Origin of the sequence: Variovorax restrictus, assembly GCF_051216715.1 — a bacterium.
Classification (GTDB): domain Bacteria; phylum Pseudomonadota; class Gammaproteobacteria; order Burkholderiales; family Burkholderiaceae_C; genus Variovorax.
Genome location: NZ_JBPJZH010000003.1, coordinates 1 through 110682, shown reverse-complemented (window position 1 = coordinate 110682; position 110682 = coordinate 1). Strand labels below are relative to the sequence as shown.

The following is a 110682-nucleotide window of genomic DNA, read 5'->3' as shown; positions in this document are numbered from 1 at the left end:
AGAGCGAGCGCGCCCAGCGCAATGCCGACGACGAATCCGCGCGCGTTGTTGTTCTTCATGCGATCCGATGTCAAACGAGTTCGATGGCCACGGCCGTGCCTTCGCCGCCGCCGATGCACAGCGTGGCCACGCCACGCTTCTGGCCGCGCGACTGCAGCGCGTGCATGAGCGTGACCATGATGCGCGCGCCGCTCGCGCCGATCGGGTGGCCCAGCGCACAGGCGCCGCCGTGCACGTTGACGATGTCGTGCGCCACGCCCATCTCCTTCATCAGCGCCATCGGCACCACGGCGAAAGCCTCGTTCACTTCCCACAGGTCGACGTCCTTCACGCCCCAACCGGTCTTGGCGAAGAGCTTCTGCACGGCACCGACCGGCGCGGTCGAGAACCACTCGGGCTGCTGCGCGTGCGTGGCATGGCCGACGATGCGCGCGAGCGGCTTCGCGCCGATCTTCTTCGCATGCGATTCGGTCATCAGGACCAGCGCCGCCGCACCGTCGTTGATCGACGAGCTCGATGCGGCGGTGATGGTGCCGCCATCCTTCTTGAAGGCCGGCTTGAGCGTCGCGATCTTGTCGAGCTTGACCTTGCCGGGGCCTTCGTCAATGGCCACCACCGTCTCGCCGCTGCGGCTCTTGACGGTGACGGGCACGATCTCCGCCTTGAACAGGCCGTCGGCCGTGGCGTGCTTGGCGCGCTCGACGCTGGCGGTGGCGAAGGCGTCCTGCTGCTCGCGGGTGAAGCTGTACTTCGCCGCGCAGTCTTCGCCGAAGGTGCCCATCGAGCGGCCCGGCTGGTAGGCGTCTTCGAGGCCGTCGAGCATCATGTGGTCGAAGATGCGGTCGTGGCCCATGCGGTAGCCGCCGCGGCCCTTGAGCATGAGGTAAGGCGCGTTGGTCATGCTCTCCATGCCGCCCGCGACCATCACGTCATGCGTGCCGGCCATCAGCATGTCGTACGACAGCATCGCGGCCTTCATGGCCGAGCCGCACATCTTGCTGAGCGTGACGGCGCCTGCGCTGTCGGGCAGGCCGCCCTTGTACGCGGCCTGGCGCGCCGGCGCCTGGCCTTGGCCGGCCATCAGGCAGTTGCCGAACAGCACCTCGCCGACCACGGCCGGGTCGATGCCCGCGCGCTCGACGGCGGCCTTGATCGCGGCACCGCCGAGGTCATGTGCTGCAAGGGAAGAGAAGTCGCCCTGGAACGCGCCCATGGGGGTGCGGGCGGCGCCGACGATGACGATGGATTCGGACATGGAGGTCTCCTTGTGAACTGAGGGGATGGAACGCCAGGGAAATCAGGGGGTCGGCGCAGGCCGGACGTCAATGCCGTCGGACGGCAACGCATCGACCGAGGCCTCGGCGCGCGGGCGCGGCACGATGGTGGTCGACTCCCCCGGCTTGCTCCACTTGTAGCGGATGCGCTGCACCGCGGCCTTGTAGACGGCGTCGAGCGGCTTGCTGCCGTCGACCGACATCTGCAGGTCCTGCAACAGGCCGTCGTGCACGCCGAAGCTCCAGCCGTGGATGCGCACCTTCTGGCCGCGGCTCCAGGCGTCGACCATCACGGTGCTGACGGCCACGTTGACCACCTGCTCGGCGACGTTGAGTTCGACCAGCGCATCGGCGCGCACTTCCTCGGGCAGCGACTCGAGCATGACGTGGTGGCGGTCGCGTACGTCCTGGATGTGGCGGATCCAGTTGTCGGCCAGGCCGACGCGGATGCCGTCGAGCGCCGCCTTCACGCCGCCGCAGCCGTAGTGGCCCACGACCATGATGTGCTCGACCTTGAGCATGTCGACCGCGAACTGGATGGCCGACAGCGCGTTGAGGTCGGAGTGCACCACGATGTTGGCGACGTTGCGGTGCACGAACACCTCGCCCGGGTCCAGGCCGGTGATCTGGTTGGCCGGCACGCGGCTGTCGGAGCAGCCGATCCACATGTACTTGGGCGTCTGCTGCTTCACCAGGCTGGTGAAGAAGCCCGGACGGTCGCGCTCCATCTGGGCCGACCAGGCACGGTTGTGGGCAAACAGGTCTTCGATCGATTCGTCAGGCATGGTCGTTCTCGGCTTCGTTAAGTGCGCTCAGTGCGCACGGGTCTTCTTCGCGGCGCGGGGCGCCTTCGTGGTCTTCAGGGCGCGCGCCAGCGTGGCGCGTGCCTGCTTTTCCTGGGCCTGCACCTCGGCGAGGTTGGCCTGCAGTTCGGCCATCTGCGCTTCGAGCTGCCCGCGATGGACGCCCAGGACATCGAGGAACTTCTGCAACTGTGCCGCGGTGTCGCGCGGGCTGTCGTAGATGTCGAGGATATCCTTTGCCTCGTCCAGACTCAGCCCCAGCCGCTTGGCGCGCAGGGTGAGCGCGAGCCGCGTGCGGTCGCGCGCGCTGTACACCCGCTGCAGGCCGCCCGCACCCGATCGCTCGGGCGCCAGCAGGCCCTTGTCCTCGTAGAAGCGGATCGCGCGGGTCGTGAGCGCGAATTCCCGGGCGAGCTCGCTGATGGAATAGGTCGATGGCGTGGGCACGGAAAAACAATGCTCCTGGTGCAGTCTCTTGTGCAGGCTCGGGGCCGTTGCCGGCGCGACAGCAGGCTTTCGCAGCGCTGCCTACAATGAAAGCCCCTCCTGTGACGTTGACGTCAACGTCAACCGCTAATCGTACATGAACCTCCTCGAACGCGAACTCCATTACCCGCTGGGCGACCAGTTGCCGGCGCCCGGCGAGACGATCGAGGTGGCGCCAGGCGTGCGCTGGATCCGCATGTCGCTGCCCTTCGCGCTCGACCACATCAACCTCTGGCTGCTGCACGACCGCATCGACGGCGTCGAGGGCTGGACGGCGGTCGACTGCTGCATCGACCGCAGCGAGGCGCGCGAGCAGTGGGCGCGCGTCTTCGAGACGCAGCTGCAGGGCCTGCCCATCCTGCGCGTGATCGTCACGCACATGCACCCCGACCACATCGGCCTGGCCCACTGGCTGTGCGACCGCTGGAAGGTGCCGCTGTGGATGAGCGCCACCGACTACTACGTGGCGCGCAACATGACCGGCCCCGGCGGCACCGACAACGCCGCCGGCGGCGACGCGGCGGCGGCGTTCTTCGCGTCGCACGGGCTGGTCGACGCGGAGGCGGTGGCCAAGATCCGCGAGCGCTCCGGCTACTACCGCCACATGGTGCCCGCGCTGCCGAGCCGGTACGTGCGCCTGATGGAAGGCACCACGGTGCACATCGACGGGCGCGCCTGGCGCTGCATCAGCGGCTACGGCCATGCGCCCGAGCACATCGCGCTCTACTGCGAGGAACTCAACGTGCTGCTGGGCGGCGACATGATGCTGCCGCGCATCTCGACCAACGTGAGCGTGCACGCCGACGAGCCGGAGGCGGATTCCCTGCGGCTCTTTCTCGACAGCATCGCGCGCTTCCGTGAACTGCCGGCCGATGTGCTGGCGCTGCCTTCGCACGGGAAGCCCTTCACTGGCGTGCACCGCCGCATCGAGCAGCTCGAAGAACACCACCGCGACCGCCTGGCCGAGTTGCTGGCCGGCTGCCGCGAGCGGCCGCTGTCGGCGGCCGAGGGCGTGCCGATCATGTTCAAGCGCGCGCTCGACCTGCACCAGCTGACCTTCGCGATGGGCGAGACCATCGCGCACTTCCACCTGCTGTGGCATGCCGGCCAGTTGCGGCGCACGCGCGGGGACGACGGCATCTACCGCTTCGCCACGCGATGAGCATGCAGACGCTCGCACGCCTGCGCAGCGGCGCACTCGCGGGCACGCAGCGGCTCGACCTGCGCGATGCCGGGCTCACCGAATTTCCACGCGAGGTCTACGCGCTGGCGGGCACGCTCGAAGTGCTCGACCTGTCGCGCAATGCGCTGGACGCGTTGCCGAACGACCTCCCCCGGCTGCACCGTCTGCGGGTCATCTTCTGTTCCGACAACCGCTTCACCGACCTGCCGGCCGCGCTGGGCCGCTGCCCGCAGCTGGAGATGGTCGGCTTCAAGGCCAACCGCATCCGCACCGTGCCGGGCGACGCGCTGCCCGCGCGGCTGCGCTGGCTGATCCTCACCGACAACGCGATCGAGTCGTTGCCCTTCGAGCTCGGCCAGCGCCCGCGTCTGCAGAAGCTGATGCTGGCCGGCAACCGGCTGAGCGCGCTGCCCGACACGATGGCGACCGGTTGCGCCTCGCTCGAGCTCCTGCGCATCGCCGCCAACCGCTTCAGCGCCCTGCCCGACTGGCTCAGCACGCTGCCGCGCCTGGCCTGGCTGGCGCACGGCGGCAACCCGCTGACCGCCACGCAGGAAGCGCACGCGCTGGCCGGCCATGCGCTGCCGGAGATCGACTGGTCGCGCCTCGCCACCGGTGCCGTGCTGGGCGAAGGCGCGTCGGGCGTGATCCAGCAGGCCGAGTTGCTGCAGCCGGATGGCACGCCGCAGCACGTGGCGGTCAAGCTGTTCAAGGGTGCGATGACCAGCGACGGCTCACCCTCGAGCGAAATGGCGGCCGGCATCGCCGCGGGCCAGCACCGCGGGCTGATCGGGGCGATGGGCCGGGTCGCCGGCCATCCCGAGGGGGCTCAGGGGCTGGTGATGCCGCTGATCGATCCGGCCTTCGGCGTGCTAGCCGGGCCACCGAGCCTGGACTCCTGCACGCGCGACGTCTATGCGCCCGACGTCCGCTTCACGCCTGCCGCAGCACTCTCGCTCGCCGCAGGCATCGCGAGCGCTGCAGCGCACCTGCACGCGAACGGCCTGATGCACGGCGACCTGTATGCACACAACATCCTGCACGACGGTGCGGGCGGCGCGCTGCTGGGCGACTTCGGCGCGGCGTCTTTCCATCCGCCGTCGATGGGCACAGCGTTCGAACGCATCGAGGCGCGCGCCTTCGGCTGTCTGCTGGAGGAATTGCTGGCGCGCTGCGGTGTTGACGACCCGGCGCTGCAGGCATTGCAGGCGCGCTGTGTGCTGCCGACCACTGCGCTGCGCCCCGGCTTCGCCGAGATCAGCACGCAGCTCGACGCCCTGCGCTGAGCCGGCGCGTGGCGCCTTGGTGACGGCGGCGGCGTGCGACGGCCACTAAGCTGCCGCGGCACGCACACACCCGGAGACAACCCATGGACACCACCCATCTCTTCTCGCTCAAAGGTCGCACCGCGCTCATCACCGGCGGCTCCCGCGGCATCGGCCGCATGATCGCCGAAGGCTTCCTGGCGCAAGGCGCGAAGGTCTACATCTCCGCGCGCAAGGCGGCGGCTTGCGACCAGACCGCCAAGGAACTGTCGGCCTTCGGCCCCTGCGTCTCGCTGCCGGCCGACGTGTCGACGCTCGAAGGCGCTAACGCGCTGGTCGCGGCCTATGCGAAGCACGAGGACTCGCTCGACATCCTGGTCAACAACGCCGGCGCGGCCTGGGGCGCGCCCTACGACGAGTTCCCCGAGAGCGGCTGGGACAAGGTGGTCGACCTGAACATGAAGGCGCCCTTCTTCCTCACGCAGGCCCTCACGCCGATGCTGCGCAAGGCCGCCACCGACCACCTCGCCAAGGTGATCCACATCGCGTCGATCGACGGCCTGTCGGTGAACCCGTGGGAAACCTACTCGTACGCGGCAAGCAAGGCCGGCCTGATCCACCTCACGCGCCGCATGGCGCTGCGCCTGGCACCCGACCGCATCGCGGTGAGCGCCATCGCCCCGGGCGCTTTCGCGTCGGACATGAACAAGGAAGCGCGCGACAACGGCGACGAGGTCAAGAACCGCATCCCGGCCGGGCGCATCGGCACGCCGGAAGACATGGCGGGCGCGGCGATCTTCCTGGCCTCGCGCGCCGGCGACTACGTGATGGGCTCCACGCTGGTGGTCGACGGGGGCGCCGCCTACGGGCGCTGAGCCTTCGCGGGCAGCACGTTCGCGGTGATGGCGCGGCCCACGCGCTCGAACACCTTGCCGGCCTCCTTCTGCTCGTCGAGATCGGCCGCGCAGGCCACCACCACGATCGCGTCGCGACCGCCGTTCTCGGGGTTGATCACGCCCGAGTGGCAGGCGGTGCGGTACTGCGTGCCGGTCTTGTGGATGAAGCGCACGCTGCGCGGCAGGCCGGCCTGCAGGCGGTAGTTGGTGAAGACGTCGATCTTCATGTCCTTGAAAATGCGCTGCGTGCTCTGCGGGGACAGCAGCTCGCCGCGCACCAGCTTCTCGAGCATGCCGCCGTAGGCCACCAGCGTGGCCGAGTTCGCGCCTTGCTTGTAGTAGCGCGCGTAGGCCTCGTCGATGGTCTTCGCCTGCAGCGACGAGGCCGGCACGCCGAGCGCACGCCGCACCGCGTCGACCCGCTGCGGGCCGAGCGGCGCCGAGGCCACGCGCACCAGTTGGTCGTTCGTCAGCTTGCGCGCGTCGGGATGGATCTCGGCGTACACGTCGTAGCGCACTTGCGCGAGCGAGGTCAGCCGCTTCACCCCATCGGCACCTATCGCGGCGCGCGCACTCTCGTTCAACCGGTCCTCACCGACGATTCGCACCAGCATCGTGGCGGCGGTGTTGTCGCTGTCGACCAGCATCCGGTTGAGCAGGAAGTCGATCGTCATCGGCGTGCCGACCGGCCGCCACACCAGCTGGCCGGCCTCGATGCGGTCGGTCGCTTCGAGCTTGCGCGTGTCCGACAGCTTGAGCCGGCCGTCATCGACAGCCTGCAGCGTGGCGATGGCGATCGGCACCTTCGCGGTCGAGCCGAGGTACCAGAAGCGGTCGGCACCATGGGAAAAGGTCTCGCCGCCGTTCAGCCGCTTGACGTAGACACCGAGCGTGCCCGGCGATTCGCGGTCGATACGCTCGACCGCGCGCTTCAACCCGTCGGACCACTCGGCGGCGCGCGCCGCGTCAACGCTCAGCAGGAACGAGAGGCAGGCGATCAGCGCCCGGAAGCGCAGGGCAGGACGAAGCATCGGGAACCCCTTCATTGAGCAGGCCGGATCGGCAAATGGCGGCGCCGACGTGCGCCAGCGCGATTTCGGAACGTTCCAGCGACGGTTCGTCGCGCGTGCAGGCGACGACCAGGATGCGGCGCGAGGTCGACGCGGTGGCCTGCGTGCGGATCAGCCCGCCGTCGCAGATGCGGCCGCGCTGCGTGCCGGTCTTCTGTGCGAAGCGCACGTCCTTGGGCAGCCCCAGCTGAATGCGACGCTTGCCGGTAACGACGCGCTCCATCATCGCCAGCAGGTAGCCGGTGTAGGTCGGCCGCAGCGCCTTGCCGTCGACCAGCGCTTCGAGCAGCTCGCCGAAGGCCTCGAGCGGCGCGGCATTGAGCCCGCTCGCGTAGTAGGCGGCGTAGGCCGCATCGAGGCTGGGCAGGCGGAAATCCGCGACAGAGGTGCCCGTCAGGTGCGACAGCAGCCTGAGCCGCTCCGCATCGTTCGCCTGACGGCGCAGCATCACCCAGTCGCGCCCTTCGATACGCTCCGCGCGCGGCGTGAGCTGCCCGTAGATCGCGCGACGCACGTCAGACAAGCTGGTGATACGACCGAACTTCCCGGGCACCAGCGACTCGACCACGGCGTTGACCTCGGCGATGCCGACCAGGTCGATCAGCATGTCGCTCGCCGTGTTGTCGCTGTAGAGAATCATCTGCTCCAGCAGCGCACGGATGCGCACCGACGCACCCACCGGCTTGCGGTTGGTGCTGCCCGCCCCGTCGACATAGTCCGATGCGCGCAGCGTCACCGGCGTGTCGAGCGTGAAGTCGCCGCGCTCCACGCCGCGCAACACTGCGATGGCCACCGGCACCTTCACCATCGAGGCGAGGTACCAGCGCTGGGTGGACTTGTGCGAGACCGTCTCACCCGTGTCGAGGTCGCGCACATAGACGCCGATGCGGGCCGAATGGTCGGCGTCGATCTGCGAGAGCGACGCCGACAGGCGCGTCGCCCAAGGCGAAGGCATCGATGTCTGTGCCGTGCCGACGCCGTGGAGGCCCAGCGACAGCACGGCGGCGACGGTCAGCCGGCGGCGGGGAAAGAGGGTCTGCAGGATGGAAGTCACTGCGTGACCTTGCCGCAAGACGCAGCCGATCAGGCGTCGAATGCGCCTACATCGCTTGCAGGCGGATGCCGGGGATTGCTGCGGACTCGCGCGTGGCTCAGGGCGGCGACAGATTCAGTGGTTGTCCCGCGGCACCCCAAACGTCGCATGGATCTTCTGATACTTCACCGCCGGCTTCAGCACCATGCCTTCGGACAACTCGTCGACCACCGCCCGCTGAATCTCCTGCCACGGCGTCTGACTCGGCGGATACGGATAGCCGCCGGCCGCATCGAGCTTGGCGCGCCGCGCCGCCAGCTCTTCGTCGGACACCAGCATGTTCGCCGTGCGCTTCTTCAGGTCGATGCGCACGCGGTCGCCGGTCTGCAGCAGCGCCAGCGCGCCGCCGGTCGCCGCTTCGGGCGAGGCATTGAGGATCGACGGCGAGCCCGAGGTGCCCGACTGCCGGCCGTCGCCGATGCACGGCAGTGCGGTGATGCCCTTCTTCAGCAGGTAGCTCGGCGCCCGCATGTTCACCACCTCGGCTGCGCCGGGGTAGCCGACCGGGCCGACGCCGCGCATGAAGAGGATGCTGTGTGCATCGATCTTCATCTTCGGGTCGTCGATGCGGCGGTGGTAGTCCTCCGGCCCGTCGAACACCACGGCCGTGCCTTCGAAGGCCATCGGGTCCTTCGCATCGTTGAGGTAGCGCTCCTGAAACTCCGGCGTGATCACGCTCGTCTTCATGATCGCCGAGTCGAACAGGTTGCCCTTGAAGTTCAGGAAGCCGGCGTTCTTCTTCATCGGCTTGGCGTACGGGAAGATCACCTTCTGGTCCTCGGTGAAGCGCCCTTCGCAGTTCTCGACGAGGGTCTTGCCGTTGGCCGTGAGCGCGGGCTGGATCAGGCCCTTGGCGATCAGCTCGGCCACCACGGCCGGCACGCCACCGGCGCGGTAGTAGTCCTCGCCGAGATACTCGCCGGCCGGCTGCAGGTTCACCAGCAGCGGGATCTTGTAGCCGTGCTTCTCCCAGTCGGCGGTGTGCAGTTCCACGCCGATGTGGCGGGCGATGGCGTTGAGGTGGATCGGCGCGTTGGTCGAGCCGCCGATGGCGGAGTTCACGATGATCGCGTTCTCGAAGGCGGCGCGGGTCATGATGTCTGACGGCTTCAAGTTCTCTCGCACCATCTCGACGATGCGCTTGCCCGTCATGTACGCCATCTCCTGCCGATCGCGGTACGGCGCGGGAATCGCGGCGCTGCCGGGCAGCGTCATGCCGAGCGCTTCGGTCAACGAGTTCATCGTCGACGCGGTGCCCATCGTGTTGCAGTGGCCGGTGGACGGGGCCGATGACGCGACCAGCTTGAGGAAGCCCTTGTCGTCGATCTCGCCGGCGGCAAGCAGCTCGCGCGCCTTCCACACGATGGTGCCCGAGCCGGTGCGCTCGCCCTTGTACCAGCCGTTGAGCATGGGGCCCGAGTTGAGCGCGATGGCCGGGATGTCCACCGTGGCGGCCGCCATCAGCTGCGCCGGCGTGGTCTTGTCGCAGCCGGTCGTGAGCACCACGCCGTCGATCGGGTAGCCGTAGAGAATCTCGACCAGCGACAGGTACTGCAGGTTGCGGTCGAGTGCGGCCGTCGGGCGCTTGCAGGTTTCCTGGATCGGATGGATCGGGAACTCGAAGGCGATGCCGCCCGCGTCGCGAATGCCCTCCTTCACGCGCTCCGCCAGCACGATGTGGTGGCGGTTGCAGGGCGCGATGTCCGAGCCGGTCTGCGCGATGCCGATGATCGGGCGGCCCGACTGCAGTTCGTCGAAGCCGAGGCCGTAGTTCATCGTGCGCTCGAGATAGAGCGCCGTCATGTCGGTGTTGGCGGGGTTGTCGAACCACGCCTGCGAGCGCAGTTTCAGTGCGCCCTTGGGCGTCTTCGGTTGGCTGCGCGGCGTGGGGCTTTTCTTTTTCACAGCGACAGTCCCTTCAGGGTTTGATCGGCGTTCGGCTGCGCCTTGCAGTCGTCGATGTAGAGCCGGATGATGTCCGCGAAGCTGTCGTGCGGGTGCAGACCGAGCCGGCCGGCCCGCACGGCGGTCGCGCCGGCCGGCCAGTTGGCCACGATCCCGGCCACGCGCTCGTCGCGCTCGAAGCGCACCAGCGCGCGCACCTTGGGGCCGGCCACTTCTTCCAGCGCATCGAGCATGTCCGCCACGCGCACATTGAGGCCCGGCAGATTGAGCGCGGTGCGGCCGACGAAGGCCTCGCGCGTGGCTTCGTACACCGCGATGAGCCCTTCGACCGTGCGCGTAGGCGAGGCCATCGGGTGCGACACGTCGGGCGACACCGGGCAGATCGATTCCACGCCCGCCAGCGGTTCGCGGATGATGCCGCTGAAGAAGGACGATGCGGCGCCGTTGGGCTTGCCGGGGCGCACCGTCACCGTCATCAGGCGCGCGGCGCGGCCGTCGAGGTAGCCCTTGCGGGTGTAGTCGGCGATGAGGTGCTCGCAGATGAGCTTCTGCGTGCCGTACGAGGTCTGCGGCGTGGGCAGCGTGTCGTCGGCCACCAGCTTCGGGAAAGGCACGGCCGGGTCGGGGCCGAACACGGCGACCGAACTGGAGAAGACGAAGCGCGTGACCTTGCCGCCCGCGTTGACCTGCGCGCGCAGCGCGTCGAGCAGCGCGCGCGTGCTGTCGAGGTTGGAACGCAGCCCAAGGTCGAAGTCGGCCTCGCATTCGCCCGACACGGCCGATGCCAGGTGGAACACGCCGTCGAAGGCCTCGGTCTTGAGCGCCTCGGTTTGCGTCAAAAGCGGGCCGGTGCGCGCTTCGACGCGCGCGTCGGCCACAAGGTCGGCGGGCGGCGGCGCGATGTCGGTCAGCACCATGCGCTCGATGCGCTGGCCGTCGAGCGTGCCGCGGGCCAGCAGGGTGCGCGCGAGTCGCGCGCCGAGGAAGCCACCGCCTCCGGTGATCAAGAGTTTCATCAGTCAGTCTCCTTCAAGTTTGTTTCGTTTGCGGCGCCTGGAAATGATGCCGCCTTCCACCAGCCGCTGCTCGCCCCGCAGGATGTGGTGCGTGGCACAGCGGCGGGCCTCGTCGGGGTCGCGCGCGGCGATGGCCTCGACGATGGCGCGGTGCTCGTGCTGCACCGCCTCCATGAAGTCGAGGCGACGCGCTTCATTGCCGCGGGTGATGCGCATGCCTTCGCGCAGGTACTGCTCGAGAAAACCGAGCAGCAATCGGAACTGGGGGTTGCCGCTCGACTCGCCGATCACGCGGTGAAAGGCCAGGTCTTCGGCGACGCCGTCGTGTCCGGCCGCGACCGCGGCATCGATGGCCTTGAGCGCGCGCCGCAGCGAGGCGATCTGCGCACGCGTGGCGCGCTCCGCCGCCAGCGCGGCGATCTCGCCTTCGAGCACGCGGCGCACCTCGACCACATGCACCACGGCCTGCACCGAGTCGAGAACGGTCGGGTCGAAGGCCAGCGGCTGGTTGGTCGGCGTCTGCGCCACGAACACGCCCGAGCCCTGGCGCGACACCAGCAGCGCACGCGAGCGCAACTGGTGCACCGCCTCGCGCACCACCGTGCGCGACACCCCGTGTGCGAGGGCGAGTTGCTGTTCGGTGGGAAGGCGGTCGCCGGGCCGCAGCGCACCGGATGCGATCTGGTCGCCCAGGCGCTGCGCGAGACGATCGGACAGGCGATCCGCCATCAGGCGAAGCGGTTCGGAAGAGGGGCGGACAGGAGAGCGGTTTGCCTGCACGGCAGCGGTGTTGTGGCGCACGGTTATCGGGTGATCATACAAATCACCGGGGGTTTTCTCCTACCGGTTTGCCCTGATACCGGTTGCAGATGAGCGGCAGATACTGCGCGGGCTGCGACGCGGAAGTCTCCTCGTCGCCCCTCTCCCGCGAACCCACAGGATTGCATTGCATGGCCAGTGTCACGATTCAGGCGGTCAAGAAGAGCTTCGGCGACGTCCCCATCCTCCACGGCGTCGACATCGACATCCCCGACGGTTCGTTCACGGTGCTGGTCGGCCCGTCGGGCTGCGGCAAGTCGACGCTGCTGCGGATGATCGCGGGGCTGGAGGAAATCCACGGTGGCGAGATCCGCATCGGCGAGAAGCGGGTGAACGACCTGCCGCCGAAGGAACGCGACATCGCGATGGTGTTCCAGAACTACGCGCTCTACCCGCACATGACGGTGCGCGACAACATGGCCTTTTCGCTGACGCTGGCCAAGGCCGACAAGGCGACCATCGCGAGCAAGGTGCAGCGGGCGGCCGAGATCCTCGCGCTCACGCCGCTGCTCGACCGCTACCCGCGCCAGCTCTCCGGCGGCCAGCGCCAGCGCGTGGCCATGGGCCGCGCCATCGTGCGCGATCCGCAGGTCTTTCTCTTCGACGAGCCGCTGTCGAACCTCGACGCCAAGCTGCGCGTGGCGATGCGCAGCGAGATCAAGGAACTGCACCAGCGGCTGAAGACCACGTCGATCTACGTCACGCACGATCAGATCGAAGCGATGACCATGGGCGACAAGATCGTCGTGATGCGCGACGGCCGCATCGAGCAGACCGGCAGCCCGCTGGATCTGTACGACCACCCGGCCAACCAGTTCGTCGCGGGCTTCATCGGGTCGCCGGCGATGAACTTCCTGCCGGGCACGCTGCGCCGCAGCGGCGGCGCAGCGCGCGTCGAACTCAAGGATGGCACGCAGCTCGACGCGCCGCTGCACGCGGGCGGCACCGACGGCCAGCCGGTCGTCTACGGCACGCGGCCCGAGCACCTCGCGCTGGCGTCGAGCGGCGGCATCCCGGCGCGCGTGGCGGTGATGGAACCCACCGGCATGGACACCTTCGTCGCCTGCCGGCACGAAGGCACCGAGCTGTCGGCCGTGTTCCGCGAGCGCCACGACTTCGCGCCCGGCAGCACGATCCACCTGCAGCCCGACCTGCAGCGCGCGCACCTCTTCGACGCGGCCAGCGGGCAAAGACTCGCGGCCTAGATATGAAACACCCCCGATGCGCCTGCGGCGCCTCCCCCTCAAGGGGGCAACACCAGCGGCCCGGCAAAGCCGGTTCCGCGGTGTTTCACGAGTAAGTCCATCCGCCATTCATACAACAGGAGACGACAACCATGAGTGATTTCAATCGCCGCAAGTTTCTCGAAGGTTCGGCCGGCGTGGCCGCAGCCGCGTCGGTCGGCGCCGGCACCGCCCTCTTCGCGCCTTTCGCCCATGCGCAGAACATGACGTTCAAGCCCGAAAAGGGGGCCAAGCTGCGCGTGTTGCGCTGGAGCCGCTTCGTGCAGGGCGACATCGATGCCTACATGGCCAACGTCAAGAAGTTCACCGAGGCCACCGGCGTCGAGGTGCGCGTGGACAACGAAGGCTGGGAAGACGTGCGACCCAAGGCGGCCGTGGCGGCCAACACCGGCGCGGGCCCCGACATCATCCTGTCGACCAACGACGATGCCAACCTGTACCCCGACAAGCTGCTCGACGTGACCGACCTGGCCGAATACCTCGGCAAGAAGTACGGCGGCTGGTACCCGGCCGGCGAGACCTTCATGCGCCCCGACGGCAAGAAGTGGCTGGGCCTGCCCCTGGGGGCTTCGGGTTCGCTCATCGTCTACCGCGAGAGCATGGTGAAGGCCGCCGGCTTCGCGACCTTCCCCAAGACCACCGACGACTTCCTCAAGCTGTACAAGGCGCTCAAGGAAAAGGGCACGCCGGGCGGCATGGCGCTGGGCAACGCGACCGGCGACAGCACCTGGTGCAACTGGCTGATCTGGTCGCACGGCGGCAAGCTGGTCGACAAGTCCAACAAGGTCGTGATCGACAGCCCCGAGACGATCAAGGCGCTGGAATACGCCAAGGAGCTGTACGCCAACTTCATCCCCGGCACGCTGTCGTGGCTGGACCCGAACAACAACAAGGCCTTCCTCGACGGGCAGATCAGCGTCACCAACAACGGCATCTCGATCTACTACGCCGCGAAGAACTCGCCGGACCCGAAGGTCAAGGAGATGGCCGCGGACATCAACCATGCCGTGTTCCCGATCGGCCCGGTGGGCGTGCCGACCGAGTCGCATCTGTTCTTCAACCAGATGGTCATGAAGTACACGAAGTTTCCGCAGGCTTCCAAGGAGTTCCTGCGCTTCATGATGGAGAAGGAACAGTTCGACCCGTGGCTGCAGGGCGGCGGCGGCTATGTGGCGCAACCGCTGCGCTTCTATGAGAACAGCGCGATCTGGAGCTCGGACCCGAAGAACCTGCCGTACCGCGACTCGGTGAAGAACCTGCGCCCGGGCGGCTACGACGGCAAGCTGGGCTACGCCTCGGCCGGCGCGGCGGCGGACTTCATCGTCGCGAACATGGTGGCCGAGGCCGCGAGCGGGTCGAAGACGCCGAAGGAAGCCGCCGAGCGCGCACAAAAGCGCGCCGAGCGCTACTACAAACTCTGAGCGACCCCGCCCGCCCGGCGCTGCGGTGCCGGGCGGCTTGCCCTCGTCCTTCGACCACATCCCGCCCATGAACTTCCTGGCCCGATTCCAGAACAGTCGCAACGCGCTCGGCGCCATGTTCATGCTGCCGGCAGCGCTGCTGCTGCTGGTGTTCCTGACCTACCCGCTCGGGCTGGGCACCTGGCTCGGCTTCACCGACGCCAAGGTGGGCCGGCCGGGCGAGTGGATCGGCCTCGAGAACTACGCCTACCTGTGGGGCGACGCGGTCACGCGGCTGGCGTTGTTCAACACGCTGTTCTACACCTTCGTGGCGAGCGTGTTCAAGTTCATCCTCGGGCTGTATCTCGCGATCCTGCTGAACAAGAACCTGCGCTTCAAGACCTTCTTCCGGGCGGTGATCCTGCTGCCCTACATCGTGCCGACCGCGCTGTCGGCCATCGCCTTCTGGTGGATCTACGACTCGCAGTTCTCGATCATCAGCTGGGCCCTGGTGAAGATGGGGCTGATCGACAACTACATCGACTTCCTCGGCGACCCGTGGAACGCACGTATCTCGGTGATCATCGCCAACGTGTGGCGCGGCGTGCCCTTCGTCGCGATCACGCTGCTAGCCGGGCTGCAGACCATCTCGCCCTCCTACTACGAAGCGTCGGCCATCGACGGCGCGACGCCCTGGCAGCAGTTCCGTCACGTGACGATGCCGCTGCTCACGCCCATCATCGCGGTGGTCATGACCTTCTCGGTGCTGTTCACCTTCACCGACTTCCAGCTGATCTACGTGATCACCCGCGGCGGCCCGCTGAACGCGACGCACCTGATGGCCACCCTGTCGTTCCAGCGCGCCATCTCCGGCGGCGCCCTGGGTGAAGGCGCGGCGATCGCGATCGCGATGGTGCCCTTCCTGCTGGCCTGCGTGATGTTCAGTTTCTTCGGCCTTCAACGACGTGCCTGGCAACAGGGCGGGAGCGACAAATGAGCAACCCGAACCAGGTCGACAGCGTCGGCATGAGTTACCTGGACTCGATCCCGCGCAAGGCGGTGACGGTCTACATCCCGCTCGTGCTGTTCCTGATCGTGCTGCTGTTCCCGTTCTACTGGATGGCCGTCACCTCCGTGAAACCCGAGGCCGAACTGCTGGCGCGCGACGGCAACCCGTTCTGGGTCATCAAGCCGACGCTGCAGCACTTCTACAAGCTGCTGTTCGAAACGGCGTACCCGCAGTGGCTGTGGAACACGGTGCTGGTGTCGGTGGTGTCGACCTTCGTGTCGCTCGCGGCCTCGGTGTTCGCGGCCTATGCCATCGAGCGGCTGCGCTTCAAGGGTTCGAAGCAGGTGGGCCTGTCGATCTTCCTGGCGTACATGGTGCCGCCGTCGATCCTGTTCATCCCGCTGGCCAACGTGGTGTTCAACCTCGGCCTGTTCGACACGCGTTGGGCGCTCATCCTCACCTACCCGACCTTCCTCATCCCGTTCTGCACCTGGCTGCTGATGGGCTACTTCCGCTCCATCCCGGCCGAGTTGGAGGAGTGCGCGCTGATCGACGGTGCCAGCCGCTGGCAGATCCTGGTGAAGATCGTGCTGCCGCTGGCGGTGCCGGGCCTCATCTCGGCCGGCATCTTCGCCTTCACGCTGTCGTGGAACGAGTTCATCTACGCGCTGACGTTCATCTCGTCGTCGGAAGTGAAGACCGTGCCGGTCGGCGTGGTGACCGAGCTGGTGCAGGGCGACGTGTACCAGTGGGGGCCGCTGATGGCCGGCGCGCTGCTCGGCTCGCTGCCGGTGGCCTTCATCTACTCGTTCTTCGTCGAGTACTACGTCTCGGGCATGACCGGGTCGGTCAAGGAGTAAGTCGCGCCGCCGAGGATCACTCGGCGACGGGGCGCTGCGACGCCATCGGGCGTTCCCGGCCGCGCTCGGCACGGGCGCGTGCTTCTTCGAGGGCCGCGAGTTCGTGGGCCGGCATGGCACGGGCGGTGGCACCGGCGCGATCGGGGGTCCATCGCGCCGCTCGAGCGGCCGCGACATAGTTCCATGCAGCCAGCGCGATGACGGCAGCCACGAGGCCGGTCAGCACAGGTCGGCGGCGTCTCGGCAGTGCGGTCTTCGCGCTGACCAATCGCGGATGCCCATCCACATCGGCAGGCTGCCATTCGAAGACAAGCCCGTGTCGGTCATCGCGCTGAACGGCCGGCGCTGGATGCCCCGCCTCGGGTGTGTCCCGGCCGAAGGCGTGGCTGTACGCCGTCACGTCACGATTCAGTGCGTCCGCCATGTCGTCTGTCTCCGTCTTGCCCGCGATATCGCGGTACCGATGCTCTGAAGACAGATATCGGCAGGCAGGAGAGAAAGTTGAGCAGCAACCCGCCGCGCTACCAGCGCGGAACCGGCTCGTCCTTGAGCTGCTGGCGCAGCGCGCCGTAGTCGGGCACCACGCTTTCCACTGTCTCCCAGAAGCGCGGGCTGTGGTCCATCACGCGCAGGTGCGCGAGTTCGTGCACCACCACGTAGTCGATCACCGGCATGCGGTAATGCACCAGCCGCCAGTTCAGGCGAATGGCGCCGTCGGCGCTGGCGCTGCCCCAGCGGGTGGCGGCGTTCGACAGCGAGAGCTTGGTCCAGCGCACGCCCAGCTGCGGCGCGTACAGCGCCAGCCGTTCCTGGAAGATGCGTTTGGCCTGGCGCATGAGCCAAGCCTGTGCGGCATCGCGGATCTGCGCCGTGGTCGCATTGTTCGCCACCGACAGGCGCAACTCGCGCACCCCGCCCTCGCCCGGCTCGGCGTCGAGCATCGCGCCGATGCCGTCGAAGGCATGGCGCGGGTCGAGTCGCACCGTGACCTGCTCGCCGAGGAACGGGAGGCACGCGCCGTCACGCCATTCGATGCGGGCGGATTCGAGCCGCTCGTGCCGCTGCTGCGCCTCGTCGAGCTTGCGCACGATCCAGCCGGCCTTCTCCTGCAGGGCGGCGTCGACGTCGCGCAGCGCGACCCAGCGCGGCGCACGCACCGACAGGCCTTCGGCACCGACCACGAAGCCGATGGTGCGACGTTTGCCGCGCGCGAACTCGTAGGCGACATGCGCATGGCCCAGCACCGCCTCGCGCGTGGCGCGCGGGTGCACGAAGCGCTGGAGGCGCAGCGTGTCGGTCAACGGCACGGCAGGCAGCGACGGGCCCTGGGGCTCGAGCTTCGGCGCCACGGGTGCAAGCGGCGGGGGCTCGGCGCGCAGGTCGTCGAACAGGTCCAGCGTGAATTGCATCAGGCCGCGCATCGCACGCCTTGGCTCAACGGTAGGCCTCGGGGTCGAGCCGGCGCATCTCGGCTTCGATCCAGGCCTCGACCTCGCGCATCAGTTCGTCGGGCTTGCGGCCCACGCTGGAAATGGCGGGGCCGATCGACACATCGACCACGCCGGGCCGCTTGACGAAGGCCTTGCGCGGCCAGACCTTGGCCGAGGTGACGGCGATCGGGATCACCGGTGCGCCGGTCTCGATCGCCAGCCGCGCGCCGCCGCTCTTGTAGGTGCCCTGCTGGCCACGCGGGATGCGCGTGCCCTCGGGGAACATGATGATCCAGATGCCCTGCGCCAGCAGCGCGCGGCCCTGCTTCACCACCTTGTTGAAGGCCTGGGCGCGCTGGCTGCGATCGATGTGGATCATGTCCAGCCGCGCCATCGCCCAGCCGAAGAAGGGCACGTAGATCAGCTCCTTCTTGAACACGTAGGCCAGCGGGTGCGGCATCAACGTCGGCATGAGGAAGGTCTCGAAGGTCGACTGGTGCTTGACCAGCAGCACCGCGCCGGCGCGTTGTGCCTGCGGCAGATTCTCCATGCCGTTGACGCGCGTGCGGATGCCGAGGATGACCCGGGCGCCGCCGACGGCCCAGCCGAGCCAGCGCTCGGCCATCCAGTACAGCGGCTCGCCGCGGCGCCAGATCGACGCCACGCACATGATGATGCCCCACGGAATGACGGTGATCAGCATCCACCCCATGTGGAGCACCGAACGCACGAACGCCATCAGACCGCCACCTGCAAGGCCGCCTTCTGCGCTTCGCGCGCGAGCAGGAAATCCACGAAGGCCGACAGGTCGTCGTGGACCCGCGTGTGGGCCGGGTACTCGGACGGCAGCGGGTCGACGTTGCGGCAGGCCGCGCCCATGCCGGTCAGCAAGAGGTGCGGCTCGCAGCCGGCCGCGGCACCGGCCTGCAGGTCGCGCAGGCTGTCGCCGGCGGTCGGCACGTTGGCCAGGTCGACGCCATAGCGTTCGCCGATCTGCAAAAACAGGCCCGGCTTGGGCTTGCGGCAGCCGCAGTCCTCGTCGGGGCTGTGCGGGCAATAGAAGACCGCGTCGACGCGGCCACCGACGGCGGCCAGCATCTTGTGCATCTTCGCGTGCATCGCGTTGAGCGACGCCACGTCGAACAACCCGCGGCCCAGGCCCGACTGGTTCGACGCGATCACCACGTGCCAGCCGGCATGGTTGAGCTTGGCAATCGCCTCCAGCGCACGCGGCAGCGGCGTCCACTCCGTCTCGCTCTTGACGAAGTCGTCGCGGTGCAGGTTGATGCTGCCGTTGCGGTCGAGGATGACGAGTTTCATGGGGAAGAGGCTTTCGCTTCGAGCGCACGGCGATCGATCCACGCCGTGAGATGCGGGTACTTGGCGGCGTCGAGCATCGCGGCGCGTTCGCGCAGCGTGGCGACGGCGATGAGCGATCGCTGGATGAGTTCGCGCACGAACAGTGCGTCTTTCTCGCGGGCAGCCACACACTTGGACAGCGCAAGGTCATGCAGCTCAGGGCAGATGACCGTCAGCTCGCCGACGTAGTGAAGGCTGGCCCGCTGCATCCAGTCGGCCGGCATCACCGCTGTCTCGGGACCGACGCCGTCGGCGTGGTAGCCGAAGGTGGTGTCGAAGCTCGACAGCGCACCGATCGCGCTATCGATCAGGTCGGACTTTTCCGGATGAAGTGCGGGATAGAGATCCAGTTCGCGGGAGACCAGCAGGGCATCGGGCGCATGCGGCATCAGAAACAGCAAGGCCTGGCTGCCCACCACGACGAACGACTGCTCCTGCGCAATGGCCGCCGCCGCTCGGAGCACATGCTCCGCCTCGCTACGCTGCATCGTCGCCCCGTCGCGCGGCACGCAGCATCTCGCCGCGCTCGGCCTGCGTGATCAGCACGCCCACTGGCGAGACGCTTCGCAAGGCCGCCGCGTGATCGTCGGTGCCGCAAGTACCGAGTTCGATGGCATCAATGCCCGCAGCGAGCATCGCCTGCCATTCGTCCCAATAGGGGTCCGAACGCGTGGCGCCGGCGTTCGTCCGCCAACGCGAGAGCGTGCCAACGAGCTCGGCCAGGCGAGGCGGATCGGCGCGCAGACGCGCCACCGCCAGGCGGTGTGCCTGCAGCAGGAAGTCGTCGATCTGCTGTTGCCGGTTCATGCGCGGATTATCGAATGCGGTGCGTCAAGCCGCCAGCCGCTCCAGCAGCGCCACGCGGTTCATCGCGCCGTGCAGCAGCTTCAACAGCCCGAGGCGGTTCAGCCGCAGGTCCATCTGTTCGGCGTTGACCATCACGCCGTCGAAGAAGGCGTCGACCGGCGCACGCAAAGCGGCCAGGGTCTGCAGCGAGGCGGTGTAGTCGCCGGCGTCGAACTGGGCATCGGCCGCGGGCAGGATGCGCTGCATGACCTCGTGCAGCGACTTCTCGGCCGGTTCCTGTAGCAGCACCGGGCTGACGTGGGCGTCGGCCTCGGGGGACTTCTTGAGGATGTTGCCGATGCGCTTGTTCGCGGCGGCGAGGGCGGGGGCTTCGGGCAGTGCGGCGAAGGCGCGAACGGCCGCCAGCAGCTTGGGCACGTCGCCCAGGCGCTGCGGCTGCGGCGCCAGCACCGCATCGACTTCCTGCGGGCTGGCGCCCTGCTCGCGCAGGCTGCCGGCGAGGCGGTCGAGGATGAAGCCTTCCAGGTCGACCACGGCGCGTTCGCGGTCGAAACCGTCGATGCCCTGGAAGACGGCGGCAGCACCGGTCAGCAGGGATTTCAAGTCGAGCGGCAGGTCCTTCTCGATCAGCATGCGCACGACGCCCAGCGCATGCCGACGCAGTGCGAAGGGGTCGCGGTCGCCGGTAGGCAGGTTGCCGATGCCGAACATGCCGACCAGCGTCTCGAGCTTGTCGGCCAGCGCCACCACCACGCCGACTTCGCCGCGCGGCAGCGTGTCGCCGGCGAAGCGCGGCTTGTAGTGGTCTTCGATGGCGTCGGCGACGTCGACGGCCAGGCCGTCGTGCAGCGCGTAGTAGCGGCCCATCGTGCCCTGCAGCTCGGGGAACTCGCCGACCATGTCGGTCACCAGGTCGGCCTTGGCGAGTTGCGCGGCCTGGGTGGCCTGCGCGGCGAGCGTGCCGTCGCCGAGTTGTTCGGCGATGGCGCGCGCGATGTGCATCACGCGCGTCACGCGTTCGCCCTGCGTGCCCAGCTTGTTGTGATAGACCACCTTGCCCAGCGATTCGACGCGCGAGGCCAGCGACTTCTTGCGGTCCTGGTCGAAGAAGAACTTGGCGTCGGCCAGGCGCGGGCGCACCACGCGCTCGTTGCCGCCGACGACGGCGCTGGCGTCGTCGGGCGTGATGTTGCTGACGACCAGGAACTGGTTGGTGAGCTTGTCGTCCGCATCGAGCAGCGGGAAGTACTTCTGGTTGGCCTTCATCGTGAGGATGAGGCATTCCTGCGGCACGTCGAGAAACTCGCGCTCGAAGCTGCAGACCAGCACGTTCGGCCGCTCGACCAGCGCGGTGACTTCGTCGAGCAGCGCATCGTCGTCGATGGGCTTCGCGCCACCGCCGACCTTCGCCGCAGCCTGCGCCAGCTGGCGGGCAATCTCGGTGCGGCGGGCTTCGAAGCCGGCGATCACGGCGCCCTCTTCTTCCAGCTGCAGCGCATAGCTGCCAGCGTCGCGCAGCACCACTGGGTCGACCTTGGCCTCGAAGCGGTGGCCGTGCGTCTCGCGGCCGGCCGTGAGGCCCAGGGCTTCCACCGGCACCACGTCGCCGCCGTGCAGCGCGACCAGGCCGTGCGCCGGGCGCACGAAGCTGACACTGGTCCAGCCGGGCAGTTCGCCGTTCTCGAGCTGGTAGCTCATGACCTTCGGGATCGGCAGCTTGGCGATGGCTTCGGCCAGCGCCTTTTGCAGGCCCTCGGCGAGCGTCGCGCCCTGGGCGGTGCTTTCGTAGAACAACGCCTCGGCCTTGCCGTCCATGGCGCGCTTGAGCGCGGGCACAGCGGACGCGTCGGCGCCCAGCGCGCCCAGGCGCTTGAGCAGCGCTGGCGTGGCGTTGCCCGCCGCGTCGAGACCGACCGCCACCGGCATCAGCTTCTGCGAGACGGCCTTGTCGGCGGCCTGCGCCACCACATTCGTCAGGTGTGCGCCCAGGCGGCGCGGCGAGGCGTACGCGGTGAGTACCGTGTCCGCATCGGCCAGGCCGAGCGCGACGAGGTGGTCGCGCAGCACGCCGGCGAAGGCATCGCCGAGCTTCTTCAGCGCCTTGGGCGGAAGTTCTTCGACAAAGAGTTCGACAAGAAGGTTGGCAGACGACATGGCTCAGAGGGGTAGGACGACAACTGCGCCGAGGACGGCGCCGGTCACGGGCGCGCAGCGATGCGGCACCGTGGAAGGGAAGGAATGGAAGGGACTCATCGGGCCATCACGCCGTCATGGCGCCGGTCCGCGGCACGACGTGCCACGAGCGCCAGCACCGACACCGCCAGCAGGGGCGCCCAGACCGTGGCCATCTCGCTGAGCAGCACGGTGGCGCCGCGTGGCGAGAAGAAGCGCTTGAGCGCGATCGGTGACACCTCGATCGGCCGCCAGGGGCTGAAATAGCGCACGTCGACGAAGGGCCAGAAGAACGCGATGCCGATGCCGCCATTGGTCAGCATGTCGAGCAACGGATGAGACGCAGTGCACAACGCGATCCACGTCCAGCCCACCGCGCGGCGCATTCCCCAGCGCGGTGCGAACCACCAGCCGGCCAGCCCGAGCAGCAGCGCGAACACCAGGGTGTGCGTGAAGCCGCGGTGACCGCCCATGCCACCGTAGGCCACGCCGAGCTTGAAGGCCAGGCCGTCGAAGTCGGGCGCGATGGACGCGAGCATGCCGGCGAGCAGCGCCGACACCGGCACGCGCCGCGTGCCCAGCGCAATGGCTGCGCAGACGGGAACGGCGACGTGGGTGAAGATCGTTGGCATGGCGTCGGAGTGGCATCACGCAGGGTCAGGCGGCGACCTTTTTTGGCGGCATCTGCGCGACCCACTCGCGCGGGGCCATCGGGAAACCGAGCCGTTCGCGGCTCTCGTAATAGCTCTGCGCCACGCTGCGCGCGAGGTTGCGGATACGGCCGATGTAGGCGGCGCGTTCGGTCACGCTGATGGCGCCGCGCGCGTCCAGCAGGTTGAAGCTGTGCGCGGCCTTGAGCACCTGTTCGTAGGCAGGCAGCGCCAGCTGTTCGGTCATCAGGTGCTTGGCCTGCTTCTCGTGCGCGTTGAAGGCGGTGAAGAGGAAGTCGGCGTCGGAATGCTCGAAGTTGTAGGTCGACTGTTCGACCTCGTTCTGCTTGTAGACGTCGCCGTAGCTGAGGCCATCCGTCCACGTGAGGTTGTAGACGTTGTCCACGCCCTGCAGGTACATCGCCAGCCGCTCCAGGCCGTAGGTGATCTCGCCCGTGATCGGCTTGCAGTCGATGCCGCCGACCTGCTGGAAGTAGGTGAACTGCGTCACCTCCATGCCGTTGAGCCAGACCTCCCAGCCCAGGCCCCAGGCGCCGAGCGTGGGGTTCTCCCAGTCGTCTTCGACGAAGCGGATGTCGTTCTTCTTCAGGTCGAAGCCCAGCGCCTGGAGCGAGCCGAGGTACAGCTCGAGGATGTTCGACGGCGCGGGCTTGAGCACCACCTGGTACTGGTAGTAGTGCTGCAGGCGGTTGGGGTTCTCGCCGTAGCGGCCGTCCTTGGGGCGGCGGCTGGGCTGCACGTAGGCGGCCTTCCACGGCTCCGGGCCAAGGGCGCGCAGAAAGGTGGCGGTGTGCGAGGTGCCGGCACCGACTTCCATGTCGTAGGGTTGGAGCAGCGCGCAGCCCTGGTCGGCCCAGTACGACTGCAATTTGAGAATGATTTGCTGGAAGGTCAACATGGAAGCTGGCCGGCGCAGGCCGGACATTGGACAGTCGGCGGGCCGGGGCCCGCGAAGGCGCCGATTTTACGGGCCGGGCGGCGCGGCTTTGGCGTCTCTCCCACACGCGGCCGGGCGCTTGCCCGCCGGGCCGGCGGTCGCGAGGATGCGATAACGAGCAACACGCCTGCCACGGGCGTCCACCTGTACCCACCCGATGCCCACCACGCCACCCGACCTCGCACCCGACGCGCCTCTTTTCATCGTCCTGAACGCCGGGTCGGGCAAGCGCACCACCGAGCCGGTGCGCGCCGCCGTCGAGCAGGCCTGCGGCGCGGTGGGGCGGCGGCACCGCATCTTCCTGGTCGAGCAGGCGGGCCAGCTGCAGGCCTTCGCGCGCGAGGCGGTGGAGCGGGCGCGCGCCAACGGCGGCATCGTGGTGGCGGCCGGTGGCGACGGCACCATCAACGCGGTGGCGCAGGCCACGCTGGGCAGCGGCTGCGCCTTCGGCGTGCTGCCGCAGGGCACCTTCAACTATTTCAGCCGCACCCACGGCATCCCGGCCGAGAACGAGGCGGCGCTGCGGGTGTTGCTGAACGAGCCGCCGCGCGCGGTGCAGGTCGGCCTGGTGAACGACAAGGTGTTCCTGGTCAACGCCAGCCTCGGGCTCTATGCGCAACTGCTGGAGGAGCGCGAGGCCTTCAAGCGCGACTACGGTCGCAGCCGGCTGATCGCCCTGGGCGCGGCCGTGGTGACGATGCTGCGCGGCGGCCACCGCTCGTGGCGCCTGCGGATGGCGCTGCGCGGGCAGGAGCGCGACGTGCGCACCCGCTCGCTCTTCGTCGGCAACAACGCGCTGCAGCTGCACCAGGTCGGCATCGACGACGCCGACGCGCCGGAAGAAGGCCAGCTCGCCGCCATCGCGGTCAAGCCCGGCCGCTGGTGGTCGCTGCCCGGCCTGCTGGTGCGCGGTGCACTCGGCAAGCTGGGCGACGCCGAGAACATCGTGAGCTTCCCTTTCTCGTCGCTGACCGTGAAGCCGGGCGGCACGCATGCCCGTCGACGCATCAAGGTGGCGACCGACGGCGAGCTCAACTGGCTCGACATGCCGCTGCTGTTCCGCGTGGCACCCGAGCCGCTGTGGCTGATCAAGCCAGTGGTGGCGCCAGAGCTGGAGGCGGCGCGGGCATGAGCGTTCTGCTGCAGATTTCCGACACGCATTTCGGCACCGAGCAGGCGCCGGTCGTGGCTGCCCTGGAGGCGCTGGTGCACGACACGCAGCCGGCGCTGGTGGTGCTGTCGGGCGACATCACCCAGCGCGCGACGCGGGCGCAGTTCGGCGCCGCGCGCGCCTTCATGGACAGGCTCGGCGTGCCGTGGCTCGCCATCCCGGGCAACCACGACATTCCGCTGTTCCAGCTGGGCGCGCGTCTGTTCACGCCTTACGGCCGCTACGTCGACGCGTTCGGCGCCAACCTCGAACCCGAATTCGCGTCGCACGACTGGTTGGTGATCACGGTCAACACCACGCGCTGGTATCGGCAGGCCGACGGCGAGGTGTCCGAAGCGCAGATCGCACGCGTGGCGCAGCGGCTCGCCAGCGCCACGCCCACGCAGCGGCGCGTCGTCGTCACGCACCAGCCGGTGCTGGTGACACGACCCGAAGACGAGAGCAACCGACTGCACGGCGCCGACGCGGCCCTGCGCCGCTGGGCCGCGGCCGGGGCCGACCTGGTGCTGGGCGGCCACATCCACCTGCCCTTCGTGCGGGCGGCGCACGAGGCCGACGTCGGTGTGTCGCGCGCGCTCTGGGCGGTGCAGGCCGGCACCGCGGTGTCGTCGCGCGTGCGTGGCGGCCAGCCGAACTCGGTCAACCTGCTGCGCGCCGGCGCGGCGTCCGGACCGCGCACTTGCACGGTCGAACGTTGGGACCACGACGCCGCCGAAGGTCGCTTCGTGCCGGGCACAGTGCAGACGCTCGCGCTGGCTGATGTCTGACGCACCCGGCACCCCGCTGCTGATCGCGCTGGCGGGCGCGGTAGCGCCGCATGCCCTGCCGGTCTTTCTGCTGGTGCTGCTCGCGGCCGTGGTGGCCGGCGGCCTCGCCTGCGGGCGGCATCAGCGACGGCGGGCCGCCCTCGCGGCCGACGCCGAGCCTCGACCGCCGCGTCTGGTGCTCAGCCTGGCCCTGGGCTTCGCCGCCATCGTCGCCGCCGCGGCCCTGTTCACCTGGATCGCCGAACGCGCGACGCCGACCCACACACTCGGTCGCGCCGACCAGGCGCTGGCCGACGGCATTGCCGCGACGCTGCCCTGGGCCGCATTGCGCGCCTTCAGCCTGCTCACGCATTTCGGCGACCGCGCAGTGCTGATCGCGATCGGCGTCGGTGTGGCAGTGTGGCTGCTGTGGCGCCGCCACACCGGCCTGGCGCTGGGCTGGATGCTCGCGCTGGGCGGCAATGCACTGCTCAACCCGACCCTCAAGCGCCTGTTCGAACGTGCGCGGCCGGTGCACGAGCACGGCCTGGCGTTCGAGGAGAGCTACAGCTTTCCGAGCGGTCACAGCTCGGGCGCGATGGTGGTCTACGGGATGGCGCTGTACCTCGCGCTGCAGTTGCTGCCGCCGCGCTGGCATGCGCCGGCCGTGATGGCGGCCATCGCCCTGATCCTCACCACCGCCTGCAGCCGCATCTTCCTGCAGGTGCATTTCGCGAGCGACGTGGTGGCCGGCCTGCTGTCCGGCGGCACCTGGCTGGCGGTGTGCATCGCCAGCCTGAGGTGGGCCCGCCGGCGCAACGCCCACGCGACGCGGCGCTGAGCAAGCGGCACCGGCCCGCTCGAACCGGGGCGGTACCATTGCCACGCCGCGCATGGCGCTGCCGCTCACCTGCTCACGTGCACACTCCCGCCGACACCGCCCGCCTTTCTCAGGACATGCCTGCACCCGATGGCCCCCTGTCGCGGGCGCGCCCGGGGCGCGAACGCATCATGGCGGCGATCCGGGAAGCGGCCATTGCCGAATTCAGCCTGCACGGGCTCAAGGGCACGTCGACTCAGGCCATCGCGCTGCGCGCCGGCATCACCAAGCCGCAGCTGCATTACTACATCGCCGGCAAGGAAGAGCTCTACGAAGAGCTGCTGATGCAGGTGCTGCACGCGTGGAAGGTCGTGTTCTCCTTCGACCAGGCCGCCAGCGGGCCGGCCGCGGTGCTGAGCGACTACATCCGCAAGAAGCTCGACCACGCCTTCGACCACCCGGAGATGTCGCGCATCTTCACGCGCGAGGTGCTCGACGGCGGCAAGAACCTCGAGGGCTACTGGCCCAACTCGCAAGCCTGGACGCAGAAAAAGATCGACATCATCAACGGCTGGATCGCCCGTGGCCTGATGCGCCCGCTCGACCCGCGCCTGCTGCTGCAGCACATCTGGGCCATGACCCAGTACCACGCCGACTACGCCCTGCAGGCGCGCGTGATGATGGGTGCAGGCGCCGAGAGGCCGATCGACCGGGAGCAGGTGGCGCGCGAGTTGATCGCCTTCGTGCTCGGCGGCTGCGGCATCCAGACCACGCCAACCTGACAGGGCACGACACGGCCACTGGCGTGGCTTTCACCTTGAAACACTTGCAGGACACATTTGTGGGTAGACCCTGATGACCATCCAGGGCAAAGGGCGAAGGATGCAATCTCTGTACTACTTCCGTTCACGCGCGAAGGGTCGAAGATGTCCTCCCCACCCCTCGGTATCCTGTCGTACGGATGGATGCCCGGCCCGCACCCGACGGACGCACCATCTGACGAGGCGGCGCTGGTCCAGTCGCTGCGCGACCTCGGCCAGGGCGCCGCAGACGCGCCGGACACCGTGCTGCCGCAGGACGACGCCGACGAGTCGCTGACGACAGCCTTGCCGCTCGCGGTCGTGCCGACCTACCTCCTCGCCGCCGCGACGACGGCGCACCCCGCCCTGCCGCGCAGCGCGACCCTCGCCCGCGACCCGTCGTCCGACCGCTCCGCCGACGCCCAGGCCACGCGGCGCCTGATGGTCAGCATCGTGCTCGTCCTCGGACTGTTCGGGATGGGGCTCGCGCTCGACTACTTCTATCTCGGGCGGCAGGGCCAGGGTGCGGCGCAACGTGCGTTCGAGGCCCACGTGACGCAGATGCAGGAGGCCGTGGCGCGCGGCGATTTCGCCGCGGCGGAACGCGCCCTCGGCCTGGTCGGCAGCGCGCACGCCGACGACCCGCGGGTGCAGGCGGCGCGGCAGGCCATCGGCGCCCACGAACAGACCCAGGCGCAGCGGCGCGAGCGCCTGCAGGAGGCCGCACGCCGCGCATCGCTGGCGCTGGGCTTCCATGCGCCGGCGCGCGCCGACGACCCGGTGCAGATCGTGGGCGCCATGGCACCGCAGGCACCGCAACCCGCCGACGCGGCGCAGCCGGGCGCCTGCAATGCCGCCCTGGTGGCGCTCGCCCTCTGCCAGCCGACCATCACCGCGAGGAGTGCCCATGCCCCCTGATGCCCGCCCCCTCCTTCGGCGCGTCGCGCGCGCGGCGCTGCTGCCGGGCCTGGCGCTGCTCGGTGCCGTCGCGGCATCGGCGGCCGACTACAAGATCGTCACGGCGTCGAGCACCGGCACCTACATCCAGATCGGCCGCGACCTCGCCAAGTGGGTGGCACCGTCGGCCGGCATCGGGCTCGAGGTGCTGGAGTCGAAGGGCTCGGCCGAGAACGTGCTGCGCATGCGCTACGAACCCGGCGTGAAGCTCGCGCTGGTGCAGTCCGACGTGTACCAGGCCTACCTCGACGAGGCGAAGGCGGGCAACGCGGAAGCGGGCAACATCATCCGGCCGCTGCGGCTCGTGATGCCGCTGTACGAGGAAGAGATCTACTTCGTGGTGCGGGCCGACTCGCCGCTCAACGCCATCCACGAGATCCGCGACAAGAAGATCGGCGTCGGGCCGATCGGCAGCGGCACGGCACTCACGGCGCGCACCTTGTACCAGCGCATGTTCGACATGCCGCTGCCGGCGAGCAGCGCGCAGTACCTGGCCAACGAGGAGGCGCTGGCCCAATTGACGGTAGAGAAGAGCATCGACGTGGCGGTCATCGTGGCCGGGCAGCCCGCGAAGCTCTTCACCGAAATGAAGCCGGAGGCCCGGCGCTTCATCAAGCTGCTGCGGCGCGACGACAGTGCCGCCGAGAGCGGGCGTGCCCGCGGCACCTACCAGGCCGCGACCATCCGATCGGCCAGCTATGCCAACTGGCTGGGCGCCGACGTGCCGACGCTGAGCGTGCAGGCCTACCTCGTCACCTACGACTACGGCCTGCGCGCGACGGTGGGCGACCTCACGCGCTTCGCCGACGCGCTGTGCGCCAACTTCGACCAGCTGCAGGCGCAGGGCCATCCGAAGTGGAAGCAGGTGCGGATGGAGCTGCCGCCGCTCGGGCCCGGATGGCGCTATTTCGCGCCCATGGAAAAGCGCCTGCGCGCCTGTGCCTCGCAGCGCGCCGTGACGTCGGCCGGCCTGCCGGCTCTCGGCCCGGCGCCGGTGCGCACCAAGCCCTGCACCGAGCAGGAAGTCGTGCTCGGCATCTGCCGGCGTTGACCTTGTCGGGCTGACGAGGCCGCCCGGCTCGCGCGGCCTTCGCTCCGATTCGGTGCGTGCGCGCTGGCACGCCCTTTGCATGAATCTGACCACTTGCTCTGATTAAGCGGTCAAACACCATGCGCGTGCTCGTCGTCTACTGCCATCCGGTCGAAACCAGCTTCGCTTCCGCCCTGCACCAGGAGGTGCTGGCCAACCTGCGCGCCGCCGGGCACGAGGTGGACGACTGCGACCTGTATGCCGAAGGCTTCAACCCGGTGCTCTCCCGCGAGGAACGGCTGGGCTACCACGAGGTGCCGAGCAACCGCGTTCCGCTGCAGCCCTACATCGACCGGCTGAACCGGGCCGAGGCGATCGTCTTCTGCTTCCCGACCTGGTGCTTCGGCCTGCCCGCCATGCTCAAGGGCTTCTTCGACCGGCTCTTCATGCCCGGGGTGGCCTTCGACATCAGCGACCCGGCCAACGTGAAGCCGATGCTCACGCACATCAAGCGCATCTCGGCCGTCGTGACCTACGGCCGCCCGCGCTGGGTCGCCTGGTACATGGGCGACCCGCCGCGCAAGATCGTCACGCGCTACATGAAAAGGCTCACCGGCCAGGCCGCACGTGTCGACTACCACGCGCACTACCACATGAACATCGCGACCGAGCCGCAGCTCACGCGCTTCAAGGCGCGCGTCGGCCAGGCGATGGCGCGGTTCGCCTGAGCACCGCATGCACACCCCGACCGTGATCGACAACCTGCGGCTGCCGCGCTGGCTGCTGCCGACGGACTGGCCGCAGCACGACGGCGTGCCCGTGCTGGCGCGCGTCGCCATCGACGCGGGCCGGGTGCAGTCGGTGCAGCCGGCTGCGCAAGCGCTGGCGCCGTCCGCCGCGACCTGGGACGCTGCGGGCACGCTGGCCCTGCCCGGCTTCGTCGACGCCCACACGCACCTCGACAAGGCCTTCACGCTGCCGCGCATGAAACAGGTGCAGCCGGGGCTGCTCGGCGCCATCGACGCGATGCTGAACGACCGCGTGCACTGGAGCCCGGCCGACGTGCGCGAGCGCGCGGCGCGCGGCCTGCAGTGGGCCTGGGAAAGCGGCACCACGCACCTGCGCACGCACGTCGACTGGTGGGAGCCCGACGCGACGCCGATGGCCTGGCCGGTGATGGCCGAGCTGGCGCAGGAATGGGCCGGCCGCGTGCGGCTCGAGCAGGTGAGCCTGATCAAGCTGCCGCTGTTCGAGGACGCCGACCAGGCGATGCGCCTGGCGAAGCAGGTGAAGGCGACCGGGCCGCATGCGCTGCTCGGCGGCTTCGTGCATTCCACCAACTGGAGCGAGACCGCGCTGCGCCACCTGCTGGTGGCCGCGCAGGCCTGCGAACTCGACATCGACCTGCACGTCGATGAAGAACTCAACGCCGCATCGGTCGGCCTGCAGACCACCGCCCGCCTGCTGCGCGAGATCGGCTACGAAGGCCGTGTGGTCTGCGGCCATGTCTGCGCGCTGGCGACACAGCCCGAGGCGCAGGCCCTGGCCACGCTCGACGCCGTGGCGCGCGCGCCGATCACCATCGTCTCGCTGCCCGCCACCAACCTGCTGCTGCAGGACGCCGTCACGGGCCGCACACCGCGCCTGCGCGGCATCACGCTGGTCAAGGAAGCGCGCGAGCGCGGCATTCCGCTGCTGTTCGCGAGCGACAACGTGCAGGACCCCTTCTGCCGGCTCGGCAGCTTCGACCCGGTCGAGGCGCTGGGCACCGCGGCGTTGGTGGCGCAGCTCGACGAACCCTTCGACACCTGGTCGGCCGCGCTGTGCCGCAGCGACTGGCTGCAGCGCACGCCCACCACGCGCCCGACGCTGATCGGCGCGCCGGCCGACCTGGTGCTCTTCACCGATGCCGACCGCCACGGCTGGCCCTCGCGCAGCGCCAGGCGCGTGGTGCTGCGCGACGGCGTCGTGACCCAGGGCGACGCCATGCCCTTCCTCCCCCGATAACGAACGACCAGGACACCCATGCTCCACGGCTACATCCCCCCGCACCGCTTCCTGCCCTACCTGAGCTGGACCGAGATCGACGCGCTGCCCGACCGCGAGAACACCGTCATCGTGCTGCCCTGCGGCGCCATCGAGCAGCACGGCCCGCACCTGCCCTGCTCGGTCGACAGCGTGATCAGTTCCGGCGTGATGGGCAAGGCACTCGAGAAACTCCCCGCCGACGTGCGCGCCTTCGCGCTGCCGACCATCACCTACGGCAAGTCGGAGGAGCACCTGCACTTCCCCGGCACCATGACGCTCACCGGCACCACGCTGCTCGCGACCATCATCGAGATCGGCGAGTCGGTCTACCGCTCGGGCTTTCGCAAGCTGTTGTTCGCCAACGGCCACGGCGGCCAGCCGCAGGTGCTGGAGATGGCCGCGCGCGAACTGCGCCTGCGCCATGGCGACTTCGTGGTGGTGCCGCACGGCGTGTCGCGCCTGCCCAGCGCCGCCAGCCAGCAGGTGAGCGAGCAGGAGAAGAAGCTCGCCATGCACGCCGGCCATTCGGAGACGGCACTGATGCTGGCGCTGGCGCCCGAGACGGTGCACATGGAACGCGCCGCGGCCAACTTTCCGCCACCCTTCCCGATCAAGCTGCTGTCGCCCGACGGCCGCCCGGCCTGCGCCTGGACGGCGCGCGACTTCGGCCCGAGCGGCGTCATCGGCGACCCGACCAGCGCCACGCGCGCGCAGGGCCTGGAGATCCTCGACACGCTGTCCGACAGCTGGGTGCAGGCGCTGACCGAGCTGTACGCGCTGCGCTGGATCGTGCGCGACGAGCCCACCTGGGGCCGCGGCCACCAGACCGGCTTCATCCAGACCGGCGAGGGGCTGCGCCATCACGCCTGAGGCGCGCTCCTTGCATTGCCCCTTCGTCTTTCACTCGTCTTTCCCACGCATTTTCTTCACCCCGCACTTCGAGAGGTCCACTCCATGCGCCAACCTTCCGTCTCCCGTCTCGCCTCCCTCGCCGGCGCCGCCGCGCTGGCCTTCGCCGCCGCGGCGCCCGCCCAGGCGCAGGACAAGTTCACCTACATGACCAACTGGTACGCGCAGGCCGAGCACGGCGGCTTCTACCAGGCCGTGGCCGAAGGCATCTACCAGAAGCACGGGCTGGACGTGACCATCAAGATGGGCGGCCCGCAGGTCAACATCACGCAGATGATGGCGGCCGGCCAGGCCGACTGCATCATGGGCTCGAGCGACATCCAGATGATGCAGGTGCGCGAAGGCGGCGTGCCGGTCGTCACCGTGGCGGCCTTCTTCCAGAAAGACCCGCAGGTGTTGATCGCGCACGAGGACGTGACGAAGTTCGAGCAACTCAAGGGCAAGACGCTGCTGATCGGCGCCCAGGCACAGCGCGGCTACTGGCCGTGGTTGAAGGCCAAGTTCGGCCTCACCGACGAGCAGACCCGCCCCTACACCTTCAACATCCAGCCCTTCGTGGCCGACAAGAACGCCGCGCAGCAGGGCTACCTGACCTCGGAGCCCTATGCCATCCAGAAGGCCGGCGTGAAGGCCAACGTGCTGATGTTCAGCGACCACGGATTCCCAGCCTATGCGACCACCGTGTCGTGCATGGACAAGACCGTGAAGGACCGCAGCAAGCAGGTCGCGGCCTTCGTCAAGGCCTCGGCCGAAGGCTGGAAGAGCTACCTGGCGAACCCCGCGCCGGCCAACGCGCTGATCAAGAAAGACAACCCCAATATGACCGACGACCAGCTGGCCTACAGCGTCGCCAAGCTCAAGGAGATGGGGATGATCACCGGCGGCGACGCGGCCAAGCTGGGCATCGGCGTCATCACCGACACGCGCGCCAAGGCGAGCTACGACTTCCTCGTCGCCTCGAAGCTGCTGGACCCCGCCAAGATCGAACTGGCCAAGACCTACACCACCGAGTTCATCAAGGACGCCAAGGTCATTCCTTGAGCTCGCCCCCAGGCTTCGCGCACTTCGTGTCGCTTCGCCAACCCCCTACCGGGGGCAACACCAGCGGCCCGGCAAAGCCGGTTCCGCGGTGTTCCACGACAAAGCCGCACTCAGGAGAACCGACCGTCATGAACCGCGTCGAACCCGACACCCTCGCACCGCCGACGGACCTGGCCCACGCCACGCCAGCGGTGGAGATCCTGTCCGCCGAGAAGACCTACCCGAACGGCACGCAGGCCCTGCTGCCGGTGGACCTGAAGATCGCCGAGGGCGAGTTCATCACCTTGCTCGGCCCCTCGGGCTGCGGCAAGAGCACGCTGCTGAAGATGGTGGCCGGCATGCTGGAACCCACCGACGGCCGCCTGCTGGTGTGGCGCAAGCCGGTGCAGCAGATCGACGAGAGCGGCCGCAAGATGGCCTTCGTGTTCCAGTCGCCCACGCTGATGCCCTGGGCCAGCGTGCAGACCAACGTGCGCCTGCCGCTCGACCTGGGCGGCGTGCCCCGCCAGGAGGCCGACGCGCGCGTGGCCGAGGCGCTCGAACTGGTCGGGCTCGACAAGTTCGCCGGCGCCCTGCCGCGCGCGCTGTCGGGCGGCATGCAGATGCGCGTGTCGATCGCCCGCGGGCTGGTCACGCAGCCCGACCTGCTGCTGATGGATGAGCCCTTCGGCGCGCTCGACGAGATCACGCGCCACCGGCTCGACGCCGACCTGCTCGACCTGTGGCACAAGAAGAAGCTCACCGTGATCTTCGTGACCCACTCGATCCACGAGGCCGTGTTCCTGTCGAGCCGCGTGATCATGATGGCCGCGCGGCCCGGCCGGGTGGTGGAGCAGTTCAGCATCGACGAACCCTACCCGCGCACGCCCGACTTCATGGTGTCGCCGCAATTCAGCCGCTACGCCAAGCAGCTGCAGGACAGCCTGCTGCGTGCGAGCAACGCCCACGAGGAGTCGAGCCGATGAGCGCCGTCACATCCCATGCATCCGGTTCGCGCCCTGCCGTGCGCGTGCCCTTTCTCCAGCAGCCGCGCGTGCAGCGCGTGTTCTATCCGGTCATGGTCGGCGTCGTGCTGGTCGCGATCTGGCAGGGCCTGGTCACCGGCATGGAACTGCCACCGTACCTGGTGCCGTCGCCCTACCTGATGATGGAAACGCTCATCAAGGACTGGGTGCCGCTCGGCAATGCCCTGCTGGTCACGCTGAAGATCACGCTGCTGTCCTTCGTGCTGGCGACGGTCGCGGGCGTGCTGATCTCCTTCCTGTTCGTGCAGAGCAAGCGCATCGAAACGGCCCTGTTCCCGTACGCCGTGCTGCTGCAGGTGACACCCATCGTCGCGGTCGCGCCGCTGATCATCATCTGGGTGAAGAACCCGGTGGCCGCGATGACCGTGTGCGCCGCGCTGGTGGCGCTGTTCCCGATCATCGCCAACACCACGCTCGGCCTGCGCAGCATCGACCCCGACCTGCAGAGCTACTTCAAGCTCAACCGCGCGACACGCTGGCAGCAGCTGGTGCGGCTGCGCATCCCGAGCGCGCTGCCGTACTTCTTCGGCGGGCTGCGCATCTCCAGCGGCCTCGCGCTCATCGGCGCGGTGGTGGCGGAATTCGTCGCTGGCACCGGCGGCTCGGGCGCGGGCCTGGCCTACCAGATCCTGCAGGCCGGCTTCCAGCTCAACATCCCGCGCATGTTCGCGGCCCTGCTGCTCATCTCGCTCACCGGCGTGGGCCTGTTCGTGCTGATGGCGTGGCTCTCGAAGCTCGCCCTCGGCTCCTGGCACGCCAGCGAGTTATCCAACGACTGACACGACCCTTGCCATGAACGCTCCCGTCTCCGCCATCGAGCAACTGCAGCTCGAACTCCCCGACCTCGAATGGATCAACGACCCGGGCCGCGTGGCCCGGCTGTCGCAGGACTTCGCCTGGTTCAGCCCTGTGCTCAAGCGCCAGCTGGAAGACAAGCGCGCCGACACCGTGGTGCGCCCGCGCACCGAGGACGAGATCCGCCGCCTGGTCGGCGCCTGTGCGCGCCGCAAGCTGCCGATCACCATCCGCGGCAGCGGCACCGGCAACTACGGCCAGACGACACCGCTCGCCGGTGGCGTGGTGCTCGACATGACCGCCTACAACGCGATGTGCTGGGTGCGCGGCGGCACGGCCCGCGCACAGGCGGGCATCCGGCTGGGCGACATCGAGAAGGCGACGCGGCCCACGGGCCACGAGTTCCGCTGCATCCCCTCGACCTTCCGCAGCGCCACGCTGGGCGGGCTGTTCGGCGGTGGCTTCGGCGGTGTCGGCTCGATCAACTACGGGCCGCTCGGCGCGCCGGGCAATGTGCTGGGCATCCGCGCGATGAGCATCGAGCCCGAGCCGCAGATCGTCGAGCTGCGCGGTGCCGAGGCGCTGCGCATGCACCACCTGTGGGGCACCAACGGCCTGGTGCTGGAGGTCGAAGTGGCGCTGGCGCCGGCGCGGCCATGGCTGGAAACGCTGGTCACCTTCGAGCGCTTCAACACCGCGCTGGGCTTCGCCGATGCGCTGGCGCGCGCGCCGGGCATCGACAAGCGCGAGGTCGCCTTCTTCGGCAGCCCGGTGCCCGACCATCTGGGCCAGCTCGCCGAGTACCTGCCGAAGGGCTGCCATGCGGTGCTCTCGCTGGTCGACGAGCCGGCGGAAGACGCGTTGAAGGACCTGGTCGCCGCACACGGCGGCACCGTGACCTACCGGCGCGACGCCGCCGAGGTGGCCAAGAGCAACCGCACGCTGATGGAGTTCACCTGGAACCACACGACGCTGCATGCGCTGCGCATCGACAAGTCGCTGACCTACCTGCAAAGCAGCTTCACGCCCGGACAGCACGTCCAGCAGATCACCGAGATGGAAGCACTGCTGGCGGGCGAGGTGCTGATGCACGCCGAGTTTCTGCGCAACATGGACGGCCTGCTGACCTGCAGCGCCCTGCAGTTGGTGCGCTTCACGACCGAGGAACGGTTGAACGAGATCATCGCCATCCACCGCGACCGCGGCGTGCGCATCAACAACCCGCACACCTTCATCGTGGAAGACGGCAAGGCCGGCGGCGCACTGCCGCCGGAGATCCTCGCGGTGAAGCAGCGCTTCGACCCGCTGGGGCTGCTCAACCCGGGCAAGCTGCGCGACTGGCCGGTGGTGTCTTCATGAGTTCGGGCAACGTGCCTGTCATGGGCGCGCCCATGGCCAACTACGCCGCCGCCAAGCGCGTCGGCGACTTCGTCTTCATGAGCGGCGTGGTGGCGGTCGACCCGGCACGGCGCCAGGCGGTTTCTTCGTACGACGACCTGCCACCCATCGCCCGCGACGAACTGCGCACACTGGGCTACGTCACCGGCCAGATGTCGGTCGACGTGTACGAGGCGCCCATCGTCGCGCAGAGCTGGTTCGTGCTCGAACGCATCCGCCAACTGGCGGCGGAGCACGGCGGCAGCATGGCCGACGTGGTGAAGCTGGTGCAGTACTTCCGCGACATCCGGCAGTACCCCGCGTACAACCGCGTGCGCGGCTTGTTCTACCCGGGCGAGCCGCCCGTCAGCACGGTGGTCGAGGTGTCGCGCTTTCTGCCGGGCGACGCGCTGGTGATCGAGGTCGAGGCGACGGCTTACCTGCCGCGCTGAGCGCCTCGGCGTCGCTGCCAAACGGCGACGCCCACCACCAGCAGCGACAGGCCCCACAACGGCCACAGCCCGAAGCGCGACACCCACACCGCATAGGGCGTGAGGCCGGCGCGGCCCTCGACCTCGGCCGTGAGCACGCCGCGCGTGAGGCGCGGCAGCGCAGCCGTGACGCGGCCGCGGTGGTCGATGACGACGGTGGCGCCGGTGTTGGTCGAGCGCACCATCGGCCGCGCGAACTCGAGTGCGCGCATGCGCGAGATGGCCAGGTGCTGGTCGATGGCGACGGTGTCGCCGAACCACGCGATGTTGCTGACGTTGAGCAGGATCGTCGGTGCGCTGGCCGCATCGCGAAAGTTGGCGCCGATCTCGTCGCCGAACAAGTCCTCGTAGCAGATGTTCGGCGCGATGCGCTGGCCCTGCCACACGAACGGCGCCTGTGCCAAGCCGCCGCTGCGGAAGTCGCCCAGCGGGATGTTCATCAGGTCGGTGAACCAGCGGAACACGCGTGGCACGAATTCGCCGAAGGGCACCAGGTGGTGCTTGTCGTAGCGGTAGGGCTGCGCCTCGCCCGGCTTGAAGCCCAGCACCGAGTTCTGATAGACGGTGGCACCGCGGTTCGCGCCGTCCGTGCCGACCACCGGCAGCCCGACGATGGCCGCCTGCGTGCCGCTGGCATAGCGCGCCGCGATCGCATCGAGATAGCCCGGCGGCAGCTGCGATGACAGCAACGGCAGCGCTGTTTCCGGCGTGATCACCAGAGGCGCGGTGGCGTCGCGCAACTGCTCGCCGTACCAGCGCAGTGCGGTGGCGATGCCGCCGCTGGGGATGAACTTCTCGTCCTGCGGGATGTTGCCTTGCAGCAGCGCCACGCCGAGCTTGCCGCGGGCGTTGGACGGGGCATCCGGGTCATCACGCAGCAGGTCGAGCGCGTAGGGCGCCACGACCAGCACGGCGATCAGCGCTGCAGCCGCTGGCCACATGGGGCCGCGCCGCGCCAGAACGGCCAGCGCCGCGATCGCTGCGGCCACCGCGCCGATGCCGTACACGCCGAGCCACGCCGCATGCACCGCCAACGGGCCGTCGACATGCGCATAGCCGCCCGCGCCCCACGGGAAGCCGGTGAACCAGCTGCCGCGCAGCAATTCACCCAGCGTCCAGAGCGCGGCGAACAGGACGGCCGCGCCCACCGGGTGCCGCGGCGCGGCCGCAACGAACACGCCGCAGGCCACCGCGTAGTACAGCGCGAGCGCTGCCGCCAGTGCCAGCACGGCCGTGGCCGCGATGGGCGCCGCCATCCCGCCGTAGGTGTGCATCGACACGAAGAGCCACCAGAAGGTGCCGCAGAGCCAGACGGTGGTGAAGAGCCAGCCGTGCAGTGCGGCGCTGCGCCAGCGTTTCGGCCGCGGGTCGGCGCGCAGCCCATCGAGCTGCCACACCAGCACCGCCAGCGAGAGCAGCTGCAGCCACCAGAGCGGGCGACCGTTCCATGGCGCGGCGATGGATGCGGCCTGCGCAAGGCCCGCCCCGGCGAAGAGCGCGATGCGGGAAAGGAAGGCGACGCGCGAAGGCGCAGGGCCCGCCGCGGCCATCGACGCGCTCAATCGGATGCGTCGCTGCCGCGCGCCGGCGAGACCTTGAACCAGCGCACGGCGCCGCCCTTGGTGTGCAGCACGACGAAGTCGAAGCCGCCGAGCGCATGGTGCTCGCCCTTCTTCGGGACGTGGCCCATCTCGTGCGCGACCAGGCCGCCGATGGTGTCGAAGTCTTCGCTGAGCGCTTCTTCGTCGAAGGTGATGCCGAAGGCCTCGGCCACGCGCTCGATGGGCGTGTCGCCCGACACCCGGTAGGTGTGGTCGGCCAGACCGAAGATGTCGCCCTCGTCCTCGGCGATGTCGAACTCGTCCTCGATCTCGCCGACGATCTGCTCGAGCACGTCTTCGATGGTGATGAGGCCAGCCACGCGGCCGAACTCGTCGATGACGATCGCCAGGTGGTTCCGGTTGCCGCGGAACTCGCGCAGCAGGTCGTTCAGGCCCTTGCTCTCGGGCACGAAGGCCACCGGCCGCAGCAACGCGCGAATGTTCAGGCCCGGCGCACGCTGCAACTTGAGCAAGTCCTTCGCGAGCAGGATGCCGATGATGTTTTCCTTCTCGCCCTCGTACACCGGGAACCGCGAGTGCGCGGTGTCGATCACCCCGTGCAGCAGAGTGTCGTACGGCGAGTCGATGTTGATCAGGTCCATGCGCGGTGCGGCGACCATCACGTCGCCGGCCGTCATGTCGGCCATGCGCAGCACCCCTTCGAGCATGACGCGCGACTCGGCGCCGATCACGTCGTTGTCTTCGGCATCGGCCAGGGTTTCGATCAGCTCGTCTCGAGAATCCGGTCCGGGGTGGATGAATTCGGCGAGCTTTTGAAGGAAGCCGCGTTTGTCTTCCCGTTCGACGGGCGTGCGTTCAGGGTGAGGATCGGCCACTGCGGGAGGGCGGAGTTGGGGAGGCGCAAGGATACCGGATTGACGTGACGCGTTGCTTGCGGCACTCGCGGCGCCGGGTCAGGGCGACGACTTATCGCGCGCGGCGCGCATGCCGCTGCGCACTTCCTGCACCCCGGCCAGGAAGGACCAGAACTGCTTGGCGCGGGCCTTCCACTGGTAGTCGACTTCGGCGAAGTGTTCCAGGGCGATCTCGTTGAGGCGGCTGTCGAGCGTGGGCGAGGGCAGCTGCAGGTGCGCCTCCGACTCGGAACCGCTGCGCACCACCGTCGCGCCGGCCTTGCGCGCGATCTTCAGCATCGCGGCGTTCTCGCTCAGCGCATGAATGAACAGCATCCCGACGCCTTCGTTGCGGGCGACCACGACGGCGCGCTCGAACAGACGGGCGCCGTAGCCGCGGCCACGCGCATGGCTCGCCACGGAAACGCCGAACTCGGCGCATTCGCGCGGCTGGCCGCTCGGTGCGAAGGCCAAGTGCGCCATGGCGATCAGCTCGAGGCGGCGGTTGTAGATGCCGAAGAGCTCGTCGCGCTCGAAGTCGAGGCCGTCGGCGTAGCGCTGGACCTGCTCGTCCGATGCGGCGTAGCCGAAGCGCAGGTAGCGATCCTGCGGGCTCAGTGCCAGCAGGTGCGAGGCGATGCGGCCGCGCTCGCGCGGGCCGATGCTGCGGATGGGCACCATCACAGGTGCCGGCGTGGCGCGACCGCGCGCCTGGGCCTCGACGACAGGGGCCTTCAGGAAGGATCCGAGTCCGAGCGAGGCGCGGAGAAAGGCCTTGGCGGGGTTCATGCGTCGAATATAAGGGTTTATCCCTAGATCACAAGATACCGGTTTCACAGAGCGAGACGAAGCGCGCGGTTTGGCACGGTTGCGTCGCCAGATTCCAAAAAACGTTGCGTTCGCGCATCCTTCTGCACGGCCGCACGGTCCGCAACCACACGCGTGCGCGGCGGAGCTTGGGCGCAAAGCCGACGGGGGTCAAGACACGTTCGACGAAACCCTCGTCGCATGGGGCGCCGCCGGGATGTGGATTTCGAGCGTGTCCGGCATCGTGGGTGCGCGGCGAGACGCCGGTCGCGCCCTGCACTGACACCGCGCATGCGCGGAGCGTCGCTGCGATCCTCGACAATCGCCGGATGCCCTTCGCCCCTCTGCAAAACGACACCTTCCTGCGCGCCTGCTGGCGCCAGGCGACCGACCACACCCCCATCTGGCTGATGCGCCAGGCCGGGCGCTACCTGCCGGAGTACGTCGCGACACGTGCCAAGGCCGGGAGCTTCATGGGCCTGGCCACCAACGTGGACTACGCCACCGAGGTGACGCTGCAGCCGCTGGCGCGCTTTCCGCTCGATGCGGCCATCCTGTTCTCCGACATCCTGACCGTGCCCGACGCGATGGGCCTCGGCCTGTCCTTCGAGGCCGGTGAAGGCCCGCGCTTCGCCCGACCGGTGCGCGACGAAGCCGCCATCGCGGCGCTCACGGTGCCCGACCTCGACAAGCTGCGCTACGTGTTCGACGCGGTCGCCTCCATCCGCCGCGCGCTGGACGGCCGCGTGCCGCTGATCGGCTTTTCCGGCAGCCCCTGGACGCTGGCCTGCTACATGGTCGAAGGCGCCGGCTCGAGCGACTACCGGCTGGTGAAGTCGCTGATGTACAGCCGCCCCGACCTGATGCACCGCCTGCTGACGGTGAACGCCGACGCCGTGGCCGCCTACCTGAACGCGCAGATCGATGCCGGCGCCCAGGCCGTGATGCTGTTCGACAGCTGGGGCGGCGTGCTGGCCGACGGCGCCTTCCAGGAATTCAGCCTGGCCTACACGGCGCGGGTGCTGGCGCAGCTGAAGCGCGACGGCGCCGATGGCACGCCAGTGCCGCGCATCGTCTTCACCAAGGGCGGTGGCCTGTGGCTCGATGCCATGCGCGCGCTGGACTGCGAGGTACTGGGGCTCGACTGGACGGTCAACCTCAGCGCCGCGCGTGCGAAGGTCGGCGAAGGCGCGCAGGGCAAGGCGCTGCAGGGCAACATCGACCCCAACGTGCTGTTCGCGCCACCAGCGCGCATCGAGGCCGAGGTGGCCAAGGTGCTGCAGAGCTTCGGCACACCGCATGCAGACCGCACGCAGCCCGGCGCGACCCACATCTTCAACCTCGGACACGGCATCAGCCAGTTCACGCCGCCAGACCATGTGGCCGCGCTGGTCAGCGCTGTCCACACGCAGTCGAGGCTGCTGCGGGCATGAGCGCTCGCTTGCACTTTTTCACAGTTTGATGACAAGTAAGCCAAAAGTGTTGTTTCGGGATTTGTCAAGCGAATCGGCCCGGCGCGGTCGACTTATGCACAAAACATTTGTTGCGGCGCGCCAAATTGTCCGAGGGATCCACCCCCCTGCTCCCAAAGCGATAGCGCCGCTAAGTCGTTGATTCATAAGGAATCGGCGTGATGCTTTTTTTGCGGGCAGTCTAGTCGGAGCCTTGATTTTCAAGGGCTGGCGGCGCGTGGCGCCGAGATATCAACAAAGTTATCCACAGATTCTCTGGACGAAATGCAAACCATAAGCAAATCAACCACTTAAGGCATTTTGCTCAAAGTCGCTTTAACTGAGAAAGGTTTCCCAGCCCCCGCGGGTGCGTGGCGAATCGAGGTCGCGCTGCACACGCCAGCGCATGCCGCGCTGGACGACCGGCTCAGCTACACCGCCCCGACCGCCCTGCCCGCCGGCGCGCTGGTGCGCGTGCCGCTGGGCCGGCGCGAGGTGCTGGGCGTGGTGTGGCACGCCGTGCCGTCGGACACCGACGCCTCGGATGCGGGCGCCTTGGCACTCAAGCCCATCACCGCCGTGCTCGACGACCTGCCTCCGCTGGGCGACGCCTGGCGCGCACTCGTGGCCTTCGCCGCCCGCTACTACCAGCGTTCGCTGGGTGAGATCGCCCTGGCCGCGCTGCCGCCCCAGTTGCGCGACCTGAGCGGCGTTCAGCTGGCGCGGCGGCTGAAGCGGCGCCGGGCCGACCCCGCCGATGCGGCAGCCGACGCGGCGCCGGCGGCCGACGCCACACCGGAGCAGGCCGAGGCGCTGCGCCGCATCGAGGCCGAGGCCGGGCCCTTCCTGCTCTTCGGCAGCACCGGCAGCGGCAAGACCGAGGTCTACCTGCAGGCCGTCGCCCGCCTGCTGGCGCGCGCGCCCGACGCCCAGGCGCTGGTGATGGTGCCGGAGATCAACCTCACGCCGCAGCTGGAGGCGCGCTTCCGCGCGCGTTTCGGCAGCGAGGCGGTGGTGTCGCTGCACAGCGGCATGACCAACCCGCAGCGCCTGGCGAGCTGGCTGGCGGCCCACGCCGGGCAGGCGCGCATCGTGCTGGGCACCCGCATGGCGGTGTTCGCGTCGATGCCGACGCTGCAGCTCATCGTGGTCGACGAGGAGCACGACCCGAGCTACAAGCAGCAGGAAGGCGCCCGCTATTCGGCGCGCGACCTGGCGGTGTGGCGCGGCCGGAACGAAGGCGCCAAGGTGATCCTCGGCTCCGCCACGCCCTCGCTCGAGAGCTGGCACCAGAGCCGCCCGGCCGAAGGCGACGACCCGGGCGGGCGCTACGTGCGCCTGGCGATGCCCTCGCGCGTCGGCGCCGGCGCGCTGCCCGCGGTGCGGCTGGTCGACATGGCGCTGCAGCCGCCGAAGACGGTGCTGTCGGCCGGACTGCTCGACGCCATCGGCCAGCGCATCGCCCGCGGGGAGCAGAGCATGGTCTTCCTGAACCGCCGCGGCTATGCGCCGGTGCTGGCCTGCGGCGACTGTGGCTGGAAGAGCGAATGCCCGCACTGCAGCGCCTACCGCGTGTTCCACAAGATCGACCGCACGCTGCGCTGCCACCACTGCGGCTTCGCCGAACGCGTGCCGCGCGCCTGTCCGGCCTGCGGCAACCCGGACATCGCGCCGGTCGGCCGCGGCACGGAGCAGTTGGAAGAACACCTGGCCGCGCTGCTCGCACCGGTGCAGCGGCCCGACGGCAGCCCGGTGCGCGTGGCCCGGATCGACGCCGACAGCACGCGCAAGCAGGGTGCGCTGGAATCGCAACTGGCCGCCGTGCATGCCGGCGATGTCGACGTGCTGGTGGGGACGCAGATGATCGCCAAGGGGCACGACTTCCGGCGCATCACGCTGGTGGCGGCGGTCAACCCCGACGGGGCGCTGTTCTCGAGCGACTTCCGCGCACCGGAGCGCCTCTTCAGCCTGCTGATGCAGTCGGCCGGCCGGGCCGGGCGCGATGCGGCCTACCTGGCCGCCCAGGGCGCAACCGCCGAGATGTGGATCCAGACCAGCCACCGCGACCACCCGCTGTTCGCCGCGCTGCGGCGCCACGACTACCCGTCCTTCGCCCAGGGCGAACTGGCCGAGCGCCGGGCGGCGGCGATGCCGCCCTTCGCCTACCAGGCGCTGCTGCGTGCCGACGCCAAGACGCAGGAGGCGGCGCAGGCTTTCTTGAATGCCGCGAGCACCGCAGCCGACGTGCTGGAAGGCGCCGATCGCGTCACGCGCTACCCGGCCGTGCCGCTGGCCATTCAGCGCGTGGCCAATGTCGAGCGGGCGCAGATGCTGGTGGAAAGCGGCTCGCGCGCCGCGCTGCAGCGCCTGCTGGCGCAGTGGCAGCCGCTGCTGCACGGCCTGCGGCGCACGCCCGAGGGCAAGGGCGTGATCCGCTGGTTGATCGACGTCGACCCGCAGCAGATCTGAGGCGGGCCGATGCCGCGGCGGGCGGGCTCAGGCGCCGCAGCCGACGATCTTGAACTCCACGCGCCGGTCGAGCGCATCGACCGCGTCGTCGGTGCCGCTGCCGATGATGTTTTCGCGGAAGCCCTTGCCCGAGGCGCGGGTGCGGTTGCCCAGCGCGGCGGCTTCGGCCACCAGCTTCTGGCGGATCACGTTCGCACGCTGCATCGACAGCGCGTCGTTCACCGGCTCGGTGCCGGTTCGGCTGGTATGGCCGACCACGTCGAGGCAGACGGCGGCCTCGGTGCTGCGCCCGGCGATCTGGCGCAGCCACATCACGTAGGGACCGCTCACCTTCGGATCAGCCCAGAACTCCGTCGTGCCGGGGCGGAACAGGAACTTCACGCCCAGCTGCTTGTTTCGGATGCCGTAGTCGACGATCTTCGAGAAGGCCTGCTCGGCCTCGGCGGTCCGCTCCAGCTTGACTGCGCTGAGGTAGATGCCGCTGAGGACGCGCAACTGGTCGCCGGCAGGCAAGGCGCCGGCGGCGTTGTACTTGGCCGCGGCTTCCTGATAGCGGGCGGCGTTGTACAACTTGGTGGCCTCGTCGATCACGGGTGCCACGGCAATCCGTTCCAGGTACTGGGGATCGGCGCGTTGGCCGGGTGGCGTCGCCGTGGTGCGCACATAGCCGTCGATCACCCGATCCTTCGCCAGCACCGGGCTGTCCTGGTCGTAGACGAGCGGGGTGGAATCGACGCCGCGCTCCAGCGCCAGCGCAGACGCCTGGGCCACCACGTTGCCGCTGCGCACGTCGGTGAGCGCCAGCCGGACCGTCAACGGGCCCGCGACGCCGACCGCCTGACGGCTGAGCGTACCGGTCAGCAGGTAGGTGGCCTTCGCGAGGTTCTCCGGGAGAAACGGCAAGATCTGCACCGTGTCGTGACCGGCCGCGAGCCGATCCGCCACGCGGCGCTGCAGCGTCTGCGTGGCCACGGTTTGCTGGCCCGTGCCGGCGTCGATCATCGGGTCGAGCACCAAGCTGCGCTTCGACAGGAAGCCGACCATGCTGGTGGTCTGCGCCATGAGCGCGTCGGTGGCCTGCACGGCCGCCTGGTCCAGCGGCAGCGGCGTGGTCGAACGGCTGGCCTGCGGCGTCGCGCAGCCGGCCAGTGTGAGGCCGGCCAGCAGGGCGGCAGATGCCAGCGCACCGTGAAGCAAGCGCTTCGCGGCCGTGGTGGCGGTGGTGATAGTCATGGTCATGGTCGACACTCCCTGGTGAGAAAAGACAGTTCTGCGGGGCGCAGCGGTTCGAGCGAGGCGCGCTGAAGCAACTCGGCGCAGCGCCGCTTGGAGTCGGCGCTATCGGCGGCCTGGGGCTTGGCAGGTTCGCGCGCCGGTCGGACCGGCACCGGCTCGCGCGGTACCGCAACCGGTGCGGGTGCGGGTGCGGGTGCGGGTGCGGGCGCGGGCGCGGGCGCGGGTGCGGGCCTCGGTGCCGGTGCAGGTGCAGGCGTCGATGCCGGTGCCGGTGCCGCAGCGCTTGCTGGACGCGGCACAGGGGGCTTCGGAGCCGGCGCGGAGACAGCGGCCGCCGCGGACGGCTTGACGGGCGCCGGCTTCTGCGGGGGTGCTGCGGCAGGAGCGGCCAGCGTCGGTGCCTCGCGTGGCGGGGGCAAGGCGGCCGGCAGTGCCGGGGGTACCGACGGCGTGCGCCACGCATCGAAGGCCCAGACACCGGCAGCGATCAGCAGCACCGCGGCCAGCATCGGGGGCCACCACCGCCTGCGCGCGGGCTGCGTTTCGGCCGCGGCGACCGGCGCCGGGCCGTCCCGGTCCGATAGCGTGGGCATGGGCACCGGCACCGGCACTGGCACCGCATCGGGCGCCGGTTCGGCGACGGGCGGGGCCGCCTCCACGACGGCATCGGGCGGCGTCTCCAGCGCCATCGGCGCGGTATCCGGTCCGATCTCCACGGTCAGGTCGATGTCCGTGGCCGGGTCCGCGGCCTCGTCGGTTTCGGTGTCGGCATCGGGGGCGGCCGGCGTCACGAACGCACGCTGCGGCGCCACCTCCGACCACGACGCGTGCGTGGCGTGCGGCCCGTTCAGCCGCTTCCAGAAAGCCGCCGCGCTCGCGGGGCGATCTGCAGGGCGCAGCGCGAGCGCCGCGTCGATGGCCTCGAGGAAATGGGCGCTGTAGCCGGCATGGGTACCGCGAGAAAGCGGCTTGTGCCGATCGTCGATCCAGCGCTCGACCGCCGGCGTCGGTGGCGCGCCGGTGATGGCCGCGTACACCACGCCCGCCAGCGCGTACAGATCGGTCCAGGGACCCTGCTTGAGCGCCGACGCGTCGCCGTATTGCTCGATGGGCGCATAGCCGGGCTTGATGACCACCGTGGGCGACGCCACGGCCTGCCCCACGACGCGGCGCGCGGCGCCGAAATCGAGCAGCAGCGGCCCGGCGGGCGTGAGCAGGATGTTGTCCGGCGCAATGTCGCGGTGGTAGCAGTGCACCGAATGCAGCGTGCTCAGCGCGTGCAGCAGCGGACGCAGCCAGCCGAGCAGTTCTTCCTCCGTGGGCGGGCGGCCGAGTGTTTCGAGGGCGTGCGCGAGCGTCGGGCCTTCGTAGAAAGGCATGACCATGTAGGCCGTCCCGTTGCCTTCCCAGAAGCGCAGCACTTTCACCAGCGAGGGGTGGTCGAAGCGCGCCAGCAGGCGGGCCTCGTTGATGAAGCTGCGCAATCCGGTGCCGAAGGCGTCGGCGTGGCGCTGCGACTTCACCATCACGGCTTGCGAACTGGCCCGCGATGCCAGCGTCGCGGGCAGGTACTCCTTGATCGCCACGTGGCGTTCGAGCGTCGCGTCGTAGGCCAGGTAGACGATGCCGAAGCCGCCCTCGCCGATCAGGCCCACGATCTCGTAGTCGAGCAGACGTGCGCCTTCGGGCAAGGGGTGGAGGCTGGTGAGCCGGGGGCCGTCGGGCGGGGGCGTCAGGCCCAGCGCCGCCATGTCGCCCAGCACGGTGGGTGGATCGATGCGCGGCGGCGGTGGACTGTCGGCCACGGCACCGGAGGCGACCGGTACCGCGACGCGTTGCCGCCGCGTCATGGCGCGCCCCGCCGTTCCGGCGGCCACGCCTGCGCGAGCCCGATGGTGGCGGCCGGACCGCGCGTCGGCGGCCGGCAGGTGCACGCGCCGGGCGCGCGGCATCCTTCGATGCGAACTTGCGTCGCTGTCATGAGACTCCCTGTTTTGCGGGCGACTCTAGCAGCGACTGAGTACCAAAGCACTCAAACTAGTTCACGCTTGGCGCCATTCATCAGCGGAGGCGTCGAAGCGCCGCGCACATGGCACGGCATTGCGTGATGTCCGCCCGCTCACGCGGTCGGACGGATGATCAACGCGACGCGCAGTGGCTCAGGTCAGCCAGCGCACGGCCAGCGGGAAGGTCACGAAGGCGGCCACGGTCGTCCACAGGATGATCCGCGCGATGCGCCCGTTGTCGGCGCCGAAGCGCTCGGCCAGCATCGACACGTTGCTGGCGCTCGGCAAGGCCGCCACCAGCACGATCACGGTCAGCGCAGCGTCGCTCAGCGGCAACCCCACCGCGATCGCCGCCCGCCCCAGCGCGTACACCAGCAACGGGTGCAGCAGCAGCTTGGCCGCCACGACGGGCAGCACGTCGCCCACGGGAGCGCGCCGCCCCTTTGCCAGCAGCGCTGACCGCGCGAGCACCGCCCCGATCGTGAAAAGCGCGGCCGGTGAGGCGGCATCGGCCAGCAGGCCGACCGTGACATCGAGCGGCCCCGGCAGCGTGAACTGCATCGCGGACGCCAGTGCGCCCAGGAGGATCGACCACGGCAGCGGGTTGATCACCATGCCGCGAAAGGCCTGCGCGAGCGCGTGCCGCGCACCGGATTCCCCCGCCGAGTCGAGCCGCGACAGCGCGATGCACAGCGACGAGGTGACGACCATGTCGAAGATCATGCTGATGATCGCGGGCGCCGCGGCCTGGCTGCCCAGCAGCGTCGCGAGCAGCGGCACGCCCATGAAGCCGGTGTTGGGGAAGGCCGCGACCAATGCGCCGAAAGCGCCGTCGTTCCAGCCGATGCGACCGCGCCGCGTGAACCACAGCGTCAGCGCCACCACGAGCAGCGCGCCCACGCCCCAGACCAGCGCCACGCTGCCGTCGAGCAGCTTGTCGATCGGCGTGCGCGCGCCGAAGCTGTACAGCATGCAGGGCAGCGCGAAGTACAGGACGAAGACGTTGAGCCCCGGGATCGCGTCGATCGGCAGGATGCGCCGCCGCGCCGCCAGGTAGCCGGCCGCGATGAGTGCGAAGAAGGGGAAGGTGACGGCGAAGATCTGGAGCACGGTCGCGATTGTCGCCAAGACCGCAGGGCGCCGGCGGCGGAAGGCCGACTGCCGGTGGTCGGCCGGTATCATTGCGCGCTTCCGTCCCACCGGCGCGCCGTCCTTGCGCGCCGCGCCTCCGCCGCCCCCGTCACCGAATGTCTTCCGGTCTGAACATCGCCCAGCAGGACGCCGTGAACTACCTGCACGGCCCGTGCCTCGTGCTCGCCGGCGCGGGCTCGGGCAAGACGCGCGTGATCACGCACAAGATCGCGCGGCTGATCCAGGCGGGCATGGCGCCCAAGCGCATCGCCGCCATCACCTTCACGAACAAGGCCGCCGCCGAAATGCGCGAGCGCGCCAAGGGGCTGATCGGCCGCGACGCCAAGCACGTGGTGGTGTGCACCTTCCATGCGCTGGGCGTGCGCATGATGCGCGAGGACGGCGCGGTGCTCGGGCTGAAGCCGGCCTTCAGCATCCTCGACAGCGACGACGTGACGAAGATCCTGAAGGACGCGGGCGGCACCACCGACGCGGCCACGGCGCGCATCTGGCAGTGGACGATCAGCAAGTGGAAGAACATGGGGCTCAACGCGGCCCAGGCCGAAGCTGCCGCCGCCGACGACAACGAGCGCATCACGGCGCAGATCATGGCGCGCTACGAAGAGCGGCTCACGGCCTACCAGAGCGTCGACTTCGACGACCTGATCGGCATGCCGCTCAAGCTGCTGCGCGAGCACGACGACGTGCGTGAGAAATGGCAGGCGGCACTGGGCCATGTGCTGGTCGACGAGTACCAGGACACCAACGCCACGCAGTACGAGGTGCTCAAGGCGCTGGTCGGCACGCGCGGCCACTTCACCGCGGTGGGCGACGACGACCAATCGATCTACGGCTGGCGCGGCGCGACGCTCGACAACCTGAAGAAGCTGCCGATCGACTACCCGACGCTGCAGGTCATCAAGCTGGAGCAGAACTACCGCTCGACCAGCGCCATCCTGCGTGCGGCCAACAACGTGATCGGCCCCAACCCGAAGCTGTACCCCAAGACGCTGTTCAGCGAACTCGGCGAAGGTGAGCCGGTGCGCATCGTCGACGCCGACAACGAGGCGCACGAGGCCGAACGCGCGGTCGCGCGCATCCAGAGCCTGCGCCAGAGTTCGCAGCACAAGGAGTTTCGCGACTTCGCGATCCTCTACCGCGCCAACCACATGGCGCGCGTCTTCGAGCAGGCGCTGCGCAAGGCGCAGATCCCGTACAAGGTGTCGGGCGGCCAGAGCTTCTTCGACCGTGCCGAAATCAAGGACCTGTGCGGCTGGTTCCGCCTGTGGACCAACAACGATGACGACCCGGCCTTCCTGCGCGCCGTGACCACGCCCAAGCGCGGCATCGGCCACACCACGCTCGCCGCACTGGGCACCTTCGCGAGCCAGTACAAGCTGAGCCTGTTCGAGGCGCTCTTCAGTGCATCGCTGCCCGCCGTGATGCCCAAGCGCACACTCGAAGGCCTGCACGAGTTCGGCCGCTACATCAACGACCTGCAGTACCGCGCCAAGCAGACGGTCGGCGCCGAGGCCGCACGCGCCTTCCTGGCCGAGTGGCTCAAGGAGATCGACTACGAGCGCCACCTCTACGACGGCGAGGACAGCGAGCAGGCCGCGGCGAGCCGATGGACCAACGTGCTGGAGTTCTGCGACTGGATGGCCGCACGCTGCGGCGGCGAGATCGACGACGCCTCGGGCGCCAACGTCGAGAGCGAGCGCAAGAACCTGCTCGAGGTGGCGCAGACCATCTCGCTGCTGTCGACCATCAGCGAGCGCGAGCAGGACCAGAACGTCGTCACGCTCTCCACGCTGCATGCGTCGAAGGGCCTCGAGTGGCCGCATGTGATGCTGGTCGGCGTGAACGAAGGCCTGCTGCCCTTCAAGCTCGACGACGACGACGGTCGCCAGCAGAAGATCAGCGACGACACGCTCACGCGCCTGCAGGAAGAGCGCCGCCTCATGTACGTCGGCATCACCCGAGCGCAGCGCAGCCTGGCCGTGAGCTGGACCAAGCGCCGCAAAAAAGGCCGCGAGATGATCGCAGCCCAGCCCAGCCGCTTCATCGCCGAGATGGCGCTCGACAAGAAGACCACCAAGGAAGACCCGCGCGAAAAGCTCAAGGCGCTGCGCGCCGAGTTCGCGCGGAAGGTGCAGGACGGTGCCGCCGCGGCGGCTGCGGCGAGCGCGGGCGACCGATGAGCGCCCGGCTTTGCATGCTCGCATTGCTGCTGTTGTGCGGCGGCCTGCCTGCGGCAGTGCTCGCCGCCGAGCCGTCCGTCACGGCCTGCGCGACTGACACATCCGATGTGCCCGTCGAGGCACTCTATGGCCGCTGGGAGGCGCGCTTCGGCGATCTCCCGGCGCTGGCTGACGTGCAAATGGGCAAACATCCCGAGTACGCGGGCAGCGTGCGTGGCACCATCGTGCGCGACGGTCGAAGCGCCCAGCTCTCGGGCGACATCGCCGACGCGGGCTTCCTGATCCTCGACGAGTCGCAGGACGGCCTGAGCATCAGCGCCGTGTGGTCCGGAGAACTGCAGCCCGGCTCCTGCGGCCGGGAGTTCCGGGGCACCTGGCGAAACTCAGCCGACGACCGCACCCACCCCTTCGTTCTTCGAAAGATCGGACCATGACTTTTTATCGCACGACCCTTGCGGCCGTCTTCGCCACCGCCGGTGTCGCCGCGCACGCGCAACCGGCCGACAAGCCCGCGAGCCCACTCGCCACCGCCGACCTGACCTGGCAGCAATGCCAGAAGCTCGCCGGCAACAACGAGGCCCGCCTGGCCTGCTTCGACCGGTGGTCGCAACAACAGACGCTGCCGGCAGCCGTTATCCCTAGTGCACCGCCCGTGCTCGCCACCACGCCGGCACCGCCGATCGACGCCGCCCTGCCCGCCACCCGCGTGGTCGCCGTCGCCACCGAGCAAGGCTGCCGCGACCGTCAGTACTCGGCGCTGTCACGCTTCTGGGAACTCGAGAACGGCACCGACTGCGGCACCTTCGGCTTCCGCGGCTATCGGCCGCTCTACGTCGGTGTGTCCGCCGCCACCGACAAGCCCGACACCCCGACATCGCCCGCCCCCGATCACGATGGCACGCCGACGGACTACCAGGCCCACGAGATGCGCATCGGCCTGTCGGTGCGCACGAAGATCGCGCAGGGCCTGCTCACACAGAACGAGCCACAGAAGAAGGACTCGATCTGGTTCGGCTACACGCAGCAGTCGACGTGGCAGCTGTTCAATGGCGACCTCTCCCGCCCCTTCCGCACCACCGACCACGAGCCGGAGCTGATGTATGTCTACCCGACCGACTTCAAGCTGCCGGGCGGCTGGCGTTGGCGTTATGCGGGCATCGGCATCGTCCACCAGTCCAACGGGCAGGCTCTGCCGCTGTCACGCAGCTGGAACCGCACCTACCTGATGGCCGGCGCGGAGCTGGACGACCGCTTTCAGGTCACCGGTCGTATCTGGCAGCGCTGGAAAGAATCCGCCGAGGACGACGACAACCCCGACATCGCCAACTACATCGGCCGCGCCGAGGTGTCGGGCCGCTGGAACTACAACCGCGACAACACCCTGGGCGTGACCGTGCGCAACAACCTGCGCGACAGCGGCAAGGGCTCCATCCGCCTCGAGTGGCTGAAAGCCATCGGCGACCCGGTCACCAGCAACCTGCGCTTCCACACGCAACTGTTCTACGGCTACGGCGACACGCTGATCGACTACAACCGCAAGCGCACGGTGTTGAGCGTCGGGTTGAGTTTGGTGGACTTCTGATGCGGTAACTGACCTTGCCCCGTTCGCGGAGGGGCGATGTCAACGAAGGACTTAGTCGACGGCATGCCGTACGCTCACAAACTGGCCTTGAGATCAGCCAGGGTAACCATCAAGATCATCGGGTCTAGTGGTGAAGGCTCGAAGCCCATGCGTTCATAGAAGGTCTTCGCATCCATTGAGAAGGCATGCACGATCATGCCTCGGATGCCGATGGTGTCTGCCGCGTGGATCACACGGCGCCCCGCATCGCGTATCAAGGCTCGCCCCATGCCTTTGCCGTGCAGGGATTGGTCCACCGCGAGCCGGCCTAGAACGACAACGGGCACCGGATCGGGCATGTTGCGCCGGAAGCGACCAAGTGCCGCATCGGCTGTGATCGCGCTGGAGGCCAGGGCGTAATACGCCAGTACGCGCCGATCTTCACAAGCAACGAATGTGCGAGAGGCTCCGGTCGCCTGATTTTTCAGAGCTCGGCGCTGAAGCCAGTCGTCGAGACTTTCAACACCTGACAAAAACAGTTCCAGCCGGTGCGTTGCATTCAAGGGCTCCGGTGCGGTGAGCGTCACGCCTTGTCCCACGGTGCGGGCATTTGCATGGTCTTCCGCAGGCGCTCATTGGGCAGAGGAGGCATGTCCAGTCGAGCCAAGAAGGCCGCATAGACATCCGGCTGTGCAACGATGAGGGCTTGATCAAGCAGCGCCTCCTCGGCAGCAGCGCGAGCTGCATCCAGCACGAAATCCGTCCGGTTCTTACCGCGTACATGCGCAGCGCGATCAATGAGGCTGCGCTCCTCGGCCTTGATGCGGAGGTTCAGGGTTTCGCGTTTGAGGACAGCGACATTTGCTGCGGGCATGACTGGTACTCCTTTTGAGCAGCGATCTTACCAGGACGTAGTGTCTTTGTCATTACATCATATTTCCTCTGCTCCATCACCGATGGAGGTCGATAGCCCTCCTCGCAGAGCACCGAACTTTTCTCGATCGACGCCAACGATATGACCTTGGTGGCCAACTGCTCGATCGGCTGGGAGTTATGTACCGCGGCATCAATAGGCCATGGATCGGTTGAAGCGAAGCATCGCATTGCCGCCCCAAAGAATTCACGGGACGGAAAATGGATGCCAGACCACGCCGCCCGCACCTTCCATTCGGCTTCGGCCTTATTCGCTTCACGCTGCTCGGCGCGCAACGACTGCAAAAGGACGAAGTGAACGTCTGTCTCGTGATGTTCGGCCCAAGCGAAAAGGGGCCCTGAGGCCCTGGTGCCGGATCGACGCATCCAATGCTCTTAGATGCGCCTGGAAACGCGTCGCGTCTGCCCCACATAGCGGGCGACCTTGCCCGCGCAGCAGGCGAACAATGCGTAGATCCAAAAGTCGTAAATCGGGCCCCGGGCCGCCACGAGGCCAGCTCTCATTGCCTTCGGATGGTCCGGCAAGAAAAGCCTAAACCTGCGTCCATTCGCATCTTTGACGCCAACATACGATGCGCCTTGTCGCGTCAAGGTCAAACTCTTATCGGCCACAAAGCAAAGCAACTCAGCAATGCTCGTAACCGCGCCCGAGTTGATATGCCGCTGGTAGATCTTCTTTTGAGTCATACGCCTGCGCCTCCCAGTCACAGCAGAGCAATCCTAATGAGTCGCCGCCAAGAGCATGGGGGGAGCGATTCCGCGCTGCAGCCCATCGCTGAAAGCGGCGTGCCAGGCGTGGCCTGCAGAATGCGTCATTAATCGAGACTGATCGCGCAAGTTAACGGCGACGCGTCCAGGTGACTCGATCGAGCAGGCACGACACCGCCTTGCGGCGCTTTGCGATCGGCGAGCCCTATCTGGAGCTCGCAGCACAAGGCCAATATTGCGGGGACTCGTCGCAAGCAGAAAGGTCACCATGTGCTGTCGTCGACCTATGCGCTGGCCCTTGACATCCAGCCGTGATCCGACTGGGGTGATAGTGAAACCATCTGCACCGAAGGACTCCGAGCACAATGCTTTGGTCACGAGGACGAGGAAGGACTGCCCCTCAGAGGCCGTAAACAGGTAGAGAAACCTGCTCCCACACTTGTGCCGCCTTCGGCACGGCACCCCTCCAAGCGGACGATGCACGCTGCCATTGCGTCGACCCCGGAACTCTCCTTTTTGTAGAAGCCCACGCTCAAATGCAAAACGCCCCAGAACCCGAAAAGGGCGCTGGGGCGCATGAATACTGGTGGCCTGGGGCGGAATCGAACCACCGACACGCGGATTTTCAATCTGAGCATGTGGATGTACTTCCACATTGATTGGCGTTGATTTACATAGAAAACCACTTTCAAATCAAAGACTTACCGTTTCGGAGATCGATTCGCGTGACGATCGATGTTGATCCGAATTGCTCTAAACTGCCTACATAGCGCCTACACGGCGCCATGTAGGCATGTATGACGACAAAGCAAAATCTGACTGCTGTGCGAGTAGAGAACCTGCCCTGCGAGCCCGGCAAACAACAGACCATCCATTGGGACGCAAAGACCCCGGGCTTCGGCTTGCGGGTCACCGCGGCCGGCGCTAGGGCTTACATCTTCGAGTCCCGCCTGTTCGGCAAGACACTGCGCGTCACGATCGGTGACGCACGTGCCTGGGACTTGGGCCGAGCACGCACGGAAGCAAGCCGCCTCAAGATGCTCGTAGATGAGGGCAAAGACCCCCGGGAGGTAAAGGCCGAGCAGCGCCAAGCCTTGGAGGCGCGTCGAGAAGAGGCCGCTCGCCAGGACGTGCTCTTTAGTCAGGCATGGGACGTCTACATCCAAGAGCGCAGACCGTTTTGGAGTGAACGCCACTACCGCGATCACGTGCAGCATGCCTCGGAGGGGGGAGTGGCCAGAAGGCGGGGTGCGGGCCTTACTCAGGCCGGTCCACTGGCCACATTCCGCGCACTGCGACTTCCTGACCTCACAGGACCGCGCATCGCACAATGGCTCACGGCCGAGGCCGCCGCCCGCCCTACGATGACCGCGCTGTCGTTTCGACTGCTGCGAAGCTTTATCCGCTGGGCCAAAGACACCCCGGCCTACAACGGGCTCATTCCAGCTGACAGCTACCAGACCCGTGGGGTAAAGGGTGTGGTTCCGCGCGTAAGGGCCAAGGAGGGTGACTGTTTGCAGCGCGAACAGCTAGCTTCCTGGTTCACCGGCGTGCGCGGGATCTCCAACCCGGTGATGAGCGCTTACCTGCAAGGTTTGCTCATCACGGGCGCCCGGCGTGAAGAACTTGCAGCACTGCGGTGGGACGACGTAGATTTCCGCTGGTGCAGCCTTACGCTCAATGACAAAGTGGAAGGGACAGGAGGGCGGACCATCCCACTCACCCCCTACCTGTCTAGGCTGTTACTCGAACTCAAGCGGTTAAATGAGATCCCGCCGACCCGGCGGCAGCTGAGGCGCTTCGAAGCACAAGGCCGCACCTGGACCCCTTCGCCCTGGGTCTTTCCCAGCCCCACAGCTGCCGACGGCAAGATTGCCGAACCGCGCGGTGCCCACACCGGAGCGCTCCAGCAGGCCGAGTTGCCGCACATCACGCTGCACGGGTTGCGCAGATCGTTCGGCACCTTGTCCGAATGGTGCGAAACGCCAGCCGGCGCTATCGCCCAGATCCAGGGCCATAAACCCAGCGCAATCGCCGAGAAACACTACCGACGCCGACCACTGGATCTGCTGCGCAAATGGCACGAGCAGATCGAATCCTGGATGCTTGAACAAGCGGGTATCCCCGCCAATGCCCAATCTCATGCTTGAGAGACTGCCGGAAGAGCGTTTACTTAAGTCCGACGCCGTCTTCCGTAACCACGCCCGTCATGCAGCAGCCTCGGACGGCTCGCCATCAACGATCGCGCCAGTTTCAAACTTCACCGCATATTCGTTAATCTTGGCGCGGACACTATCGTAGTTCTTCTTCATCGCATCTTCGCCTCGCTCATAGATCTTAAGCGCCTCCTGCTTGGCATCCTCAAGCCGCAGGTGATTTTTCTTGTGCAAGTCCCAGCAGTACAGGCCAGCAAGTACCGCAGCAATTCCGTCTATGCGTGTCACCAGCTCTTCGCTTGATTCACCGGAAACGTTTCTCGCTAGAACCCTGTTGAACAACTTGCTAGAAACCACGTCCCCTTGAGGGCTCGTGCGCAACTCTCTCATTAAAGCAAGTTGATAGAGGAATTCATCCATTTGCCGTTCGATATCCAGCACGTCAAAGACAGAATCGACTTCCACGCACAGGCAGTGCCGGTGCCGACCAGACTCGGTGCAGTCTATGCTTATATCAATTCCTCGATGAAGCCGAATCGGCTCTCGAATCCGCCAAACGGGAGAAAATTCCCTCAATTCAATGTCATCAGTACTCTGGTAGCCTCCCGCAACGCCAAGACATTTTATTGAAGTCAGAAGCATTTCTCTTATATCATTTCCATTCAGGAGACCGCAAACCCTGAAGTATTTTGCAGCGGGAATGGCCAGATCATTTTCTCGGAGATTTATTTTTGAGTGAATCTCACGACGGCAGCGCGTCAAAATTTGACTGATTTCTGGAGTTAATATCCGACCATGCAGTCGGACTCGCGGAAATCCGATCTGCAACAAATCCCACGCATAATCAATCAGTTCTTCCGCGTCGATTTCCTCCTCGCGCGCGCCCCACTCGCGCAAGCATGCCCGGATCTCTTTGTCGACCACTTGCAATCGCTCCAGAGCCATTGGATAGCTTGACTGTGAAGCTCGGATCGCAAACTCAAGCGGCAGCGCATTGCTAAGCCTGCCGACTAGAAAGTAATAAAGAGAATTATCAATCTTCTTTTTGGTCATGATTGAGCATTTTGAATGGAAAGTGTGCAGGTATGCCGGACATGTTGAGCCTATCGCACGACCGCGCTGTGGACTGGCGTACGTGTTTCGATCTTCAGCTGTCAGGTTGCCAGTCGCCCGAATGCCAGCCTTGAAGGGAGACCACGCTTCCGCGGCACCCGGAAACCCAAAAGTACCTGGCGCAACCTATGCCGCATTTCCAGAATCCACGCCACTGCAGCGGGCACTTCGACTCAGCGATGTGCATGGTCATGCAGTGACGTACTTCTGGATACCCAATGCCAACACAGCCCCCTTCCACTCCCGTAAGGTTTCAACTCACCACCGATGCGTTCGCCGCGCAACACCTCGTCGATGCACAGACTGTTCGCAAGCGCCTGAGCAGTCACGGCTCATATTTCGATATCAAGCCACTGCGTCTGCCGAACCGCCGCCTGCTGTGGCCGGCCGATTCGATAACGATGCTGATCGAGGAGCGCCAGCGATGAACCCGATGTCTACCTGCATCGTCCCAGGCGTCGATGTGTTGATGAAGTCGCTCGACGCACTTCAGCCCGCGGCCGAGCGCACCATCATCGCCAAGTTCACCGCGTTGTATCCCAACATCGAGCAGGCGCTCACGCGCGGCGTCACGCAGCGTGCTGTCATGGAAGCGCTCGAGCATGACGGTGTCAAACTGCATCCAGCTAAGTTCAAGAAGCTGCTCGACGAAACGCGTGCGCTGCACGGCGAAAGCGGCGAAGGTATCCGCTGTGGTTCATGCGGTGGCGTCCGAATAACGCCATCCACGACGGAAAGCAAACTCGACGGAGAGAGCGTCAAGTTGATTCCAGCCCTTACCACGCCTCCCCCGTCATCCTCGAACACCGCGTCGCCCTGATCGAAGCCCGCGAACAAAGTTCCGCGCCGATCTCTTCCTTAGCAGCAGGCCATCATCACGGCGCCCCCGCCAAGGTGGCCAACGTCTAGCTCTGGGAGTTCTTCGCTCGGCGCAGAGGCAAAGCGGCCGCCCATTTCTGACCGGAATTTCGCGGAGGCGCCACTCCTTGGGACCTCCCAATAGCGAGTTTCACGGCGTTGTTTGGTCGGGCGGGTAGCTTTCCTTCTATATCTATTGCAAAACCCAATCACACCTTGTGTCTCCGTGCACAGGTGTGTGGACCTCTCTTTTCCAATCATGAAACTTCCACCCATTAACCAGCTTCCGAGCAAGGCCAACACCAAGTTGGCCACCGAACTCATCTTGGCGGAGCAGGCCCTGTTCCGCCAGCGCATCGAACGTAACCAGAAGATGATCTTCAAGAACAACGTTGATGACCAGATCCTCTCGCAGTTGCGCGGATTGATGCCTGTCCTCAAGAAGCGCGTAGCACCAGCGTTCGACATCAAACAAGTGCGCGACGGATTTGCACGAGTGCGCTGCGCAGACGACGACGTGAGCAAGTTGCTGTTGGTCCTTTCCAAGGATCACGTGCAACTGGCCGCAGGCTACCCGTGCTACATTTTCTTTCCGGTTTACCGGGAAATGCTCAAACTCCTGCGCCTGGCGCAGTTGGGACGCTTCTCCTTCGACTGGTACTTGAAGAACACGTTCTCGATCGAAGAAGCGATCGAGATCGCAGAGCATGCGAACCGCTTTGTCGAGGTCTTCATCAAGGTGATGAAGCGCCCCTTGGTGAAGAAGGCGCAAGAGAACTTTGAGCGCAGCGCCAACGACAACTTCCAGCGCTTGCTCAATAACATCGCGGCCGTTTCAGAACGCTATTCCGATGCCGTCGTCTTGCGCGTCGACACCTTCTTAAACTCGAAGGACAGCGAACCGGTCAAGTACGGCGACCACCCTGTATTCGGCCGCCTGCACGAGCTCCTGGCCTGCCGCAAGCGCTTTCACGCTTGGTTGCGCAAGCGTTTCAAACGCGACCTCCTCCTGTACGCCTGGACGCTCGAGCATGGGCGTGAAAGCGGCCTGCACCACCACTACTTGATTATCCTCAAGCCTCGCGGCAACGAAGACCACGTCAATATCGTCAATGAAATCGACGACAAGTGGTCGACGATCACCTTGGGCTTGGGCTGGGCCTTTAACGGCAACGAAGCTCGTCATAAACAGCGCTATAAGGCGCTGGGGCTCGTGTCTCTGCGCGATCCTAACGTCATCACCGGCTTGCAACTGATCGCCTCCTACGTCACCCTCGCCGGGGTCTACGTGAAGCTGAACGTGGGCGCGGACGTCGACACTTTCGGCAAGGGCGGCATCATGGGCGGTGACGACCCGCAGGTCTATCTGAAGGCGGGGCGTCCTCCCAAGCGCACGCCGCCTTTCCCGATCGCCATCAGCGCCGCCGAAGGCCGCGCGCGCTACGTTAACTTCATTTAGGAGCAACCGGTCATGACGGATTTCACTTCCCCCTGGCCGGCCGTAGTGCCAGGTCTTCCCCGGTACGAGCCGATACCCCTTCCCCCGCGTGTGAGTCCCGCCAAACAACCTCTGCGCATCGCTTTGAGCGAACGTTTGGCTCACAACCCTTTGCAAGCTTTCACGCTTGTTGGTGCGGGCTGGCAGCACGCGCACGCACTCCAGACGCAGGAACAAATGCTTGCTCCCCAAATCAAGCCAGAGCACCTGCGCCAAGGAGAGCTGCAAACCGATCAGCTTCTCGCACTGCTCGACTTCGTGCACCAATGTACGAAGTCAATCGACCGAACGCTTTTCTTTCGGCGCTCCTCGAGCGGCGCCTTCTCGATGAAGCCGCTGGGTCGCTCACTCAAACATGTGCTTCCTGCAGTCTCGGCTCTTAATCAATCTGATTGCAGCGACTTGGCATTCGCGCCGAGGATCGAGACAGCTTGCCGCGCCTTCGCTCACGTCGGCCTGCACCAATTGTGGATCGACTGGTCGCAAGATTGGCATTCCGATACGGCGCCGCTGGTGACCCTGCTCGAAAACTTTGGCGACCTTGTTCGAGACCGGGAGCGCAGTACCAGCGCCGGTCGCGCTCAGGCCCTGCACGATGAGGTCCACCAGACGCGCTTTCAGAATACGAAGCGCTACTTTGCCAAGCTCGCTCGAGCGCATCCGACGGGCCACCTCGTGCGCGTCGAACTTGAACTCGCGTCCTGCGGAGCTGCAGATTACCGAACCCGTTTCCTCCACATGCACCGCAGCAGCCGCGATCTCATCCGGCGCTTGAAGCTGGTTTATGGTGAGGCGATGGTGGGAGATGCGCGTCTCATCGACCGTGCGAGTGGCAACGGCTACCAAGCCCATGTGGCGCTCGTGTTTGAGGGTCCGAACGACAAGGAACTGCTGGATCTCGAGCAAGCCTTACCGGGCCTCTGGCGGGAGGTGGTTCCGAATGGTCAATTGCGAGACGCGAATGCCATGCCGAACTTCCAGTACCGCGGCACCGGCGCCGAGTTCCATGACTATGAATCCCTCTCGAGCCAGTTGGGGAAAGCGGCGGTCTACATGGCGCGGACCGGCGAGATGTTCCGGGTCCACTTAGATGGAGTATTCGCCGACCTCGTGCTGGCAGAAGTTTCGGACGTCGATCCGCAACGCAAAAAGTAGCTCGAGCAGTCTGAACGCGCGGCTGATGCTCCCGAGCTCAGCCGCATTTTTTATTGTTCAACCGTCCGTATGGGCAAGAAGCGCCTTCCCTCCCCAGGCAGTCAGCACATGCGGAGAGCCAAAAAAGCGGCTAAGGCCTCAGCTCGCAGTCGCTTTTTTGATCGTTGTACCCGTTCTATTGGAGATAATCAGGGCGGCTGAGGTCAACTGTCGAAATGACCTTTGGTCCCTCCGCTTGAGCTTCAAGGCGCGCTGACACGGAGAGGTCGATCAGAGCGAAGAACATCCCGATGGCGGGTGCGAGCGCGCCTTCTCCGCACCTCTGTAGGAATTGCGCGGCCGGGACAGCGCTGCGGGGTTCGACCAAATCCTAGGATCGCCTCGGTGCCGAGTTCCATGCGCCGTTTGCTTTGTCGATCTGTTGAGTTCCATGCAATCCTGACCCGGCGGGGGTGCGGACGAAAACTTGGACTACTAGGAGGTAGTTCATGTATTCATACGAAGACCGAATCCGAGCAGTTGAGCTCTACATCGAGTTGGGCAAACGCGTAAGGCCCACGATCAGGCAGCTGGGTTACCCAACCAAGAACGCGTTGAAGGGTTGGTACCGCGAGTATCAGCAGCGGCTCGACCTTGCGGCCGGCTACGCAGGTCGAGAACCCAAGTTCTCTCAGGCCCAGAAGGCGACGGCCATCGAGCACTACCTGACCCATGATCGATGCATCGCTGCCACCATGAGGGCTCTGGGCTATCCAGGGCGTGGAACGCTGACCGAATGGGTGCGTGAGGCCTTCCCTGAGGCCAGGAGGGCTGTCGTTGGCAGTGTGGGGCAACGAAGGTACCCCGGGAGCTTGAAGCAAGCGGGAGTGATAGAGCTCTGCACTCGGCGGGAAAGTGCGCAGGCGGTGGCCGAAAAGTTCGGCGTTTGCCGGCCGACGTTGTACAACTGGAAGAACCAGCTTCTGGGACGTGAGGCACCCGCATCCATGAAACACACGGATCAATCACCGCAGGAGCGGGAGCGCGAAGAACTCGAGCGCCAGATTGAGATACTGCGCCGCGAGGTCAGGCAACTGCGCCTTGAGCAGGACCTCTTGAACAAGGCCAATGAACTGTTAAAAAAAGGCCTGGGCGTCGATCTGCAGCTCCTGTCCAACCGGGAGAAGACAGTGCTGATTGACGCCCTCAGGGAGCACTATGGCCTGCCAGAGCTCCTTGCACAGTTGGGTCTTGCGCGCAGCTCGTACTTCTACCATCGGGCCCGCTCAGCGATCGGCGACAAGTACCTTGGGGTGCGCCAGTCCATCACCGAGATCTTCGATTCAAACCACCGCTGCTACGGTTACCGCAGGCTGCAAGCCTCACTGGCCAGAGAGCAAGGCCCGATCTCCGAGAAGGTAGTGCAGCGGCTGATGAAGCAAGAGAGCCTGGTCGTTGCAAAGCCCAAGCGGCGCAGGTTCGCGTCCTACCTCGGCGAGATCAGCCCCGCGCCCGAGAACGTCATCAACCGTAACTTCCAGGCTGCAGCGCCCAACGAGAAATGGCTGACGGACATCACGGAGTTCCAGATACCGGCGGGCAAAATCTACCTGTCGCCGATCATCGATTGCTTCGATGGAATGGTGGTCAGCTGGACCATTGGCACGAGCCCGGATGCTGAGCTGGTCAACACCATGCTCGATGCTGCTATCGAAACGGTGACAGAGACCAATGATCGACCAGTGGTCCACTCAGACCGCGGAGGGCACTACCGTTGGCCTGGTTGGCTATCGAGAATGAGTGACGCGAACCTTACCCGTTCGATGTCGCGCAAAGCCTGCTCGCCTGACAACGCGGCGTGCGAGGGCTTCTTCGGTCGGCTGAAGAATGAGCTGTTCTATCCTCGGGACTGGAAAGGCACGACCATCGAGCAGTTCATTGAGGTGGTCGACGGCTACATCCGCTGGTACAACGAGAAGCGGATCAAGATTTCCCTTGGCTCTCTCAGCCCTATCGAATACCGCGTGAGTCTTGGACTCGCAGCATAAACCAGTCCAACTTTTTATCCGCACCCCCTCGCCGGGCTTAGTGGGTCAGTTCTGGATGGAAATCAACACCTGTGCGATGCGCAGTCGTGAATCGCTGTTTACCGTCACGCCGAGCTTTGCTGCGGCCGAATCAACGATTTCCCACTGCTGCCCAAAGTTCAGTGGCGGGGTAGGCAGCTTTTCTTCATGTAGGTAACGGTCGGACGAACCGTGTCCTTCAAGCAGGTCTTGCAGGGATTCCCCGATGCCGCAGAACACGAGGGTGACGGGGACTTTGCGATCGGACAGTTGCTTTATGAGCTCTGCGAAAAGCTGCCTATCCTCCAAGGCCGGAAGGTTCTCGAACTCGTCGATCACCACGATCGAGCGGCTACCGCGAACGCTCGCAGCTTCGCTGAGCAACGCGGTCGCCGCGTTAAGGTCGACGACGTCGATCTGTCTCTCGGCGATCTTGACTGTTGTGCTGCCATTGACGCCCCCACTGATGCCCGCGAAAGGCCCGGCGGCGAGCTGCGCCCCCAATGTGCGACTTCCCTCGGCGACTGAAAATCGAGATCGCCCGATAAGTTGAGCCGCGATGTCGTAGACGATTGAAGAGAAGGTCGTCTTCTTGCCACAGGCAACGAGGACGGGCGTCGACGATGACGGATTGTGAGCGTGCGCAATCGTCTGCGCGAGAGACGTCTTCCCTGCACCTCTGTCGCCGTAGATGAATACGTGCTTGCCGGGCGAAACGATCGCCTCTTCGATTCTCTCAAGCTGCAGGCCCCGCCCAACCAGATGCTCGAAGCTGTCGATGGCGTCAGACGGGCGAACGTAAGCCGCCATCACGCCTTCGAATTCCAGCCGCGTCATTCCTTTGATCGCCATGATCGTCCTTTGTGACAGATCATTATCTGCTGGTGCGAAGACCACCTGTCTAGGGCGCGCTAGCCTCTCTAGGTGATTTATCACGCGGCCGCCGCCGCAGCCAGTCCCGCACCGCCCTCGCCCCGGCGGCACGTAAGGTAGGGACGAAGCGTCGCGCCCGCCTTGAGCTTCAATCCACGAGCTTGCTCGTGCGCAAGCGAAGCGAATTCGCGATCACGCTGACCGAGGACAGCGCCATCGCGGCGGCTGCGACGACCGGTGAAAGCAGGATGCCGAAGAACGGGTACAGCACGCCGGCCGCAATCGGAATCCCGAGCACGTTGTAGCCAAATGCGAACCAGAGGTTCAGGCGAATGTTGCTCATGGTGGCCTGCGAGAGCTGACGCGCCTTCACGATGCCCATCAGATCACCCTGCAGCAGCGTGATACCCGAGCTTTCCATGGCAACGTCTGTTCCCGTGCCCATGGCGATGCCGACATCGGCTGCTGCGAGCGCAGGCGCATCGTTGACGCCGTCCCCGGCCATGGCAACAACGCGCCCCTCGTTTTTCAGGCGTTGCACCACCGAAGCCTTGTCCTCCGGCAGCACCTCAGCGACAACCTCGTCGATGCCAAGCTCGCGGGCCACTGCTTGCGCCGTCGTCTTGCCGTCGCCAGTCAACATGACGACGCGTATGTTGCTCTTGCGAAGGCTGGCAATGGCCTGGGCTGTGCTTGCCTTGATGGGATCGGCAATGCCGACAAAGCCCGCAAGTCGGCCACCGATGCCCACGAAGATGACCGTGGCAGCCTTGGCCCGGATGGGTTCGGCATCCTGGTCGGCGGCTCCGACATCGATGGCGTGCTCGGCCAGGAACTTGGCACTGCCACAAATAACCTGAACACCGTCCACCGTGCCGATCACCCCTTTGCCCACCGGCGAATCAAAGTCGGTGGTGGGTGACAGAGTGAGCTTGAGCTCCAACGCGTCAGCCACGATTGCCGCGGCGAGGGGATGCTCGCTGGCACGCTCGACGCTCGCGAGTTTCTGGAGCACATCGTCGGCCTCGAAACCGTTCAAAGGCTGCACTTTCACGACTTTAGGGCGACCCTCGGTCAAGGTGCCGGTCTTGTCGACCACCAAGGTATCGACCTTTTCCATGCGTTCGAGCGCCTCTGCATCGCGGATCAGAACGCCGCTCTGCGCGCCGCGTCCCACCCCGACCATGATGGACATCGGAGTGGCGAGGCCCAAGGCGCAAGGGCACGCGATGATCAGGACAGCCACCGCGGCGATCAGTGCATACGAGAACGCTGGGCTCGGCCCCCAGACGAACCACGCCCCGAAGGTAAGCAGGGCAACGGCGATCACCACAGGAACGAACCACCCCGCCACCTGGTCGGCCATGCGCTGGATCGGGGCACGGCTGCGCTGGGCCGCCGCCACCATGTGAACGATCTGCGAGAGCAGTGTGTCCGCGCCCACCTTCTCCGCACGCATCACGAAACCGCCCGTCTGGTTCAGCGTGCCAGCAGTGACCTGGGAGTCGACGGTTTTGGCAACGGGCACCGGCTCACCCGTCACCATGGACTCGTCAACGTTGCCCTTGCCCTCGATGAGCTTTCCGTCGACAGGAACCTTCTCGCCAGGCCGCACGCGCAACAGATCTCCGACCTGAATGGCCTCAACCTCCACTGTCTCATCCGTTCCGCCAGCACCTACCTTCACAGCCGTCTTCGGAGCCAGCCCGAGGAGAGCCTTGATGGCGCCCGAGGTTTTTTCCCTGGCCCGCAGTTCGAGCACCTGGCCGAGGAGGACAAGCACCGTGATCACGGCGGCTGCTTCGAAGTAGACCGCCACCGCGCCTTCTGGTCCGCGAAACTCTGCTGGGAAGATGCCCGGCGCGAGGGTGCCGACGATGCTGTAAATCCAAGCGATGCCCGTCCCCAGGGCGATTAGCGAGAACATGTTGAGGCTGCGGTTTTTCACCGAGGCCGCAGCGCGTACAAAGAATGGCCAGCCGCTCCACAACACCACCGGTGTCGCCAGAACCAGCTGAACCCAGTTGGACAGTTGCGGCGCGATGAACGCATGCAGATTCACCAGGTGTGCACCCATCTCCAGGATGAACACAGGCACCGTCAGGGCCAGTCCCACCCAGAAACGCTTGGTCATGTCGCGCAGCTCGGGGCTTTCTCCGCTCTCGGCGCTTGCCACAAGCGGCTCAAGTGCCATCCCGCAGATCGGGCAGCTGCCCGGACCCATCTGGCGAATTTGGGGATGCATGGGGCAGGTGAATTCGACCTGTCCCTGCCCCGCTACAGAGGAATTTGCATCAGCCACACTGCGCGTCACGTGACCGTGGTGGCCTGGGTGATCGACAGCGTGCCCCGCCGCGACCTCATGTGCTGCATGGTCGTGAGGTGCCTCGTGAGAGGCGGCTGCCAAGGCACTTGCGGAAACGCCATCTGAGGCGCTGTGCGGTGCCGTAGCACCGTGCCCGCAATGTGCGTGGTCGTGGCTCTGTTTGTTGCTGGGCTGCATAAAATTCCTCTTTCTGAGGTAAGTCTTGACCTTCTCATCGTGAGAAGGTCAAGACGCACGCGAGCTTCGCGGCATGAGAGGGAGCGCCGAGAGCGCCGAGGAGAACCGCCGTGAGAGGCGGCCGGTTTACTTCTTCATGGCCTCGCCAGAGTGGCCGTGCTTCGCCAGGAACTTGTCGAGTTCGGCGATCTCTTTTTTCTGCGCCTTGATGATGTTCGTGGCCATCCTGCGCATCTGGGAGTCCTTGCCTGACTGCAGTTCAGCTTGAGCCATGTCGATGGCGCCCTGGTGGTGCATTCGCATCATCATCGCGAAGTCGACGTCCGGATTGCCGCTCATGGACATCGAGGCCATCTTGTCGTTCATGTCCTTCATCATGGACTTCATGTCCATGTTGCCCCGCATGCCGGCGGCTCCAGGCGCACCAGCCGTTAGGTGACCGTGCTGCGCCGCGGGCTGTGCAAAGGCCACTGGCTGAAGCAGTGCGCCACCAAGGGCGATCACCGAGAGGGAACGTGTCAAAAAAGTCATCTTCATGGAAACTCCTTCAGAAAGGAAAAATTGTTCGAACTGACGAGGCATCGCTGTGAGGAGCCGCGCCGGCAACTAGCGTCAGCGACTTGCGTCCATCTTGGTGACCGTAAATTTCCCGTCCAGCTTCTCGGCAACGAAGCGGACCTTGTCGCCCGCTTGGACCTTTTCGAGCATTGCCGCGTCCTGGACTTGAAACACCATCGTCATGCCGGGCATGTCGAGGTTCTTGAGCGGGCCGTGCTTGATCGTGAGCTTCTGGTTCTCTTTGTCAACTTTGCGCACTTCGCCCTCGGCCATCTCGGCGGAAGTGGCAGAAGCGGCAGGTGCGCTCGTGGTTTGCGCTCCGGCCACACCAGCCATGGAAATCACGAGGGCTGCTGTCGAAGCTGCGATCGCAAATTGGATCTTTTTCATAGCGTTTTCCTTTGATTGAGGGATGCAGGCCCGGCGCTCCGCGCTGAGCCAAAGAGGGTTACTTCGAGTTTTTTCCAGCCGACTTGGCGACGTTGACCGCGCCCTTCATACCGGCGTCGTAGTGGCCTGGCTGCAGGCACGCGAAGTCGATCTTCCCGGCCTTGGTGAACTGCCAGACAACCTCGCCGCTCTTGCCGGGCGCGAGCGTGACCATGTTCGGGTCGTCATGCTCCATCTCCGGGTTCTTCATCATGAGCTGGTAGTGCTCCTTGAGCTCCTTCTCGGTACCCAGGACGAGCTCGTGCTTGATGTTCCCCGAGTTAGTGATGAGAAAGCGCACGGTCTCGTTTTGCTTGACGTCAATGCTCGCGGGGGTGAAGCGCATCGCGTCGGTCATGTCCACCTTGACGGTGCGGGTTGCCTTGGCTGCCACACCGGGCTTGCCGATGGCGTCGTTGGCGTCGTGACCGCCGGCATGACTACCGGCAGCCAAAGCACCAACAGCGGCAATGGCGGTGATCGCAGCGACTGCTGCAGAGCGAATGGTCTGGATCTTCATGTGATTTCCTCTGTTGAAAAAACGCGGGGTCAATGGCCTGCATGGCCTTTGGTTGGCTTACGGACTTGCACTTCGATGTTTTTGGCCGGCATGTTCTGGGCCGGCATTGCGGCCGCGCCAGCGTCGCGTGCGCGGGGCGGCTCCGCGGAGGTACCGTTGAATTCGTAGGCAACGGTGCCTTGTGGATGCTTGAACCATCCAGGGTTCGAGTAGTCGCCGCGCTTCTGGTCCTTGCGGACCTTCAGCACGCTGAACATGCCGCCCATCTCGACCGAGCCGAAGGGTCCTTCGCCGGTCATCATTCGCGCCGTGTTGTCCGGAAGCGGCATCTCCATCTCGCCCATGTCCGCCATGCCGCGCTCGCCCATCACCATGTAGTCGGGAACAAGCTTGGTGACCTGTTTGACGACATCCTTGTGGTCGACACCGATCATGGTGGGCACGTCGTGGCCCATGGCGTTCATCGTGTGATGGCTCTTGTGGCAATGGAACGCCCAGTCGCCTTCCTCGTCCGCGAGGAATTCAATCTGTCGCATCTGCCCGACCGCCACGTCGGTGGTCACCTCGTACTGCCTGGAGGTCTTCGGCGTCGGACCTCCGTCGGTGCCGGTGACGAGGAACTCGTGCCCGTGCAGATGCATCGGGTGGTTCGTCATCGTGAGGTTGCCGATGCGAATCCTGACCTTGTCGTTCTGTCGAACGTTGAGCGAGTCGATGCCAGGAAAGATGCGGCTGTTCCAGGACCACAGGTTGAAGTCCAGCATCGTCATGATCTTGGGCGTCGCGCTGCCAGGCTCCACGTCGTAAGCATTCAGTAGGAACACGAAATCGCGATCGACCTTCTCGATCAGCGGATGCTCGGCCTTGGGATGCGTGACCCAGAAGCCCATCATCCCCATCGCCATTTGCACCATCTCGTCGGCGTGAGGGTGGTACATGAAGGTGCCGGGCCGGCGCGCGACGAACTCGTAGACGAACGTTTTGCCTGGCTGAATACCCGGCTGGTTCAAACCGGTGACGCCGTCCATGCCGTTGGGCAGGCGCTGGCCGTGCCAGTGGATGCTGGTGTGCTCGGGCAGCTTGTTGGTGACGAAGATGCGCACCCGGTCGCCCTCTACGACTTCGATGGTTGGGCCGGGCGACTGGCCGTTGTAGCCCCAGAGGTTGGCCTTGAAGCCGGGCGCCATCTCGCGCACCACTGGCTCGGCGACCAGGTGAAATTCCTTGACGCCGTTGTTCATGCGCCAGGGCAAGGTCCAGCCATTGAGCGTGACGACTGGGTTGTAGGGGCGGCCCGTTGAAGGCGCCAGCGGAGGCATGGTGTCCGGCTTTCCCTGAAAGACCGGCTCTGGCAAGGCGGCCATCGCTACCTTGCTCACCGTGGCGGCGGCGATGGCACCCGTGATGGCCCCCGCACCGCTTAGAAAGTTGCGTCTGTTGTTCATGTGTAGCTCTTGAAGATTTGCTCAATGGGCCGGTGCGGCGGCAGCTTGGGAGCTGGCGCCACCGGCAGCCGGGGAGGCCATGGCAGAGGGTTTGCCGATCACAGAGGCGGCGAGCGCCGCGTCCGCCAACCAAAACTGCTGCTGGGCGTTGATCGCGTTGGTCACACTTGAGATCTGGTCGCGTGCCTCGGCCAAGAGCTCGAAGACGCCGATCAGCATCCCGTTGTAGCGAAGGACGTTCTCGTCGGCCATCGCCTGGCGCAATGGGACGATTTCGTCGCGGTAGTGGCGTGCGATGTCGTAAGTCGTGCGATATGCCGAGTAGTCCTGGCGCAGCTGAGAGGTCGCACCGCGGACGGCTGCGTCGTAGCGGTTGGCAGCCACCAGAGATTGAGCGTTCAGTGCGTCGCGCTGAGCGGAGCCCCAGTCAAACAGGGGCAGCCGGATGTCCAGCTCAAACCCTCGCCCGGTGCTGCGCGTCCCCTCTTGGTTGTCAAAGACGGTGTCGCGCCGGATTCCAGCTTCCACATCGATGAACGTGGAGAGTTGGTTGATGCCTTGCGACCTCCCTGCCACCTCCAGCTGCGCGCGTGCCTGTTGCACGTCCAGGCGTTGTGCACCCGCAGTGCTGGCCACGGCCTGAGCTGGACGGGGCTCCTTGGGCAAATCGGGCAGTCGCTCTGGCAGCTGCAACTTTGCGGCCTGGCTGTCATCCAGGCCCAGCGCGCGGATCAGTTCCTCGCGGGCAGAAGTGGCGGCATGACGAGCCGAGGCCAGTTGCGTCGTGGCGTCGGCATAGAACACCTGCTGTCGCGCCCGCTGCAGCTTGCTGAAGTTGCCGACGAGCTGCATCCGCCGAGCAAGCTCGGCGCTGGCGTCGGCGGACTGTTTGACTTGCTCACCGTACTGCAGCAACTGCTGCGCGGCGACTGCGCGCACCCAGGCCGAGCGAACCTGGGTCACCTGGTCCACGACGGTGGTCGTGAGCTGGATCTGCGCCTGCACGCCCTGGCTCCGCGCGATGGACATCCGTCGCGGTAGGAGGATCAGGTCAACCACGCCGAATGACAAAAGCCGCCCGATTTCCAGCTCATCTCCAATGCGCAGCCGCTCGAAGCTGAAAACCGGGTTGGGAATGCGGCCCGCCTGGTTCGCGTTGGAGATCTCGGCCCAGCTCTGAGCCACCATCGCCTGCAACGCAGGGCTGTTCGCCAGGGCGAGACGCACTGCGGCATCCTGCGTCAGGGGCTTGTTCAGAAGCTCATCGGCGATCGCAAGGCGTGCGTCACGCTGTTCCTTAGTGCGGCTCAGCTCCAGGTTGCCGCCGGTGAACTGTGCCGCAGAGCTATTGGTCTGCTTGACGGCATCATCGATGCCGAGGGAGGCACAGCCTGTGAGTACGGCAAGGCCGACGGCGCCAAGTGCTAAACGCAGCGGGCGTGTCATGGCTTCTCCTTGGGGGCGGGCATGACATGGCCGGCGTGTGGATCCGCCGCTGCAGGCGCCTTAGGGTCAGAGGGCTCGCCGCTGGCCTCTTTGGCATAGGCGCGCCATCCACCACGGCTGTTGACGGTGTCGTTGGCGGCCTTCCATGGGATGGCCTTCTCGTCAGCGAAGGCTTTGTAGCCATCCATCGCCGAACTGTAGGAAAGAGAATTCGGCGTAGCCGAGGGAGCATCGACGGCGGGCGCAGTTTGCGCGCCTGCCGTGAAAGCCACGAATGTGGTCAAGCTGGCCAGCCAGAGGGCCGGCGATGGTGTGAACATGGGTTCCTCGCGATGTTCATGAACGAAGTGCCGTCGACCGCCGCAAGGCGGAAGAAACAGCAAGCGATGCATGCGCGTTCAAACGACGACAGCAATGCTGTCGCCGGCGAACGCCTTAGACGCGAGGAGGTTTTTGAGGAACGCCGGGCGAGACGATCGCCAGCGCGTAGAGAGGCTCTACCAGGTCAGCCTGAGGAAGGCCAACGTTCTTGACGCCAGCAACGTCCGGTGTCAACCCAACAGCATGGCAGGGGGCGCAATTGCCACATTTGTGGCCCCCGTCGTCATGCTCAGCATCAGCGCTGTGGTCATGCGCGCCAACTTGGGCGTCTGCGTGGTGGCCCGCGGCGGAGACCGCATCACCATGATCATGGTGACCGCTGCCCGTCGGGGCGGAGACAGCTTCCATTGACATGGGCGACCCCGGGGCGCAAACAGCCATGGCTGCTGCCGCGTAGCCTTGAAAAGGCACCGCAAACATCATGAGCCACAGAAAAATCGCGCGAAAGCTGATCACCGAAGAATTGTAGTTGGGCAGCGGGTTTGGGGGAAATAGCCGGCCGGGAAATGGCTACAAAGTGCACAGCGCGCGAAGCCACGACCCTGCCCGTCTCCAATTTTGATGCCGCGAAGGTGAGACGTTACTTCCCGCGCGCGTAGAGCCCCAGCGCTACCAGCCACGGTGCCGTGAAAAGCAGCAGGAGCCATCTGAAGTCAGAGTCGATGAGAAAATTCACGACGACCATCAATCCGATGGAGGTGCCCGCGCTCAGCGCTGCGACCCAGGCCGCGCCGGGAGCCCGGCTGCGGAAACAGGTTCTTGCCAAGTAGCAAGTCAGCAGCCCAGTGGACACCATGTAGCCGCCCATCACCCAGAAGACGCGCGGCAGCCAAAGCAGCAGGCCAGGAAAGGCGACACGAATGTGCTCCAGCGTCGTGCCCATGAAGCGAGGGTCTTCCGGGAGCAGCGCCGGGCGAATAAAGATGAAATAGAGGCCCATTCCAATCAGGACGACGCCGCCGAGCGCCAAGGCACCTGAGGAAAGCTGGCCGCTCCCGGGGGTACCCGCCGGCGCCGCCACTTGCCTGGTCATCCCGAGCCTACTTGCACCGCTCGTGCATTGCTCGCATCCGCTGCCGCATCTCCGGCGTCATGGACGTCATGTGCTTTTCCATCATGGTTTGCTGCTCGGCGGACGACTTGCCGCTCATCATCTTCTTGTGCATCTCGCAGTGGGACTGCATGTCCTTCGCGCCCATCGTGGCATGTGCATGGTCGTCGCTCTTTGCAGAAGCGGCACAACCGCCCAGCCCCAAGGCCATAAGCGCGGAGGCAAGCAGGGGGACTACTCGTGAAAACAGCTTCATAAAACTTCCTTTTGGTTACTGGAGGTAGAGGTGGGACCGCAGCGACACATTACGGATGTTCCCGCCCAGCGCTTTGACTTGCATCAACGCGCGCTGAGCCGGCTGCGCTCTATTTCACCGCTCAATGGGGGTGACGATGATCGTGCCGCCTCTCGGTCGGCCATAAACCGCACCATGCGCCTGTTTCAGGCCGCCCAAGCTTCGCGTCTGTTGCCCTGAAGACCCATCATCAAAATAAGCTTGACCTTGACACGATGAGAGGGTCGACAGTTCCTCCACCAACCGGAACTGGAGAAAGCAATGGTCAGCTTCAAAATCAACGACATGACGTGCGGGCACTGCGCCAGCACAATCACTAAGGCAGTCACCTCGGTCGACAGGTCAGCCCGCGTTGAGGTCGACATTCCGCGCAAGCTCGTCCATGTGACCGGCGAAATGGCAGCAGCGGTCTTGCTCGGAGCTATCCACGACGCCGGATACACGCCTGAGGAGGTCCAGGCCGAGTCCGCCCCGCCCGCAGGTCCGCGGGCATCCCGTGGTTGTGGGTGCGGCTGCGGGCCGAAAAAGGCGCCCGCGGTTGCGATTGGTCAAGGAGCGACTACCGTCCGCAGCTCATGCTGTAGCTAGGACAGAAGCCCCTTATGGACCAGCAGCACGCACGCCCTTCTTTTTGGAAGACGCCTTTCGGCATCTTCGCGACCCTTGTCGCGGTGGTCGCCAGCGTCTACCTCTGGATCGCCCACAGGGACCACTTGCTTGCGCTGCTGCCGTTTGCCATCTTGGTCGCTTGCCCGCTGATGCACGTCTTCATGCACCGCGGCCATGGCCATGGCGGCCACGCGCACGGCGAGAGACCCAAAAACAACGGCACGCCACGTGGCTAAAGCCGCGTAGCTCGCCTCTGTCTCGGCGCCATCCTGGTGGCCCCCGGAACAAAAAAGGCCGGCACCAAGGTGCCAGCCTTTCAGGGTTGCCAGGCTAGCTGGCTACCGCGCTGCTTATTCGCAGCAGGGCATCGTGACCTCGTCGCAGCAGTCGCCACCGTCGCAGCAGGGCTGCGTAGCGAAAACTGCAGTGGAGGCCAACGTAAGGGCGAAGATTGCAAGTAGCTTTTTCATGATTGATCCGTTTGGTTGAGTGAAGGAGAAAACATTGGTCAAGCTCGCGCCCAAGGCGGTCGCCATATGTCTTCGATCCTCGTTCCCAGGTTCACGAATAGGGATGCCACCGTCAAGGCGTCCGCAACATGCCGAAGGTGCTCGGCCACAGAGGCAGGAAGGCTTACCGACTGACAAACGCAGCTAGCAGGAACGCAGTGGGTATCCCCGCAAGTCACCTCGCAGCAGTCATGCTGCCGTGGGCTTGCGGCGTACGCGGTATGAACCGCGAACAGCAGAGACAGAAGGAGGCCGAGGATGGCACGCATGAAGACAGGATATCAGGCCAAGCATCTCTGCCTTGCAGAGGCGGTGCTTGACCGTCTCCCTGTGAGCGGACAGTCACAAGCGACCGCTTTTGGCCGATTCGGTTGAAAAACTCCGGTGCGGCCCCTCTGGGCACATCCGCGGAGTACTCAAACCCTTCCCCGAGTCGCGATGGTCGTTTTTCGCCGCCGAGACGCTGTGAACGCTGCGGCAGAGTTTTTCAACCGAATCGGCCGAAGGCGGCCGGCCGGAGGATGCCACAGCGGCCCCTTCTGGGAAAAGCTCACGAACTGCGACCCGCCTGGCTCATTAACTTCGAGCAAGGCTCATTAACTGCGGCCCCCTACAGCCCGGCTGGCAAACTATGTAAAGCACTGCTATGTACCATAGTTGAAGCAAAGGACTTATCCACAGGTGAATTTGCTTCTCGTAATGCATCTATGTCTGTTTTAGGTATAAGTCCGACGCTGTAGATCTCCTGGCCGGGCCCCAGGCCGGCGGCGATCGCCATCATCCGGTTGCTCATATCGCCGTAGAGCGTGAAGTTAGCGCTCAACGCGACCACCCCCGCATCGGGCAGGGTCTGGCGGATCTGGAACCAGGGCGCGCCCATCGTGATGCCGAGCTCCTTGGCCTCGTTGCTGCGGGCGATCGCGCAGCCGTCGTTGTTGCTGAGCACGATGACCGGTCGGCCCTGCAGGCTCGGGCGGAACACCCGCTCGCAGCTCACGTAGAAGTTGTTGCCGTCGACGAGCGCGTACACGGCGGCGCCCTATTTCACGAAGCGCTTGATGGCGGCGGTGACGACGCCGCAGATGATCAGCTGCTGACCCTCCTTGAAGGTGATCTCCGGGAAGGTCGGATTGGCCGTCGTGAGCTTCACGCGGCCGCCGCGCTTGTAGAAGTACTTCACGGTGAAGTCGCCATCGACCTGGGCCACCACGATGTGGCGGTGCATCGGGGTGATGGCTCGGTTGACCACCAGCAGGTCGCCGTCGCCGATACCGGCTTCGACCATGGACTGCCCGCTGACCTGCCAGTAGAAGGTGGCGAGAGGATGCGTGATCAGCAGGTCGATGAGATCCTGGCGCTTGATCGCGAAGTCGTCTGCGGGAGACGGGAAGCCCGCGCGCAACTTGCCTTCGACCACTGGCAACGGGAGCCGCACGGGCTCCACGATGGGCTCGGCGGCGGAAAGCGGAATACTGTACATGCATCCATGTATATGGCTAGCATGGCGCCATGAACGACGACACCCCTGAAATCTGGATCGCAGCCTGTGCGCACCGGCTGCAGCAGCACTGGCGCACAGTCGATCCGGATGTCTTGGAAGAGGTTGCGAAGGACCTATCGCATAACGCACACCTGCGTGCGCTTTCGCCCACCCAGGCGGCCGCTGAATGGCTCCAGCCCGTAGCATGTGGACCATCTGCACCTACTACATCTCCCCAGTACCTCGAGAAATAGAAGCGTACTGGCACATAAGCGCACGCACGCCCAACACCCATTTTCCGAGCCAGCGCAATCTCATTCCGCTGGCGACCGGGCCGTTCCTGCGCAACTCTTCCGACGACGGCTCGCGCGAGTTGGCATGGGCCAGTGGGGATTGATTCCGCCCGAGCGCCAGACGCGCATCCCAAATGAGCCGGCCGCGCGGTCCGGGCGAGAAGTCCAAGCGCCACAAGACGGTAAATGCGCGCACCGAATTGGCCAACGGCCGGCCGACCTTCAGCAGCGCCTGGCGAGCCGGGCAGCGCTGCATCGTGCCGGCCTCAAGTTTTGACGAGCCGAATTGGGAGACCGGCAAGAACGTCTGGTGGCAATTCCGCCGCCCCGACGGCATGCCGTAGGGCGTGGCAGGTCTGTGGAGCCGATGGACCGATTCGGAGTCGGCGAGACGGTCGACAGCTACACGAAGCTCACCATCAACGCGAACGCGCATCGTTGATGGGCCGCATGCACAAGCCCGGTGTGGATCCAACGACCAAGATGCCTTTGCCGCCGGAGAAGCAGGACAACGCAGCCTGGTGCTGATCGCACGGGAACGTGTCGACTGATGGCTCCAGGGCACGCATCGAGGATGCGAAGCAGTTGCTGGTGCTGACGGCTGTCGAGCGGTTTCTAGCGGGGCCGCAAGTGGTCGATGAGAAAAGAATGATGCCCTAGTGAATCGCTGGCGAAACGAGCTTGCATGCGTGGCGAGCGGTGTTCTGCGGCGCACCGCTGAACCACCCGGGTTTATGGGTGCTGATGCATACGCGGTCGGATCAGCATCGGCACGAAGCGCCACGTGTACAGGCTTTACACCAGCATCCAGGCGCCGGCCGATGCAGGCAGAGCCTAAACCGTCAATGAGCCGACCAAAACACGATCAGGCGGAAACCGCGGCAGCGATTGCAAGGGCGATCGCCCCCTCTACCGTATCTCGTCGATGTAGTACCAGCCGACGGCTCTCGGGCGAGATTTCGGTTCCACCGCATCGATTGCAGTTCACCATTGGCCGTTGCTCTCCTTGTCCAAATAGGTGATCGTTACAGTTCCGTCGACTTGGACTCCTATGCTGCGGCCAAGTACGCTGGAGAACTCAAACACTACCGTGACGCTTGACCAAGAATCCTCGTTTGCATCTCGATGTGCCTTCGCGCGGGCGGTTAGTAGCCTGTTGAGTTGGTCAAGCTCGTCCTTACTAAGAATGAAGTCAGAATATTTCATAGGCGAATTTTTGTGGGCGAGCGTCGAGACGTCCAGCCAGTGTGTCATTCGCCACCTTGATTCACGGTGCGTTCGTCCAAACGCAGTTGTGCCAAAACAGATGGCAATCCATGAGCCGCAGTCACTGGCCAAAAATCGTCGAGATGACTGGCTGCGCTCTCGTCCGGATTGAGCACCCACACTGCGCAGCCATGTCGGCGAGCCGTCTCTGGAAGCAGCGCTGCTGGGTGCACTTGGCCAGAGGTACCAACGACGAGCATCAAGTCGGCGCGCGCGATGCCAGCCATCGATGCCATCCAAACGTCCTCCGGTAGGCTTTCACCAAACCAGACGACGCCAGGACGGATGAAGCCGCCACAGGTCCGGCACAGCGGTAGTCCGAGCGGCCCTTCGACTTCTGTTCCGGTGCTGTCACTGTCGGTGCGCACATGAGGGCGATGGCATGAGAAGCAACGCGGCGCAAAAAGACTTCCATGCAAGTGGTGCACGGGAGTCGAACCCGCCCGCTCATGCAGGTCGTCCACGTTCTGAGTGACGACAGTCAGTTCTTCTATCCACGGTAGTTCGGCCAAGCAGGCAAGCGCAAGATGGCCCGGGTTCGGCAGCGCATCGGCCACATTTTTGCGACGGCTCTCATACCAACTCCAGACCAAAGCGGGATCGCGTTGGAACCCTGCAGCAGTCGCCAGTGACCGTACATCAAACTGAGCCCACATTCCGTCAGTGGAATCTCGAAACGTAGGAATGCCACTCTCAGCAGACATCCCTGCCCCGGTGAGGACGACCACGCGTCGCGCGCTTCGCATGTCTTCTATGAGCGTTTGAGGTGGCTGGGTTTGATGAGGTTGGAGCGTGGTGTTCATGATCGGATCTTCACTGCTCGTACGACATGCTGCGTCGCACCGGCCGCGGCGTGTTCTATCGCTTTCGACTCCCTAGCGCACTAAGTTGTGCCTAAGCTGTCCGGGAGATGTGGATAAGGGCTCACATGCGTGAAGTGCAGAGCAGCAGGACAACCCGTCCAGTGACGAGACGCTCGCGGATCTGAGCACTGGCGGTCTCACAGGCCGCTCGGTCCTCGTAGACCTGGGAGAGCGAACTCACTCCTTGCGGCAAAGCGAGAACGAGGAGAAGAACGAAGGCAGGCATCGGAGCTCCAGTGTTGGACGGAGTCTCAAGCTTCGCTCCGAGAGCGACATTAGGCGTCGTCTAGCGTATGCCATGGCGTTCGTCTTCTGTTTCTGCGACACATCCTGTCGCAGGGCTCACGAGCATCACGCTCTTAGCAGCAAACAGGAGCGTCTATGGCAGTTCGCCGCGTCAATCAGAACCTTTGGAATTTTCACGAAGCAGATCCGCTTGCCGTGCCGAATGCACGCGTTGCGCTGGCACTGTTGATTTGCGTGCGGCGGTCCGGCATTGCCTTTCGTGAGGCCAGCTGGGACGATCTCGGCGCAGCGCTGGCTCCCGTCGCGCGAAAGCACGAGCGCGCCTTTAAGACTGCATTGCAAGGCCACAGCCGGGACCAGATTGCCGCTGGCCGTGAGCCCTGTCTGCAACCGGATACCGAAACGGCGCTCTATCTGAACAAATGCGTTCTGACTGCGCTCGGCGAAGGCATGTCACGCGATCTCCCGCGATTTCGGGCCCTGTCGGACAAGATGCTGAAGTCTCTCCACAAGTTCGTGGCGGACCGCTCGTACCACGGTGACCGCAACCTGGAGATGTTGACCCTCCTGATCGGCTTGACGACAGCGGAGTCGCGGCTGCTGCGGTTGGTCACGGCCTGCTCGCACAGCAGCATCGACCGATCGCTGTTCGCCTTTGTTGATTCGGCATCGCGCATGACGCGTGCATTGGAGGCGTTGTTGGATGTCAGTGTCAGCGCGCTGGCCCGTCTGTTTGGACGCAACAGCGTGATCGCTCGCTGCGGGCTGCTGAATGCCTTGAGCACCGGTCGCAGTCGCATCGACCTTGAGGATCTGCTGTGCCTGAGCGGCACCGGCGAACGCCTGATGAGCACGCCATTCGAAGACGAGCAGGCAATGGCGCGCTCTGTCCTGACACCTATGCCTGCCTCAACCGCCACACAGCTGGACTGGCCTCACCTACACAGCCAGCGACAGCTTTTGAAAGCGGCTCTCAGCGGCGCGCTGGAGCGCCGCGAGCGCGGGATCAACGTTCTGTTGTACGGCTCTCCTGGGACGGGCAAGACCGCGTTCGTGCGAGATTTGATCGTCGAGTTGGGCGCCAGTGCGTTCTGCGTCGACGAGACTGATGAAGACGGCGGCGAGGCCACCCGCTCGGAGCGCCTTGCCAGCCTGCAGCTCAGCCAGAGCTTCGTCGGACAGGCGGGCCGTTCAGTCATCGTGCTCGACGAAGCGGAAGACATCTTCCAGAGCGACTACAACCACCCGCTGGCCGGCCTCTTCCAATCGAACGGCGGGAGCAAGGCCTGGATCAACAACCTGCTGGAGAGCAACAGCGCGCCGGTGATCTGGATCAGCAACCGCATTACGCAGCTCGATCCGGCCTACCTGCGCCGCTTCTCCTGCTGTCTGGAGTTTCCGGCCACACCGTACGCGTTGCGGCGCGCTATCGCGCAGCAGCGCCTCGGTGCGCTGAACTGCAATGAAGCCACCATCGACTTCGCTTCGGCAATGCCCGAGGTCACGCCTGCGCATCTGGACGCAGCTGCCCGATTCGCAACCCTGGGGCAGCAGACGGGCATGGATGCTAATGCCGCCGTGCGCTTCGTCTTGGAATCGCACCTTAAGGCCAGTGGCAAAGTGTCGCCGGCGGTCGCCCCGCCGCGCAGCACCCGTTTCGACCTGCGGTACCTGAACATTAAAGGCAACGCTGCACCGGAAGCGGTCGTCCGCTCGCTGGAGCGCGTGAGCGCGGCGGCGGGTCCGGGCTCTGGCACCGCCTTGCTGTTCTCCGGCTCGCCTGGCACAGGCAAGACTCAGCTGGCCGCCGAGCTCGCCACGCGCCTTGGCAGGAGGCTGGTCGTGCGCACGGCGTCCGACATCAACTCCAAGTGGTATGGCGAATCCGAAGGCAATGTGGCGCGCATGTTTCGCGACTGCGATCCGCATACCGAGCTTCTGTTTCTTGACGAAGCCGAGATCCTGTTGAGCGCGCGCGAGCAGGCTGGTCATCGCGCTGACCGCGCGGTCACAGCCGAGTTCCTGCGCTGGCTGGAGCTGTTCGAAGGCATCTTCGTGTGTGCGACAAACCACGCCAACGACTTTGACTCGGCGCTGATGCGGCGATTTACCTTTCGGCTGGAGTTTCAGCCGCTGCACCAGCAGCAGCGCTTGGAGCTGTACGCCGAACTGGCCCATGGTTGGCGAGCTGAAGGGCCCCCGGATGCACTGCCCATCGATGAAGCTACACGGCGGCAGTTGGACCGCTTGGAGGGGCTGACGCCGGGCGACTACGCCAACGCGGCACGTCGTATCCGCACGCTGGAGCTCCCCACTTCTGCTTGGTTGGACGAGCTGCAGGCCGAGCACCGTGCCAAGTCCGGCGCCACGGGCCAGCACGTCGGCTTTCTCTAACAACTACCCATGTACCCCAATCGCGCTGTCGATCCATCGACATCGAAGCGTCTTCATGCCACTCGACTGCGAACGCCTGCGCGGCTTCTGATGTAGTACTGTAAATTCGTGATGCCGGCAATAGTGGTGCCGGCTCATGCGTGGCGCGACTGGGTTGTGCATTAGGGTTGTGCTGGGCCTCCGCAGAAGTAGTTGTCAACGGGTTCAAAGGAAAGTCATGTTCAATCAAGCGGCGCTCCATCTTGGCGACTTGAAGAAGTCACCCGTCTTTTCAATGTCGCGAGGCGGAAGAGAGCTATTTCATACCAACTTTTGGGCTTTCATTCTCGAGATCAATCCGGACGACCTAGAAGAGGACGATCGTCCTGTTGCGCACGCAGTCCGCGGCAGTCTGCTCGAAAGCCTTTTTGGTGAGGTGGTTCCCTCTCGAGTTTGGGTATGGCGCGAAAAGAACAACCTCGATCTCGTCGTCATCGCGGCACCGGATACTCCAGCTGGTCAAACTCTCATGGCGCCTCAAATCGGTGCGCAGGAATTCGCGAAAGTATCGAGGAAGCGAAAGAACACCGTTGGTCTTCCGGAGGTGGGCACACGTTGCGTGGTTGTGGAGGTAAAGCTTAAGGCGATACCGACACGCCTGCAGTTAGACAGCTACACCCAAAAGCTTCTGGACGGCTTGACCTTTGATTTGCCTCAGCCCGCCAAGTTGGCCCCAGACACATATTGCAGCGACTGGGGACGAGTGCAGGTCCAACTCGACCACGCGGAACATACCGGCGTTAAGTTCTGGGCCTACCCTCCATCCGTCAATGCCGACGATCAACTCATCGATAACCGCCTAAAACCTGCACTCGCTGGTGCCGCAGGTTCTGCGCGGCTGCTGTTGATCGCTCCCGGCGCAGATGCCGAACTGGTAGACAACTCGCCGTGGCAGGTCGAACAGCCGATCGACATCATGAACGCGATGATTCAAGCGTTCGACAGTGCACTACACGAGCATTCCGAACGACCTCAGGGATTATTCACTGCGATTGTTAAAGACTATCTCGATTCGACGAAGAGGCTGTGTCAGATCGTCGATGAAGTACAGAGGGAAGTTTCCGCCAGCTTCTGCGCGGACGAAGGTAATGTTGCGCTAAGTGCGGTTCACCGATCTGCGTGCCACAAGCGTTTCATTGATGCTCGGCTGCATGACCTCGTCGGCAAGCAAGCCTACAGCGTTATGCAAAAAATGCTTTTCAGGTCGTTGCTTGATCACGAGTTGCACGGCTTTCGCCTTCACGCTGAGACAATTCTGACCCGTGGAACGCCGGGTTTTAACATTGAGTATGTGAAGCAATGCCCTGCGGCTGGCAATAATGGCAACAACGCGGTCAGGCTGGGTGTCCAGATTCAAGGGGGCTTGTATCGTCACTACATTGCGGCGTCCTTGTCGACGGAGCAGTTGTTGCGTGCAATCGCCGAAGACCCGGATGCAGGCGGGTGGTTGGGTGGCAATCGAGAGCAGCATGGAGTTTTTGGAGAGCGTCGATTCTTCGGATCGACGAAGTTCGTCTATCGCGAGAGGGACATATCGGCCCTTACGTGGCAACCGCTGCGCCAGATGATCGAGCTCAGCATCACCGAAGCCGCGCAGCTCCTGCAGAATGCTGACATGCGTCAGCGATTGATCGAACTCGTCAAATAACGATGGCGTTGCGGCACCGGCCGTTGTACGGACGCCATCTTGCCAACGCAGTAGATTCACGGCCTCCAACCCTACTACTTAACATAAGCGTTTCTCTCACGTTGGGGCTGTCGCCGCGCCGCATACATCACATCGCTCTCCACGTACGTAGCAAGGACACTAGGATCCGCAACGGCGGCATTTAGAGAGCCGGCACTTACGTTGCCAAGTGGTGCTCGGCGTTGCGCGAACCGAGGCTGGCTCTCTTATGTGTCTAAATAGCCTCGAGGGCGGACGAGGTGAAGATCGCGCCCAAATCCGCGCAGCCACCACTTGAGCTGCTCGGATTCCGTAACCGTCACGGCAAACTGGTACCCATCCTCAGTCGATATGAACGTTTGGTTTTCTGCCAACGGCGATTCAGTGAGGTGCACGCCCGCCAGCTTCGGCAGACAGAACACGAGTTTGATGTGTTTCCCCGTGCTAAAGCCAAACCGCCCCTCGGCCTCATGGCGTTCTAGGCTGAAGTCTGGCGGCCGTGTAAATGTCAAGCGGGTGTCTTTGGCAGCACGAATGCGGTGCACCGAAAGCGAACGCTCATCGTCGTACCCCTCAAATCTGCAAACCAGCAACAACCGCGTGCCCTGCTGCGCCATTCCTAGCGGCATCACCTTTGACTCCGTCAGCTCGCCCCCTGCATTCACATAGGTCACCTCCAGCCAGTGGTCCGCATACAGCGCATTGCTCACCGCCTGGAATACTTCCTTCTTCATCTTGGGTGGCAGCAGCCGCTGCGTCGTGCTCACCACCCGCACCTTGTGCTGCCACATCCTGGCGCTGTTGGACTTCTCATCCTCCAACCGCAACTTGGCATGACTGAAGAAGCCCTCCATCGACCGCATGAGGTTGTCCGGCAGCAGGTTGCGCAGGTGCTGCTCGGCCAGCGTCAGAAGCACCGATTCTTGCTCGTTCAGGCCCGGTAGCGACAAGCCCTTGCTCAGCTCCTTCCAGCGGTAGCCATAGGGCTTGCTGCGGTCATCGCGCTCGATTTCGAAATGACCTGTCAGCACCTCCAACTGACGCTGGATGGTTCGCAAGTCGCGATCGAAGCCGATGTCGCGAAGCTGTTCCTGAAGCTCGGGCGCCGAGATCCTGCGGCCTCGTGGGATGCGCTTGAGCATCTCCAGAGACATCAGCAAGGTGTCGAGATTGTTGGATCGTTTCGGCATAAGCGTGAATCAGCGTGCGGCTTCGTCCACCCAGGCCTGCCAGGCCTGGACTGCCATGACCATGGCGAGCGTGTCCAGCTCGCAGTAACGCAGCAGCGCGGCTTCGATCGACTCCCGCTCGCGTGGGGCGAGGTCTTCGAATTGCAGCCGCGCGTAGGCGGTCATGGCGCTGCCGCCTGAGCGCAGTTCCGCATCAGAGCTGCCTTCGAGCTCGGCACGAGCGTCGACCGGCAGGTCGGCAAACACAGGGGGCAGCAGCTCGTATGGATCAAGGATGCAGCCATCTCGTTGCACCCACCAAGGCATGGGCGTCTGGTGGTTCAGGCTGGTGATCTGCGCACCCTCACCGTACAACGGTTCGCCATAGAGCTCCCGCAGCCGGGCCGAGCTCTGCATCAATGCCGGCAACACCTTTTTGAGCGAGCAGCTGCCCTGCGTCTCCGGGTGAAAGTAGTTCCGCTCCGCCAGCACGCACAGATCGACCATGCTGCGTGGCCCGAAGACCTTCACGTTGTCGATCTTGCGTTCGGTCAACGTCCCGACGAAGGCGATCAGCGCCTCCGCGTCCGGCGGTGGTGCGGCCATGGCGCGCAACACGTCCGCCAGTTGATTCAGCACGGTGTTCTCGTGCGTTGACCAGCGGAACACAGTGCCCTTGTCCTGACCCAGCGCATCACGCAGCGCGCGGAGGAACGGCAGGCTGGGAGGAACGCCCGGCCGTGCTTCCAGAAACTGACTCTTATGCTCGACACGGCCATCGGCGTGCATGACATGGTGGGAGAACTGGAAGGCAGTGGTCTGGTACGGATGCTGACCGCGGTCGAAGGGAATGGCGACTGCGCTGGTTTCGAAATCGATGAAGTGCAAGGGATAGTTCCAGCTCGCCATGACACGGCTCAGGCCCGCGGTGTCGACGTACTGCTCCCCGCCCTCTGGCCACTGGCCGCTGCACTGGAACCACTGGCGTTGTTCGCGGCTGAGGCCGTCGGCGCCCGGTGTGGGATCGTCGAGCGGAAGATCGGCCATCGTGATGTCGCGCAGTTTGCGCACGCCAGCGGCCATCAGCTGGGCCTTCTTCCGCGAGTTCCAGAGGTCCAGCACCGTGCCCCCAGTGAAGTCGGATGCCTGCCAACCAAAGGCCTCGCTCCAGCATTCGTGGAAGCCGCTGCGGGGCTCGCCAGCAGCCGGGGGCGCGGCGGCTTTGAACTCGCAGCTTGCGCAGTGGACGCCGGGCTTGGCTGGGAGACGCTGATCCAACTGGTATGCCACGGCGAGCCGCTCGACCGCATACGCGAACGGTTCTTCCTGACCGCCCACGTACAGCTCGCCCTCCAGGATCTCGTCCACCTGCTCGTCCACGGGCACGGCGCGCAAGAGCGGCGCGCCCAACTGTGAAAGGTCGGTGTCATGCGCCACCTCCACATGGGATCGGCCACCATCGCGCTTTATGCGAAAGCGCTGGTTCAGGCCATCCACGGTCGCGACGGCTGACTTGTCCGCCAGCAACAGGGAGCAGCGAAGCTGGAACTGCGGATGGGCGAGCGATGCCACATGCCGTTGGAAGGCGATGTCCTGCAGGTACGGCAGCATGCCCGGCTTCAGCCTGCCCTGCTTGTTGCGGAAGTTGCCGTCTTCCTGCGGGTCATACGACTTGGCCTTGACCTCGATGAGCTCGATCTGATTGCCCGACTTGCGCAGGATGTCGACCCGCACGAACAGGCCCCGGGCCTGCAGCGCGGCCTCATAGATCGTGACCTCGTCGCGCTGCAGCAGTTCTTGCGTGCGAGCTAGCTGTGCCGCGTGGCCCGCTTCTGTGACCTCGATGCCGCCCGGGTACATCAGGCAAGCCAATGCGCCGACTTGGAAGCCCCCTTCCGCCAGCGCCTGCATGAAGCTGTTGTCCAGCGCGTTGTTTTGATAGCGGGCCTTGCCCGTGTAGAAAAGCTTTGTCGGGCATTCAAGGGCGAGCTTGAAGCGGCTCTTGGTCAGGTACCGCGGCGTCACCGCCGCCGGGACGATGGCGCTCATGCGGCAACCAGCGGCCGCAACTGGTAAGTCGCATCGTCTTGCAGTTCGAAAAACATCTCGCCGCTGGACGAGGCCACGGGCGCATGGGCCGAGGCCCAGAACTTGGAAAGGCTGGACAGCTTGGCAACAACCCCCGCCACCACCGCGTCCTCACGGATTACCTTCTCCCACTCGGCCTTGGTCGCGCCCGGCGCGAATAGGATGCCGAGCCGCAAGCGCGTGTCCCAAGGCTGCTCGGCCCATTCCTGCTGCCGCTCCTGCACCATCGTCCGGACGGCGCGCAGGTCAGCATGCTGGCGCGCGTCCTCCACATCCAGCTGAGCGACAACGTAGGCGCCGATGATCGCGACCACATAGGCAGTCGGGAGCGGAGTGGACTGTTGGATTGCACACTGCACAGCCAGTTCGGCCGAGGGGCTGGCATAGACCGCGTGCCGGCGGCAAGGCATGTCAGCTGGCCGCAGGTACTCCCAGAGGTTGTCCACGATGTACGGCACGTTGGACGGCAGGCGGACAGTTGGGCGCCAACGGTGGATCGTCTCGGCTTCGGTCGCCGACAGTGTCTTTACGGCGCGGTACAGGGTGTCGGTCATCCAAGCTCCTTCTAAGCCTAAATTTTCGGCCGCTGACGCGACAAATTGAGTCGCATGTTGTTTGGTCACCTCATCCTGATGTGACCCATTGCCCGAAACCCACAGGCGATTGCTAGAAGGGCCCAACCTTCGGGCACAAGATTCCGCCGTCGCGAATCCCTGCTAGCGCGTTCAAACGTCAGGCTGTCCGCTGGACTTGGGCATGTGCAACGCTAGCGATGCCGCTTCGGCGCCGGCAGCGACGCCCAACTGTTCCATGTAGCGGCGCGCGTGGACATGATTGCAGTCGGTGCGCCATAGATCTTGCGCCACTCGGATTCGCTCCTCGGGGGATTCGCTGTCCTGCTGTGACAGCAGACCGTAGTCCCACAGCAGGAACTCCAGGTCCGCGCGCAGTTGAGCATCATGGTCTGGCAAGGGCTTGCGGCCATTCAGTTCGAGCACGTGCGTCCCGAATGCATTCTTGAAGACCAAGCCGACCCAATGCCCTTCAGGCGTCGGATGAGGATTTACTTGGCAGCGATGCGCTTGAATGTCGATGATTTGGAGCAAGGAGGTTTCCCGAAGTAGGTGACAACGGAATTCTTGGACGTAGTGCGACAGTCTGCGTCGCGTGTAGACACGCCGTGCAAGTGTGCCTTGAGAAGACTTGAACATGCTTCTGGACGGGTCGCAAGCAAGTCCAGAATTTGATCGACCTAACGGCAGCTCCTACGCACACTGCCCATGCCAAAAAACGCTGCGCTGAATGGCCGCCCTTGCCGGCGGCTTTGATTTCATGATGGCGCGCGATCTTGTGTTTGTGAGAACGCGTCCGCGCCCTTTTGACAACTGAGGTGGGCGCGGCCTCTGCGGGGCGGCGCCGCGGCGGTCAGACAAGGAAGAAGATCCTCCCTCGATCGCGCAGGCATGTCCATGGTCGCCTACTATTCGCGATGTTGAAAGTGTCGGGCGCGCAGTGCCGGCGCGTTGGCCTGTTTTTCTTTTGTTCGCGCACTGCTCTGTGCTCTCTCCACGAGCGTGCGCATCAAGCAAGCGACCGGTACGCGCTAGGTCAGGCGCTTCCAGCAAAAGTGCTTCTTGTAGCCGCGTAAGTCCTTGCTGTTCCCGGAGAAGTGAGGGTCCTTGCGAGCCGCCAGCACAGCCAAAGGAAGCCGAGCGGAACCAAGACGGTCTGCACGACGAAGATGGCGATCAGGTCGACGATCCGATCCGTCCATAGCTTCGCCGCTTCGCCGAGGGCCCGGTAGCTTTCACGCAACTCGGACACCTTGTTCTTCAGAGTTCTGAAGCGCTCGAATATGCCACCCTTAGATTCGGGCAATTCCGAGGTGGCGCCCGGAACGGCTTTCGCCGAGCCCTCGATCGTCAGGTAGGCCGTTTCGTAGCCCGGCTTCATGAACGCGTGGTACGCCCCTTCGCTGACGAGCGACGTGAGTGGAACCGCGAAGCGGGCCATCAGCAGGATGACAAGCGCCGGCTGGAGCCAGCGCATCGCTGCACCGCCGGTTCCGCGCCACCGGAGCGTGGCCCAAACCAGCATGACGACGGTGAGTGCGGCGGCCACGGCCACGTGGCCACCAAACTGAAGCAGCAGGAGTTGCACGCCGAAAGCGACGCTGGCGAAAAGCATCATGCCCGCGAACTTGTCCACGAGTTCATTGATCGGTCGGAGCATCTGCCCCGGGGTCATCGTGACGCCAATGCCGATCGGCTCGATGCTCAGTTCCGTTCCCTGCACAACGGACAGTGCTGCACCCAGTGCGCGCGCCGCAGCGAAGGTCGTCAGCGAACGCTTCAGGCCCTGGCGGGTGTGCGTGTCCGCCGACTCGTTCAGCCATGGAAGCCATGCACAGGAGACGACGGCCACAAGCACCGCAATGAGCAGCAGGCGGTAGGAGGCGAAGGATTTCATGCGCGCAAGCATAGCGGTCGCCGAGCGGCGATCGCTGCGCGCTATCGCGAAGGTGAACCTCGTCGGGGCGTCGTTGGGCGTGACGCAGAATCGGATTGATGACTTCGTCCCCGCGCGCGCGCCAAGGCCATGACACGCTGGTCTACCGGCTGACTGAAATTCTGGTGAAGCTCAACCGGGGGGAGCAGCTGGAGCCTCGCGCATTGGCCGCGGAATTTGGGGTTGACCTGAGGACCGTGCAGCGGGATCTCAACCAACGCTTCGCCTACTTGGACTTGGTTAAGGAGGAGGGCCGGTACCGGATGAATCCAACCGTGCTTGGGCGCCTGAGCACCAAGGACATGGAGCGCTTCGCGATGGCCTCGGGCACCGCCGGGCTCTTTCCGACGCTCTCGCATGCTTTCGTACGGGAGCTGCTGCGCGAGGACCAGGCCTCACCGCTGCTCGTGCGGGGGCACCACTACGAGGACGTGGCCGAACATGCCTCGACCTTTGAGCTTCTGTTTCAGGCCGTCACCAATCGCCGGCATGTGCGCTTCGACTTTTCAGCAAAAGCGGGCGGGGCCGTCAAGTCCTATGACGATGTCGCTGCCTACCGCATGCTCAATCAGAAGGGCGTGTGGTATCTCGCCGCGGTGCACGATGGTCGTCTGAAGACGTTCGGCTTCTCGCGGGTGCGCGATGTGCTGGTCAAGGCGTCATCGTTCGTGCGAAGCCCCGATATCGAGCAGCGTCTGGAGACGGACGAGGGTCTGTGGCAGTCCGAGACCATGCTGCGCATCGTCCTCGACGTCGCGGCTCCCGCGGCCCATTACTTCCAGCGGCGGAACCTGATCGCCAACCAGGTGGTGGAGGCCGTGGCTGCCGATGGCTCCCTCCGGCTCGTCGCCACGGTGGGGCATCCCAACGAGATCCTGCCTATCGTCCGATACTGGATTCCTCACCTGCGGATCGTCGAGCCGGCACAGCTCCAGTCCGATCTGGAGGCGGAAATCTCGCGCTATCTCTTGCCGTCTCGGAAAGACGATGCCGAACGCTCCTGAAACGACACGACCTGTCGCCCGGTCTCACTAGCCTATGGGGATTGCAACATTCGGAGTGGCGATGTCGATCCTGTCAGTCTTCGTGTTTGTCTGTGGTGCTGCGGCGAGTCAGGGGATCGCCGAAGCCGTGAAGGCTTCCCTACCGGCCGGACAACTCGGGTCGTGGACTTGGGCCGTGCTGCTCCAGTATCTGATCTGCACGGGCTTGCTTGTCTTCATCGACAAGGCGTCCATCGGCGATGCGCTCGAGGGGGCGCTGGCCCTGACGTTCTTCATCCGTTGGCTGTTCTTCATGAAGAGCCTCTAGGCCTGAGGTGCGCGGCCCCGCTGTTCAGTGATCGTCGAGCGTGCGATCGGTAGCTTCGACCAGACCCTTGAGAAAACGGATGGCCTTCTCGAGGTCGTCTCTCTTCAGCAGGTGGGGCGCCGGGGGCATGCCGGGGACCGCAGCTCGCGAGCGGTGCACGGCGTCGCCGCGCTTGCTCAAGAGGTCGTCGAGTGTCTTGCGTGCGGTGGTGGGATCGTGGTGCTGCCACTTCCAGCCAGCCGTGACATCGACCTCGAGGTAGTCCTGGAATAGCTTACGTGTCTTGTCCGCCGGCGGGTTGTGGAACCGCCGCAGTTCCTCGTCGAGCTTGCCACGCACGAACTTGCCGAGCGTGCGATCGCCGCACCGAGGCCTTGCAAGCCCCGCCTGGCCACCTTTCGAGATGAGCCGGTGCGGATTGCAGGATCCAGCCGAGACTTGGCCATGTTCCTGGTGCCAGTCAACGACCCTGCGATCGCAACTCGCATAGGGGCCCGAGAGCATCGTTGGCCGGCGCGCGAGTGACGTTCTGAGGACCGAAGGTAAACTGTTCCGCTCGCCGGCCGGACGTTCGGTGAAAGGAGGCGGTTACCTGCTCCTCGACGGCGAAACGATCGTCGCAGCGCTGAACGTAACCACGATCGGGCGCCAGGGCACTGTCGCCTCGGATTTGTACGTCGCACCAACCCATCGCCGCAAGGGCCTCGCGACCCGCTTGATCGACTCTGCGAAGCTGGATTTCCCGGGGCTCCCTGCCTCACTCTTTCGTTGATCCAATGACAAATCGAGTTCTGTATGGAGTGGTCGCGGTCTGGCTTGCCGCCGCGTCTGCGTCTTCCCTAGCGGCCGATCGCCTCTTGCCTAGCCCCGAGGCGTCACGTGTGACCGTGGAGTCAGTCAAGCAGGACGGTGCTGCGGTTCTGATCAACATCTTCAATGGCAGCGCCCTCGTGGTGACCTCCGGCGAGCTACGGTGCCAAACGCGGGATTCAGTCGCTCAGCCAGTCACGAAGACGTTAAGCGCTACCGGACTCCGTGTTCAGGACCTCACTGAGGCCGATATCGCTGGGCTTCGCATCTCTTCGTCCAAGCATGACTGGCGAGCCTTTCCAGACCCGTCGCTCTTACTCGTGATCCCTCTCAAAGCGGATCGGATCGGACCGGGCAAGCGCTTGGAGGTTTACGCTGAGTCAATGAAAAACGTAGACAGCTGCGAACTCAACGAGCTGCGAGGCCGCGCCAAGAAGGTGTTCGAGATCCTGTAATCAGGGGCTACGGAGTAACAAGGCTGCGGCTGGCGCCAATTGATCCGTCGAAATCGGCGTTGACACCCAAACATCCCGCAACGCGTTTGGGAATCCATCTTCCAATCCGAGCTTCCTAGCACTGGAGATGCGCGCCAGATCCTCTCGGGAAATCGTGCCCTTTGCCACATAGGCCGCCGACGTGCCGCTTCTATGCATCCTCTCCCACGCGCCGGCTGGAGCGACCCGGATCGAGCGGCCGTCGACGTTGAAGCTGATTTCGGCTTCATCGCCCACAGGAAAGCGATCGCGCGCGGAAGCAGCGACGTCAGGTGCGAAGAGAGCCGCGACAGCCACGTTGATGCGGGGGCCACCTGCACTCAGCACCACCACGGTCATGCGGCCGAAGGCTACTGGCTGCCTGGCGGTCACCAAAGGATTGCCGTTCGCCGCTGCACTAATGGTCCATGGGCTCAACCGCGGCGCACGGTTGTCGACGTTTAGCTGCACGAGAGTCGGGACGGGCAGCCACTGGATATGCGAAGGCGGAACCATGGAGGCGCGGTCAAGCAGACCGCGGTCCACGCCCATCGCCTCTACATGGCCCGCCAAAGCGACGACTACCTCCTGCGTCGCGCCATCACCAATTGCACGCTGCTCGGCCACAAACTGATGAACGCCGAACATCGAACCCTCGGCCACAGACCTGGTTTGTCCACCTATGAAGGCCATGGTGCACGCCGACGCACATTTCGCTCCGCGCACAAACGCGGACTCGACTTCAAACGAGTTCATGACTCGTGAATACGTCGGCGCGAGGAACGTGTCAGCGCCGATGCTGCGCAAGTACTTCCCAAGAATTACGCCTCCAGCTAGGTTGCCGCCAGCGCTATCAAACGCGACGAAGGGCGCAGACATTCCCGTTTCCTTGAACGCGGGCGTCCTCAGAAATGCCGCCAGCCGTTGTGCCGTGTCCAGCTCGATGTCGCCCTGGGCCAGAACTTGCGGTGCGCACACTGCCCCATTCCCGCCGCAAGGACGAAACACCTCGAAGCGCATGGGCGCCGCGGAGACGCTCGCGCTGGCCAACACGGCTAAGACGGCGAAGGTCAATTTCACAGCAACACTCATGAAGCGATTGTGAAAGCACAACTGGTGAAGCGAGGAGCCGCACGAAGGGAATCGGCGACATTTGACACGCTTTCACGACATGCCGGCCGGGTAGGTCACGGTCGGCGGCAGCCGGGTTGTCAGCATTCAGGCGAGCTTCTTCGACGGCAAGGCTTCCGAGATCCTGATCTACCACAAGGATCTCACCCCGCAAGAGTTCGTCACTGCGTTCGTCGACCGCTACGGCAAGCCGACCCGCGAGGTCTGGGACGCCGCGCAGGACTCAGACAACGGTCGTTTTTTGGACCGTAATGGCGATGTGCTGAAGCAAAGTAAGCACCGTGTTGACCTGATTCGGCCCGCTGGGCGCGCAAGGACGAGAAGCTTCAGGTCGACCGCAAGCGGGCACAGTCCGATATTTGACGGGGCCAGGTTTCAGGATCCGTTGCGGCGCTGCGGGTGCGCGGCCGCGCTGGCAGCCGGGTTAGAGCCTGGACAATCCAGGCGGGCTTCCGAGCGACTGGCAAAGTCAGGGCGCGGCCAGCTGATCGAACCATGTCGCGTAAGGCGTGTTCTTCACCAGCCTGCGATTGAAGTCCTGCGCTCCGTCGGTCCACCAGACCGCGCCTCCCTCACCCAGCGCTCGCTTCGCTACGTCGACGCGCGCTCTAGCGGCGCGCACGCCTTCCGCATTCCCAGCACGGCGCTGCACCGCGACGTCACGCCGCGCCGCCATGAGTTCACTGACGAGCGATCGCGCCTTGCAGCCGGCAGTCCTGGATCCGAAAGGCGCCACAGCCGACCCCGCACGACGAAGTAGCGACCATCGGGGGTGTGCGGCATTGTCGATGCCATGCAGGTAGGCGGCGCGTTGCCGTTGGAGGGGTCGGCGAGGATCCGCTGATCACTGAAACGGGTGCTCTTTGCGGAGCGGATCAGCGACCGGTCATTGCGACGTTCCAGGACACAAGCTCGGGACCACGGTTATTGCACAACCACCGCTCAACGCCAGCGACGATACCTTCGCCATCGTCACCCAGGGCGGTAAAGGCCGCTAGCGGCGGCCCCAGCTTGGCGAGCAACGGCGAAAGCCGAGCACCGTCGATGCAGCGGACCTCGAAGGTGCTTTCCGGCTCCTGCTCGACTTCGCTCTCGATCTTCGACCAACACTGGCTGTGAAAGAGCTGTCGAGTAGGAAGCGGCGTCATCGTCTCGGCATCGAAGGCCGGCAAGACACGCCAACGGTCAGCGAGCCGGTTGCGGGAGATGCCGACGTAGCGAATGGCGCCATCGCTGCCAGCGACGAGATAGAGGCAAGGCGACCGCGCCTTCCACACAACTTGATCCAGGATGTCGTATTCGGCCTGCAGCCAGGGACCTATCCGGGCGCCCTTCGCACGTTGCGCTTCCAGCGTTTGCCCCCGATGTTGATTTCCATCCAGAAGTGACCCACTAAGCCCGCCGGGTCGGGATTGCATGAAACTCAACACGCACACCTATGGGCGAATTCCAGATGACGTCGAAGCTGGCGCGCCGACGCGAGACGATCATCTCGCGAAGCTCGGCAGCAAACCGCGCACTGGGAAGGCCCTGGCGGTGCCAATCGAACAGCTCGTGCGCCGCAACGTCGCCGTGCACCGAAGGCAAAGCTCTCTTGACGAACGGCCTCATGAAACTCGGCACCACCCTGGCATAGCGGGCGACGGCGCCGCCGGAAGGTGGTGCATGCGGGACAGGGCCTGCGACGTTGGGCGTTGGGGCGGCGTCGAGCGGTTTCAATGCATGCCCTTCTTCGAAATTCTGGTCATCGTCCTGCTGGCGTGATCGGGGGTATCGAAAACCGGTGCGCCCTCGCACATGAGGACGAGATGCTCTAGGCTGAGGGCGGCCGGCCGGAGGATGCCACAGCGCCCCTCATGTGCGAACTTCACGCCGATCTCAATCCGCCCTGCCAAAAAACCATGAGGCAGGCGCATCTCGATGGTTGCACCTGGCCGACGGCCGACTGGCAACCAGCACCAGAAGGATTACTCGGGGTCGGCTGCGTGAAAAGCCTCGTAGAGCTGTTTCAGGGTGGAGCCGTTGAACGTCCAGTATGGAGACGGCTGCAACGCGTAATCGTCTGCCAACCCCTGAACCTTCCGCGTTGCCGAGGTGAGGGATTGCACCTCGCCCAAGTAGCTCACCTTCCTGTCTTCAACGACGATCGCTTGTGCGCCGCCTTCTCTGTACAGCAGCGACGACCCTTCAGGTATGCCGAGCTCGAAGAAGCGCAGATTTGGGCGGCGGTCCTTCATTTTCTGGGCCGACTGTTTGTCTGCTGTCGTCACCTCAGACTCGATTTGCTGTTCGACCTGCAGAGTGACGTCGTTTACCTCGAGCAGCCTGAGCACCGCGATAACGCGCTCCGGCTCGATCTTGAAGAATTCCCGATTCGGGTTGATGCGCGCATTTCCGAAGGCGAAGTGCAGCGCCTTTTCGACTTCGTGCGCATCCTTGACCTGGCAAGCGAACGCACAGTCGAACGGCACCGGAACTCCGGTCCCGAAAAGCTGCTTCATACGCAGTTCAACTTCCATTTGCGTCGTCTTTCCGACCTTCACGAGACCGGGCATTGCCGGATTCGTGAGCACGTAGACGATCTGGGAGGAAGCCTCCAGCGGCTTGAGCGGGAGAACTGCCTTTGCTTGCGTTGGCCAATCAGGCTCACTGTCCAGTCCGATCCAGCCTCGAGCGACGGCTGGCGGATTCTCACCAATGGAGCTGTCTCCGTATTCGTAGGAAGCCGCGCCACCGAATGCGATCACCTGATTGTTCGCGCCTGGGCGCAGCTGCACGCGTTTCCGGAGTAGCTCTGACCCATGCGGAGTCAGGCAGTAGCCCAGCGCATCATCAATCAAGGCTTGGGGCGCTTCGATCACGTCCGGGAAGATCCCGTGCTGACGGTGAAAGCCGTCGATGGCGCGGAGTATGCGGGCAAGTACGCCGCCGGAGTTCTGGATCGTAGAAGTCATCGTTGGTCACACAGTAGTGAGACCACGAGCGTAGCAGCCGCCAGCTCGGAAACAGCCCAGGGCATGCTCGCGTGCCGAGGGTGCCCTTCCGAGACGCTTGAGTCAGGCGCTCGGCTCCTCTAGGAGTCGTGCGCCCGCTGTGATGCTTGAAAACGACGGGACAAGTGAAAGGCCGGGTGAGCCGCTGAGACAGGTCAGCTTTGGTCCTATTCGCCCGAAGGCCCACCGAGGGGATCGAGGAGTGTTTGCGCGGGCTTAGAGGGGCCTGCTGATTTCCGCGGGAGGTCGACAAAGTAGCCTCTAGCGCTCGGTGGATTTGCGGACACGCGCCTCAAGTTCGCGCGTCAGGTGCGTAATGCCTTCCCCGCTGATGCAGATTGCAATCCAAACCAGCGCAACCATTCCCCAGATGACAAGCTCGGCCGGCTGTGGGGTCGAACAAGTGCCGATCCGGCACCGCGCGACAAATCAACGGCTTCCCGTTCAATCAAGAAAAAAACAAATGGAAGCAAAGGAGAAGGACCGCATGCGGTCCTTCTCCTTTCGCTATGCCGTAGTGAGCTCTCCAACGCCTTTGATCGCCTGTGCTCGTGCCGCCAGTTTCGTTCCAAGGGATTGTCGATGAGACAGATCCGCGGTTTCGATCCCGTCGGCCGACGTTGCTGCCTCAGCGAACGCAAACTCCTCCACGATCCACCCACCCTCCTCCTCGGATTCCTCGAAGGCTCCAGCAGCAAAGCCTGCCCTAGCTGCCTCGTCCAATGCAGCTTGGTCGAACCCCATCTGCCGTCGTCCCTCTACCTCGGCGCGTCCAGCTTCGAGCGCCTGAAGCATCGACATCCCCGTTCGTGTCGTCAGATCGACGTAGTAGATCGGAGCCCGGTGCGACTGCGTCGTCGACTTGCCTCGCAACCGCAGTTCCAGCGACAGTGCGGCCAGCATGCCACCAGAGATGGCGTGCAGATATTGCAGCCTGGCCGCCAGTGTGCGGATGCTGTTATACCCCGTCGTCCGAAAGACAAAGCTGCCAAGCTCGTCCTCGTCACCGATGCGAACGTTGAGCCGGCCGTAGGGCTTGCAGCCACCGTCGAACCCAAGCTCACAGCCGTCTGGCGACGCGCAAGGCAGCGTTTGCACGCCCGATGCCGTGGAACGCTTGCAGGTCTCCCCGTTTCCGACGCATATCGGGCGGCCGGTGGCTCTGTCGAACAGCGAGTAGTTAGCTCGCAAGTTCAGCTCCGGGTCGTTGAAGAGTAGCCGCACCGGGATGCATCGCAGCTTGGCGCCTGGCGAGCGGAGTGTGTCATCGATCGGATGGGGCACCCACCCATCCCTCGTCTGAACTTGGGATGTGATGGTGAATTCGTCATCTTTTTCCGGCAGCCGCTTGCCGTTCTTTTCGACGATTCGCCCGATTGAGATTCGACCGGTGGCGGGCGGCGTGAGTGCCAGTCCCTTGAGCATGTGATGTCCTTTTAAATGGAATGATCGGTCGACCACAGGCTCGAGGCCTGCGGCGACCACTGCAAGTCACTGCGACCCGCTGCTGTCGTGGGCGAAGAAGCAATAGACCAGTTCGCGCGCCTTCCGGCGCACTGCCTCCGATGACGCTGCCGCGTTGTCCCGGAACCAAACGCCGAGCGTCTCGCTGACCTCGTAGTCGAAGACGCCCGGGAAGCACACCCGGGGGCATCGCTTCCAGAACGCATCGAGCTCTTCGGCCAGGACGCCGACGACCTCCGCGATCCGCATCGCCGCCCCGATCTGGCCGCCGTGTCGCTCGGCGTCCTCGTCGGTCCAAGCGATGTCTGGTGTCCCTCGGGTCAGGAACCCCTGCCAGACAAACATCGCATGGACCGTTGATTTCCGCCGGATCACGTCGCCCCCAGCACCGTGTTCGCGTCGGCCTGCCTGATGAGGAATCGTCGGGTCCCTGCCTTGGGCAACTGGTACGCCTTCACGAGGTCAGGCTGCTCCGCCAGAAGCCGCGCCGCGTCCAACGACGACGCGTCCTTGCTTCGCCGCCAAGTCACCTCGCCCTGTCTGAAGATCGCCCTGGATGCCTCGCCCATGCGTTGCTGGATACGCTGCTTGAGTTGGGCCTCGAGCCCCAGCTTGATCTCCAGCACCTGCCGTACGCCCAACAGGTCCCAGAACGCCTGGGACATCTCCTGATCAGCTGACAGATCGATGGTCTGGCCACTGTCGTTCGGATACAGCGCGCGCAGCGCAACGTCCGCCGATTCGGAGCCATCGGCCGGAGGTGCCTGGTCCAACTCGACGTATTGCCAGAACCCTCGCTCCAACGCGATCAGCTGCACGATCATGGTCTCGTCGCGCTCGATGCGGTGAACCTGGAGCTCCTGCCCGCAGATCAACACCGCGACGTCCGCCGCTCGCTTGCCGGTGACCGCCAACTGATGCATGACCTGGAGCTGGACGTATTCGGGGACGCCGTCCTTCCAGAGCCGTGCCCCGTTCTGGCCAGCCGTCTTGCACTCGAGGATTTGGACATCCGGTGCACCGATCACCTCCCGGTCGATGTTGGCGAGCATCCAGGGATGCTTGGGGTGCTGCAGCACCGCATTGATGCGCCGGACCCTGTTGCGGGTTCGCTTGGTGTAGTGGGCCGCCACGATGGGCTCCAGCAGCGTTCCCCAGTACATCGGGCTAGCCTCGTCGTAAGGGTCGACCTTGGGGAGGTTGGCCTCCCGTCCGGTCTTCTCCATCCAGAGCTCCAGCGCCGACTTGTAGGGATTCAGGCCCACCGCCGAAGCGGCGTCGGAACTTCCGATCCCACCCTTTCGGACGGCCAGCCACTGGTCGCGATCAAGCTCGGCGGTCTTGACCAGCTTGAGGGCGGGTGCCGAGCTGGTCGACGCACCGCGATCCACCTTGAGGACGTTGCTCATGAGCCTCTCCTGGCCTGCTCGGCGGGCGAGTTCTGCTGGAAGGTGACCTGCGCCGCGGCGGAGCACAAGACCGTTGCGGCGGCAAGCTGACGGGCCTTCATGCGGAAGGTCTGGCCGTCCGATTCGCGCTGGACACTCCAGCCGCAGCGCCCCAGGCATGCGCACAGCACGTAGCTGGCATTGCCATATTCCAGACGGGTGCCTTCCCGGAGCAAGGTTCGCCTGGCGCTTCGCTGTGCATGGAAGGCACGCACCTTCTGCCGCCAAGGACCGGCATACACACCGACGGGCGAGTCGGCGCGGTCAAGGAAGGACAGTGGGCAGTCGTAGTAGCAGGGACCGCAGGTCTCGTCCATGCTCTTGATCGCCGCCTCTCCGTTGCGGCAGTCGATCAGCGTGAGTCCGATCCACTTGAGGCCGGCGATGTCAGCATCTCGGCTGGCATGGTGCTGGGCCAGGAACCAGAGGCGATTGACGATGACGCGGTGCGCGATCAGCGTGGCGTGTGTTGCGATGTTGCGCAGTTCGTCGTGAACGGCCTGCGCTTTGGAAGCTCGGTAGACGGTGGTTCCCATGTCGTTCCTATGGATGAGTGGATGTGGAGGCACCGCCCTCCGTGGAGCGCCTTGTGCCTTGTGGGGCCGCAGACGTGAAAGAGCCCCGGTTGGCGTGAACCGACCGGGGCCTATGCCACGGATGGATGTCAGGCGACAAGCTGCAGGGCTGCGTCGAGCGCGCGTTGCTTGAGCACAGCGCCTTGGCCGAACCAAGCGCTGTCGAGGCGGTACTCCTGGGTGCGAGCGCGCCGCTCGTGGTCCACGAACTCGGTGACGGCGTTGAGGAGGCCCCACGCCGTGCCCTTGGCGGCCGCGAGCTCGGCACCGTGGCCCTCGCCCTCGAAGAGGGCCTGCACTTTCTTCAGGGCGCGTTCATTCGTCGGGCCCGCCGCCGAGGCGGCGTGACCGTCGGTTTGGCATAGGACCTTGAGGAAGAAGTTGGTCGCCTCGCGGCTCTTCACCTTCCGCTCGGCAAGCGTCTTCATGCGGTACATGAATGCGTCCCAACCGGAGACGGCGATGCCGAGCTGCCGCTTCACGGCGTCTGCATCGAAGCTGGTGCTGTGCGGCACCTTGATGGCGCTGGAGGCCCCGTCCAAGGCGATCGACAGGGTGTTGTTGCACACCACCCGGATCGTGGTGGGCGTCGCGGTGGTGGCCAGCGTGCCGTCGCATGAGGTGGCGAGGAGGATGTAGCCCTTAACCACGTCGGTTCCCTTGAGAATCGACTCGTCGCCGGTGCGCGCCAGGGCCCAGAACTTCTTGCCGGCTTTCAGGACGCCGGCCGTCTCCAGTTCGTAGCCACTGCTCTCGACGAGGTCACGGTAGAACTCGAGCACCTCCTTGGGCTGGACCACCCGATAGCGGTTGCCCACCACCGACAGCGGTGCCTTCGTGTCGCTGCGATACAGGACCTTCTGGTCCTCGAAAGTCAGGATGGAGCCCAGCGCCCCGGCCTGCTCGTCCATGAAGCGAACTGGCGTTTCGCGGATGCTCCAGTCCATGCCGGCTTCCTTGGCCCAGACCTCAATGGGTTGCTTGGCCGGCAGCTTGTTGCCCAGGTCGTGCCAGGGTGTCTGGCCGACGTAGGCCATCTTTTCGAGAAGGTGTGCCATGAGAGAGTTCCGTTTTGGTTGAATGCAAGAAAGGCACGGGCCCGCGCCGTCGCGTCCATGCGGCGGCGCAGGCCTGTGCCTGTGGTTGAAGTGAATGCAAGAAGGGTGCGTCGACCTCAGAGTCGGCGCGGCGGCGATGTCAGCTACGCTGAATGCCGAAACGATGACCGCAGCGCAAGCAGCGGTGGTTGTCGAGGATGCTCTCGTCGACGACTTCGCCGAGCGCTGCGCCGACGGCGCAGCCTGCCGTGCCACCGGCCAAGGCGCGTAGCAAGGCAGCGGCGACAGGTCCAATCACAGCGCCGGCGGGGCCGGCGGCGATCGTGCCTGCGACGGCAACGCCGGTGACGGCCATGGCCGCTCCCGCGAGCACGCCCACGGCGCTGCCGGTCTTTCTACCGAGATTCCTCGGTTCGATGTGGCTGGATTGGCACTTGGGGCAGATGGGTTCCATCAATGAGCCTGTCAGGTTCAAAAATGTGGACGCGCGCGGTGTGCTCACGCGTGGGCACCGTCAGTTTTGAAAGCAGCGCCGGTGCGTCCCCACGCAAGGCCGATGCCGAGGAGTGCTCCAGCGAAGAGGACGATCGCAAACGCGGCGAGGAAATCAAGTGGCGAGTTGGTGGAGATCAAGCGGACTTTCCTTTTAAGGATGCAGGTGTGCTGCTCGCACGTCTGCGTGTGGACCGCAGGCAGCTCTGCGGCATAAAGCCCAGTCAGACCGTTTGGCCAAACCGGGCAAGAGGGAAGATGCATAGAGAGCAGCCGGGATGATCCGGCACCGGTTTTTGCTGAGGAGCGGTGCGAAGGGCGGCGTGTCCCTATGCCACGTTTGTCATATGTGGCTGAACTTTTCTGCAGTGCAGGGACACGCGCTCGGTAGCAACTGCTGTACAGCGATGAGGGCGTTGTTGCAGAACGACGAAACCCGAATGGCTCAGGTTTCATGACCTATTTGTCGTAAGCAGCAACCGCGCTTCGCCCGCTTCAGACTGACTGCCGACGTTCATTCCTGAGCATCGAAGGGCCGCTTGAACTTAGAAGCGGAAGTTGAGCAGCGACGGGATGTCGTCGCTTGAGAGGCGGCGGGCTCAGCGACACCACCCCACCCAATGCAATGTATGGGGTGGAGCGAGCGTCGAACCTGCGGCCGCGAAACGTGTTCAGATCTCAGTCTGTTCTGAAATCTCCAGCGCGTCGTCGACTTCGATGCCGAGGTAGCGCACGGTCGATTCGAGTTTCGAGTGCCCCAGCAGAAGCTGAACCGCGCGCAAGTTCTTGGTCCTTCGGTAGATCAGCGTTGCCTTCGTGCGTCGCATGGAGTGGGTGCCGTAGTCTGCCGGGTCAAGACCGAGTTCGACCACCCAGTGGTCAAGAATCCGGGCGTACTGACGAGTCCCCAAATGAGCCGAGTTGTGGATCCGGCTCGGGAACAGGAAGTCTTCGGATTTCAGCCCAGCAAGCTTGATCCACTTCAGGAGGGCCTCACGAGTGCCGGGCGTGATCTCGAACTGCACGGGACGCTGCGTCTTGTGCTGCATCACGACAGCGCGGGAAGCGATCTGGTCGCCGTGACTGACGTCGCGCATCTTGAGTGAAACGAGATCACAGCCGCGAAGCTTGCTGTCGATTCCCAGATTGAAGAGTGCGAGTTCGCGGAGCCGATCTTCCATTTGGAAGCGGACTCGGAGCGCCCATATGTCCTTGAGCTTGAAGGGCGCCTTCTGACCGACGATCTTTCCCTTGTTCCACGGTTCACGACGAACAACGTTGGCTTCTGATCCCATGATGGTCTCCCATCGAGTTGAGGGACTAGAAAGAATGCACGTCGTTGGGGTTGGTGTCCAACGCTATGCTTGCACCCTGAAATCAACCGCTATGCGAATGTCCGCTTCGTGCCGGTCAACCATCTCGCTATCGGCCATGAGCTGACGTCTGCGAACGAGCTCTGAACGGATCTCAAGATGCTGCTTGATGGCTTGTCCCCCGCCTTTTTACCCCCTTCGCAGGAGCTCACTTGGCGAACGCGCCGATCTGACTGTTGTGCTCGATAGAAACAAAGCTTCCCGTCGCCCTCAACTGATTCTTACGTGGTCAAATTTGCAAGCTTTTCGCCTTTCGGCCTGCCTAAAATGGTAGGTTTGTTTCGAAGGCCGCGCGTCGCTGAGGCCATCGCATTTTCTGGATCGGTCAAGTACACATGAAAAAAGATCTCGCAGGCATTCTTTCCACACTAGAGGTAGGAGGGCAAGGAATCGTTGCTAGCTGGGTGGAGGAAGCAGGCCCCAAGGATGCTGCCATGCGGCGATCGATGGAGTCCGAGGCGAGCGAGATTGCGAAGGCCCTGCACGAGGCTCTCACGGCTGGTGCCGACCCCTCCTCTTTGCAAGGCGCGGCCTGGAGCGAACTCAAGAGCATCCTGGAATCGCTGTCGCGTTCGCGTGCCGCCCGTGGTCAGTCGGCCGGAGACACGAGTCTTTTCATGCTCGCGATGAAGAAACCGCTGTTCATGCGGCTTCAACAGCACGCCGGCTCGGATTCCGCGGCGCTGATGGAATCGATCTGGACGGCATCGACGGTGGTCGACAGGATTGCCCAGCACACGGTCGCCACCTTCCAGCAGGCGCGCGAAGACATCATCAAGCGCCAGCAGGAAGAACTGCTAGAGCTCTCCACGCCGGTGATCAAGCTGTGGGAAGGGGTGCTCGCGGTGCCGATGATCGGCGTTCTGGACAGCAACCGCACGCAGATCGTGATGGAGACGCTGTTGCAGACGATCGCCGACACCGAGTCGGGCCTAGCGATCATCGACATCACCGGCGTTCCCACCGTGGACACCCTGGTGGCGCAGCACCTCTTGAAGACCGTGAGCGCCATCCGCCTGATGGGCGCTGACTGCATCATCAGCGGCATCCGCCCGCAGATTGCGCAGACCATCGTGCATCTGGGTATCGATCTGCAGGGCGTCACCACCAAGGCAACCTTGGCGGACGCCCTGTCGATCGCATTGCAGAAGACCGGCTGGCGCATCAGCCGCGAAACCCGCGAGGTCTGAGCGCACGATGGAACGAATCCCAATCCTTCGGATGGGCAGCGTGCTGCTGGTCACCATCCAGGTCGACATGCAGGACCAGACCGCCATGGCGCTGCAGGAAGACCTGGCCGACAAGATCGCCAAGACTGGTGCCAATGGCGTGCTCATCGACATCTCCGCCCTGGAGATCGTCGACTCCTTCGTCGGACGCATGCTCGCGAGCATTTCCGGCATCGCCAGAATCCTGTCGGCAACCACTGTCGTGGTCGGCATGCAGCCAGCCGTGGCGATCACCCTGGTCGAACTCGGCTTGTCGCTCGAGGGCGTACGCACTGCATTGAATGTGGAGCGTGGCGTGCAGCTCCTCGAGCGCGCCCGTCGGGAGACCGCTGTTGGACGCTGAAACCTCCGGGACGCTTCCCGTCGCCTCGGAACAGAATATCGTGGCCACCCGGCAGTTGGTGCGCACGCTGTGCCAGCAGCTGAAGTTCTCGCTGGTCGACCAGACAAAGATGATCACGGCCGCCAGTGAGCTGTCGCGCAACACGCTGGTGCACGGCGGCGGCGGCCGCATGCGGTGGGAGTTTCTGGAGCAGAACGGCAAGCGAGGGCTGCAGCTGCACTTCGAGGATGAGGGCCCGGGCATCAAGGATATGAACCTGGCACTGACCGACGGCTGGACCAGCGGCGGGGGCATGGGCCTGGGCCTGCCCGGCAGCAAGCGCCTGGTGCACGATTTCGTGGTCGACTCCGAGCCGGGTCGCGGCACTCGCGTGAGCATCACCCGATGGAAGTGACCAGAGGCTGGACGCACACAGCCTTCCCGATCGACGATCCAAGCCGCATTGGGGAAGCCCGGCGACATGCTTCAAGCATCTGCACTGACTTGAACTGGGGCGAGGTAGAGGCGGGTCGCCTGGCCCTCGTCATCACCGAATTGAGCACGAATCTGCTGCGCCATGCGACGCGAGGCTGCTTGCTGATAGCCGCCCGTCCGGTATTCGACGACATCGAGGTTATCTCCATCGACGAGGGCCCCGGAATGGCGAGCCCCGAGCGCTCGATGACTGATGGCTACTCGACGGGCGGTGGATCGCCAGGGACTGGGCTGGGCGCAATCCGGCGGCTTTCGAGCACCTTCGAGGTGCACTCGGCGGTGCCCGCAGGAACGGTCTGCGTGGCGCGCGTCGCTCGCACGAAGGACGGCCAAGGCTGTGCGCCCGCCGAGGCGGCGCAACACTTTGCCTACGGCGCCATCTGCCTGCCCATCCGCGGCGAGTCGGTCTGCGGCGATGCGTGGGGCGTCGCGCTGGACGGCACGCGCGCAACGGCAGTCGTGGCGGACGGACTGGGGCATGGTCCCCATGCCGCAGCTGCGTCGCAGGCAGCGCTGGACGTGTTCACCGAGAGCGCCTCCGGCGAGCTTCGCCATCTCGTGGAACAGGCGCATTCGCGGCTCCAGGCCACACGTGGCGCAGCCTTGTGCGTCATGCGCATCGATGGCGACGCGCAGTCTGTGCAATGTGCAGGCGCAGGAAACGTGGCCGTGCGGGTCGTCTCGGGCGTTTTCGACCGTTCCATGATCACGCAGCATGGCACTGTCGGCATCCAGATCCGCAAGCCCGATCAAAGCAGCCTCGACCTGCCCCAGCACGGGGTGGTCATCATTCACAGTGACGGGTTGATGACCCGCTGGGACACGGCACCTATCCTTCCAGTCTTGGAGCGCGATCCGGTACTGGCAGCGGCGATTCTTTTTCGGGATTTTTCGCGAGGACGTGACGATGCCACCGTGGTGGTGATCCGCCAGGAAGAAAGAGGTTGACACGCATGACTTCCGCATCGGACGCCCTCATTGCCAGCGATGAGACCGTGGCACTGCTCGTGGCGGCCCGCCTGGAGAGCGACGAGCTGCGCGCGGAGCTCGAGGAGACCAACCGCGGTGTCGTGGCCCTCTATGCGGAGCTCGACGCACAAGCCGAGCAGCTCAAGCGGGCCACCGAGCTCAAGAGCCGCTTTCTCGCTTACATGAGTCACGAGTTCCGCACGCCCGTGAATGCCATCCGCAGCATCGCGCGGCTGCTGAGCGACCGCGTCGACGGTCCGCTCACGGAGGAGCAGGCCAAGCAGGTCGACTTCATCCAGTCGACGGCGACCGAGTTCGCCGAGATGGTTGACGACCTCCTTGATCTGGCAAAGATTGAAGCCGGGCGCGTGGACATATCCCCTGCCTGGTTCGAGATGGTCGACCTCTTCTCCGCGCTGCGCGGCATGTTCAAGTCGGTGCTGATCAACCCCGGCGTCACCCTCGTGTTCGAGGAACCCGTCGGCCTGCCGAGGCTCTACACGGACGACCGCAAGCTGTCTCAGATTCTGCGCAACTTTATCTCCAACGCCCTGAAGTTCACCACTCAGGGCGAGGTGCGCGTGGTCGCGCGCAGGCAGGACGCCGACAAGGTCCGTTTCTCCGTGATTGACACGGGCATCGGTATCGAGCGGAAGTTCCACGCCGCGGTGTTCGACGACTTCTCGCAGGTCGACTCGCCTGTGCAAAAGCGCCTGCGCGGCACGGGCCTGGGCCTGTCGCTCAGCAAGCAGTTGGCCCAAGTGCTCGGCGGCCACGTGGAGCTCGAGAGCGAACTCGGAAAGGGTTCCATGTTCTCGGTGGTCCTTCCGCTGCGCGTAGGACCTGTACCGACGCAGGAGTCCCCATGAACGAAGGCGCGGTGATACTCGCCACCATCGACCGCTCGCAGCACACCGTGCTGGTGGTCGACGACAACCCGGCCACACGCTATTCGACCGCGCGCATCGTGCGCGCGGCAGGCTTTCGGACGCAGGAAGCCGCCACCGGTACGGACGCGGTTGTCATGGCGTCGCAGGGTGTCTCGGCCGTCGTGCTTGACGTCCATTTGCCGGACATCGACGGCTTCGAGGTGTGCCGGCAGTTGCGCTCGGATGTGGCCACGGCCCTGCTTCCGGTGATCCACCTCTCCGCGGCCTTTGTGGAAAACGCGGACAAGGTCGCCGGGCTCAATGCAGGCGCGGACGCCTATCTGGTCCACCCCGTGGAACCGGCCGTGCTGATCGCCACCATGCAGGCATTGATCCGCGCGCGCACGGCCGAGGACAGCCTTCGCCGCAGCGACACGCGCTTTCGCGCCGTGTTCAGCCAGGCCATGAGTGGCATTGCGCTGATCCATGCAAACGGGCAGTTCGTTGACATCAACCCCGCCATGCAAGCCATGCTCGGCAGGCCCATGGACGACCTTCTGGGAAAGGCGGTCAGCAGCCTGGCACCGGCGGGATGGGTGACCTTCGTGCAGGAGCGCACCATCACCTCCATCGAGGCAGGTGCTACCTGGCAGGGCGAGTTCCCGATCGTGCGCCCAGATGGCACCTGGCGGCACCTGCAGTGGAGCATCTCGGCGCACGTGGAGCCCGGGCTGCGCATCGGCATTGCTGTGGATGTCTCCGAGCGCCAGGAGCTCGACCGGCGACGCCAGGAGGTGCTGGAGCGCGAGCAGGCAGCCCGAACCGTTGCCGAGCGCCATAGCCGCACCAAGGACGATTTCGTTGCCGTGCTCTCTCACGAGCTGCGAACGCCGCTGAACGCGATCTCTGGATGGGTGCACATTCTCAAGAAGCGCGGCGCCGCGCCGGACACCATGCGCGCCCTTGCCGCCATCGACCGCAGCGTGCAGGCACAGGCGCGCATCATCTCGGACATTCTGGACGTCTCTCGCATCAGCTCCGGCAAGCTCCGGCTGGACTACCAGTGGTGCGATGCATCCATGCTGGTGAGCGAGGCGATCGAGGGGCTTCGCTCATCGATCGAGAGCAAAAACCTCCACCTCGAACTTGACCTGGGACCTCAGGGGGAAACGAGCTGGCTGGATCCGACGCGGCTTCAGCAGATCGTCTGGAACCTGGTGACCAATGCCATCAAATTCTCGACGGAGGGCGGCGCTATTCGCGTGTCGTTGGCACGCAAGGGGGATGTGCTCACGCTGCGCGTGCAGGACTTCGGACGCGGCATCCGACCTGATTTCCTGGAGCATCTCTTCGACCGCTTCAGCCAGAGCGACTCGCCAGACAACCGAGTTCACGGGGGCTTGGGTCTCGGGCTCTCGATCGTGAAGCATCTGGCTCATCTTCATGGCGGCGACGCGACCGCGGAAAGCCCAGGCGTGGGACTTGGTGCCACGTTGACGGTGACCTTGCGCGGGTCCGACGCCAGCGTGGACGCGGATTCTGTGCCGTCTGCACGTCGACCTGCTGCCGCAGCGCTGTCGTATGACCAACCTCTGAGTGATCTGGAGGTGCTCGTCGTGGAAGACAACCGCGAGGCCAGCGACATGCTGGCCATGATGCTCACCGAGCTGGGCGCCAGGGTTCGCGTGGCCGCAGGCTACGACTCCGCGCTGGAAGCGCTGCGCCAGCAATGGCCATTCGTGCTGGTCAGCGACATCGGACTGCCGGGCCGTGACGGGTATGAGCTGATGCGCACGGTGCGGGACCTCACAAACACCTTTGAGCGGCCTCGCGTGCTGGGCATTGCGCTGACCGCTTTCACGCGACCGCAGGACCGGCAACGCGCGCTGGATGCAGGCTTCGACTACCACCTGAGCAAGCCAGTGCAGCCCCATGCGCTGCTTGCTGCTATTGCCGCTCTGAAGGGGGAGCCGCCCGACGTGGGCACATCTGTACCAAAAAGCGGCATCGCGGATGTATAGGCTGCGTTGTCTTCCTCGCCGTTTGCCAAGTGCAATTCACATGCTGACCGAGTGGGCTGCAGAAGCTAAACAGCCACAGGCGTGCTTTGCGCTTAGAGAGTTCTAGTCGCCGCGATCGCAGCCAGTTAAGTTATCGGCGAAAAATGCGTTCGCCCATACTCATTTTTTTCGTTGCGTCTGTGCACGCGGCCTCTCGGCTAAACGCGTTGCCAATCGTTTCATCTTGTGCGCGCAGGCGAGGATTTAGTTATACAGAGTCGACCAAGTCGACCTGCTCCTCCAGGGTCGTGAGCCAATCGCTGATGGTCACGTCAACAGGACGCACCATCACGCCGTGCTCGCGCGCGTCGCGCACCAACTGCTCTAGCGCGTAGAAGCCCATCGGCTGGCTGTTTGCCAGGACCGCGAGCACGGAGATGAAGTGCTCGAACCCGTGCATGACCGCTCAAGAACAAGCATGTCGCGCTCCCGTCCGTCATAGAACGAATCGGCAGCGACGTAACGTACTTCTTCCATTCGGCGCAGGTCGTTCATGACTCGAACGCCGAAATCGCAAGTCTGCTCATGAGCGCAGAAATTCGCACCTGACTCTGGACCCCAGCCCCCTTGGCTTCTTCGGTATGAACACAACTTCTACAAACCAAGACTTCATCGCGTTCGCGCAGGAAGTTTTCCAGCTTGCGCGAAACGGTGACGCAAACATGCTCGCGAGCCTCCTGCAGAAGGGCCTGCCGCCCAACATGAGCAACCACAAGGGCGACACGCTTCTCATGCTTGCCGCCTATCACGGCCAATTCGAGGCAACGAAAGCCTTGCTGGAGGCCGGAGCGGAACCAGATCGATACAACGACATGGGCCAAACCCCCCTGGGCGGCGCCACTTTCAAAGGCTACCTGCCAATCGCAGAGCTCTTGCTGTCGCATGGCGCCAAGCCTGATTTCGCGCCGCCGGGCGGCAAAACGCCTTTGATGTTTGCCGCCATGTTCAACCGGCTTGAGATCGTGAAGGTCCTGCTGAAGCGCAACATCAGCATCGACACCCAGAGCTCCGAAGGGCTGACAGCGTTGGAATTGGCTTGGAACATGGGCGCGAGCGATACCGCTGCGCACCTAGAAGCTCTCGGAAACGACGGGCACGGGGAATAGCTGCGCGGTGTGGCGCGCCGACGCCCAATGACCACCGTCCGCCTCCAGTGAAAGACATCCACCTGAGCGAAGTATGTCAACAGCCCACTTCGATCCCTCTCGATTTCTGAGCGCTCAGGAGCGCGTTTACGAGCAAGTGGTCAAAGAGCTGACGGCTGGGCGTAAGCGCACGCACTGGATGTGGTTCATCTTCCCGCAGCTTGCCGCGCTAGGACGGAGCTCGACCGCGCGCTTCTACGGACTAGAGAGCCTGGCCCATGCGCGCGAGTACGGCCAGCATGCTGTGCTGGGTCGGCGGTTGCGGGAGTGCTGCGCATTGGTCTTGTCATTCGAAGGACGCACACCCACGCAGATCCTGGGATCACCGGACGATCTCAAACTTCGCTCCTGCGCGACCCTGTTCGAGGCCGCCCACCCTGGCAACGATGTCTTCAGCGCAGTGGTTGACCGCATGTACGGAGGAAGACGGGACGAATTGACGCTGACACAGCTCCAGCAGGAAGCGTCGACAAACCCTGCTGTTTGGGCCGACGAAAAGCCGACACCATGACCAACGCGCAGCCAACTATGCGGTGTTGTCCGTCATGTCACCAGCGCCGCCCTGCTCATCTATGGGCTTCACTCAAGAGGCTGCGCCATGACTTATCGCCTTCTCGTTCTCCACCCGTTGCCGTCCGGCCGTCGCGCGGCCGTGCCTCTTGTGCTCATGGCGAATGGAAGCTGCCATGGCAACCGGTAACTGCACCCTCTGGAAAGGCGCCATCACCTTCGGGCTGGTGCACATCCCGTTCGGTTGCACACCGCGAGCGTTGAGCAGGGGATCGACTTCGACTGGCTGGACAAGCGCAGCATGGACCCCGTGGGCTACAAGCGTACCTGCGCAACGGCAACCCGCAACCCGATCCGAAATTCGATTACAAGCTGGCGTGGTTCGAACGTCTGAACCGTCATGCGGCAACCCTGCTGAAGACCGGTCATCACGTGGTCCTGGCCGGCGACTACAACGTGGTTCCCAGTGACGAGGACATCTACGACACAGCTTCCTGAAAAGACAATGCCCTGCTGCATCGGGCTGCGCGCGCGGGCCTATGAGTCTTCACGTGCTTGCCTACAAGCTCAAGCGGGTGATGCACTTCCTGGGTATCGCTGGAACACTGAAGGCAATGCGACTAGCGAGGGCGTGAGCCTCTTTACGGCGCTTCGATGGCGCGCAGAGGGCCGTTGGGCTTCAAATCCGTTCGTGCCTATTAACTGGATGGACTGCGAGGCTGGCGGTAGCTCTCGCGACGCGGATGATCGACTACTGGAGCGCCGAAGGTGTTTCCACACAGCCTCGGCCCAGAGCGGAGCTTCGCGTTAGTGAAATTGTTCACATCGATTGGCTTTCATCGGCACCCGAATTGCCCACGCCGGGCCATGAACCACCCTGACCACCACCTCTCGCGGCTTCGGCAGAACGCCAGACAGCTGCATAGCGCATCCATGACATTGCAGCGGGCCATGCTCGCCGGTCTGCATCTTGGAGCGAATGGCTGCGCTGAGCACCAGCAAACGTTGCTGCAACATTTGACCCGTTTATCCTACGATGCAGGGCGGGCCTACCGCAGTGAACTGGACAGACGCAGTGAAGCGGCGGTTAGTCGTGCATGGGGCACGAGCAAGCGATAGGTGATCTACGGGGCCCGCGCACCGTTTTCAAATGTTTGCTCCTGGCGGAATTCTGCCTTCAACCTGCTGAGCTGAGCGTTCTCTGTGAAAGTCGGGTCTTGGCCGACCCGAGCCGGACGCGCAACCGTCGCGACGGGCCGCACGCCCACCACGTGGCCGAGCTTCATTGGCCTTACGGCAGCCCTAAGCTCGGAACCAAATCTTGAGCGTCACGTACGCCGCATAGCTCAGGCCAAGCACCATCCACGCAAGGAAAAACATGTTGGCCCAGTAATCGCCAGCATCTGCTGCCAAGGTGTAGACCTCCATCCTGCAAGCTTTGCCGACGCATGGCACCTCCCCCCGAACCAATCCGCGAAGAAACTCAAACAAGAGGTAGCACGCCACGCCGCTAGTCACCAGCAATCCGACCGGCCCGACAAGTCCTTCGGTGCGTTCGCCGTTCTCATCCCAACGGTTCTTGCGAAGTAAGTCTTGCCCGAACTTGTACCAGGCAAATCCGAGCAAAACCATTAACAAGTAGTAAATGGCGGCACGCATGTCGTCGAGTCGATATGGGACACGGGGCCGGCCGCTGCCAGCCTGTTCAACAATCGAATCGGCAACTCCTCAGTCATCTCGACAACTCCGTCGGTGACGGTTCAATCGAAGGTGACCTGGGTCGCGATCAGCACGTCATTGACGATGCGAGCCCCGGCAATGCTCACCTTGGTTCCGTTTCCAAGGCCCGCCGCTGTGCCGTTGACGAACTGCGCGCCACTGGCGTCGATCGCTTGTCCCTTGACCTTGAATTCGGCCACGGACTTGAAGGCGCCGACGGTTCCCTTGGCAGTGAAGGATGCAGTGTTGGCCCCGCCAGGGGTTTTCTTGATCTTGATCTTCGTCGCGACGAGCACGCCGTTGCTCACGGTGCCTGCGACATCGAGTTCGACGCCGTTGGCGATCGCAGCGGCAGGGCCACCCGAGACCTGAGCGGATGACGCATTCACCGGAGTGCCAAGTATGCGGAAGCTGGTGATCGCGCTGAAGTCCGTCACGACCCCGCCAAGCTGACGTCGCGTTCCATCGCGCAGGGAGACGGGATACCAAAGCTCGACGGAGCTCGCCTGCAGTACGCCCGATGAAGGCGCCGCGCTCGCTCGGACGCGCACATTCACGCCGCCCACGGCCGCGGGAGGTAGCGTGGTCTGGCTGAAATCAATGGTCAGGCCACCGAGCAGGAACCTACGGTTGGCCAGGTCGAGGTTCTGGACGACGCCTGAGAGGATGGGCGTGCCAGCGGCCACTTGCTCGATGCGCGTCGCGCGCAGCAAGCCTGGTCCGGCGGGCAAGCCCCACACCTGAACCGTCATGCCAGGAGCAAGCGCGCCAAGGCCCGAGACGTTGCCCCAAACCGTTGTCGCGTCGGTGCTGATCGTCATACCGAGCACAACCAGGTTGCCGTTGCCCAAGTCGATCGACGTGATCACGCCACGAGCATCTGCGGCCGACTCGACCTCGGTGGCCTGACCGGCTGTGAAGTCCGCATTCGTC

The 110682-nt window shown here is 65.0% G+C and carries 113 protein-coding genes and 3 pseudogenes (1 of these 116 only partly in view); 53 read left to right on the top strand and 63 right to left on the bottom strand.

The genetic code is table 11. The features are described 5' to 3' along the window. The 4 genes in view from ACSFA0_RS20035 to ACSFA0_RS20020 are tightly spaced (at most 42 nt apart) and all read right to left on the bottom strand, a layout consistent with a single transcriptional unit that may run on beyond the window. Positions 1-59, bottom strand: partial view of a glutamate carboxypeptidase gene (locus ACSFA0_RS20035; protein WP_435452046.1) — the beginning only. 1192 nt of this gene lie to the left of the window's left edge; 59 of the gene's 1251 nt are visible here — the first part of the coding sequence; its start codon is at positions 57-59; the stop codon falls past the left edge of the window. 11 nt (positions 60-70) lie between these two features. Beyond that, positions 71-1255 (bottom strand): acetyl-CoA C-acyltransferase, encoded by a 1185-nt coding sequence (locus ACSFA0_RS20030; RefSeq protein WP_435452045.1) that lies wholly within the window; start codon positions 1253-1255, stop codon positions 71-73. A 42-nt stretch (positions 1256-1297) separates the two neighbouring features. Then, positions 1298-2059: a carbonate dehydratase gene (can, locus tag ACSFA0_RS20025; RefSeq protein ID WP_435452044.1), complete on the bottom strand. Its 762-nt coding sequence runs from the start codon at positions 2057-2059 to the stop codon at positions 1298-1300. Positions 2060-2086: 27 nt separating this feature from the next. Then, positions 2087-2524 (bottom strand): MerR family transcriptional regulator, encoded by a 438-nt coding sequence (locus ACSFA0_RS20020; RefSeq protein ID WP_435452043.1) that lies wholly within the window; start codon positions 2522-2524, stop codon positions 2087-2089. A gap of 136 nt (positions 2525-2660) precedes the next feature. On the opposite strand from ACSFA0_RS20020, the gene ACSFA0_RS20015 reads away from it, so the two are divergent. From ACSFA0_RS20015 to ACSFA0_RS20005, 3 genes are all read left to right on the top strand, one after another. Next, positions 2661-3725: an MBL fold metallo-hydrolase gene (locus tag ACSFA0_RS20015; protein ID WP_435452042.1), complete on the top strand. Its 1065-nt coding sequence runs from the start codon at positions 2661-2663 to the stop codon at positions 3723-3725. A gap of 2 nt (positions 3726-3727) precedes the next feature. Further along, a complete protein-coding gene (locus ACSFA0_RS20010; RefSeq protein WP_435452041.1) occupies positions 3728-5032 on the top strand; it encodes a leucine-rich repeat-containing protein kinase family protein in 1305 nt (434 codons plus the stop codon). An 83-nt stretch (positions 5033-5115) separates the two neighbouring features. Continuing rightward, positions 5116-5886 carry an SDR family oxidoreductase gene (locus tag ACSFA0_RS20005; RefSeq protein ID WP_435452040.1) on the top strand — a complete coding sequence of 257 codons (771 nt, stop codon included), beginning with the start codon at positions 5116-5118 and terminating at the stop codon, positions 5884-5886. Here the strand turns inward: ACSFA0_RS20005 and ACSFA0_RS20000 are convergent. From ACSFA0_RS20000 to ACSFA0_RS19980, 5 genes are all read right to left on the bottom strand, one after another. After that, positions 5874-6938 carry a serine hydrolase gene (locus ACSFA0_RS20000; RefSeq protein WP_435452039.1) on the bottom strand — a complete coding sequence of 355 codons (1065 nt, stop codon included), beginning with the start codon at positions 6936-6938 and terminating at the stop codon, positions 5874-5876. The genes ACSFA0_RS20005 and ACSFA0_RS20000 overlap by 13 nt on opposite strands. Further along, on the bottom strand, positions 6874-8031 hold the full coding sequence (locus ACSFA0_RS19995; protein WP_435452038.1) for a serine hydrolase: 1158 nt from the start codon (positions 8029-8031) through the stop codon (positions 6874-6876). The genes ACSFA0_RS20000 and ACSFA0_RS19995 overlap by 65 nt, the downstream gene beginning before the upstream one ends. A gap of 114 nt (positions 8032-8145) precedes the next feature. Then, positions 8146-9975, bottom strand: coding sequence for an IlvD/Edd family dehydratase (locus ACSFA0_RS19990; protein WP_435452037.1), 1830 nt, complete (start codon positions 9973-9975; stop codon positions 8146-8148). Next, the gene (gene denD, locus ACSFA0_RS19985) at positions 9972-10991 is read right to left on the bottom strand and encodes a D-erythronate dehydrogenase (RefSeq protein WP_435452036.1); all 1020 of its coding nucleotides are present in this window, start codon (positions 10989-10991) and stop codon (positions 9972-9974) included. The genes ACSFA0_RS19990 and denD overlap by 4 nt, the downstream gene beginning before the upstream one ends. 3 nt (positions 10992-10994) lie before the next feature. Continuing rightward, positions 10995-11720 carry a FadR/GntR family transcriptional regulator gene (locus tag ACSFA0_RS19980; RefSeq protein ID WP_435452035.1) on the bottom strand — a complete coding sequence of 242 codons (726 nt, stop codon included), beginning with the start codon at positions 11718-11720 and terminating at the stop codon, positions 10995-10997. Between the two features lie 221 nt (positions 11721-11941). Between ACSFA0_RS19980 and ACSFA0_RS19975 the strand changes: the two genes are divergently transcribed. The 4 genes from ACSFA0_RS19975 (at position 11942) to ACSFA0_RS19960 (ending at position 16323) form a co-directional block, all read left to right on the top strand. Further along, complete coding sequence (locus ACSFA0_RS19975) at positions 11942-13015, top strand: ABC transporter ATP-binding protein (protein ID WP_286646810.1); 1074 nt, start codon at positions 11942-11944, stop codon at positions 13013-13015. 131 nt (positions 13016-13146) lie between these two features. Further along, positions 13147-14475: an ABC transporter substrate-binding protein gene (locus ACSFA0_RS19970; RefSeq protein ID WP_435452034.1), complete on the top strand. Its 1329-nt coding sequence runs from the start codon at positions 13147-13149 to the stop codon at positions 14473-14475. Positions 14476-14542: 67 nt separating this feature from the next. Then, positions 14543-15451, top strand: a complete 909-nt coding sequence (locus ACSFA0_RS19965; protein WP_435452033.1) for a carbohydrate ABC transporter permease — start codon at positions 14543-14545, stop codon at positions 15449-15451. Further along, positions 15448-16323 (top strand): carbohydrate ABC transporter permease, encoded by an 876-nt coding sequence (locus ACSFA0_RS19960; protein ID WP_435452032.1) that lies wholly within the window; start codon positions 15448-15450, stop codon positions 16321-16323. Before ACSFA0_RS19965 ends, ACSFA0_RS19960 begins: the two co-directional genes overlap by 4 nt. Before the next feature lie 16 nt (positions 16324-16339). Here the strand turns inward: ACSFA0_RS19960 and ACSFA0_RS19955 are convergent, their stop codons facing one another. The 9 genes from ACSFA0_RS19955 to glyQ all read right to left on the bottom strand — a co-directional run bounded on the left by ACSFA0_RS19955 (position 16340) and on the right by glyQ (position 23660). Continuing rightward, positions 16340-16747 (bottom strand): hypothetical protein, encoded by a 408-nt coding sequence (locus ACSFA0_RS19955; RefSeq protein WP_435452031.1) that lies wholly within the window; start codon positions 16745-16747, stop codon positions 16340-16342. A 97-nt stretch (positions 16748-16844) separates the two neighbouring features. Then, positions 16845-17744 (bottom strand): M48 family metallopeptidase, encoded by a 900-nt coding sequence (locus tag ACSFA0_RS19950; RefSeq protein WP_435452030.1) that lies wholly within the window; start codon positions 17742-17744, stop codon positions 16845-16847. A gap of 13 nt (positions 17745-17757) precedes the next feature. Then, complete coding sequence (locus tag ACSFA0_RS19945; RefSeq protein ID WP_435452029.1) at positions 17758-18492, bottom strand: lysophospholipid acyltransferase family protein; 735 nt, start codon at positions 18490-18492, stop codon at positions 17758-17760. Beyond that, on the bottom strand, positions 18492-19073 hold the full coding sequence (gmhB, locus tag ACSFA0_RS19940) for a D-glycero-beta-D-manno-heptose 1,7-bisphosphate 7-phosphatase (RefSeq protein WP_435452028.1): 582 nt from the start codon (positions 19071-19073) through the stop codon (positions 18492-18494). Before gmhB ends, ACSFA0_RS19945 begins: the two co-directional genes overlap by 1 nt. After that, positions 19070-19600 carry a DUF6036 family nucleotidyltransferase gene (locus tag ACSFA0_RS19935; protein WP_435452027.1) on the bottom strand — a complete coding sequence of 177 codons (531 nt, stop codon included), beginning with the start codon at positions 19598-19600 and terminating at the stop codon, positions 19070-19072. Before ACSFA0_RS19935 ends, gmhB begins: the two co-directional genes overlap by 4 nt. Further along, entirely contained in the window at positions 19590-19919 is a 330-nt protein-coding gene (locus tag ACSFA0_RS19930; RefSeq protein ID WP_262073392.1) for a hypothetical protein, read from the bottom strand. The genes ACSFA0_RS19935 and ACSFA0_RS19930 overlap by 11 nt, the downstream gene beginning before the upstream one ends. 24 nt (positions 19920-19943) lie before the next feature. After that, positions 19944-22073, bottom strand: a complete 2130-nt coding sequence (gene glyS / locus ACSFA0_RS19925) for a glycine--tRNA ligase subunit beta (RefSeq protein WP_435452026.1) — start codon at positions 22071-22073, stop codon at positions 19944-19946. A 95-nt stretch (positions 22074-22168) separates the two neighbouring features. Further along, a complete protein-coding gene (locus ACSFA0_RS19920) occupies positions 22169-22723 on the bottom strand; it encodes a metal-dependent hydrolase (RefSeq protein WP_435452025.1) in 555 nt (184 codons plus the stop codon). Between the two features lie 25 nt (positions 22724-22748). Beyond that, entirely contained in the window at positions 22749-23660 is a 912-nt protein-coding gene (glyQ, locus tag ACSFA0_RS19915; RefSeq protein ID WP_435452024.1) for a glycine--tRNA ligase subunit alpha, read from the bottom strand. A 196-nt stretch (positions 23661-23856) separates the two neighbouring features. Here glyQ and ACSFA0_RS19910 point away from each other — a divergent pair, with 196 nt between their 5' ends. The 14 genes from ACSFA0_RS19910 to ACSFA0_RS19845 all read left to right on the top strand — a co-directional run bounded on the left by ACSFA0_RS19910 (position 23857) and on the right by ACSFA0_RS19845 (position 36850). Further along, the gene (locus ACSFA0_RS19910) at positions 23857-24831 is read left to right on the top strand and encodes a diacylglycerol/lipid kinase family protein (protein WP_435452023.1); all 975 of its coding nucleotides are present in this window, start codon (positions 23857-23859) and stop codon (positions 24829-24831) included. Continuing rightward, positions 24828-25637: a metallophosphoesterase family protein gene (locus tag ACSFA0_RS19905; RefSeq protein WP_435452022.1), complete on the top strand. Its 810-nt coding sequence runs from the start codon at positions 24828-24830 to the stop codon at positions 25635-25637. Before ACSFA0_RS19910 ends, ACSFA0_RS19905 begins: the two co-directional genes overlap by 4 nt. Continuing rightward, complete coding sequence (locus ACSFA0_RS19900) at positions 25630-26457, top strand: phosphatase PAP2 family protein (protein WP_435452021.1); 828 nt, start codon at positions 25630-25632, stop codon at positions 26455-26457. The genes ACSFA0_RS19905 and ACSFA0_RS19900 overlap by 8 nt, the downstream gene beginning before the upstream one ends. Before the next feature lie 116 nt (positions 26458-26573). After that, on the top strand, positions 26574-27218 hold the full coding sequence (locus tag ACSFA0_RS19895) for a TetR family transcriptional regulator C-terminal domain-containing protein (RefSeq protein ID WP_435452020.1): 645 nt from the start codon (positions 26574-26576) through the stop codon (positions 27216-27218). A 144-nt stretch (positions 27219-27362) separates the two neighbouring features. Continuing rightward, positions 27363-28154 (top strand): hypothetical protein, encoded by a 792-nt coding sequence (locus tag ACSFA0_RS19890; protein WP_435452019.1) that lies wholly within the window; start codon positions 27363-27365, stop codon positions 28152-28154. After that, positions 28144-29244, top strand: coding sequence for a TAXI family TRAP transporter solute-binding subunit (locus ACSFA0_RS19885; protein WP_435452018.1), 1101 nt, complete (start codon positions 28144-28146; stop codon positions 29242-29244). The genes ACSFA0_RS19890 and ACSFA0_RS19885 overlap by 11 nt, the downstream gene beginning before the upstream one ends. Positions 29245-29363: 119 nt before the next feature. Then, positions 29364-29951: an NAD(P)H-dependent oxidoreductase gene (locus tag ACSFA0_RS19880; protein WP_435452017.1), complete on the top strand. Its 588-nt coding sequence runs from the start codon at positions 29364-29366 to the stop codon at positions 29949-29951. Positions 29952-29958: 7 nt separating this feature from the next. Then, entirely contained in the window at positions 29959-31230 is a 1272-nt protein-coding gene (locus ACSFA0_RS19875) for an amidohydrolase family protein (RefSeq protein ID WP_435452016.1), read from the top strand. Between the two features lie 18 nt (positions 31231-31248). Beyond that, the gene (locus tag ACSFA0_RS19870; protein ID WP_435452015.1) at positions 31249-32121 is read left to right on the top strand and encodes a creatininase family protein; all 873 of its coding nucleotides are present in this window, start codon (positions 31249-31251) and stop codon (positions 32119-32121) included. 84 nt (positions 32122-32205) lie between these two features. Next, a complete protein-coding gene (locus ACSFA0_RS19865) occupies positions 32206-33201 on the top strand; it encodes an ABC transporter substrate-binding protein (RefSeq protein WP_435452014.1) in 996 nt (331 codons plus the stop codon). Positions 33202-33329: 128 nt separating this feature from the next. Next, entirely contained in the window at positions 33330-34166 is an 837-nt protein-coding gene (locus ACSFA0_RS19860; RefSeq protein ID WP_435452013.1) for an ABC transporter ATP-binding protein, read from the top strand. Then, a complete protein-coding gene (locus tag ACSFA0_RS19855) occupies positions 34163-35005 on the top strand; it encodes an ABC transporter permease (RefSeq protein ID WP_435452012.1) in 843 nt (280 codons plus the stop codon). The genes ACSFA0_RS19860 and ACSFA0_RS19855 overlap by 4 nt, the downstream gene beginning before the upstream one ends. 13 nt (positions 35006-35018) lie before the next feature. After that, on the top strand, positions 35019-36380 hold the full coding sequence (locus tag ACSFA0_RS19850; RefSeq protein WP_435452011.1) for an FAD-binding oxidoreductase: 1362 nt from the start codon (positions 35019-35021) through the stop codon (positions 36378-36380). Further along, positions 36377-36850, top strand: coding sequence for a RidA family protein (locus ACSFA0_RS19845; RefSeq protein ID WP_435452010.1), 474 nt, complete (start codon positions 36377-36379; stop codon positions 36848-36850). The genes ACSFA0_RS19850 and ACSFA0_RS19845 overlap by 4 nt, the downstream gene beginning before the upstream one ends. Here the strand turns inward: ACSFA0_RS19845 and lnt are convergent. The 3 genes from lnt to ACSFA0_RS19830 all read right to left on the bottom strand — a co-directional run bounded on the left by lnt (position 36835) and on the right by ACSFA0_RS19830 (position 40133). Continuing rightward, positions 36835-38439, bottom strand: coding sequence for an apolipoprotein N-acyltransferase (lnt, locus tag ACSFA0_RS19840; RefSeq protein ID WP_435452009.1), 1605 nt, complete (start codon positions 38437-38439; stop codon positions 36835-36837). The two genes, ACSFA0_RS19845 and lnt, sit on opposite strands and share 16 nt — an antisense overlap. A gap of 8 nt (positions 38440-38447) precedes the next feature. Next, complete coding sequence (locus tag ACSFA0_RS19835; protein ID WP_435452008.1) at positions 38448-39326, bottom strand: HlyC/CorC family transporter; 879 nt, start codon at positions 39324-39326, stop codon at positions 38448-38450. Between the two features lie 78 nt (positions 39327-39404). Continuing rightward, positions 39405-40133: a GNAT family N-acetyltransferase gene (locus tag ACSFA0_RS19830; RefSeq protein WP_435452007.1), complete on the bottom strand. Its 729-nt coding sequence runs from the start codon at positions 40131-40133 to the stop codon at positions 39405-39407. A gap of 347 nt (positions 40134-40480) precedes the next feature. Between ACSFA0_RS19830 and hemE the strand changes: the two genes are divergently transcribed. Both hemE and priA read left to right on the top strand, forming a co-directional pair. Next, positions 40481-41584: a uroporphyrinogen decarboxylase gene (gene hemE, locus ACSFA0_RS19825; protein ID WP_435452006.1), complete on the top strand. Its 1104-nt coding sequence runs from the start codon at positions 40481-40483 to the stop codon at positions 41582-41584. Positions 41585-41980: 396 nt separating this feature from the next. Further along, positions 41981-44071 (top strand): replication restart helicase PriA, encoded by a 2091-nt coding sequence (gene priA / locus ACSFA0_RS19820; RefSeq protein ID WP_475539783.1) that lies wholly within the window; start codon positions 41981-41983, stop codon positions 44069-44071. A 27-nt stretch (positions 44072-44098) separates the two neighbouring features. Here the strand turns inward: priA and ACSFA0_RS19815 are convergent, their stop codons facing one another. From ACSFA0_RS19815 to ACSFA0_RS19805, 3 genes are all read right to left on the bottom strand, one after another. Beyond that, positions 44099-45310, bottom strand: a complete 1212-nt coding sequence (locus ACSFA0_RS19815; protein WP_435452005.1) for an OmpA family protein — start codon at positions 45308-45310, stop codon at positions 44099-44101. Beyond that, complete coding sequence (locus ACSFA0_RS19810) at positions 45307-47259, bottom strand: serine/threonine-protein kinase (protein ID WP_435452004.1); 1953 nt, start codon at positions 47257-47259, stop codon at positions 45307-45309. The genes ACSFA0_RS19815 and ACSFA0_RS19810 overlap by 4 nt, the downstream gene beginning before the upstream one ends. 207 nt (positions 47260-47466) lie before the next feature. Continuing rightward, complete coding sequence (locus tag ACSFA0_RS19805; RefSeq protein ID WP_435452003.1) at positions 47467-48423, bottom strand: AEC family transporter; 957 nt, start codon at positions 48421-48423, stop codon at positions 47467-47469. Positions 48424-48560: 137 nt separating this feature from the next. On the opposite strand from ACSFA0_RS19805, the gene ACSFA0_RS19800 reads away from it, so the two are divergent. Genes ACSFA0_RS19800 through ACSFA0_RS19790 form a run of 3 tightly spaced genes read left to right on the top strand, consistent with a single transcriptional unit; the run spans position 48561 to position 52227 of the window. Further along, the gene (locus ACSFA0_RS19800) at positions 48561-50645 is read left to right on the top strand and encodes an ATP-dependent helicase (RefSeq protein WP_435452002.1); all 2085 of its coding nucleotides are present in this window, start codon (positions 48561-48563) and stop codon (positions 50643-50645) included. 14 nt (positions 50646-50659) lie between these two features. After that, positions 50660-51079, top strand: coding sequence for a hypothetical protein (locus ACSFA0_RS19795; RefSeq protein ID WP_435452001.1), 420 nt, complete (start codon positions 50660-50662; stop codon positions 51077-51079). After that, positions 51076-52227 (top strand): phospholipase A, encoded by a 1152-nt coding sequence (locus ACSFA0_RS19790; protein WP_435452000.1) that lies wholly within the window; start codon positions 51076-51078, stop codon positions 52225-52227. The genes ACSFA0_RS19795 and ACSFA0_RS19790 overlap by 4 nt, the downstream gene beginning before the upstream one ends. 74 nt (positions 52228-52301) lie before the next feature. Here the strand turns inward: ACSFA0_RS19790 and ACSFA0_RS19785 are convergent, their stop codons facing one another. Beyond that, positions 52302-52793, bottom strand: coding sequence for a GNAT family N-acetyltransferase (locus ACSFA0_RS19785; protein ID WP_435451999.1), 492 nt, complete (start codon positions 52791-52793; stop codon positions 52302-52304). Next, entirely contained in the window at positions 52790-53080 is a 291-nt protein-coding gene (locus tag ACSFA0_RS19780; RefSeq protein ID WP_435451998.1) for a type II toxin-antitoxin system TacA family antitoxin, read from the bottom strand. The genes ACSFA0_RS19785 and ACSFA0_RS19780 overlap by 4 nt, the downstream gene beginning before the upstream one ends. Before the next feature lie 260 nt (positions 53081-53340). Between ACSFA0_RS19780 and ACSFA0_RS19775 the strand changes: the two genes are divergently transcribed. Further along, positions 53341-53481, top strand: a complete 141-nt coding sequence (locus tag ACSFA0_RS19775; protein ID WP_435451997.1) for a hypothetical protein — start codon at positions 53341-53343, stop codon at positions 53479-53481. A 33-nt stretch (positions 53482-53514) separates the two neighbouring features. Here ACSFA0_RS19775 and ACSFA0_RS19770 read toward each other — a convergent pair whose 3' ends face one another. Beyond that, on the bottom strand, positions 53515-53826 hold the full coding sequence (locus ACSFA0_RS19770; protein ID WP_435451996.1) for a hypothetical protein: 312 nt from the start codon (positions 53824-53826) through the stop codon (positions 53515-53517). A gap of 818 nt (positions 53827-54644) precedes the next feature. Here ACSFA0_RS19770 and ACSFA0_RS19765 point away from each other — a divergent pair. Further along, entirely contained in the window at positions 54645-55997 is a 1353-nt protein-coding gene (locus ACSFA0_RS19765; protein ID WP_435451995.1) for a tyrosine-type recombinase/integrase, read from the top strand. A gap of 57 nt (positions 55998-56054) precedes the next feature. Here ACSFA0_RS19765 and ACSFA0_RS19760 read toward each other — a convergent pair whose 3' ends face one another. Next, positions 56055-57056 carry a hypothetical protein gene (locus ACSFA0_RS19760; protein ID WP_435451994.1) on the bottom strand — a complete coding sequence of 334 codons (1002 nt, stop codon included), beginning with the start codon at positions 57054-57056 and terminating at the stop codon, positions 56055-56057. 278 nt (positions 57057-57334) lie between these two features. Here ACSFA0_RS19760 and ACSFA0_RS19755 point away from each other — a divergent pair, with 278 nt between their 5' ends. From ACSFA0_RS19755 to ACSFA0_RS19735, 5 genes are all read left to right on the top strand, one after another. Further along, the gene (locus ACSFA0_RS19755; protein WP_435451993.1) at positions 57335-57544 is read left to right on the top strand and encodes a DNA-binding protein; all 210 of its coding nucleotides are present in this window, start codon (positions 57335-57337) and stop codon (positions 57542-57544) included. After that, positions 57541-57936 (top strand): nucleotide exchange factor GrpE, encoded by a 396-nt coding sequence (locus ACSFA0_RS19750; protein WP_435451992.1) that lies wholly within the window; start codon positions 57541-57543, stop codon positions 57934-57936. Before ACSFA0_RS19755 ends, ACSFA0_RS19750 begins: the two co-directional genes overlap by 4 nt. Before the next feature lie 297 nt (positions 57937-58233). Further along, complete coding sequence (locus tag ACSFA0_RS19745) at positions 58234-59433, top strand: hypothetical protein (protein WP_435451991.1); 1200 nt, start codon at positions 58234-58236, stop codon at positions 59431-59433. 12 nt (positions 59434-59445) lie between these two features. Continuing rightward, positions 59446-60627 carry a hypothetical protein gene (locus ACSFA0_RS19740; RefSeq protein ID WP_435451990.1) on the top strand — a complete coding sequence of 394 codons (1182 nt, stop codon included), beginning with the start codon at positions 59446-59448 and terminating at the stop codon, positions 60625-60627. A 488-nt stretch (positions 60628-61115) separates the two neighbouring features. Further along, entirely contained in the window at positions 61116-62654 is a 1539-nt protein-coding gene (locus tag ACSFA0_RS19735; protein WP_435451989.1) for an IS3 family transposase, read from the top strand. A gap of 45 nt (positions 62655-62699) precedes the next feature. Here ACSFA0_RS19735 and ACSFA0_RS19730 read toward each other — a convergent pair whose 3' ends face one another. The 8 genes from ACSFA0_RS19730 to ACSFA0_RS19695 form a co-directional block, all read right to left on the bottom strand. Then, positions 62700-63524, bottom strand: a complete 825-nt coding sequence (locus tag ACSFA0_RS19730; RefSeq protein WP_435451988.1) for an ATP-binding protein — start codon at positions 63522-63524, stop codon at positions 62700-62702. Between the two features lie 169 nt (positions 63525-63693). Beyond that, positions 63694-65790: a copper-transporting P-type ATPase gene (locus ACSFA0_RS19725; RefSeq protein ID WP_435451987.1), complete on the bottom strand. Its 2097-nt coding sequence runs from the start codon at positions 65788-65790 to the stop codon at positions 63694-63696. Between the two features lie 384 nt (positions 65791-66174). Continuing rightward, complete coding sequence (locus tag ACSFA0_RS19720; RefSeq protein WP_435451986.1) at positions 66175-66585, bottom strand: DUF305 domain-containing protein; 411 nt, start codon at positions 66583-66585, stop codon at positions 66175-66177. A gap of 75 nt (positions 66586-66660) precedes the next feature. Then, positions 66661-66996, bottom strand: coding sequence for a copper-binding protein (locus ACSFA0_RS19715; protein ID WP_435451985.1), 336 nt, complete (start codon positions 66994-66996; stop codon positions 66661-66663). A gap of 58 nt (positions 66997-67054) precedes the next feature. After that, positions 67055-67555, bottom strand: a complete 501-nt coding sequence (locus ACSFA0_RS19710) for a cupredoxin domain-containing protein (RefSeq protein WP_435451984.1) — start codon at positions 67553-67555, stop codon at positions 67055-67057. A gap of 29 nt (positions 67556-67584) precedes the next feature. Beyond that, a complete protein-coding gene (locus ACSFA0_RS19705) occupies positions 67585-69000 on the bottom strand; it encodes a multicopper oxidase family protein (protein ID WP_435451983.1) in 1416 nt (471 codons plus the stop codon). A 21-nt stretch (positions 69001-69021) separates the two neighbouring features. Beyond that, the gene (locus ACSFA0_RS19700) at positions 69022-70446 is read right to left on the bottom strand and encodes a TolC family protein (RefSeq protein WP_435451982.1); all 1425 of its coding nucleotides are present in this window, start codon (positions 70444-70446) and stop codon (positions 69022-69024) included. Beyond that, positions 70443-70766: a hypothetical protein gene (locus ACSFA0_RS19695; RefSeq protein WP_435451981.1), complete on the bottom strand. Its 324-nt coding sequence runs from the start codon at positions 70764-70766 to the stop codon at positions 70443-70445. Before ACSFA0_RS19695 ends, ACSFA0_RS19700 begins: the two co-directional genes overlap by 4 nt. Positions 70767-70836: 70 nt before the next feature. Between ACSFA0_RS19695 and ACSFA0_RS19690 the strand changes: the two genes are divergently transcribed. After that, entirely contained in the window at positions 70837-71178 is a 342-nt protein-coding gene (locus ACSFA0_RS19690; protein WP_435451980.1) for a hypothetical protein, read from the top strand. A gap of 229 nt (positions 71179-71407) precedes the next feature. On the opposite strand, the gene ACSFA0_RS19685 is transcribed toward ACSFA0_RS19690, so the two are convergent. Next, complete coding sequence (locus ACSFA0_RS19685; RefSeq protein ID WP_435451979.1) at positions 71408-71860, bottom strand: hypothetical protein; 453 nt, start codon at positions 71858-71860, stop codon at positions 71408-71410. A gap of 7 nt (positions 71861-71867) precedes the next feature. Next, the gene (locus ACSFA0_RS19680) at positions 71868-72134 is read right to left on the bottom strand and encodes a hypothetical protein (RefSeq protein WP_435451978.1); all 267 of its coding nucleotides are present in this window, start codon (positions 72132-72134) and stop codon (positions 71868-71870) included. Between the two features lie 300 nt (positions 72135-72434). Between ACSFA0_RS19680 and ACSFA0_RS19675 the strand changes: the two genes are divergently transcribed. Both ACSFA0_RS19675 and ACSFA0_RS19670 read left to right on the top strand, forming a co-directional pair. Beyond that, the gene (locus ACSFA0_RS19675) at positions 72435-72761 is read left to right on the top strand and encodes a heavy-metal-associated domain-containing protein (protein ID WP_435451977.1); all 327 of its coding nucleotides are present in this window, start codon (positions 72435-72437) and stop codon (positions 72759-72761) included. 14 nt (positions 72762-72775) lie between these two features. Continuing rightward, positions 72776-73018 carry a DUF2933 domain-containing protein gene (locus ACSFA0_RS19670; RefSeq protein ID WP_435451976.1) on the top strand — a complete coding sequence of 81 codons (243 nt, stop codon included), beginning with the start codon at positions 72776-72778 and terminating at the stop codon, positions 73016-73018. 1003 nt (positions 73019-74021) lie between these two features. On the opposite strand, the pseudogene ACSFA0_RS19665 reads toward ACSFA0_RS19670, so the two are convergent. Both ACSFA0_RS19665 and ACSFA0_RS19660 read right to left on the bottom strand, forming a co-directional pair. Further along, positions 74022-74321: pseudogene (locus tag ACSFA0_RS19665) on the bottom strand (Y-family DNA polymerase); the annotation flags it as partial. A 9-nt stretch (positions 74322-74330) separates the two neighbouring features. Further along, positions 74331-74771, bottom strand: coding sequence for a LexA family protein (locus ACSFA0_RS19660; protein WP_435451975.1), 441 nt, complete (start codon positions 74769-74771; stop codon positions 74331-74333). A gap of 427 nt (positions 74772-75198) precedes the next feature. On the opposite strand from ACSFA0_RS19660, the gene ACSFA0_RS19655 reads away from it, so the two are divergent. Beyond that, positions 75199-75408: an SOS response-associated peptidase family protein gene (locus tag ACSFA0_RS19655; protein WP_435451974.1), complete on the top strand. Its 210-nt coding sequence runs from the start codon at positions 75199-75201 to the stop codon at positions 75406-75408. 640 nt (positions 75409-76048) lie between these two features. Here ACSFA0_RS19655 and ACSFA0_RS19650 read toward each other — a convergent pair. Both ACSFA0_RS19650 and ACSFA0_RS19645 read right to left on the bottom strand, forming a co-directional pair. After that, positions 76049-76318, bottom strand: coding sequence for a hypothetical protein (locus tag ACSFA0_RS19650; RefSeq protein WP_435451973.1), 270 nt, complete (start codon positions 76316-76318; stop codon positions 76049-76051). Next, positions 76315-77133: an SIR2 family NAD-dependent protein deacylase gene (locus ACSFA0_RS19645; protein WP_435451972.1), complete on the bottom strand. Its 819-nt coding sequence runs from the start codon at positions 77131-77133 to the stop codon at positions 76315-76317. Before ACSFA0_RS19645 ends, ACSFA0_RS19650 begins: the two co-directional genes overlap by 4 nt. A gap of 441 nt (positions 77134-77574) precedes the next feature. Between ACSFA0_RS19645 and ACSFA0_RS19640 the strand changes: the two genes are divergently transcribed. Next, entirely contained in the window at positions 77575-79833 is a 2259-nt protein-coding gene (locus tag ACSFA0_RS19640; RefSeq protein WP_435451971.1) for an AAA family ATPase, read from the top strand. A 217-nt stretch (positions 79834-80050) separates the two neighbouring features. Continuing rightward, positions 80051-81520, top strand: a complete 1470-nt coding sequence (locus ACSFA0_RS19635; protein ID WP_435451970.1) for a hypothetical protein — start codon at positions 80051-80053, stop codon at positions 81518-81520. 245 nt (positions 81521-81765) lie between these two features. On the opposite strand, the gene ACSFA0_RS19630 is transcribed toward ACSFA0_RS19635, so the two are convergent. From ACSFA0_RS19630 to ACSFA0_RS19610, 5 genes are all read right to left on the bottom strand, one after another. Continuing rightward, positions 81766-82728: a helix-turn-helix transcriptional regulator gene (locus ACSFA0_RS19630; protein WP_435451969.1), complete on the bottom strand. Its 963-nt coding sequence runs from the start codon at positions 82726-82728 to the stop codon at positions 81766-81768. Between the two features lie 9 nt (positions 82729-82737). After that, positions 82738-84756, bottom strand: a complete 2019-nt coding sequence (locus ACSFA0_RS19625) for a DUF2779 domain-containing protein (RefSeq protein WP_435451968.1) — start codon at positions 84754-84756, stop codon at positions 82738-82740. Then, positions 84753-85349 carry a hypothetical protein gene (locus ACSFA0_RS19620; protein WP_435451967.1) on the bottom strand — a complete coding sequence of 199 codons (597 nt, stop codon included), beginning with the start codon at positions 85347-85349 and terminating at the stop codon, positions 84753-84755. The genes ACSFA0_RS19625 and ACSFA0_RS19620 overlap by 4 nt, the downstream gene beginning before the upstream one ends. Before the next feature lie 171 nt (positions 85350-85520). Then, entirely contained in the window at positions 85521-85901 is a 381-nt protein-coding gene (locus tag ACSFA0_RS19615; protein WP_435451966.1) for a hypothetical protein, read from the bottom strand. Between the two features lie 502 nt (positions 85902-86403). Further along, the gene (locus ACSFA0_RS19610; RefSeq protein ID WP_435451965.1) at positions 86404-87264 is read right to left on the bottom strand and encodes a hypothetical protein; all 861 of its coding nucleotides are present in this window, start codon (positions 87262-87264) and stop codon (positions 86404-86406) included. 98 nt (positions 87265-87362) lie between these two features. Here ACSFA0_RS19610 and ACSFA0_RS19605 point away from each other — a divergent pair, with 98 nt between their 5' ends. Together ACSFA0_RS19605 and ACSFA0_RS19600 are read left to right on the top strand one after the other, a co-directional pair. Continuing rightward, entirely contained in the window at positions 87363-88307 is a 945-nt protein-coding gene (locus ACSFA0_RS19605; RefSeq protein WP_435451964.1) for a helix-turn-helix transcriptional regulator, read from the top strand. 61 nt (positions 88308-88368) lie between these two features. Further along, complete coding sequence (locus ACSFA0_RS19600) at positions 88369-88614, top strand: hypothetical protein (protein WP_435451963.1); 246 nt, start codon at positions 88369-88371, stop codon at positions 88612-88614. Between the two features lie 24 nt (positions 88615-88638). On the opposite strand, the gene ACSFA0_RS19595 is transcribed toward ACSFA0_RS19600, so the two are convergent. Continuing rightward, a complete protein-coding gene (locus tag ACSFA0_RS19595) occupies positions 88639-88953 on the bottom strand; it encodes a HEPN domain-containing protein (RefSeq protein ID WP_435451962.1) in 315 nt (104 codons plus the stop codon). A 235-nt stretch (positions 88954-89188) separates the two neighbouring features. Here ACSFA0_RS19595 and ACSFA0_RS19590 point away from each other — a divergent pair, with 235 nt between their 5' ends. Beyond that, positions 89189-89386, top strand: a complete 198-nt coding sequence (locus ACSFA0_RS19590; protein WP_435451961.1) for a GNAT family N-acetyltransferase — start codon at positions 89189-89191, stop codon at positions 89384-89386. A 493-nt stretch (positions 89387-89879) separates the two neighbouring features. Here the strand turns inward: ACSFA0_RS19590 and ACSFA0_RS19585 are convergent, their stop codons facing one another. Together ACSFA0_RS19585 and ACSFA0_RS19580 are read right to left on the bottom strand one after the other, a co-directional pair. After that, positions 89880-90989 carry a hypothetical protein gene (locus ACSFA0_RS19585; protein WP_435451960.1) on the bottom strand — a complete coding sequence of 370 codons (1110 nt, stop codon included), beginning with the start codon at positions 90987-90989 and terminating at the stop codon, positions 89880-89882. Between the two features lie 914 nt (positions 90990-91903). Continuing rightward, complete coding sequence (locus ACSFA0_RS19580; protein WP_435451959.1) at positions 91904-92446, bottom strand: hypothetical protein; 543 nt, start codon at positions 92444-92446, stop codon at positions 91904-91906. Between ACSFA0_RS19580 and ACSFA0_RS19575 the strand changes: the two genes are divergently transcribed. Further along, positions 92445-92792 carry a hypothetical protein gene (locus ACSFA0_RS19575; RefSeq protein ID WP_435451958.1) on the top strand — a complete coding sequence of 116 codons (348 nt, stop codon included), beginning with the start codon at positions 92445-92447 and terminating at the stop codon, positions 92790-92792. The genes ACSFA0_RS19580 and ACSFA0_RS19575 overlap by 2 nt on opposite strands. 203 nt (positions 92793-92995) lie before the next feature. On the opposite strand, the gene ACSFA0_RS19570 is transcribed toward ACSFA0_RS19575, so the two are convergent. The 9 genes from ACSFA0_RS19570 to ACSFA0_RS19530 form a co-directional block, all read right to left on the bottom strand. Beyond that, complete coding sequence (locus ACSFA0_RS19570; RefSeq protein ID WP_435451957.1) at positions 92996-93982, bottom strand: GIY-YIG nuclease family protein; 987 nt, start codon at positions 93980-93982, stop codon at positions 92996-92998. Positions 93983-94528: 546 nt separating this feature from the next. Further along, complete coding sequence (locus tag ACSFA0_RS19565) at positions 94529-95446, bottom strand: recombination directionality factor (RefSeq protein WP_435451956.1); 918 nt, start codon at positions 95444-95446, stop codon at positions 94529-94531. A 66-nt stretch (positions 95447-95512) separates the two neighbouring features. Next, on the bottom strand, positions 95513-95830 hold the full coding sequence (locus ACSFA0_RS19560; RefSeq protein ID WP_435451955.1) for a hypothetical protein: 318 nt from the start codon (positions 95828-95830) through the stop codon (positions 95513-95515). Between the two features lie 26 nt (positions 95831-95856). Further along, the gene (locus ACSFA0_RS19555) at positions 95857-96894 is read right to left on the bottom strand and encodes a YqaJ viral recombinase family nuclease (RefSeq protein ID WP_435451954.1); all 1038 of its coding nucleotides are present in this window, start codon (positions 96892-96894) and stop codon (positions 95857-95859) included. After that, entirely contained in the window at positions 96891-97469 is a 579-nt protein-coding gene (locus ACSFA0_RS19550) for a hypothetical protein (protein ID WP_435451953.1), read from the bottom strand. The genes ACSFA0_RS19555 and ACSFA0_RS19550 overlap by 4 nt, the downstream gene beginning before the upstream one ends. 128 nt (positions 97470-97597) lie before the next feature. After that, complete coding sequence (locus ACSFA0_RS19545) at positions 97598-98566, bottom strand: DUF932 domain-containing protein (protein WP_435451952.1); 969 nt, start codon at positions 98564-98566, stop codon at positions 97598-97600. A 139-nt stretch (positions 98567-98705) separates the two neighbouring features. Next, positions 98706-99068: a hypothetical protein gene (locus tag ACSFA0_RS19540; RefSeq protein WP_435451951.1), complete on the bottom strand. Its 363-nt coding sequence runs from the start codon at positions 99066-99068 to the stop codon at positions 98706-98708. Further along, positions 99065-99199 carry a hypothetical protein gene (locus tag ACSFA0_RS19535; protein WP_435451950.1) on the bottom strand — a complete coding sequence of 45 codons (135 nt, stop codon included), beginning with the start codon at positions 99197-99199 and terminating at the stop codon, positions 99065-99067. The genes ACSFA0_RS19540 and ACSFA0_RS19535 overlap by 4 nt, the downstream gene beginning before the upstream one ends. 530 nt (positions 99200-99729) lie before the next feature. Then, complete coding sequence (locus ACSFA0_RS19530; RefSeq protein WP_435451949.1) at positions 99730-100353, bottom strand: tyrosine-type recombinase/integrase; 624 nt, start codon at positions 100351-100353, stop codon at positions 99730-99732. Positions 100354-100766: 413 nt separating this feature from the next. Between ACSFA0_RS19530 and ACSFA0_RS19525 the strand changes: the two genes are divergently transcribed. From ACSFA0_RS19525 to ACSFA0_RS19500, 6 genes are read left to right on the top strand one after another with little or no spacing between them, the layout of a single operon-like run. Continuing rightward, positions 100767-101621, top strand: a complete 855-nt coding sequence (locus ACSFA0_RS19525; RefSeq protein ID WP_435451948.1) for an STAS domain-containing protein — start codon at positions 100767-100769, stop codon at positions 101619-101621. Between the two features lie 7 nt (positions 101622-101628). After that, the gene (locus ACSFA0_RS19520) at positions 101629-102003 is read left to right on the top strand and encodes an STAS domain-containing protein (RefSeq protein ID WP_435451947.1); all 375 of its coding nucleotides are present in this window, start codon (positions 101629-101631) and stop codon (positions 102001-102003) included. Further along, entirely contained in the window at positions 101993-102397 is a 405-nt protein-coding gene (locus tag ACSFA0_RS19515) for an anti-sigma regulatory factor (protein ID WP_435451946.1), read from the top strand. The genes ACSFA0_RS19520 and ACSFA0_RS19515 overlap by 11 nt, the downstream gene beginning before the upstream one ends. Further along, positions 102388-103425 carry a SpoIIE family protein phosphatase gene (locus tag ACSFA0_RS19510; protein WP_435451945.1) on the top strand — a complete coding sequence of 346 codons (1038 nt, stop codon included), beginning with the start codon at positions 102388-102390 and terminating at the stop codon, positions 103423-103425. The genes ACSFA0_RS19515 and ACSFA0_RS19510 overlap by 10 nt, the downstream gene beginning before the upstream one ends. Positions 103426-103430: 5 nt before the next feature. After that, positions 103431-104315 (top strand): sensor histidine kinase, encoded by an 885-nt coding sequence (locus ACSFA0_RS19505; protein WP_435451944.1) that lies wholly within the window; start codon positions 103431-103433, stop codon positions 104313-104315. Then, entirely contained in the window at positions 104312-106336 is a 2025-nt protein-coding gene (locus ACSFA0_RS19500; protein WP_435451943.1) for a hybrid sensor histidine kinase/response regulator, read from the top strand. Before ACSFA0_RS19505 ends, ACSFA0_RS19500 begins: the two co-directional genes overlap by 4 nt. Positions 106337-106583: 247 nt before the next feature. Here the strand turns inward: ACSFA0_RS19500 and ACSFA0_RS19495 are convergent, their stop codons facing one another. After that, a complete protein-coding gene (locus ACSFA0_RS19495) occupies positions 106584-106775 on the bottom strand; it encodes a hypothetical protein (protein ID WP_435452222.1) in 192 nt (63 codons plus the stop codon). 181 nt (positions 106776-106956) lie between these two features. On the opposite strand from ACSFA0_RS19495, the gene ACSFA0_RS19490 reads away from it, so the two are divergent. From ACSFA0_RS19490 to ACSFA0_RS19475, 4 genes and pseudogenes are all read left to right on the top strand, one after another. After that, positions 106957-107481 carry an ankyrin repeat domain-containing protein gene (locus ACSFA0_RS19490; protein WP_435451942.1) on the top strand — a complete coding sequence of 175 codons (525 nt, stop codon included), beginning with the start codon at positions 106957-106959 and terminating at the stop codon, positions 107479-107481. Between the two features lie 73 nt (positions 107482-107554). Continuing rightward, positions 107555-108031, top strand: coding sequence for a DUF1810 domain-containing protein (locus tag ACSFA0_RS19485; protein ID WP_435451941.1), 477 nt, complete (start codon positions 107555-107557; stop codon positions 108029-108031). Positions 108032-108206: 175 nt separating this feature from the next. Beyond that, a pseudogene (locus ACSFA0_RS19480) lies at positions 108207-108355 on the top strand (non-homologous end joining protein Ku); the annotation flags it as partial. Then, positions 108355-108525, top strand: a pseudogene (locus ACSFA0_RS19475) (endonuclease/exonuclease/phosphatase family protein); the annotation flags it as partial. The pseudogenes ACSFA0_RS19480 and ACSFA0_RS19475, both read left to right, overlap by 1 nt. A 312-nt stretch (positions 108526-108837) precedes the next feature. Here ACSFA0_RS19475 and ACSFA0_RS19470 read toward each other — a convergent pair. From ACSFA0_RS19470 to ACSFA0_RS19460, 3 genes are all read right to left on the bottom strand, one after another. Next, positions 108838-109047 carry a hypothetical protein gene (locus ACSFA0_RS19470; protein WP_435451940.1) on the bottom strand — a complete coding sequence of 70 codons (210 nt, stop codon included), beginning with the start codon at positions 109045-109047 and terminating at the stop codon, positions 108838-108840. Positions 109048-109332: 285 nt separating this feature from the next. Then, positions 109333-109689 (bottom strand): hypothetical protein, encoded by a 357-nt coding sequence (locus tag ACSFA0_RS19465; RefSeq protein ID WP_435451939.1) that lies wholly within the window; start codon positions 109687-109689, stop codon positions 109333-109335. 101 nt (positions 109690-109790) lie between these two features. Beyond that, on the bottom strand, positions 109791-110682 hold an 892-nt coding region (locus tag ACSFA0_RS19460; protein ID WP_435451938.1), incomplete at its 5' end, for a DUF5666 domain-containing protein.

What these genes read in the sequence shown, in the direction of transcription:
- ACSFA0_RS19730 (WP_435451988.1), bottom strand. Translation starts at nt 63,524, where the DNA reads ATGGCGATCAAAGGAATGACGCGGCTGGAATTCGAAGGCGTGATGGCG.
- ACSFA0_RS19635 (WP_435451970.1), top strand. Translation starts at nt 80,051, where the DNA reads ATGTTCAATCAAGCGGCGCTCCATCTTGGCGACTTGAAGAAGTCACCC.
- ACSFA0_RS19935 (WP_435452027.1), bottom strand. Translation starts at nt 19,600, where the DNA reads ATGCAGCGTAGCGAGGCGGAGCATGTGCTCCGAGCGGCGGCGGCCATT.
- ACSFA0_RS20015 (WP_435452042.1), top strand. Translation starts at nt 2,661, where the DNA reads ATGAACCTCCTCGAACGCGAACTCCATTACCCGCTGGGCGACCAGTTG.
- ACSFA0_RS19795 (WP_435452001.1), top strand. Translation starts at nt 50,660, where the DNA reads ATGCTCGCATTGCTGCTGTTGTGCGGCGGCCTGCCTGCGGCAGTGCTC.
- ACSFA0_RS19735 (WP_435451989.1), top strand. Translation starts at nt 61,116, where the DNA reads ATGTATTCATACGAAGACCGAATCCGAGCAGTTGAGCTCTACATCGAG.
- ACSFA0_RS19485 (WP_435451941.1), top strand. Translation starts at nt 107,555, where the DNA reads ATGTCAACAGCCCACTTCGATCCCTCTCGATTTCTGAGCGCTCAGGAG.
- ACSFA0_RS19740 (WP_435451990.1), top strand. Translation starts at nt 59,446, where the DNA reads ATGACGGATTTCACTTCCCCCTGGCCGGCCGTAGTGCCAGGTCTTCCC.
- ACSFA0_RS19920 (WP_435452025.1), bottom strand. Translation starts at nt 22,723, where the DNA reads ATGCCAACGATCTTCACCCACGTCGCCGTTCCCGTCTGCGCAGCCATT.
- ACSFA0_RS19760 (WP_435451994.1), bottom strand. Translation starts at nt 57,056, where the DNA reads ATGACCAAAAAGAAGATTGATAATTCTCTTTATTACTTTCTAGTCGGC.
- ACSFA0_RS19580 (WP_435451959.1), bottom strand. Translation starts at nt 92,446, where the DNA reads ATGCAATCCCGACCCGGCGGGCTTAGTGGGTCACTTCTGGATGGAAAT.
- ACSFA0_RS19560 (WP_435451955.1), bottom strand. Translation starts at nt 95,830, where the DNA reads ATGTTTGTCTGGCAGGGGTTCCTGACCCGAGGGACACCAGACATCGCT.
- ACSFA0_RS19640 (WP_435451971.1), top strand. Translation starts at nt 77,575, where the DNA reads ATGGCAGTTCGCCGCGTCAATCAGAACCTTTGGAATTTTCACGAAGCA.
- ACSFA0_RS20030 (WP_435452045.1), bottom strand. Translation starts at nt 1,255, where the DNA reads ATGTCCGAATCCATCGTCATCGTCGGCGCCGCCCGCACCCCCATGGGC.
- ACSFA0_RS19655 (WP_435451974.1), top strand. Translation starts at nt 75,199, where the DNA reads ATGAGCCGGCCGCGCGGTCCGGGCGAGAAGTCCAAGCGCCACAAGACG.
- hemE (WP_435452006.1), top strand. Translation starts at nt 40,481, where the DNA reads ATGCCCTTCGCCCCTCTGCAAAACGACACCTTCCTGCGCGCCTGCTGG.
- ACSFA0_RS19855 (WP_435452012.1), top strand. Translation starts at nt 34,163, where the DNA reads ATGAGCGCCGTCACATCCCATGCATCCGGTTCGCGCCCTGCCGTGCGC.
- ACSFA0_RS19970 (WP_435452034.1), top strand. Translation starts at nt 13,147, where the DNA reads ATGAGTGATTTCAATCGCCGCAAGTTTCTCGAAGGTTCGGCCGGCGTG.
- ACSFA0_RS19620 (WP_435451967.1), bottom strand. Translation starts at nt 85,349, where the DNA reads ATGACCGACACCCTGTACCGCGCCGTAAAGACACTGTCGGCGACCGAA.
- ACSFA0_RS19465 (WP_435451939.1), bottom strand. Translation starts at nt 109,689, where the DNA reads ATGCGTGCCGCCATTTACTACTTGTTAATGGTTTTGCTCGGATTTGCC.
- ACSFA0_RS19525 (WP_435451948.1), top strand. Translation starts at nt 100,767, where the DNA reads ATGAAAAAAGATCTCGCAGGCATTCTTTCCACACTAGAGGTAGGAGGG.
- ACSFA0_RS19715 (WP_435451985.1), bottom strand. Translation starts at nt 66,996, where the DNA reads ATGAAAAAGATCCAATTTGCGATCGCAGCTTCGACAGCAGCCCTCGTG.
- ACSFA0_RS20010 (WP_435452041.1), top strand. Translation starts at nt 3,728, where the DNA reads ATGCAGACGCTCGCACGCCTGCGCAGCGGCGCACTCGCGGGCACGCAG.
- ACSFA0_RS19870 (WP_435452015.1), top strand. Translation starts at nt 31,249, where the DNA reads ATGCTCCACGGCTACATCCCCCCGCACCGCTTCCTGCCCTACCTGAGC.
- ACSFA0_RS19800 (WP_435452002.1), top strand. Translation starts at nt 48,561, where the DNA reads ATGTCTTCCGGTCTGAACATCGCCCAGCAGGACGCCGTGAACTACCTG.
- ACSFA0_RS19850 (WP_435452011.1), top strand. Translation starts at nt 35,019, where the DNA reads ATGAACGCTCCCGTCTCCGCCATCGAGCAACTGCAGCTCGAACTCCCC.
- ACSFA0_RS19905 (WP_435452022.1), top strand. Translation starts at nt 24,828, where the DNA reads ATGAGCGTTCTGCTGCAGATTTCCGACACGCATTTCGGCACCGAGCAG.
- ACSFA0_RS19725 (WP_435451987.1), bottom strand. Translation starts at nt 65,790, where the DNA reads ATGCATCCCCAAATTCGCCAGATGGGTCCGGGCAGCTGCCCGATCTGC.
- ACSFA0_RS19530 (WP_435451949.1), bottom strand. Translation starts at nt 100,353, where the DNA reads ATGGGATCAGAAGCCAACGTTGTTCGTCGTGAACCGTGGAACAAGGGA.
- ACSFA0_RS19770 (WP_435451996.1), bottom strand. Translation starts at nt 53,826, where the DNA reads ATGACTCAAAAGAAGATCTACCAGCGGCATATCAACTCGGGCGCGGTT.
- ACSFA0_RS19890 (WP_435452019.1), top strand. Translation starts at nt 27,363, where the DNA reads ATGTCCTCCCCACCCCTCGGTATCCTGTCGTACGGATGGATGCCCGGC.
- ACSFA0_RS19745 (WP_435451991.1), top strand. Translation starts at nt 58,234, where the DNA reads ATGAAACTTCCACCCATTAACCAGCTTCCGAGCAAGGCCAACACCAAG.
- ACSFA0_RS19625 (WP_435451968.1), bottom strand. Translation starts at nt 84,756, where the DNA reads ATGAGCGCCATCGTCCCGGCGGCGGTGACGCCGCGGTACCTGACCAAG.
- ACSFA0_RS19550 (WP_435451953.1), bottom strand. Translation starts at nt 97,469, where the DNA reads ATGGGAACCACCGTCTACCGAGCTTCCAAAGCGCAGGCCGTTCACGAC.
- ACSFA0_RS19585 (WP_435451960.1), bottom strand. Translation starts at nt 90,989, where the DNA reads ATGAGTGTTGCTGTGAAATTGACCTTCGCCGTCTTAGCCGTGTTGGCC.
- ACSFA0_RS19960 (WP_435452032.1), top strand. Translation starts at nt 15,448, where the DNA reads ATGAGCAACCCGAACCAGGTCGACAGCGTCGGCATGAGTTACCTGGAC.
- ACSFA0_RS19670 (WP_435451976.1), top strand. Translation starts at nt 72,776, where the DNA reads ATGGACCAGCAGCACGCACGCCCTTCTTTTTGGAAGACGCCTTTCGGC.
- ACSFA0_RS19690 (WP_435451980.1), top strand. Translation starts at nt 70,837, where the DNA reads ATGCGCGTTCAAACGACGACAGCAATGCTGTCGCCGGCGAACGCCTTA.
- ACSFA0_RS19470 (WP_435451940.1), bottom strand. Translation starts at nt 109,047, where the DNA reads ATGTTGCAGCAACGTTTGCTGGTGCTCAGCGCAGCCATTCGCTCCAAG.
- ACSFA0_RS19710 (WP_435451984.1), bottom strand. Translation starts at nt 67,555, where the DNA reads ATGAAGATCCAGACCATTCGCTCTGCAGCAGTCGCTGCGATCACCGCC.
- ACSFA0_RS19810 (WP_435452004.1), bottom strand. Translation starts at nt 47,259, where the DNA reads ATGCCGCGCGCCCGGCGCGTGCACCTGCCGGCCGCCGACGCGCGGTCC.
- ACSFA0_RS19650 (WP_435451973.1), bottom strand. Translation starts at nt 76,318, where the DNA reads ATGACACACTGGCTGGACGTCTCGACGCTCGCCCACAAAAATTCGCCT.
- ACSFA0_RS19950 (WP_435452030.1), bottom strand. Translation starts at nt 17,744, where the DNA reads ATGCGCGGCCTGATGCAATTCACGCTGGACCTGTTCGACGACCTGCGC.
- ACSFA0_RS19815 (WP_435452005.1), bottom strand. Translation starts at nt 45,310, where the DNA reads ATGACCATGACTATCACCACCGCCACCACGGCCGCGAAGCGCTTGCTT.
- ACSFA0_RS19865 (WP_435452014.1), top strand. Translation starts at nt 32,206, where the DNA reads ATGCGCCAACCTTCCGTCTCCCGTCTCGCCTCCCTCGCCGGCGCCGCC.
- ACSFA0_RS19695 (WP_435451981.1), bottom strand. Translation starts at nt 70,766, where the DNA reads ATGTTCACACCATCGCCGGCCCTCTGGCTGGCCAGCTTGACCACATTC.
- glyS (WP_435452026.1), bottom strand. Translation starts at nt 22,073, where the DNA reads ATGTCGTCTGCCAACCTTCTTGTCGAACTCTTTGTCGAAGAACTTCCG.
- lnt (WP_435452009.1), bottom strand. Translation starts at nt 38,439, where the DNA reads ATGGCCGCGGCGGGCCCTGCGCCTTCGCGCGTCGCCTTCCTTTCCCGC.
- ACSFA0_RS19755 (WP_435451993.1), top strand. Translation starts at nt 57,335, where the DNA reads ATGCCAACACAGCCCCCTTCCACTCCCGTAAGGTTTCAACTCACCACC.
- ACSFA0_RS19790 (WP_435452000.1), top strand. Translation starts at nt 51,076, where the DNA reads ATGACTTTTTATCGCACGACCCTTGCGGCCGTCTTCGCCACCGCCGGT.
- ACSFA0_RS19510 (WP_435451945.1), top strand. Translation starts at nt 102,388, where the DNA reads ATGGAAGTGACCAGAGGCTGGACGCACACAGCCTTCCCGATCGACGAT.
- ACSFA0_RS19980 (WP_435452035.1), bottom strand. Translation starts at nt 11,720, where the DNA reads ATGGCGGATCGCCTGTCCGATCGTCTCGCGCAGCGCCTGGGCGACCAG.
- ACSFA0_RS20000 (WP_435452039.1), bottom strand. Translation starts at nt 6,938, where the DNA reads ATGCTTCGTCCTGCCCTGCGCTTCCGGGCGCTGATCGCCTGCCTCTCG.
- ACSFA0_RS19780 (WP_435451998.1), bottom strand. Translation starts at nt 53,080, where the DNA reads ATGCCCGCAGCAAATGTCGCTGTCCTCAAACGCGAAACCCTGAACCTC.
- ACSFA0_RS19830 (WP_435452007.1), bottom strand. Translation starts at nt 40,133, where the DNA reads ATGAACCCCGCCAAGGCCTTTCTCCGCGCCTCGCTCGGACTCGGATCC.
- ACSFA0_RS20005 (WP_435452040.1), top strand. Translation starts at nt 5,116, where the DNA reads ATGGACACCACCCATCTCTTCTCGCTCAAAGGTCGCACCGCGCTCATC.
- ACSFA0_RS19945 (WP_435452029.1), bottom strand. Translation starts at nt 18,492, where the DNA reads ATGGCGTTCGTGCGTTCGGTGCTCCACATGGGGTGGATGCTGATCACC.
- ACSFA0_RS19605 (WP_435451964.1), top strand. Translation starts at nt 87,363, where the DNA reads ATGACTTCGTCCCCGCGCGCGCGCCAAGGCCATGACACGCTGGTCTAC.
- ACSFA0_RS19500 (WP_435451943.1), top strand. Translation starts at nt 104,312, where the DNA reads ATGAACGAAGGCGCGGTGATACTCGCCACCATCGACCGCTCGCAGCAC.
- ACSFA0_RS19610 (WP_435451965.1), bottom strand. Translation starts at nt 87,264, where the DNA reads ATGAAATCCTTCGCCTCCTACCGCCTGCTGCTCATTGCGGTGCTTGTG.
- ACSFA0_RS19720 (WP_435451986.1), bottom strand. Translation starts at nt 66,585, where the DNA reads ATGAAGATGACTTTTTTGACACGTTCCCTCTCGGTGATCGCCCTTGGT.
- ACSFA0_RS19680 (WP_435451978.1), bottom strand. Translation starts at nt 72,134, where the DNA reads ATGAAGCTGTTTTCACGAGTAGTCCCCCTGCTTGCCTCCGCGCTTATG.
- ACSFA0_RS19600 (WP_435451963.1), top strand. Translation starts at nt 88,369, where the DNA reads ATGTCGATCCTGTCAGTCTTCGTGTTTGTCTGTGGTGCTGCGGCGAGT.
- ACSFA0_RS19965 (WP_435452033.1), top strand. Translation starts at nt 14,543, where the DNA reads ATGAACTTCCTGGCCCGATTCCAGAACAGTCGCAACGCGCTCGGCGCC.
- ACSFA0_RS19630 (WP_435451969.1), bottom strand. Translation starts at nt 82,728, where the DNA reads ATGCCGAAACGATCCAACAATCTCGACACCTTGCTGATGTCTCTGGAG.
- can (WP_435452044.1), bottom strand. Translation starts at nt 2,059, where the DNA reads ATGCCTGACGAATCGATCGAAGACCTGTTTGCCCACAACCGTGCCTGG.
- ACSFA0_RS19875 (WP_435452016.1), top strand. Translation starts at nt 29,959, where the DNA reads ATGCACACCCCGACCGTGATCGACAACCTGCGGCTGCCGCGCTGGCTG.
- ACSFA0_RS19565 (WP_435451956.1), bottom strand. Translation starts at nt 95,446, where the DNA reads ATGCTCAAGGGACTGGCACTCACGCCGCCCGCCACCGGTCGAATCTCA.
- ACSFA0_RS19750 (WP_435451992.1), top strand. Translation starts at nt 57,541, where the DNA reads ATGAACCCGATGTCTACCTGCATCGTCCCAGGCGTCGATGTGTTGATG.
- glyQ (WP_435452024.1), bottom strand. Translation starts at nt 23,660, where the DNA reads ATGTTGACCTTCCAGCAAATCATTCTCAAATTGCAGTCGTACTGGGCC.
- ACSFA0_RS19910 (WP_435452023.1), top strand. Translation starts at nt 23,857, where the DNA reads ATGCCCACCACGCCACCCGACCTCGCACCCGACGCGCCTCTTTTCATC.
- ACSFA0_RS19700 (WP_435451982.1), bottom strand. Translation starts at nt 70,446, where the DNA reads ATGACACGCCCGCTGCGTTTAGCACTTGGCGCCGTCGGCCTTGCCGTA.
- ACSFA0_RS19490 (WP_435451942.1), top strand. Translation starts at nt 106,957, where the DNA reads ATGAACACAACTTCTACAAACCAAGACTTCATCGCGTTCGCGCAGGAA.
- ACSFA0_RS19570 (WP_435451957.1), bottom strand. Translation starts at nt 93,982, where the DNA reads ATGACTTCTACGATCCAGAACTCCGGCGGCGTACTTGCCCGCATACTC.
- ACSFA0_RS19885 (WP_435452018.1), top strand. Translation starts at nt 28,144, where the DNA reads ATGCCCCCTGATGCCCGCCCCCTCCTTCGGCGCGTCGCGCGCGCGGCG.
- ACSFA0_RS19675 (WP_435451977.1), top strand. Translation starts at nt 72,435, where the DNA reads ATGGTCAGCTTCAAAATCAACGACATGACGTGCGGGCACTGCGCCAGC.
- ACSFA0_RS19575 (WP_435451958.1), top strand. Translation starts at nt 92,445, where the DNA reads ATGAAACTCAACACGCACACCTATGGGCGAATTCCAGATGACGTCGAA.
- ACSFA0_RS19930 (WP_262073392.1), bottom strand. Translation starts at nt 19,919, where the DNA reads ATGAACCGGCAACAGCAGATCGACGACTTCCTGCTGCAGGCACACCGC.
- ACSFA0_RS19505 (WP_435451944.1), top strand. Translation starts at nt 103,431, where the DNA reads ATGACTTCCGCATCGGACGCCCTCATTGCCAGCGATGAGACCGTGGCA.
- ACSFA0_RS19860 (WP_435452013.1), top strand. Translation starts at nt 33,330, where the DNA reads ATGAACCGCGTCGAACCCGACACCCTCGCACCGCCGACGGACCTGGCC.
- ACSFA0_RS19845 (WP_435452010.1), top strand. Translation starts at nt 36,377, where the DNA reads ATGAGTTCGGGCAACGTGCCTGTCATGGGCGCGCCCATGGCCAACTAC.
- ACSFA0_RS19645 (WP_435451972.1), bottom strand. Translation starts at nt 77,133, where the DNA reads ATGAACACCACGCTCCAACCTCATCAAACCCAGCCACCTCAAACGCTC.
- ACSFA0_RS19685 (WP_435451979.1), bottom strand. Translation starts at nt 71,860, where the DNA reads ATGACCAGGCAAGTGGCGGCGCCGGCGGGTACCCCCGGGAGCGGCCAG.
- ACSFA0_RS19545 (WP_435451952.1), bottom strand. Translation starts at nt 98,566, where the DNA reads ATGGCACACCTTCTCGAAAAGATGGCCTACGTCGGCCAGACACCCTGG.
- ACSFA0_RS19975 (WP_286646810.1), top strand. Translation starts at nt 11,942, where the DNA reads ATGGCCAGTGTCACGATTCAGGCGGTCAAGAAGAGCTTCGGCGACGTC.
- ACSFA0_RS19495 (WP_435452222.1), bottom strand. Translation starts at nt 106,775, where the DNA reads ATGCACGGGTTCGAGCACTTCATCTCCGTGCTCGCGGTCCTGGCAAAC.
- ACSFA0_RS19555 (WP_435451954.1), bottom strand. Translation starts at nt 96,894, where the DNA reads ATGAGCAACGTCCTCAAGGTGGATCGCGGTGCGTCGACCAGCTCGGCA.
- ACSFA0_RS19520 (WP_435451947.1), top strand. Translation starts at nt 101,629, where the DNA reads ATGGAACGAATCCCAATCCTTCGGATGGGCAGCGTGCTGCTGGTCACC.
- ACSFA0_RS19660 (WP_435451975.1), bottom strand. Translation starts at nt 74,771, where the DNA reads ATGTACAGTATTCCGCTTTCCGCCGCCGAGCCCATCGTGGAGCCCGTG.
- ACSFA0_RS19955 (WP_435452031.1), bottom strand. Translation starts at nt 16,747, where the DNA reads ATGGCGGACGCACTGAATCGTGACGTGACGGCGTACAGCCACGCCTTC.
- ACSFA0_RS19765 (WP_435451995.1), top strand. Translation starts at nt 54,645, where the DNA reads ATGACGACAAAGCAAAATCTGACTGCTGTGCGAGTAGAGAACCTGCCC.
- ACSFA0_RS19880 (WP_435452017.1), top strand. Translation starts at nt 29,364, where the DNA reads ATGCGCGTGCTCGTCGTCTACTGCCATCCGGTCGAAACCAGCTTCGCT.
- ACSFA0_RS19705 (WP_435451983.1), bottom strand. Translation starts at nt 69,000, where the DNA reads ATGAACAACAGACGCAACTTTCTAAGCGGTGCGGGGGCCATCACGGGT.
- ACSFA0_RS19895 (WP_435452020.1), top strand. Translation starts at nt 26,574, where the DNA reads ATGCCTGCACCCGATGGCCCCCTGTCGCGGGCGCGCCCGGGGCGCGAA.
- ACSFA0_RS19775 (WP_435451997.1), top strand. Translation starts at nt 53,341, where the DNA reads ATGGATGCCAGACCACGCCGCCCGCACCTTCCATTCGGCTTCGGCCTT.
- gmhB (WP_435452028.1), bottom strand. Translation starts at nt 19,073, where the DNA reads ATGAAACTCGTCATCCTCGACCGCAACGGCAGCATCAACCTGCACCGC.
- denD (WP_435452036.1), bottom strand. Translation starts at nt 10,991, where the DNA reads ATGAAACTCTTGATCACCGGAGGCGGTGGCTTCCTCGGCGCGCGACTC.
- ACSFA0_RS19900 (WP_435452021.1), top strand. Translation starts at nt 25,630, where the DNA reads ATGTCTGACGCACCCGGCACCCCGCTGCTGATCGCGCTGGCGGGCGCG.